At 71.8% G+C, this 104,168-nt stretch carries 114 protein-coding genes, 2 tRNA genes and 2 pseudogenes (1 of these 118 only partly in view); 46 read left to right on the forward strand and 72 right to left on the reverse strand.

Going from position 1 to position 104,168, the window contains the following annotated elements; translation table 11 throughout:
* The 6 genes from ACZ64A_RS08720 to obgE form a co-directional block, all read left to right on the forward strand.
* Positions 1-705, forward strand: the 3' portion of a protein-coding gene (locus ACZ64A_RS08720) for a hypothetical protein (protein WP_469809158.1). The gene continues 459 nt to the left of window position 1, outside the view; the window shows 705 of its 1,164 coding nt (coding positions 460-1,164); its start codon lies off the left edge, out of view; its stop codon occupies positions 703-705.
* Positions 706-751: 46 nt separating this feature from the next.
* A complete protein-coding gene (locus ACZ64A_RS08725; protein ID WP_469809159.1) occupies positions 752-1,540 on the forward strand; it encodes a TIGR03936 family radical SAM-associated protein in 789 nt (262 codons plus the stop codon).
* A gap of 262 nt (positions 1,541-1,802) precedes the next feature.
* Complete coding sequence (locus ACZ64A_RS08730; RefSeq protein WP_469809160.1) at positions 1,803-6,200, forward strand: Rne/Rng family ribonuclease; 4,398 nt, start codon at positions 1,803-1,805, stop codon at positions 6,198-6,200.
* A 200-nt stretch (positions 6,201-6,400) separates the two neighbouring features.
* Positions 6,401-6,721, forward strand: a complete 321-nt coding sequence (gene rplU / locus ACZ64A_RS08735; RefSeq protein ID WP_189948455.1) for a 50S ribosomal protein L21 — start codon at positions 6,401-6,403, stop codon at positions 6,719-6,721.
* Positions 6,722-6,735: 14 nt separating this feature from the next.
* Entirely contained in the window at positions 6,736-6,990 is a 255-nt protein-coding gene (gene rpmA / locus ACZ64A_RS08740; RefSeq protein WP_010476314.1) for a 50S ribosomal protein L27, read from the forward strand.
* 142 nt (positions 6,991-7,132) lie between these two features.
* The gene (gene obgE, locus ACZ64A_RS08745) at positions 7,133-8,578 is read left to right on the forward strand and encodes a GTPase ObgE (RefSeq protein ID WP_469809161.1); all 1,446 of its coding nucleotides are present in this window, start codon (positions 7,133-7,135) and stop codon (positions 8,576-8,578) included.
* 33 nt (positions 8,579-8,611) lie between these two features.
* Here the strand turns inward: obgE and ACZ64A_RS08750 are convergent, their stop codons facing one another.
* From ACZ64A_RS08750 to rfbB, 10 genes are all read right to left on the reverse strand, one after another.
* Positions 8,612-9,817 (reverse strand): hypothetical protein, encoded by a 1,206-nt coding sequence (locus ACZ64A_RS08750; RefSeq protein WP_469809163.1) that lies wholly within the window; start codon positions 9,815-9,817, stop codon positions 8,612-8,614.
* 137 nt (positions 9,818-9,954) lie between these two features.
* The gene (locus ACZ64A_RS08755) at positions 9,955-11,499 is read right to left on the reverse strand and encodes a DUF6020 family protein (protein ID WP_469809164.1); all 1,545 of its coding nucleotides are present in this window, start codon (positions 11,497-11,499) and stop codon (positions 9,955-9,957) included.
* Positions 11,500-11,501: 2 nt separating this feature from the next.
* Complete coding sequence (locus ACZ64A_RS08760; RefSeq protein WP_469809165.1) at positions 11,502-15,044, reverse strand: bifunctional glycosyltransferase/CDP-glycerol:glycerophosphate glycerophosphotransferase; 3,543 nt, start codon at positions 15,042-15,044, stop codon at positions 11,502-11,504.
* Between the two features lie 100 nt (positions 15,045-15,144).
* The gene (locus ACZ64A_RS08765; RefSeq protein ID WP_469809166.1) at positions 15,145-17,358 is read right to left on the reverse strand and encodes a bifunctional glycosyltransferase/CDP-glycerol:glycerophosphate glycerophosphotransferase; all 2,214 of its coding nucleotides are present in this window, start codon (positions 17,356-17,358) and stop codon (positions 15,145-15,147) included.
* An 89-nt stretch (positions 17,359-17,447) separates the two neighbouring features.
* A complete protein-coding gene (locus ACZ64A_RS08770; protein WP_469809168.1) occupies positions 17,448-18,344 on the reverse strand; it encodes a glycosyltransferase family 2 protein in 897 nt (298 codons plus the stop codon).
* 5 nt (positions 18,345-18,349) lie between these two features.
* Positions 18,350-19,084 (reverse strand): glycosyltransferase family 2 protein, encoded by a 735-nt coding sequence (locus tag ACZ64A_RS08775; RefSeq protein WP_469809169.1) that lies wholly within the window; start codon positions 19,082-19,084, stop codon positions 18,350-18,352.
* Positions 19,081-19,464 carry a DUF2304 domain-containing protein gene (locus ACZ64A_RS08780; RefSeq protein ID WP_469809170.1) on the reverse strand — a complete coding sequence of 128 codons (384 nt, stop codon included), beginning with the start codon at positions 19,462-19,464 and terminating at the stop codon, positions 19,081-19,083. Before ACZ64A_RS08780 ends, ACZ64A_RS08775 begins: the two co-directional genes overlap by 4 nt.
* A 165-nt stretch (positions 19,465-19,629) precedes the next feature.
* Positions 19,630-20,898, reverse strand: coding sequence for a polysaccharide biosynthesis protein (locus ACZ64A_RS08785; RefSeq protein WP_469809171.1), 1,269 nt, complete (start codon positions 20,896-20,898; stop codon positions 19,630-19,632).
* A complete protein-coding gene (rfbD, locus tag ACZ64A_RS08790; protein WP_469809172.1) occupies positions 20,895-21,776 on the reverse strand; it encodes a dTDP-4-dehydrorhamnose reductase in 882 nt (293 codons plus the stop codon). Before rfbD ends, ACZ64A_RS08785 begins: the two co-directional genes overlap by 4 nt.
* On the reverse strand, positions 21,773-22,762 hold the full coding sequence (gene rfbB / locus ACZ64A_RS08795) for a dTDP-glucose 4,6-dehydratase (RefSeq protein ID WP_469809174.1): 990 nt from the start codon (positions 22,760-22,762) through the stop codon (positions 21,773-21,775). Before rfbB ends, rfbD begins: the two co-directional genes overlap by 4 nt.
* Positions 22,763-22,911: 149 nt before the next feature.
* Between rfbB and rfbA the strand changes: the two genes are divergently transcribed.
* The 8 genes from rfbA (at position 22,912) to ACZ64A_RS08835 (ending at position 30,913) form a co-directional block, all read left to right on the forward strand.
* A complete protein-coding gene (rfbA, locus tag ACZ64A_RS08800; RefSeq protein WP_469809175.1) occupies positions 22,912-23,790 on the forward strand; it encodes a glucose-1-phosphate thymidylyltransferase RfbA in 879 nt (292 codons plus the stop codon).
* A 22-nt stretch (positions 23,791-23,812) separates the two neighbouring features.
* Entirely contained in the window at positions 23,813-24,418 is a 606-nt protein-coding gene (rfbC, locus tag ACZ64A_RS08805; RefSeq protein ID WP_469809177.1) for a dTDP-4-dehydrorhamnose 3,5-epimerase, read from the forward strand.
* Positions 24,419-24,459: 41 nt separating this feature from the next.
* Positions 24,460-25,428: a UDP-glucose 4-epimerase GalE gene (gene galE, locus ACZ64A_RS08810; protein WP_469809178.1), complete on the forward strand. Its 969-nt coding sequence runs from the start codon at positions 24,460-24,462 to the stop codon at positions 25,426-25,428.
* A 424-nt stretch (positions 25,429-25,852) separates the two neighbouring features.
* Positions 25,853-26,959, forward strand: coding sequence for a glutamate 5-kinase (proB, locus tag ACZ64A_RS08815; RefSeq protein WP_469810140.1), 1,107 nt, complete (start codon positions 25,853-25,855; stop codon positions 26,957-26,959).
* 199 nt (positions 26,960-27,158) lie between these two features.
* Entirely contained in the window at positions 27,159-27,650 is a 492-nt protein-coding gene (locus ACZ64A_RS08820; RefSeq protein WP_469810142.1) for a hypothetical protein, read from the forward strand.
* Positions 27,651-27,728: 78 nt separating this feature from the next.
* Positions 27,729-29,015, forward strand: a complete 1,287-nt coding sequence (locus ACZ64A_RS08825; RefSeq protein WP_469809180.1) for a glutamate-5-semialdehyde dehydrogenase — start codon at positions 27,729-27,731, stop codon at positions 29,013-29,015.
* Between the two features lie 141 nt (positions 29,016-29,156).
* Positions 29,157-29,732, forward strand: coding sequence for an SCO2584 family spore wall biosynthesis protein (locus ACZ64A_RS08830; RefSeq protein ID WP_469809181.1), 576 nt, complete (start codon positions 29,157-29,159; stop codon positions 29,730-29,732).
* 110 nt (positions 29,733-29,842) lie between these two features.
* Positions 29,843-30,913: an SCO2583 family membrane protein gene (locus ACZ64A_RS08835; protein ID WP_469809183.1), complete on the forward strand. Its 1,071-nt coding sequence runs from the start codon at positions 29,843-29,845 to the stop codon at positions 30,911-30,913.
* 78 nt (positions 30,914-30,991) lie between these two features.
* On the opposite strand, the gene ACZ64A_RS08840 is transcribed toward ACZ64A_RS08835, so the two are convergent.
* A complete protein-coding gene (locus ACZ64A_RS08840) occupies positions 30,992-32,089 on the reverse strand; it encodes a M48 family metallopeptidase (RefSeq protein WP_469809184.1) in 1,098 nt (365 codons plus the stop codon).
* A 115-nt stretch (positions 32,090-32,204) separates the two neighbouring features.
* Here ACZ64A_RS08840 and ACZ64A_RS08845 point away from each other — a divergent pair, with 115 nt between their 5' ends.
* The 10 genes from ACZ64A_RS08845 to ACZ64A_RS08890 all read left to right on the forward strand — a co-directional run bounded on the left by ACZ64A_RS08845 (position 32,205) and on the right by ACZ64A_RS08890 (position 37,528).
* Entirely contained in the window at positions 32,205-32,366 is a 162-nt protein-coding gene (locus ACZ64A_RS08845) for a hypothetical protein (RefSeq protein WP_469809185.1), read from the forward strand.
* Between the two features lie 110 nt (positions 32,367-32,476).
* Positions 32,477-32,641, forward strand: a complete 165-nt coding sequence (locus tag ACZ64A_RS08850) for a hypothetical protein (RefSeq protein ID WP_361638440.1) — start codon at positions 32,477-32,479, stop codon at positions 32,639-32,641.
* Between the two features lie 84 nt (positions 32,642-32,725).
* Positions 32,726-33,436, forward strand: a complete 711-nt coding sequence (gene nadD, locus ACZ64A_RS08855; protein WP_469809187.1) for a nicotinate-nucleotide adenylyltransferase — start codon at positions 32,726-32,728, stop codon at positions 33,434-33,436.
* Positions 33,437-33,452: 16 nt separating this feature from the next.
* Complete coding sequence (locus ACZ64A_RS08860) at positions 33,453-35,246, forward strand: LCP family protein (protein WP_469809188.1); 1,794 nt, start codon at positions 33,453-33,455, stop codon at positions 35,244-35,246.
* Between the two features lie 103 nt (positions 35,247-35,349).
* A complete protein-coding gene (rsfS, locus tag ACZ64A_RS08865) occupies positions 35,350-35,796 on the forward strand; it encodes a ribosome silencing factor (protein ID WP_361638445.1) in 447 nt (148 codons plus the stop codon).
* Positions 35,793-36,476 carry a histidine phosphatase family protein gene (locus ACZ64A_RS08870; protein ID WP_469809189.1) on the forward strand — a complete coding sequence of 228 codons (684 nt, stop codon included), beginning with the start codon at positions 35,793-35,795 and terminating at the stop codon, positions 36,474-36,476. Before rsfS ends, ACZ64A_RS08870 begins: the two co-directional genes overlap by 4 nt.
* Before the next feature lie 110 nt (positions 36,477-36,586).
* Positions 36,587-36,659, forward strand: a tRNA-Ala gene (locus tag ACZ64A_RS08875).
* Positions 36,660-36,916: 257 nt separating this feature from the next.
* Entirely contained in the window at positions 36,917-37,090 is a 174-nt protein-coding gene (locus ACZ64A_RS08880; RefSeq protein WP_469809191.1) for a hypothetical protein, read from the forward strand.
* Positions 37,091-37,093: 3 nt separating this feature from the next.
* Positions 37,094-37,327 carry a hypothetical protein gene (locus ACZ64A_RS08885; RefSeq protein ID WP_003976229.1) on the forward strand — a complete coding sequence of 78 codons (234 nt, stop codon included), beginning with the start codon at positions 37,094-37,096 and terminating at the stop codon, positions 37,325-37,327.
* Between the two features lie 128 nt (positions 37,328-37,455).
* A tRNA-Ala gene (locus ACZ64A_RS08890) sits at positions 37,456-37,528 on the forward strand.
* 112 nt (positions 37,529-37,640) lie between these two features.
* Here ACZ64A_RS08890 and ACZ64A_RS08895 read toward each other — a convergent pair.
* Together ACZ64A_RS08895 and ACZ64A_RS08900 are read right to left on the reverse strand one after the other, a co-directional pair.
* Complete coding sequence (locus tag ACZ64A_RS08895) at positions 37,641-39,254, reverse strand: NADH-ubiquinone oxidoreductase-F iron-sulfur binding region domain-containing protein (RefSeq protein ID WP_469809192.1); 1,614 nt, start codon at positions 39,252-39,254, stop codon at positions 37,641-37,643.
* Positions 39,251-40,750 (reverse strand): cytochrome b/b6 domain-containing protein, encoded by a 1,500-nt coding sequence (locus ACZ64A_RS08900; RefSeq protein ID WP_469809193.1) that lies wholly within the window; start codon positions 40,748-40,750, stop codon positions 39,251-39,253. Before ACZ64A_RS08900 ends, ACZ64A_RS08895 begins: the two co-directional genes overlap by 4 nt.
* Before the next feature lie 401 nt (positions 40,751-41,151).
* On the opposite strand from ACZ64A_RS08900, the gene leuS reads away from it, so the two are divergent.
* The 7 genes and pseudogenes from leuS to ACZ64A_RS08935 all read left to right on the forward strand — a co-directional run bounded on the left by leuS (position 41,152) and on the right by ACZ64A_RS08935 (position 48,869).
* Complete coding sequence (leuS, locus tag ACZ64A_RS08905) at positions 41,152-44,019, forward strand: leucine--tRNA ligase (protein WP_469809194.1); 2,868 nt, start codon at positions 41,152-41,154, stop codon at positions 44,017-44,019.
* A 143-nt stretch (positions 44,020-44,162) separates the two neighbouring features.
* Positions 44,163-44,897, forward strand: a complete 735-nt coding sequence (locus ACZ64A_RS08910) for a hypothetical protein (RefSeq protein WP_469809196.1) — start codon at positions 44,163-44,165, stop codon at positions 44,895-44,897.
* A gap of 72 nt (positions 44,898-44,969) precedes the next feature.
* Positions 44,970-45,815 (forward strand): DegV family protein, encoded by an 846-nt coding sequence (locus ACZ64A_RS08915; protein WP_469809197.1) that lies wholly within the window; start codon positions 44,970-44,972, stop codon positions 45,813-45,815.
* Between the two features lie 144 nt (positions 45,816-45,959).
* Entirely contained in the window at positions 45,960-47,021 is a 1,062-nt protein-coding gene (locus ACZ64A_RS08920) for a ComEA family DNA-binding protein (RefSeq protein WP_469809198.1), read from the forward strand.
* Positions 47,018-48,154, forward strand: a pseudogene (locus ACZ64A_RS08925) (hypothetical protein); the annotation flags it as partial. The gene ACZ64A_RS08920 and the pseudogene ACZ64A_RS08925, both read left to right, overlap by 4 nt.
* A gap of 93 nt (positions 48,155-48,247) precedes the next feature.
* Positions 48,248-48,382: a hypothetical protein gene (locus ACZ64A_RS08930; RefSeq protein WP_469809199.1), complete on the forward strand. Its 135-nt coding sequence runs from the start codon at positions 48,248-48,250 to the stop codon at positions 48,380-48,382.
* Positions 48,383-48,731: 349 nt separating this feature from the next.
* Positions 48,732-48,869 carry a helix-turn-helix transcriptional regulator gene (locus ACZ64A_RS08935; protein WP_469810143.1) on the forward strand — a complete coding sequence of 46 codons (138 nt, stop codon included), beginning with the start codon at positions 48,732-48,734 and terminating at the stop codon, positions 48,867-48,869.
* A gap of 130 nt (positions 48,870-48,999) precedes the next feature.
* Here ACZ64A_RS08935 and ACZ64A_RS08940 read toward each other — a convergent pair whose 3' ends face one another.
* From ACZ64A_RS08940 to ACZ64A_RS09105, 34 genes are all read right to left on the reverse strand, one after another.
* Positions 49,000-49,233 (reverse strand): hypothetical protein, encoded by a 234-nt coding sequence (locus tag ACZ64A_RS08940; protein WP_469809200.1) that lies wholly within the window; start codon positions 49,231-49,233, stop codon positions 49,000-49,002.
* Positions 49,230-49,580, reverse strand: coding sequence for a hypothetical protein (locus ACZ64A_RS08945; RefSeq protein WP_469809201.1), 351 nt, complete (start codon positions 49,578-49,580; stop codon positions 49,230-49,232). The genes ACZ64A_RS08940 and ACZ64A_RS08945 overlap by 4 nt, the downstream gene beginning before the upstream one ends.
* Complete coding sequence (locus tag ACZ64A_RS08950) at positions 49,577-49,804, reverse strand: hypothetical protein (protein ID WP_469809202.1); 228 nt, start codon at positions 49,802-49,804, stop codon at positions 49,577-49,579. The genes ACZ64A_RS08945 and ACZ64A_RS08950 overlap by 4 nt, the downstream gene beginning before the upstream one ends.
* 109 nt (positions 49,805-49,913) lie before the next feature.
* Positions 49,914-51,143 carry a helix-turn-helix domain-containing protein gene (locus ACZ64A_RS08955; protein ID WP_469809203.1) on the reverse strand — a complete coding sequence of 410 codons (1,230 nt, stop codon included), beginning with the start codon at positions 51,141-51,143 and terminating at the stop codon, positions 49,914-49,916.
* A 68-nt stretch (positions 51,144-51,211) separates the two neighbouring features.
* On the reverse strand, positions 51,212-51,586 hold the full coding sequence (locus ACZ64A_RS08960; RefSeq protein ID WP_469809205.1) for a hypothetical protein: 375 nt from the start codon (positions 51,584-51,586) through the stop codon (positions 51,212-51,214).
* Positions 51,583-51,993, reverse strand: coding sequence for a hypothetical protein (locus ACZ64A_RS08965; RefSeq protein WP_469809206.1), 411 nt, complete (start codon positions 51,991-51,993; stop codon positions 51,583-51,585). Before ACZ64A_RS08965 ends, ACZ64A_RS08960 begins: the two co-directional genes overlap by 4 nt.
* A gap of 23 nt (positions 51,994-52,016) precedes the next feature.
* A complete protein-coding gene (locus ACZ64A_RS08970) occupies positions 52,017-52,283 on the reverse strand; it encodes a hypothetical protein (RefSeq protein ID WP_469809207.1) in 267 nt (88 codons plus the stop codon).
* A 3-nt stretch (positions 52,284-52,286) separates the two neighbouring features.
* Positions 52,287-53,180 (reverse strand): peptidoglycan recognition protein family protein, encoded by an 894-nt coding sequence (locus ACZ64A_RS08975; RefSeq protein ID WP_469809208.1) that lies wholly within the window; start codon positions 53,178-53,180, stop codon positions 52,287-52,289.
* 14 nt (positions 53,181-53,194) lie between these two features.
* Positions 53,195-53,674: a hypothetical protein gene (locus ACZ64A_RS08980; protein WP_469809209.1), complete on the reverse strand. Its 480-nt coding sequence runs from the start codon at positions 53,672-53,674 to the stop codon at positions 53,195-53,197.
* Positions 53,674-54,885, reverse strand: coding sequence for a hypothetical protein (locus tag ACZ64A_RS08985; protein ID WP_469809210.1), 1,212 nt, complete (start codon positions 54,883-54,885; stop codon positions 53,674-53,676). The genes ACZ64A_RS08980 and ACZ64A_RS08985 overlap by 1 nt, the downstream gene beginning before the upstream one ends.
* A complete protein-coding gene (locus tag ACZ64A_RS08990; protein ID WP_469809212.1) occupies positions 54,885-56,027 on the reverse strand; it encodes a hypothetical protein in 1,143 nt (380 codons plus the stop codon). Before ACZ64A_RS08990 ends, ACZ64A_RS08985 begins: the two co-directional genes overlap by 1 nt.
* Positions 56,028-56,042: 15 nt before the next feature.
* Positions 56,043-57,449 (reverse strand): phage distal tail protein, encoded by a 1,407-nt coding sequence (locus tag ACZ64A_RS08995; RefSeq protein WP_469809213.1) that lies wholly within the window; start codon positions 57,447-57,449, stop codon positions 56,043-56,045.
* 2 nt (positions 57,450-57,451) lie between these two features.
* Positions 57,452-60,994, reverse strand: a complete 3,543-nt coding sequence (locus ACZ64A_RS09000; RefSeq protein WP_469809214.1) for a phage tail protein — start codon at positions 60,992-60,994, stop codon at positions 57,452-57,454.
* Between the two features lie 11 nt (positions 60,995-61,005).
* Positions 61,006-61,158: a hypothetical protein gene (locus ACZ64A_RS09005; protein ID WP_469810144.1), complete on the reverse strand. Its 153-nt coding sequence runs from the start codon at positions 61,156-61,158 to the stop codon at positions 61,006-61,008.
* Positions 61,131-61,646 (reverse strand): hypothetical protein, encoded by a 516-nt coding sequence (locus ACZ64A_RS09010; RefSeq protein WP_469809216.1) that lies wholly within the window; start codon positions 61,644-61,646, stop codon positions 61,131-61,133. Before ACZ64A_RS09010 ends, ACZ64A_RS09005 begins: the two co-directional genes overlap by 28 nt.
* Positions 61,647-61,742: 96 nt before the next feature.
* Positions 61,743-62,306: a major tail protein gene (locus ACZ64A_RS09015; protein ID WP_469809217.1), complete on the reverse strand. Its 564-nt coding sequence runs from the start codon at positions 62,304-62,306 to the stop codon at positions 61,743-61,745.
* Positions 62,307-62,338: 32 nt separating this feature from the next.
* Positions 62,339-62,635 carry a hypothetical protein gene (locus ACZ64A_RS09020; RefSeq protein WP_469809218.1) on the reverse strand — a complete coding sequence of 99 codons (297 nt, stop codon included), beginning with the start codon at positions 62,633-62,635 and terminating at the stop codon, positions 62,339-62,341.
* Positions 62,632-63,081, reverse strand: a complete 450-nt coding sequence (locus ACZ64A_RS09025; protein ID WP_469809219.1) for a hypothetical protein — start codon at positions 63,079-63,081, stop codon at positions 62,632-62,634. The genes ACZ64A_RS09020 and ACZ64A_RS09025 overlap by 4 nt, the downstream gene beginning before the upstream one ends.
* On the reverse strand, positions 63,081-63,500 hold the full coding sequence (locus ACZ64A_RS09030; protein ID WP_469809220.1) for an HK97 gp10 family phage protein: 420 nt from the start codon (positions 63,498-63,500) through the stop codon (positions 63,081-63,083). The genes ACZ64A_RS09025 and ACZ64A_RS09030 overlap by 1 nt, the downstream gene beginning before the upstream one ends.
* 47 nt (positions 63,501-63,547) lie before the next feature.
* Complete coding sequence (locus ACZ64A_RS09035; protein WP_469809221.1) at positions 63,548-64,228, reverse strand: hypothetical protein; 681 nt, start codon at positions 64,226-64,228, stop codon at positions 63,548-63,550.
* 3 nt (positions 64,229-64,231) lie between these two features.
* Entirely contained in the window at positions 64,232-64,540 is a 309-nt protein-coding gene (locus ACZ64A_RS09040; protein WP_469809223.1) for a hypothetical protein, read from the reverse strand.
* Between the two features lie 68 nt (positions 64,541-64,608).
* Positions 64,609-65,907 carry a phage major capsid protein gene (locus ACZ64A_RS09045; RefSeq protein ID WP_469809224.1) on the reverse strand — a complete coding sequence of 433 codons (1,299 nt, stop codon included), beginning with the start codon at positions 65,905-65,907 and terminating at the stop codon, positions 64,609-64,611.
* A gap of 201 nt (positions 65,908-66,108) precedes the next feature.
* Positions 66,109-66,270: a hypothetical protein gene (locus ACZ64A_RS09050; protein ID WP_469809225.1), complete on the reverse strand. Its 162-nt coding sequence runs from the start codon at positions 66,268-66,270 to the stop codon at positions 66,109-66,111.
* Positions 66,270-66,917: an HK97 family phage prohead protease gene (locus ACZ64A_RS09055; RefSeq protein ID WP_469809226.1), complete on the reverse strand. Its 648-nt coding sequence runs from the start codon at positions 66,915-66,917 to the stop codon at positions 66,270-66,272. Before ACZ64A_RS09055 ends, ACZ64A_RS09050 begins: the two co-directional genes overlap by 1 nt.
* Positions 66,914-67,264 carry a hypothetical protein gene (locus ACZ64A_RS09060; protein WP_469809228.1) on the reverse strand — a complete coding sequence of 117 codons (351 nt, stop codon included), beginning with the start codon at positions 67,262-67,264 and terminating at the stop codon, positions 66,914-66,916. The genes ACZ64A_RS09055 and ACZ64A_RS09060 overlap by 4 nt, the downstream gene beginning before the upstream one ends.
* Positions 67,265-67,266: 2 nt before the next feature.
* Positions 67,267-69,594 (reverse strand): phage portal protein, encoded by a 2,328-nt coding sequence (locus ACZ64A_RS09065; RefSeq protein ID WP_469809229.1) that lies wholly within the window; start codon positions 69,592-69,594, stop codon positions 67,267-67,269.
* Between the two features lie 13 nt (positions 69,595-69,607).
* Entirely contained in the window at positions 69,608-70,960 is a 1,353-nt protein-coding gene (locus ACZ64A_RS09070) for a phage terminase large subunit family protein (RefSeq protein ID WP_469809230.1), read from the reverse strand.
* On the reverse strand, positions 70,957-71,373 hold the full coding sequence (locus ACZ64A_RS09075; RefSeq protein WP_469809231.1) for a hypothetical protein: 417 nt from the start codon (positions 71,371-71,373) through the stop codon (positions 70,957-70,959). The genes ACZ64A_RS09070 and ACZ64A_RS09075 overlap by 4 nt, the downstream gene beginning before the upstream one ends.
* Positions 71,374-71,564: 191 nt before the next feature.
* A complete protein-coding gene (locus ACZ64A_RS09080) occupies positions 71,565-71,816 on the reverse strand; it encodes a hypothetical protein (protein ID WP_469809232.1) in 252 nt (83 codons plus the stop codon).
* Positions 71,817-71,824: 8 nt separating this feature from the next.
* Entirely contained in the window at positions 71,825-71,962 is a 138-nt protein-coding gene (locus tag ACZ64A_RS09085; protein WP_469809233.1) for a hypothetical protein, read from the reverse strand.
* 79 nt (positions 71,963-72,041) lie between these two features.
* Positions 72,042-72,383 carry a hypothetical protein gene (locus tag ACZ64A_RS09090; protein ID WP_469809235.1) on the reverse strand — a complete coding sequence of 114 codons (342 nt, stop codon included), beginning with the start codon at positions 72,381-72,383 and terminating at the stop codon, positions 72,042-72,044.
* On the reverse strand, positions 72,380-72,889 hold the full coding sequence (locus ACZ64A_RS09095; RefSeq protein WP_469809236.1) for a hypothetical protein: 510 nt from the start codon (positions 72,887-72,889) through the stop codon (positions 72,380-72,382). The genes ACZ64A_RS09090 and ACZ64A_RS09095 overlap by 4 nt, the downstream gene beginning before the upstream one ends.
* 11 nt (positions 72,890-72,900) lie before the next feature.
* Positions 72,901-73,047, reverse strand: coding sequence for a hypothetical protein (locus tag ACZ64A_RS09100; protein WP_469809237.1), 147 nt, complete (start codon positions 73,045-73,047; stop codon positions 72,901-72,903).
* A 6-nt stretch (positions 73,048-73,053) separates the two neighbouring features.
* On the reverse strand, positions 73,054-73,863 hold the full coding sequence (locus ACZ64A_RS09105) for a DUF2637 domain-containing protein (RefSeq protein ID WP_469809239.1): 810 nt from the start codon (positions 73,861-73,863) through the stop codon (positions 73,054-73,056).
* 189 nt (positions 73,864-74,052) lie between these two features.
* On the opposite strand from ACZ64A_RS09105, the gene ACZ64A_RS09110 reads away from it, so the two are divergent.
* Complete coding sequence (locus ACZ64A_RS09110; RefSeq protein ID WP_469809241.1) at positions 74,053-74,337, forward strand: hypothetical protein; 285 nt, start codon at positions 74,053-74,055, stop codon at positions 74,335-74,337.
* 70 nt (positions 74,338-74,407) lie between these two features.
* Positions 74,408-74,629, forward strand: a complete 222-nt coding sequence (locus tag ACZ64A_RS09115; RefSeq protein ID WP_469809242.1) for a hypothetical protein — start codon at positions 74,408-74,410, stop codon at positions 74,627-74,629.
* Positions 74,630-74,677: 48 nt separating this feature from the next.
* On the opposite strand, the gene ACZ64A_RS09120 is transcribed toward ACZ64A_RS09115, so the two are convergent.
* From ACZ64A_RS09120 to ACZ64A_RS09220, 21 genes are all read right to left on the reverse strand, one after another.
* Complete coding sequence (locus ACZ64A_RS09120; RefSeq protein ID WP_469809243.1) at positions 74,678-74,854, reverse strand: hypothetical protein; 177 nt, start codon at positions 74,852-74,854, stop codon at positions 74,678-74,680.
* A gap of 53 nt (positions 74,855-74,907) precedes the next feature.
* Complete coding sequence (locus ACZ64A_RS09125) at positions 74,908-76,032, reverse strand: glycoside hydrolase family protein (protein ID WP_469809245.1); 1,125 nt, start codon at positions 76,030-76,032, stop codon at positions 74,908-74,910.
* A gap of 92 nt (positions 76,033-76,124) precedes the next feature.
* Complete coding sequence (locus tag ACZ64A_RS09130) at positions 76,125-77,045, reverse strand: hypothetical protein (protein WP_469809246.1); 921 nt, start codon at positions 77,043-77,045, stop codon at positions 76,125-76,127.
* Positions 77,042-77,305, reverse strand: a complete 264-nt coding sequence (locus ACZ64A_RS09135) for a hypothetical protein (protein WP_469809247.1) — start codon at positions 77,303-77,305, stop codon at positions 77,042-77,044. The genes ACZ64A_RS09130 and ACZ64A_RS09135 overlap by 4 nt, the downstream gene beginning before the upstream one ends.
* 105 nt (positions 77,306-77,410) lie before the next feature.
* Positions 77,411-78,019, reverse strand: a complete 609-nt coding sequence (locus ACZ64A_RS09140; protein WP_469809248.1) for a WhiB family transcriptional regulator — start codon at positions 78,017-78,019, stop codon at positions 77,411-77,413.
* A 47-nt stretch (positions 78,020-78,066) separates the two neighbouring features.
* A complete protein-coding gene (locus ACZ64A_RS09145) occupies positions 78,067-78,225 on the reverse strand; it encodes a hypothetical protein (protein ID WP_469809250.1) in 159 nt (52 codons plus the stop codon).
* Positions 78,222-79,094, reverse strand: a complete 873-nt coding sequence (locus tag ACZ64A_RS09150) for a helix-turn-helix domain-containing protein (RefSeq protein ID WP_469809251.1) — start codon at positions 79,092-79,094, stop codon at positions 78,222-78,224. The genes ACZ64A_RS09145 and ACZ64A_RS09150 overlap by 4 nt, the downstream gene beginning before the upstream one ends.
* A gap of 96 nt (positions 79,095-79,190) precedes the next feature.
* Positions 79,191-79,577: a hypothetical protein gene (locus ACZ64A_RS09155; RefSeq protein ID WP_469809252.1), complete on the reverse strand. Its 387-nt coding sequence runs from the start codon at positions 79,575-79,577 to the stop codon at positions 79,191-79,193.
* A complete protein-coding gene (locus ACZ64A_RS09160; RefSeq protein ID WP_469809253.1) occupies positions 79,574-79,780 on the reverse strand; it encodes a hypothetical protein in 207 nt (68 codons plus the stop codon). Before ACZ64A_RS09160 ends, ACZ64A_RS09155 begins: the two co-directional genes overlap by 4 nt.
* Complete coding sequence (locus ACZ64A_RS09165; protein ID WP_469809254.1) at positions 79,777-80,244, reverse strand: hypothetical protein; 468 nt, start codon at positions 80,242-80,244, stop codon at positions 79,777-79,779. The genes ACZ64A_RS09160 and ACZ64A_RS09165 overlap by 4 nt, the downstream gene beginning before the upstream one ends.
* The gene (locus ACZ64A_RS09170) at positions 80,241-80,474 is read right to left on the reverse strand and encodes a hypothetical protein (protein WP_469809255.1); all 234 of its coding nucleotides are present in this window, start codon (positions 80,472-80,474) and stop codon (positions 80,241-80,243) included. The genes ACZ64A_RS09165 and ACZ64A_RS09170 overlap by 4 nt, the downstream gene beginning before the upstream one ends.
* Entirely contained in the window at positions 80,471-81,238 is a 768-nt protein-coding gene (locus ACZ64A_RS09175; RefSeq protein WP_469809256.1) for an ERF family protein, read from the reverse strand. Before ACZ64A_RS09175 ends, ACZ64A_RS09170 begins: the two co-directional genes overlap by 4 nt.
* On the reverse strand, positions 81,235-82,287 hold the full coding sequence (locus ACZ64A_RS09180; RefSeq protein ID WP_469809258.1) for a YqaJ viral recombinase family nuclease: 1,053 nt from the start codon (positions 82,285-82,287) through the stop codon (positions 81,235-81,237). Before ACZ64A_RS09180 ends, ACZ64A_RS09175 begins: the two co-directional genes overlap by 4 nt.
* Complete coding sequence (locus ACZ64A_RS09185) at positions 82,284-82,544, reverse strand: hypothetical protein (RefSeq protein WP_469809259.1); 261 nt, start codon at positions 82,542-82,544, stop codon at positions 82,284-82,286. The genes ACZ64A_RS09180 and ACZ64A_RS09185 overlap by 4 nt, the downstream gene beginning before the upstream one ends.
* On the reverse strand, positions 82,541-82,780 hold the full coding sequence (locus tag ACZ64A_RS09190; protein ID WP_469809260.1) for a hypothetical protein: 240 nt from the start codon (positions 82,778-82,780) through the stop codon (positions 82,541-82,543). The genes ACZ64A_RS09185 and ACZ64A_RS09190 overlap by 4 nt, the downstream gene beginning before the upstream one ends.
* Positions 82,780-83,205, reverse strand: coding sequence for a hypothetical protein (locus ACZ64A_RS09195; RefSeq protein WP_469809261.1), 426 nt, complete (start codon positions 83,203-83,205; stop codon positions 82,780-82,782). The genes ACZ64A_RS09190 and ACZ64A_RS09195 overlap by 1 nt, the downstream gene beginning before the upstream one ends.
* Positions 83,202-83,390 carry a hypothetical protein gene (locus tag ACZ64A_RS09200; RefSeq protein WP_469809262.1) on the reverse strand — a complete coding sequence of 63 codons (189 nt, stop codon included), beginning with the start codon at positions 83,388-83,390 and terminating at the stop codon, positions 83,202-83,204. Before ACZ64A_RS09200 ends, ACZ64A_RS09195 begins: the two co-directional genes overlap by 4 nt.
* A gap of 109 nt (positions 83,391-83,499) precedes the next feature.
* Entirely contained in the window at positions 83,500-83,856 is a 357-nt protein-coding gene (locus tag ACZ64A_RS09205; protein ID WP_469809263.1) for a hypothetical protein, read from the reverse strand.
* Positions 83,853-84,191: a hypothetical protein gene (locus ACZ64A_RS09210; RefSeq protein ID WP_469809264.1), complete on the reverse strand. Its 339-nt coding sequence runs from the start codon at positions 84,189-84,191 to the stop codon at positions 83,853-83,855. The genes ACZ64A_RS09205 and ACZ64A_RS09210 overlap by 4 nt, the downstream gene beginning before the upstream one ends.
* A gap of 91 nt (positions 84,192-84,282) precedes the next feature.
* Entirely contained in the window at positions 84,283-84,456 is a 174-nt protein-coding gene (locus tag ACZ64A_RS09215) for a hypothetical protein (RefSeq protein ID WP_469809265.1), read from the reverse strand.
* Entirely contained in the window at positions 84,453-84,683 is a 231-nt protein-coding gene (locus ACZ64A_RS09220; protein ID WP_469809266.1) for a helix-turn-helix domain-containing protein, read from the reverse strand. The genes ACZ64A_RS09215 and ACZ64A_RS09220 overlap by 4 nt, the downstream gene beginning before the upstream one ends.
* A 237-nt stretch (positions 84,684-84,920) precedes the next feature.
* Here ACZ64A_RS09220 and ACZ64A_RS09225 point away from each other — a divergent pair, with 237 nt between their 5' ends.
* Together ACZ64A_RS09225 and ACZ64A_RS09230 are read left to right on the forward strand one after the other, a co-directional pair.
* A complete protein-coding gene (locus ACZ64A_RS09225) occupies positions 84,921-85,385 on the forward strand; it encodes a hypothetical protein (RefSeq protein WP_469809268.1) in 465 nt (154 codons plus the stop codon).
* A gap of 77 nt (positions 85,386-85,462) precedes the next feature.
* Positions 85,463-85,963, forward strand: a complete 501-nt coding sequence (locus ACZ64A_RS09230; RefSeq protein ID WP_469809269.1) for a hypothetical protein — start codon at positions 85,463-85,465, stop codon at positions 85,961-85,963.
* Here ACZ64A_RS09230 and ACZ64A_RS09235 read toward each other — a convergent pair.
* Entirely contained in the window at positions 85,872-87,431 is a 1,560-nt protein-coding gene (locus ACZ64A_RS09235) for a recombinase family protein (RefSeq protein ID WP_469809270.1), read from the reverse strand. The two genes, ACZ64A_RS09230 and ACZ64A_RS09235, sit on opposite strands and share 92 nt — an antisense overlap.
* A gap of 38 nt (positions 87,432-87,469) precedes the next feature.
* Here ACZ64A_RS09235 and ACZ64A_RS09240 point away from each other — a divergent pair.
* From ACZ64A_RS09240 to ACZ64A_RS09260, 5 genes and pseudogenes are all read left to right on the forward strand, one after another.
* A pseudogene (locus tag ACZ64A_RS09240) lies at positions 87,470-89,110 on the forward strand (ComEC/Rec2 family competence protein); the annotation flags it as partial.
* A gap of 4 nt (positions 89,111-89,114) precedes the next feature.
* Entirely contained in the window at positions 89,115-89,960 is an 846-nt protein-coding gene (locus ACZ64A_RS09245; RefSeq protein WP_469809272.1) for an arylamine N-acetyltransferase family protein, read from the forward strand.
* 91 nt (positions 89,961-90,051) lie between these two features.
* Positions 90,052-90,297: a hypothetical protein gene (locus tag ACZ64A_RS09250; RefSeq protein ID WP_469809273.1), complete on the forward strand. Its 246-nt coding sequence runs from the start codon at positions 90,052-90,054 to the stop codon at positions 90,295-90,297.
* Between the two features lie 160 nt (positions 90,298-90,457).
* The gene (holA, locus tag ACZ64A_RS09255) at positions 90,458-91,444 is read left to right on the forward strand and encodes a DNA polymerase III subunit delta (protein ID WP_469809274.1); all 987 of its coding nucleotides are present in this window, start codon (positions 90,458-90,460) and stop codon (positions 91,442-91,444) included.
* Between the two features lie 68 nt (positions 91,445-91,512).
* Positions 91,513-91,908, forward strand: a complete 396-nt coding sequence (locus ACZ64A_RS09260; protein ID WP_469809275.1) for a nuclear transport factor 2 family protein — start codon at positions 91,513-91,515, stop codon at positions 91,906-91,908.
* Between the two features lie 301 nt (positions 91,909-92,209).
* On the opposite strand, the gene rpsT is transcribed toward ACZ64A_RS09260, so the two are convergent.
* The gene (gene rpsT / locus ACZ64A_RS09265; protein WP_469809276.1) at positions 92,210-92,476 is read right to left on the reverse strand and encodes a 30S ribosomal protein S20; all 267 of its coding nucleotides are present in this window, start codon (positions 92,474-92,476) and stop codon (positions 92,210-92,212) included.
* A gap of 242 nt (positions 92,477-92,718) precedes the next feature.
* Between rpsT and lepA the strand changes: the two genes are divergently transcribed.
* From lepA to hemW, 4 genes are all read left to right on the forward strand, one after another.
* Complete coding sequence (gene lepA, locus ACZ64A_RS09270) at positions 92,719-94,587, forward strand: translation elongation factor 4 (RefSeq protein ID WP_469809277.1); 1,869 nt, start codon at positions 92,719-92,721, stop codon at positions 94,585-94,587.
* 252 nt (positions 94,588-94,839) lie between these two features.
* Complete coding sequence (locus tag ACZ64A_RS09275) at positions 94,840-96,714, forward strand: AMP-dependent synthetase/ligase (protein WP_469809279.1); 1,875 nt, start codon at positions 94,840-94,842, stop codon at positions 96,712-96,714.
* 225 nt (positions 96,715-96,939) lie between these two features.
* On the forward strand, positions 96,940-98,841 hold the full coding sequence (locus ACZ64A_RS09280) for a SpoIIE family protein phosphatase (RefSeq protein WP_469809280.1): 1,902 nt from the start codon (positions 96,940-96,942) through the stop codon (positions 98,839-98,841).
* A 28-nt stretch (positions 98,842-98,869) separates the two neighbouring features.
* Positions 98,870-100,102: a radical SAM family heme chaperone HemW gene (hemW, locus tag ACZ64A_RS09285; RefSeq protein WP_469809281.1), complete on the forward strand. Its 1,233-nt coding sequence runs from the start codon at positions 98,870-98,872 to the stop codon at positions 100,100-100,102.
* Positions 100,103-100,229: 127 nt separating this feature from the next.
* On the opposite strand, the gene ACZ64A_RS09290 is transcribed toward hemW, so the two are convergent.
* A complete protein-coding gene (locus ACZ64A_RS09290) occupies positions 100,230-101,036 on the reverse strand; it encodes a DUF3097 domain-containing protein (protein ID WP_469809283.1) in 807 nt (268 codons plus the stop codon).
* Positions 101,037-101,077: 41 nt separating this feature from the next.
* A complete protein-coding gene (locus tag ACZ64A_RS09295) occupies positions 101,078-101,806 on the reverse strand; it encodes an MBL fold metallo-hydrolase (RefSeq protein ID WP_469809284.1) in 729 nt (242 codons plus the stop codon).
* 150 nt (positions 101,807-101,956) lie between these two features.
* Between ACZ64A_RS09295 and hrcA the strand changes: the two genes are divergently transcribed.
* Together hrcA and dnaJ are read left to right on the forward strand one after the other, a co-directional pair.
* Complete coding sequence (gene hrcA / locus ACZ64A_RS09300; protein ID WP_469809285.1) at positions 101,957-102,973, forward strand: heat-inducible transcriptional repressor HrcA; 1,017 nt, start codon at positions 101,957-101,959, stop codon at positions 102,971-102,973.
* Positions 102,974-104,110 carry a molecular chaperone DnaJ gene (dnaJ, locus tag ACZ64A_RS09305; RefSeq protein ID WP_361636862.1) on the forward strand — a complete coding sequence of 379 codons (1,137 nt, stop codon included), beginning with the start codon at positions 102,974-102,976 and terminating at the stop codon, positions 104,108-104,110.
* Positions 104,111-104,168: the final 58 nt, after the last annotated feature.

Consider the following 104,168-nt stretch of genomic DNA (forward strand, 5'->3'; position numbering starts at 1 on the left):
CCGGTCGGACACGGCCTGCTGTGGGTGCTGCGCGGCATCGGGTCCGTCCTCGGGGCGGTGGGCGCCGGGACGTACACGGTCCTCGCCGGGCTCGTGCGCCACCTGGTCGTCGTACCGGCGCTGTGGCTGTGGACCTGGCTGCTCGCTCCCGCGGGGCGGGCCGTCGCCTGGTGCGCGCGGGGCGTGCTGTGGGTGCTCGGGGCGGCCGTCACCGGCATCGGAATCGCTCTGTACTGGCTCACCCGGGTGCTGTTCGTACTGCCCGCGCTCGCCCTGTGGCGGTGGGTGCTCGTGCCCGTCGGCCGGGTCCTCGCCGTCGTCGCCCGCGAGGTGGGGGCCGCGCTCGGGCACGCCTGGCGCATCGCCGGACGGATCTCTCTCGCCGTGGGGCGCTTCCTCGGCACCGTCCTGCGGTGGGTCCTGGTCGAGCCGCTGCGCTGGGCGTACCGCAGGGTGCTCACTCCGGTCGGCCACCTCGTGCGCGACGCCGTCCTCAGGCCCGCCGCCAAGGCCGCACGCGGCGTCGGGCGGGCCGTGCGGGAGGCGCTCGCCGCGGCGCGGGAGTCGGCGCGGCAGGCCCGGGCGGACGTCCGGCGGATGCTGTTCGGTGAACCCCGCCGGAGTGAGGCGGTGGCCCGGCGGGAACCCGGTGGTCCCGGGACACGTACTCTTGATAGACGTACGACCGCTCTCACAAAGGACTAGGACACTGGGCAAGCGACAGCCCGAAGGCCCGCCGCCCGCACCCGCGGTGCAGCGCATCCGACTGCGCTACACCAAGCGCGGCCGCCTGAGGTTCACCAGCCACCGCGACTTCCAGCGCGCCTTCGAGCGCGCGCTGCGCCGCGCCGACGTACCCATGGCGTACTCGGCGGGGTTCACGCCGCACCCGAAGGTGTCGTACGCCAATGCCGCACCCACCGGCACGGGCAGCGAGGCGGAGTACCTGGAGATCGCGCTCACCGCGCCGCGTGATCCGGAGCAGCTGCGCGTCCTCCTCGACGAGTCGCTGCCCACCGGGCTCGACGTGATCGAGGCGGTCGAGGCGCGCACGTCCGGGCTCGCCGACCGGCTCACGGCTTCCGTATGGGAGCTGCGGCTGGACGGCGTCGATGCGGCCGACGCGCGACGCGCGGTGGAGGCCTTCACCGCGGCCGGGACGGTGGAGGTGCAGCGCCTGACCAAGAACGGCATGCGCACCTTCGACGCCCGTCCGGCCGTCGTGAGCCTGGAGACAACTGAAACGCTCAGTTCGCCGGCTGATAGGCCGAGCGACCAGCCCTGTGCGATACTGCGGCTGGTTGTTCGGCACGTGACGCCTGCCGTACGACCCGACGACGTCCTGTCCGGTCTCCGCGCCGTGGCCGACCTGGCGCCGCCGGTCCCCGCAGCGGTGACCAGGCTGGCGCAGGGGCTGTTCGATGAAGAGACCGGCACGGTGACCGACCCGCTCGCGCCCGACCGCGAGGCAGCGGCGGCCCTCGAAACGGCCGCTCCGGCTGCCGCCGCGACGGCGCCGACGCCGGAAGGTTCCGCGTAGGGACGAACGTCGTAAGCGCCGCCCTCGTACTCGGGAGCCACCTGGGTCGGGCAGCGCACCGACCACAAGACTTTCGCCAGGCCGTACGCGACAAGGTGTACGGAACCGGCGAGACAGGACACAGAAAGCTCCCGTGTGGCGCCCGCGCCCCGGACGGCGGCACCGCGCATCGCGCGAGCCGCGGACGTCAACGGCGGCCGATCCTCGTGATCGGCCCCGGACCAGGCGCGGCGCCCGGGAGCCCGACGGGAGATACGCCCGCATGCTCGAGCCGACCGAACCCACCCAGGGTTCCGAAGACAACAACACTCCGAGCGACACCCTGCCGCCGCGTCGTCGGCGCCGTGCCGCTTCCCGCCCGGCCGGTCCGCCGGCCCGCACCACCTCCGACGCCCCCGCCGAGACGGTCGAGCCGGCCATACCGGCCGCCGCGACCGCCCAGGCGGACGATGAGGCCGCCGAGGCCGTCGCCGCCGCGGTGAACACCGAGGCCGAGGAGGAGGCCGCCGTCGCCGAGGCGCCGGCCCCGCAGGCCGAGGAGGAGGCCGCGCCGGCCCGCCGTACGCGGCGCCGTGCGACCCGCAAGGCCACCGCGCCCGCCGGTGCGCCCGCGTCCGCCGAGGCCGCTGAGACCGTCGTGACGTCCGGTGCCGGTGAGGCTGCCGAGGCCAAGGCCACCGAGGTGGCCGAGACCGCTGCCGTCGGGACGGCCGGGGCCGAGGCCGCCGAGGAGCCCGCGCCGCAGGGCCGGGGCCGCCGGCGCGCCACGCGCCGCGCCTCGGCGCCCGCCGGAGCGCCGGCCGCCGCCGAGACCGCCGAGACCGTGGTGCCCGCCGCCGAGACCGCCGTGGTGCCCGCCGCCGAGACCGCCGAGGCGCCCGCCGCCCAGGCCGTCGAGGAAGACGCCGCGCCCGCCCGCCGCTCGCGGCGTCGCGTGACCCGCCGGGTGTCCGCGCCCGCCGGTGCGCCCGAGGCCGCCGAGACGGTCGTGGCCGCCGGTGCCGCCGAGGCGGAAGCGACCGCCGACACCGCGGCGCCCGAGGCCCCTGCAGCGGAGGCCCCTGCAGCGGAGACCCCCGCGCCCGAGGCCCCCGCCGAGGAGGCCGCCCCCAAGGGCCGTGGCCGCCGCCGGGTCGCCCGTCGCGCTTCCGCGCCCGCCGGAACGCCGGCCGCCGCCGAGACGCCCGTGACCGCCGAGACCCCCGTGGGCGCCGGTGTCGACACCGAGGCCGCCGCCGTGGCCGGCGTGGGCGAGCCCACCGCCAAGGCGCAGGAGCAGGCCCAGGCCACCGCGCAGCAGAAGGCGGCCGCCGAGGAGGCTCCCGCCGCCAAGGCCACCGAGCAGACCGAGGACGGCGGCCCGCGCCGTGGCCGCCGCCGCGTGGAGCGGCGCGCCGCGTCCGGCTTCGCCGCGCCCGCGCAGTCCGCCGCCGACGAGTCCGGCTCCCCGCGCCGGCCCGCGCGCCCCGCGGTCGCCGTCTTCCAGGCGCCCGTGTTCACCGAGCCGAAGTTCCAGACCCCGGAGCGCGCCGCCGCCGAGGCGGCCGCCGAGACCCGCCCCGCCCAGGCCGCCCAGGCCGTCGAGGCGGAGGAGCCGGCCGAGGAGCAGGGCGCCTCGCGGCGCCGCCGCCGTCGCCGGGGCGCGGCCGAGGAGCCGGAGCGGACCGCCGAGAGCGCCGTCGAGGCCGAGACCGCCACCGCCGACGAGGAGGCGGAGGAGGTCGACGACCAGGCCGAGGACGCCGCCGAGGGCGAGGACGGCGAGGAGACCGGGTCCCGTCGCCGCCGTCGTCGTGGCGGCCGCCGTCGCCGCCGCGGTGAGTCCGGTGACGCCGAGGGCGCCGAGGCCGACGGCGAGGAGCTCGCCGCCGAGCAGGCCGCTCAGGACGCCGAGGACACCGCCGAGCAGGTCGAGGAGGATGACGAAGAGGCCGCGGAGTCGGCCGAGGAGGACGCCGACGACCAGGCCGGCGGGTCCACCGCGGGCAGCCGTCGCCGCCGTCGCCGCCGCCGTCGCGCCGGTGACTCCTCGACGGACGGCGAGCCGTCCTCCGACGACCCGGAGCGCACCGTCGTCAAGGTGCGCGAGCCGCGGCCGGCGCGCGAGAAGAGCTCCGAGCCGTCCGACGAGGTGCAGTCCATCAAGGGCTCCACGCGTCTGGAGGCCAAGAAGCAGCGCCGCCGTGAGGGCCGCGAGCAGGGCCGCCGCCGCGTGCCGATCATCACCGAGGCGGAGTTCCTGGCCCGCCGCGAGGCCGTCGAGCGCGTCATGGTCGTCCGCCAGCACGGCGACCGCACGCAGATCGGCGTGCTCGAGGACGGCGTGCTCGTCGAGCACTACGTCAACAAGGAGCAGTCGACCTCGTACGTCGGCAACGTCTACCTCGGCAAGGTGCAGAACGTCCTGCCGTCGATGGAGGCCGCCTTCATCGACATCGGCAAGGGCCGCAACGCCGTGCTGTACGCCGGTGAGGTCAACTTCGAGGCGCTCGGCATGGCCAACGGGCCGCGCCGCATCGAGTCCGCGCTGAAGTCCGGCCAGTCGGTCCTGGTGCAGGTCACGAAGGACCCGATCGGTCACAAGGGCGCCCGCCTGACCAGCCAGGTCTCCCTGCCGGGCCGCTACCTCGTGTACGTGCCCGAGGGCTCGATGACCGGCATCAGCCGCAAGCTGCCCGACACCGAGCGGGCCCGGCTGAAGACCATCCTCAAGAAGATCGTCCCCGAGGACGCGGGCGTCATCGTGCGCACCGCCGCCGAGGGCGCGAGCGAGGACGAGCTGCGCCGCGACGTCGAGCGGCTGCAGGCGCAGTGGGAGGACATCCAGAAGAAGGCCAAGAACGGCGGCAACGGCAGCGCTCCGACGCTGCTGTACGGCGAGCCGGACATGACCGTCCGGGTCGTGCGCGACATCTTCAACGAGGACTTCTCCAAGGTCATCGTCAGCGGTGACGAGGCGTGGCAGACCATCCACGGGTACGTCGCGCACGTCGCGCCGGATCTCGCGGACCGGCTGCAGCGCTGGACCAGCGAGGTCGACGTCTTCGCCACGTACCGGATCGACGAGCAGCTCGCCAAGGCGCTGGACCGCAAGGTCTGGCTGCCCAGCGGCGGTTCGCTGGTGATCGACCGGACCGAGGCGATGGTCGTCATCGACGTCAACACCGGCAAGTTCACCGGTCAGGGCGGCAACCTCGAGGAGACGGTCACCAGGAACAACCTGGAGGCGGCCGAGGAGATCGTGCGTCAGCTGCGGCTGCGCGACCTCGGCGGCATCATCGTGATCGACTTCATCGACATGGTGCTGGAGTCCAACCGGGACCTGGTGCTGCGCCGTCTGCTGGAGTGCCTGGGCCGCGACCGCACCAAGCACCAGGTCGCCGAGGTGACCTCGCTGGGCCTGGTGCAGATGACCCGCAAGCGGGTCGGCCAGGGTCTGCTGGAGTCCTTCTCCGAGACCTGCGTGCACTGCAACGGCCGCGGTGTCATCGTCCACCTCGACCAGCCCAGCTCCAACGGCGGCGGCGGCAAGCGCAAGAAGCGCGCCCGGGCCGGTGCGGCCGAGCAGCCGCACGAGCACGAGCACGAGGTCGTGGAGGCGGCGGTGCAGACCGCGCCGACCGTCGAGGAGGAGGCCGAGAGCGAGGCCGAGGTGGCCGCCGAGGCCGCCGAGCCGGTCGCGCTGCCCGAGCCGGCCTTCGCCCCCGACGAGGAGCTGTACAGCAGCATCGCCGAGGCCGAGGCGGCCGCGTCCCGCGGTGGCCGCGGCCGGCGCCGGGCGAGCCGGCGGGCGTCCGCTCCGGCGGGCGCGCCGAGGGCGGAGTCCGCGAAGGCGGAGGCCCCCGCGGCCGAGCCGGTGAAGGCCGAGGCCACGAAGCCGGAGCAGCCGAAGGGCAGGGGGCGCAGGGCCGCGCGGGCCGAGGCCGTCGCCGAGGCGCAGGCGCCGACCGCGCAGGACGTGACCGCCGAGCAGGAGGCCGAGCGTCCCGTGCAGCCGGAGCCGGCCGCCGAGGCGCTGGCCGAGCCCGCGGCCGTCGAGGACGCCGTCGTGGCGCCCGAGGCGCCGGAGGCCGAGCCGGCCGCGCCCCAGGGCCGTACCCGCCGTCGGGCCACCCGCCGGGTTTCCGCTCCGGCCGGTTCGCCCGCCGGGGCCGAGGCCGCCGTGGTGACCGTCGCGGAGACCGCGCCCGCCGCCCCGCAGCAGGCCGAGGCCCCCGCCGAGGCGCAGGCCCCGGTCGTCGAGGCTGCCGAGGCTCCCGCCGAGGCCGCCGCTCCGGCCCGTCCGCGGCGCCGCGCGGTGCGCAAGGCCACCGCGCCGACCGCACCCGCGGAGACGGCCGTCGTGGTCCTGCCGTCCGCCGAGGCGCAGGCCCCGGCGGAGACGGCCGAGGCCGCCGACGCGGCGCAGGCCGCCGAGGAGACCGAGGCCGCCCCGGCCAAGAAGACCGCCCGCAAGGCGGCCAAGAAGGCCACGGCGAAGAAGGCCGCCACCAAGAAGGCGACGGCCACCAAGACGGCCGCGAAGAAGACGGCGGCCAAGAAGACGACGACGAAGAAGGCGGCGGCCAAGAAGACGGCCGCCAAGAAGACGGCCGCCAAGAAGACGTCGGCGGCGCAGCAGGCGGCTCCGTCCGTCTCGGCCTCCACCGACGAGTCCTGACCGATCACGTCACACGGGGCCCGGTTTGACCCTTCCGGGCCGGGCCCCGTAACCTAGACCGTCGGCGTGTCCAATGCACATGCCACATCCCCGTAAACCTCTTCCTCCCGGGCACACGGCTGGCCGGGAGAGGTCGTCCGCGTCTGCCGGGTGGCTGGCCTGCGGGGGTGCCGTTCCCCGAGCGAGAGAGTGAGATCCGCGTGTACGCCATCGTGCGCAGCGGTGGTCGCCAGCACAAGGTTGCTGTCGGCGACATCGTTGAGGTTGACAAGATTTCCACTGCCAATGTTGGCGACACGGTCGAGCTCTCGACCCTGCTCGTTGTCGACGGCGACGCCGTGACCAGCGACCCGTGGGTGCTGGCCGGCATCAAGGTCCAGGCCGAGGTCGTGGACCACCACAAGGGCCAGAAGATCGACATTCTGCGCTACAAGAACAAGACCGGCTACCGCCGTCGTCAGGGCCACCGCCAGCAGTACACGGCGATCAAGGTCACGTCGATCCCCACGGCCGCGAAGTAAGGGACTGAGGAGAAATGGCACACAAGAAGGGCGCATCGTCCACCCGGAACGGTCGCGACTCCAATGCCCAGCGGCTCGGCGTGAAGCGCTTCGGCGGTCAGGTCGTCAACGCGGGTGAGATCCTGGTCCGCCAGCGCGGCACCCACTTCCACCCGGGTGCGGGCGTCGGCCGTGGCGGCGACGACACGCTGTTCGCGCTGCAGGCCGGTTCGGTGCAGTTCGGCACCTTCCGCGGCCGCAAGGTCGTGAACATCGTTCCGGTCGCCTGAGACGGCTGATCGGAAGCTTTCGCGAGGCGGACCTCACTTCCCGGTCGGGAAGGCGGGTCCGCCTTTCGCGTGTTACACCGAAGACATCTCGTACCAAGCTCGTACCACGAGAATCTCTCGTACGTTTCTGGAGGCACCCCACATGACCACCTTCGTGGACCGCGTCGAACTGCATGTCGCCGCGGGTAACGGAGGTCACGGCTGTGCCTCCGTCCACCGTGAGAAGTTCAAGCCGCTCGGCGGTCCGGACGGCGGCAACGGCGGGCGTGGCGGCGACGTCATCCTCACCGTCGACCAGTCCGTGACCACGCTGCTGGACTACCACCACTCCCCGCACCGCAAGGCCACCAACGGCAAGCCCGGCGAGGGCGGCAACCGCTCCGGCAAGGACGGCCAGGACCTCATCCTGCCGGTCCCGGACGGCACCGTCGTCCTGGACAAGGCCGGCAACGTCCTCGCCGACCTCGTCGGCCACGGCACCTCCTTCGTCGCCGCCCAGGGCGGCCGCGGCGGCCTCGGCAACGCGGCGCTGGCCTCCGCCCGCCGCAAGGCGCCCGGGTTCGCGCTGCTCGGCGAGCCGGGGGACCTGCAGGACATCGTGCTGGAACTGAAGACCGTCGCCGACGTGGCGCTGGTCGGCTACCCGAGCGCCGGCAAGTCCTCGCTGATCTCGGTGCTGTCCGCCGCCAAGCCGAAGATCGCGGACTACCCGTTCACCACGCTCGTGCCGAACCTCGGTGTCGTCACCGCCGGTTCGACCGTCTACACCATCGCCGACGTGCCCGGCCTCATCCCCGGCGCCAGCCAGGGCAAGGGCCTGGGCCTGGAGTTCCTGCGCCACGTCGAGCGGTGCAGCGTGCTCGTGCACGTGCTGGACACGGCGACCCTGGAGTCCGACCGTGACCCCGTCTCCGACCTCGACATCATCGAGGAGGAGCTGCGCCAGTACGGCGGCCTCGGCAACCGTCCGCGCATCGTCGTCCTGAACAAGATCGACGTGCCCGACGGCAAGGACCTCGCCGAGATGGTCCGCCCCGACCTGGAGGCCCGCGGTTACCGGGTCTTCGAGGTGTCCGCGGTCGCCCACACGGGCCTGAAGGAGCTGTCGTTCGCCCTGGCCGACCTGGTGGGCAAGGCGCGGGCCGCCAAGCCCAAGGAGGAGGCGACCCGTATCGTCATCCGGCCCAAGGCCGTCGACGACGCCGGGTTCACCGTCACCCGTGAGGACGCCGCCGGCGAGCCGCTGTTCCGGGTGCGCGGCGAGAAGCCCGAACGCTGGGTGCGCCAGACCGACTTCAACAACGACGAGGCCGTCGGCTACCTCGCCGACCGGCTCAACCGCCTCGGTGTGGAAGAGGAGTTGATGAAGGCGGGCGCCCGCTCCGGCGACGGCGTCGCCATCGGCCCCGAGGACAACGCGGTCGTCTTCGACTGGGAGCCGACCGCGATGGCCGGCGCCGAGATGCTCGGCCGGCGTGGCGAGGACCACCGCTTCGAGGCCCCGCGCCCCGCGGCCCAGCGCCGCCGCGACCGCCAGGCCGAACGGGACGAGGCCGAGCAGGAGTTCGACGACTTCGATCCCTTCTAGGCCGACGCCCTTCCCGGTGCGGCGGGCGGCGGTTCAGAAGCCGCCGCCCAGCTGCACGTACTCCCGCACGCTCAGCGCGCTGTGGGCCGTGCCCAGCAGCGCGTCCCCGTTGGTGCGGGACCCGGGGCCACCGGACGTGGACAGCAGGGCGCGCACGCCGCTGTCGGCCCAGGCGCACTGGTGCACGTGTGCGTCCCGGACGACGATCACCTGGCACTTGAACAGCACGGGCCCCTTGCCGCCGGCCTCCTCGCCCTTCAGGAGGAACAGCCGCGGCCTCTCGGCCACGGTCACGCCGGGTGCCTCGGCGGCCGTGCGCAGCATGTGGTCGCGGGCCCGCCGCGGGTCCTCGATGCGGCCGAAGGCGCCGTCGACCCTGAGCCACTGGCCCGGGGTCCCCGTGGGCCCGTCCAGGTACGGGGCGAAGAAGCCGGACACCTCCGTGACGTCCTCCTGGCCGGGGTCCGGTGCGGTGGCGACGCGGGGAACGCCGTCCGGCCGGCTCTCCCTGCGGATCCAGCCGTCGTCCCAGAGCGTCGCGGGCATCGTGAGGACGGGCGGCCCCGAGGGGTAGCGGACGTGGGCCTTCGCGCCCGCGAGCGGCCCCCGGGTCATGCTCCAGACCCCCGGCCCGGCGCACACCAGGGCCACCACGGCGCAGGACACCCACGCCGTCCTGCGGCTCCTGGTACGGGCCAGGAAGAACGCGAGCAGCGCGAAACCGCCGCCCACGCCGAGCAGGACGGCCCCGGCCGTCCGCCGTCCCTCCCGGCTGCCCCGGGTCTCGCCCTCCTCCTGCGGCACCGGGGCCGTGACCGTGAAGTGGTCCTCGTTGCTCAGCTCGTCCTTGGGGTCGTCCGGGAAGACGGCCACCGTGACGTTCTCGGTCACCAGCGCCGTGTCCAGCCGCAGCGTGAGCGGCTGGATGCGCGTGCACGAGAGCACCCGCCGCGTCCCCACCTTCCGGCAGCCGTCGCCGACGTCCACCGGGGTGGTGTGGGCGGGGAAAAAGTACTGCAGCGTCGCGCCCTTCGCCAGGCGCGCCCCCTCGGGCAGGGCGGACTTGGCGCCGCTCACCTCGGGGTGCACCGTGACGGTCCCGCCCACCTCGGCGGTGAGGTATTCCTCCTGCACCGCGACGGAGTAGCCAGGGCTGTCCGCTGCCGCGCTCGCGGGGGCCGTCACGGCCAGCAGCGCCGTCACCGCGGCCATGCCCAGGGCGGCACGATGGGCCCTCATCCGCGTCCTTCCGTCGACTCCCGCGGTACCTGCGTGAGACCGCCGTGCGGCGCGAACGGTTGTACCGAAGGACGGAAAGGGCCCGCCCGCGCTCCCATGAGGGAGATGCGGGCGGGCCCTTGCGATGGGTCAGCGGCTCAGACCACCGGCTCCGGATCCCGTTCCGCCGGCGACGGCTCCTCCGCCTTCTCCGACGGCCCCGAGGCCCCCGGGTTCTGACCGCCGGCCCGGCCGAAGCGCGGCTTCGCGGCGATCAGCGGCAGCGTCAGGATGCCCAGGAACAGCGGCGCGAACATGTACCGGGCGAGCGGTGCCGGGTTGGCCGCAACCACCGTCAGCTGCAGCGCCAGCGGGATCGACATCATGGCCAGCGGCGCCCAGGAGCGCTGCCGGCGCGAGAACGTCAGGAAGATCCCGTACGCCACGTAGCACCAGGTCGCGCCCCGCCACAGCAGCCACTGCAGCTGCGGCGTCTTGCTGGCCTTCCATGTGAAGAACGCCAGCTTGTGCAGGGTGTCGCTGACCGGGCGGATCTTCAGGATCGGCCGGTACTCACTGTGCTTGATGTCCTGGTTCCAGTCGGCCCAGCCGAACAGGTCCTTCGGCACCGACGGCGCGCTGATCAGCGTCTGGCCCATCTTGTCGGCCGGCCCGGGGAACGGCGACCAGGCGATGTGCGAGCGGCACAGCCGCGCCCCGATCATCTGGTCCGGGGTGCGCTGCAGGACCCGCATCCACAGGTCCATCAGCTCGGTGTTGTACTCGGCGGCCTTCGGCCGGTTCATCGGCGGCCGCATCGCCCAGTCGGCGTTGTAGCAGTTGGCCGCCTTGCCACCCCAGTGGGACAGCGGCGCCACCTTGGCCATCAGGTCCTTGTCGGCCTGGGTGAAGGTCCACGGCGCCTTGCCGTAGACGACCGCGATGTCCGCGTAGTTCATCGCGTACACCTGGTCCTTGGTCGGCGTGATCACGCCCAGCGCGGGGTAGATCCACAGCTGCAGCGCGCCCGCGATCACCGCCGGGATCACCGTCGCGACCAGCATCGCCCGGCGCATCTTCGGCAGGACGAACAGCAGCACCGGCGCGGCGAGAACGGCGACCAGCAGACCGTTGTTGCGGAACAGGCCCATCGCCAGGAAGCCGACGAAAAGCATCGCGACGTCGTTGCGGAACGCCTTGTCACGCACCGCCTGCCGGCCGCGCATCCGGCGCACCACGAGCCGTCCGGCCGCGCCGAAGGCCACGACAGAGCCGATGACGAACGGCACGTCCTTCCACACGAAGATGGTGAACGAACCGATCGACGGCAGTACCGCCACCGCGATCGCGGCCGTCGCGCACCACTTGCCCGGCACCCCGAACTGCCGCAGTGTCGTCGCCACATAGGCGAGCGACGCCGCCATGGCCACGCTCTGCAGGAACGTCAGCAGTGACAGGTCACCGGTGATGTTGAGCGACAGCCAGACCAGCCCGTCGTAGGCCACCGAGTGGTTGGACATCCAGTGCCCGGTGGTGACGTGCCAGACGTAGGCGATGGAGTCGTAGCTCATCCCGCCGGGGTAGAAGGCCGCCCACCACAGCAGGAAGACGACCTGGGTGACGGCGTAGACGGCCAGGGGCATCCGGCGCCGGGCCGGAATGCGTTCCAGGCGCTGCCTGACGGCTCTGGGGATCGTGGGCACGCTCAACGCTCCGCGGAATCGGTGGACGAAGGTTCGGGGTGCGCGAGTTCCAGCATCCGGTGGATCACCCGCTCGCCGGCGTGGCCGTCGTCGAGGTCGCAGAAGACGTCCTTGAACTCCCGGTAGGCCTCCGTGTAGGAGGCGCTGATCCGGTCGATGTCGGCGAGCGCGTCGATCAGTTCGTCCGACGTCTGCAACAGGGGACCGGGGGCCTTCTCCTCGAAATCGAAGTAGAAGCCCCGCAGCTGGTCGCGGTAGTACTCGAGGTCGTACGTGAAGAACAGCATCGGACGGCCCGTGTTCGCGAAGTCGAACATGAGCGACGAGTAGTCCGTGACCAGCACATCGGTGATCAGGAACAGCTCTGCGATGTCCGGGTAGCTGGAGACGTCGAAGACGAAACCGTCACCGGCGCCGGGCACCGCGTCGACGATGTTCGAGTGCTTGCGCACGAGCAGGACGTGGTCGTCGCCGAGGCGCTCGGCGGCCTTCCGCACGTCCAGCCGCATGTCGAACTTGTAGTTGCCGGCCCGGTAGAACTGGTCGTCGCGCCAGGTCGGCGCGTACAGCACGACCTTCTTGCCGGCCGGCAGACCGATCCGGTCGCGCACGCTCTTGGCCAGCTCCTCCGTCCCGTCGGAGAGCAGCACGTCGTTGCGCGGGTAGCCGGACTCCAGGATCTCGCCCTCGAACTGGAACGCCCGCTTCATGATCGGCGTGGAGAACCGGTTGGGGGAGACCAGGAAGGACCAGCTCGGCGCCTCCTCGGCGACCTTCTGCAGGTACTTGCGGTCGGCGAACTGGACGCTGTCGATGTCGTGGCCGATCCGCTTGAGCGGGGTGCCGTGCCAGGTCTGCACGATGACCTGGCCCTCGCGGCGGCGGATCCAGTGCGGCAGGTGCGTGTTGGTGACGATGTACCGGCTGCGGCCGAGCGCCTCGTACCACTCGCGGCTCCAGCGCCGGATGACCTTCACGCCCTCGGGGATCTCGGCGCGGAGGTCCTCCACCACCCACACGTGCTCCAGCTGGTCGCCGCGGCGCACCAGCTGCTCGTAGACGGCGCGCGGCGAGTCGGAGAACTGGCGGCCGGAGAACGAGGCGTACAGGACGGTGTCCTTCAGCGGCGCGACACGGGCCTGCGCGTACACCTTGGTGCGCAGCTCGCGCTGGCGGTACCAGCCGATCTCGGCCGGGCCGAGGTCGGAGGCGGCCTCGATCAGCAGCCGGTCGAAGAAGCGGTGGGTGAGCGTGTAGTCCCGGCCGCGCACGGTGAAGTTGACGGGCAGCGTGTCCAGCGCGGACGGCACGGCACGCACCGGCACCTCGACGCGGGAGCCGGCGGTGCGGGCGAACAGGTACCAGCGGCCCTGGCGCAGCGGCACCTGGGCGATGCTGTCCGGCACCGGCAGGAACTCGGCGCTCAGTACCCCGTCGGCCACCGTCGCCGGGTAGGTGTGCTCCTCGGCGTGCCGGCTGTGCCGTACGACGATCTCGACCGGCTCGTCGACCTCGGCGGGCAGCGCGGCCGTGAGGGCGATACGGCCCTCGGCGGTGACGGACACCTCGCCGGCCATGGGCTGCACCGGCTGGGTGCGCAGCACCAGGCGGCCGGAGCCGTCGCTGGTGACGGCGATCACCCGGCTGCCCCAGGCGGCGGTGGGCCGGCCGTCCACGGAGGTCTGCCGGCCGAGGTCGCCCTCGGCGGCGTCCACGGCGACGGGGAAGCGGCGCTTGCCGCCGACGCCCAGCTCGGCCGTCCACTTGTCGGAGACGTGCAGGTTGTCGCTGTCGCGGCCCTCGACGTCCAGGTCGGCGAGCGGCACCCGCACGGAGAACGTGCCGCCGCTGCCGCGCTCCACCGGCAGGTCCAGCGTGGCCTCGGTGGACCCGTGGGTCAGCCGCAGCGTGAGCGGCGCGTCGCCGGTGGCGGCGTCGTGGCCGAGCGTGCCGGTCAGGACCAGCCCGCCGTCCTCGGCCCGGTGGCCGGTCAGCCGGGCCCGCACCCGCTCCACCCGCAGGTACAGGTGCTCGTCGGCGACGTACGGCACGACCCGTACGTCCTTGTCGACCCAGAACGGGGACGGGCTCTGTGCGCTGCCGGTCTCGCCGGCCTTCAGCCGGGTCCGGCGCACGATGCCCTGCTGGACGGTGGTGACGGTCAGCCGCCACACACCGTCGCGCCAGCCGCCGCGCGCCTTGAGCTTGGCCGGATTCAGGTCGGCGGTGAAGCCGGACCAGTCGTAGTTGTGCAGCGACTGGCCGGAGGTCTGCGTGGCGCGCAGCGCGCGCGCCTGGTCCGGGCGCACCAGCACCGTGCGGCGGCTGCCGACCTCGCGCAGCATCAGCACGCGCAGGGTGGTGCGCTGCGGACGTTCGGCGGCGAGGTTGCGGATGTAGGCGTGGCCCTCGAGGTGCAGCCGGCCGCCCTGCCAGATCAGCGCCTCGGCGCGGGCGCGGGCGGAGAAGTCGTTGTCGACGCGCAGCACCGAGCGCGGCACGGGCCGCTTGCCCTGGTCGAGGACCGGGTAGTCGGCGAGGTGGCGCAGGCCCTGCCGGACCACGGGGACGGCCCGGCCTGTCTCCCGCTCGTAGGCGAGCAGCTCCATCAGCTCCTCGAGGCGGCCCTCGCGGATCAGATGGCACTTCAGCCGCAGCGCGACCGGCAGGCGCGGCATGACCGCCTCGTCGACACGGCTGAGGAAGTCGGCGGCGCCGCTCATGAACAGCTCACGGAACTCGTCGCCGGCCTCGTCCAGCACGCCCATGAACAGCGGCAGTTCGTCGGTGATGAAGATCTCGTCGTACCAGCGCTTGTGGGCGACGTACTCCTCGCCGGGCTGGGAGGCGAGGAAGCGGCTGACCCGGTCGCAGGAGCGGATGCGGTCGCGGACGTTGACCGGCTCGGTGCGGCGCTGGGTGATCGACGGGGCGCCGCCGGTGCGCTGACGCCACAGGTAGACGGGCTCCCCGAGCACGTCGACGGCGGAGGCCAGGAAGTGCGCGGGCAGCGTGACCGGGGCGTCCTCGTAGAGGATCCCGGGGAATTCAAAGGCGTGCCTGTCCCAGAACGAGCGGCGGAAGACCTTGTTCCAGGCGGTGCGGTCGTAGACGAGGTTCTTGTCGCGGCTGATGTGGGTCCGCGTGCGGTCGGTGCGCAGCCGCTTCTCGTGCAGCGGGGAGATCAGGATCTCGCCGGCCTTGAGCAGGTTGACGTTGCCGCTGACGAAGTCCGAGCCGGACGCCTCGAGGCTCGCGATGCACCGCTCGTAGGCGTCGGGCAGGACGATGTCGTCGCTGTCCACGAAGGCGAGGAACTCGGTGCCCTCGGTGAGGTGGGCCACACCGGTGTTGCGGGCGGGGCCGAGTCCCTGGTTCTCCTGCGCGACGACCCGGATCCGGTCGTCCTTCGCCGCCCAGTCCTTGGCGATCGCGAGGCTGCCGTCCGTGGAGCCGTCGTCCACGACGATTGCCTCCCAGTCGGTGAACGTCTGGTCCGCGATCGACTGCAGGCACTCGTCGAGGAAGAGTTCCACGTTGTACACGGGAACGACTAGTGACAGACGGGGAGGCATCTGCGGTACTGCGCCTTTCTCAGGTTACGTATGTGTCCGGCGGCGACCGGACCCGCCGGACACGGTAGCTCTAGCCCCGCGTGAGACGGCTCGGACGCTCCGCCGGAAGTGTGACCGGCGGCACGTCCTCCTGGTTCATGAACACCCTGCGTACCACACGCTCCGCCGCCCGGCCGTCGTCGAACTCGCAGAACCGCCTGCGGAACTCCGTGCGCGCCTTGGCGGAGGTGTCGTCGCACCAGCGCCCCGAGAGGAAGACGTCCAGGAGGTCCCCTTCGGTTGCCACCACGTGGCCGGGCGACTCTACGTGAATGTCGAAGTAGGTGCCCCGGGTGGCCCGGTACACCTCCCAATCATTGGCAAAGACGACGATGGGCCGGTCCAGCAGTGCGTAGTCGAACATCAACGACGAGTAGTCGGTGAGCAGGCAGTCCGCGGCGAGGTACAGCTCCTCCACGCAGGGGTGTCCGCTCACGTCGACGACCGGCGAGCCGTCCGTGCCGCCCTCAGCCGTGCCCAGGTTGAAGTAGTGGGCGCGCGAGAGCACCGTGAAGCCGTCGCCGAGCTGCTCGGCGAAGTGCTCCAGATCGAGCACCGGCCGGGGCACCGCCTGGTAGTCGCGGTGGGTCGGCGCGTACAGCACGACCTTCTTGTCCGGGGCGACACCGAGCTTCCGCCGGGCCCGCTCCCGGTCCTCGTCGGTGGCGTTGACCAGCACGTCGTTGCGCGGGTAGCCGTAGTCGAGGGAGGTGTACTCGGCCGGGTAGGCCCGGTTCCAGATAGCGGTGGTGAAGCTGTTGGAGGAGATGCTGTAGTCCCAGCGGTCGATCCGCTGGATCAGCGTCTCCATGTCGAGGTCGGCCTGGCCGATCGGGTACTCGACGAGGTCGACGCCCATCCGCTTGAGCGGCGTGCCGTGGTGGGTCTGCACGAAGACCTGACCCGGACGCTTGACCACCAGCGTCGGAAAATTGACGTTGTTGACCAAATATTTGCTGCGGGCCATCGCCTTCCAGAAGCCCCACGAGCCCGGACGCACCACGGTGGTACCGGCCGGCGGCTTGTTGCGCGCGTCCGGCTTGAGCACCCAGACCGTCTTCACCTGCGGGGCGAGTTCCCGCAGCTTCTCGTGGATGGCGGCCGGGTTGCAGGCGTAGTCGGCGTTCCAGTACGCGGCGAAGACGGCCGTGTCCTTGCGCACCGGCAGCATCCGCTGACCCCGGTAGTACGCGCGCAGCACCACGGAGCGCACCGGCTTCTTCAGCCGCCTGGCGGCACGGTAGGCGCGGCGGGCGGCGGGACGCAGCCGGGCCGGGAGCCGGTCGGCGACACGGCGCCTGGCGGACTTGGACGAGGCGGTCTTCGGCTCGCTGTAGCCGGCCGGGCGGCGCGACCTCTCGGCCTCGAGCCGGCGGGCCCGGAACTCGGCCCGGGCGTCGGCGGGCAGCCGGCCCGGCATCCGCTCGATCACACCGAGGTGGAAGGTCATGCGCTCGTACAGCGGACCGCGCCAGTGGTCGAAGCGGGGGTGCTGGTCGAGGAAGGAGAAGACCAGGTCGTACTGGTCGAAGACGTCGAAGTGCTTACGGCTGGAGGAGGACAGGATGGAGCCCTGGCGCCGCTGGCGGTAGTGCACGCACACCCGGTCCAGCAGGGCGATGCTCTCGGCGGCCACCATCACCGGGTAGGTCCACGGGGTGTCCTCGTAGTAGCCCCCGGGGTACTCGAACCCCCAGCGCTCCACGAAGTCGCGGCGGTAGGCCTTGTTCCAGGCGACCTGGAGGAGCTGGAGCAGACCGGGGTGGTCGTCCAGGCGGAACGTCCCGGCCGGGCCCTCGCTCAGCAGCGAGCGCTTGGCGTTGGGGGAGACACGGCCGTCCCAGTAGGTGCGCTCGTAGTCGAAGACCAGCAGCTCGGGGTCGCCGGTCTCCTCCAGGCGCCGTGCGATGGCCTGCAGCGAGCCCGGGAGCATCGTGTCGTCGCTGTCCAGGAAGATCAGGTACGTGCCCCGGGCACGGGCCATGCCGGCGTTGCGCGCCCGGCCGAGCCCCACGTTCTGCTCGAGCTGCACCGCCACCACACGCGGGTCGAACCCCGCGTACTCGTCCATGATCTCGCCGCACGCGTCGGGTGAGGCGTCGTTGACCGCGATGACCTCGAAGTCCGTGAAGGACTGGCCGAGCACCGAGTCGAGACAGTCGCGCAGATACGCCTCGACCCCGTACGCCGGAACGATGATGCTGAACCGGGGTGTGGCGCTCTCTTGGGCTTGCGTGGGAATCATGTGGACTTTGCGCTTTCGGAGGGGGGAGGCGGGGCGCGGTTCCGCGGGGCGGGGGTGGGGGCCACGAGCTCGCCCGCCCCTGCGGGGTGTCACTCGGACCGGGTCAGGGCGTACCTGAGCAGACGGCGCGTGGCGTCGGACTGACGCTGGCGCAGGGCACCGGGCAGCAGGGTCAGCGCGTGCAGCCGCATCGACAGATGGCGCCGCGCGGACCGCGCGGCCTTGGGCCAGCCGTGCCGGTCCAGGTCGTCGGCCACCTCGTTGAAGAACCGCACGGCCTCGCCGAACCGGGCGCCGGTGAGGGCCTCCGCCGAGGACAGGCTGCCGGAGTGGCGCCGGTAGCGGAAGGCGGGGGCCGGCTCCACGACCAGCTTCTCGCCGCGCCTGATCAGCTCGATGATCAGGGCCAGGTCCTGGATGACGGAGAGGTCCTCGCGGAAGTTGACCGCCTTGACCGCGTCGGCGCGCCAGCAGATCGACGGGAAGTACAGCCAGTTCCCGCCGAGCAGGTTCGCGGCCAGCGGCTCACCGGACAGCACCAGGCGGCGGCCGTGGTGCTTCGGCGCGTACAGGCGCCGCTTGACCTCGTCGCCGAGCGAGGTGGAGGGGTTGCCGTGCTCGTCGATGACCTCGACGCCGGGCTGGTAGATCGCCGCGTCCGGGACGGCCTCGATCGCGGCCCGCAGCGTCTCGACGTAGGTCGGCAGCAGCAGGTCGTCGCTGCCGAGCATGGTGAAGTGCGTGGACTCCACCAGCTCCACGCACTTGCGGAAGTTGCGGGTGATGCCGAGGTTCTGCTCGTTGCGCTGGTAGCGCACCCGCTCGTCGCCGAGGGAGGCGAACCACTCCGGGACACCCGGTTCGCGGCCGTCGTCGACGACCGTGAGCCGCCAGTCCTTGTCGGTCTGGTCCAGCACGCTCTGCACGGCTGCCTGCATCAGGGCGGTGTCGCCGTAGTGCGGCAGCATGATGTCGAGGGTCTGCACGCGTGTTACTTCCCGTTCCGGGCCGGCCGCAGCACCGAGCGGCGGCTGAACGCGAGCAGCAGGATCATGCCGATGCGGCCGAGGTACAGGGTGGCCTTCAGGGGCGACTGGCTGGGTGTGCCGGTCGTGCGCGGGCGCATCGCGACGGGGACCTGCTCGACGCGGTACCCGGCCCGGATCACGGCGATCGTGGACTCCACGGTGTCGCCGAGGTACTCCACCGGGTACCAGCGGGCGAACACGTCGATCAGGTCGCGGTTGGAGGCCCGGAAGCCGGAGGTGACGTCGGTGAGCTTGGTGCGCGCCATGCGCGACAGCCAGAACGCGAGCACCAGCATGGCCCACCGGCGCGGGCCGCGTGCCTCGTACTCGCCGGTGCCGGCGAACCGGGCGCCCATCACGAGGTCCGCGCCGTTCTCCAGCCGGGCGAGCAGCTCCGGCACGTTGCGCGGGTCGTGCTGGCCGTCGGCGTCGACCTGGATGGCGATGTCGTAGTCGCGGTCGTGGGCGTACTTGTACCCGGCGCGCATCGCGCCGCCCACCCCGAGGTTGTACGGCAGCTTCATCACCGTCGCGCCGGCGGCGCGGGCCACCGCTGCGGTCTCGTCCGCGCTGCCGTCGTCGACGACGAGGACGTCCGCCCCCGGGAGGGTGGCGTGGACCTCCTTGATGACGTCGGCGACGCCGTCCGCCTCGTTCCACGCCGGCATGATGATCAGCACACGCTTGCCGTCGATCACTTCGCGTCCCCCTGTTCTGCGGATGCGGCGGGGGCCTCCAGCTCGGCGAGCCGGGCCCGCAGGTCCTGCACGTCGATGCGGAGCAACGCCACCTCTTCGGAGAGGGTGCGGCCCTCCTCCTCCAGATGTCCGACTTCCCAGCTGAGCTGGAGCGAGACCACGAAGAGGAAGGCGACGCCCATGAACAGCACCAGGCTGACCCCGGAACGGACTCCGAGGACCTCGGACACCGCGTCCACACCCCGCGGGAAGAACCCGAGCGGAATGATCACCAGACCGGTGATCACCCAGAGGAAGGCGTACTTCTCCTTGAGCTTGCGACGACGCAGGAGCTCGACGATGCACGCGACGAGGACGACTCCGGTGACCGAAGTCAGCATCCACAACTGCATACCGCACTCCGGTGTATCGGACGACTCATGGAAAGGGCCTGTCTACTCTTCCAGGGGTGTGTACCAGGGGGAGCGGCTGCTGAGGGACCCACCCGACCGGACCCCGGCTCATGCGAGGGGACGGTTACGAAGAGTGATGGAATGGCGGTCACCCTATGAGCGCACCGGGCGGTAGCTTACACGAGCGCGAATGGCGAGTGACATACAGGCGGCCACGGTCAGTGACCCTGCGGTGTATGCCACTTCGACCCTTGTGCGCAGGTCGAGCGGGCTCAGCGTGACGGCGATCAGCACCAGCGTGCCCACCACCCACGACAACAGCTGAAGTCGCGCACCGTTACTGGTCAGCAGAGCCTGCCCCAGCACCATGGCCAGCATGTACAGGGTGGTCCCGGCCGACAGCCAGGCGAAGTCCGCCGCGCCCAGCACGTCCGGGGCGCCGAACACCGTCGGCAGGATCGCGGGTCCGAGCGCCACCGCGCCCAGCCCGCCGGCGACGCCCAGACCGGCCGTCACCGAAGCGGCCCGCAGCAGTAGCCGACGGTAACCCTGTGTGTCCCCCTCGGCCGCCGCCGAGGACAGTCCCGCGAGCAGCGACACCTGGAAGGCGCCGAAGACGAACAGCGGCACCCGGGCCAGCACCAGCGCCGACAGCAGCGCCGCGACCAGGGCGTCGTCGTTCGTGGAGATCAACTTGGTGCTGATCACCGCGATGTTGACGAGCAGCTGCGCGAGCAGCGTCGAGCCGACCAGCAGCCCGAGGTGCTCGATCAGCTCCCGCCAGTGCGCCTGCGACCCCGGCCGCGCTCCCTGGAACACCGGCTTGATCGTGGCCAGTACGGCCAGCAGCGGGGCCACCGTCAGTACGGCCGCGAACGCGAACGGCGACGTGACACCGCCGACGGCCAGCGCGCCCGACAGCACGATCCGCAGCACACCGTCCAGGCCCAGCTGCATGCCGTACGCCTGGAACCGGCCGAGACCGGCGAGGATGCCACGCGTCACATACGCCACGGCCAGCGCCGCGAACGCGCCGGCGAGGGAGTACACGAGGCTCGTGTCACCGTGGAAGAACAGGTCGGCGAGCCCCCCGGCGAACGCCACCAGCGGCACCAGCACCAGCGCCAGCAGGCTCGCGGAGAGCACCGCGCCGCGCCGCAGCACCGGCAGCACCCCGTCGCCGTGCACCGCGCGGGCGGCGACGATCCGGGTGATCTCCTGCTCGACCGGGAAGAACAGCCCGAGGCCGACGGAGAACACCACCGTCCACAGCACCGAGAAGCTCGCCATGTCGTCGACGGCGAGCGTGTGGCCCGCCGCCGCGAGATGGACGTAGCTGGCCACACCGAGCACCGCGGTGCCGGCGCCGACGAACGCGGTGCCCTGCGGCAGCGCCGTGGTGATGCGGTCGAGGAGGCTCACGCGCGCGTCCGCTCCTCGGAGGCGATCACCTTCAGCGCCTCGGCCAGCTGCTCACGCCAGTGCGGCTGCACCGCCACGCCGGCCTCGGCCCACCGCTCGTGCGCGAGCACGCTGTAGGAGGGGCGGCGGGCCGGGCGGACGAACTTCTCCGACGTCGTCGGGCGCACCCGCTCCGGGTCCAGACCGCTCAGCTCGAACGCGGCCCGGGCCAGGTCGAACCAGGTGCCGGTGCCGGAGGCGGTGCCGTGGTAGACGCCGGCCGGGGCCCGCCCGGCCAGGGCCGCCTCGGCCAGGTCCGCGATCTGCCGGGCGAGCGCGACGGTCCAGGTGGGCTGGCCGCGCTGGTCGTCGACCACGTCCACGGTGTCCCGCTGCGCGGCCAGGTTCAGCATCGTCGCGACGAAGTTGCGCCCGTGCGCGCCGTACAGCCACGCCGTGCGCACCACATAGCCGCGCTCGGGCAGCAGCTCGGTCACCGCCTGCTCTCCGGCCAGCTTGCCGCGGCCGTAGGCGTTGACCGGTGCGGTCGGGGCGTCGTGCCGGTACGGCTCGGTGGCGTCGCCGGGGAAGACGTAGTCGGTGGAGACCTGGATCAGTACGGCGCCGCTGTCGGCGCACGCCTCGGCGAGCACCCGCGGGCCCTCGCCGTTGATCCGGGTGGCCGCGGCCTCGTCGGCCTCGGCGCCGTCCACGTCGGTCCACGCGGCGGCGTTCACCACGACGTCGTGCCCGGCGACGGCCGCGCGCACCGCGTCGGCGTCGGTGATGTCCAGCCCCTGGCGGGTCACCGCGTTCACATGCAGCCCGCGCCCGCCGAGGACCTGGGTCAGATCGCGGCCCAGCATGCCGGCCGCGCCGGTGATCAGCACTCGGGTCATGCCGACAGCGCCGCCTTCTCCTTGAGCGGCTCCCACCAGGCGCGGTTGTCGCGGTACCACTGGACGGTGTCGGCCAGGCCCTGCTCGAAGGTGACGAGCGGCTTGTAGCCGAGCTCCGCCTGGATCTTGGCGATCGACAGGGAGTAGCGCAGGTCGTGGCCCTTGCGGTCCTCGACGTGCTCGACCATGTCCCAGCCGGCGCCGCAGGCCTCGAGCAGCATGCCGGTCAGTTCCTTGTTGGTCACCTCGGTGCCGCCGCCGATGTGGTAGACCTCACCGGCGCGGCCGCCGCGCAGCACCATCTCGATGCCCCGGCAGTGGTCGGACACGTGCAGCCAGTCACGCACGTTCAGGCCCTCGCCGTACAGCGGGACCTTCTTGCCGTCCAGCAGGTTCGTGGTGAACAGCGGGATCATCTTCTCGGGGAAGTGGTACTGCCCGTAGTTGTTGGAGCAGCGGGTGACGACCACGTCCATGCCGTGCGTGCGGTGGTACGACAGCGCCAGCAGGTCCGAGCCGGCCTTGGAGGCCGAGTACGGCGAGTTCGGCGCCAGCGGCCAGTCCTCGGTCCACGAGCCCTCGGAGATCGAGCCGTACACCTCGTCCGTGGAGACGTGCACGAACCGGCCCACGCCGTGCCGCTTCGCGGCGTCCAGCAGCACCTGCGTGCCCAGCACGTTCGTGGTGACGAACGGAGACGAGTCCATGATCGAGCGGTCCACGTGCGACTCGGCGGCGAAGTGCACCACCGCGTCCTGGCCGCGCATCACGTCGTCCACCGTCGCGAAGTCGCGGATGTCGCCGTGCACGAACGAGTAGCCGGGCTTGTCCGCCACCGGGGCGAGGTTCGCCTCGTTCCCGGAATAGGTCAGGTTGTCCAGCACGGTGACCTGGGCACCCTCGCCGGAGGGCAGCTCTCCGAGAAGCAGGGCGCGCACGAACTGTGAACCGATGAATCCGGCGCCGCCGGTGACGAGAATCTTCATAAGGCCCACTATCCTAGGCGCAGCCGAACGGGCCCCCGTTCGGTGCCGGCCGGGTCCCGGTTCGGCCGCCTTTTCCGTGGCAGTTCTCACCCCCGTCTCACCCAGTGGTTGTCCGGGGCGGTCATCCGCCTGCCGTAGGCTGCGTGCCCATGCGTGGAATTGTGCTCGCCGGTGGTACCGGCTCCCGTCTGTGGCCGATCACCCGTGCGGTGTCGAAGCAGCTGATGCCGGTCTTCGACAAGCCGATGATCTATTACCCGCTGTCCACCCTGGTCATGGCCGGGCTGCGGGACATCCTGGTCATCACCGGTCCCGACGAGCGCCCCCAGTTCGAGCGGCTGCTCGGCGACGGCTCCGACTGGGGCCTGAACATCGAGTTCGCCACGCAGGACCAGCCCAACGGCATCGCCGAGGCCTTCGTCATCGGCGAGGACTTCATCGGTGACGAGCCCGTCGCGCTCATCCTCGGCGACAACATCTTCCACGGCGTCGGCCTCGGCCGGCAGCTCGCCAAGTACCGCGAGCCCGAGGGCGGTGTCGTCTTCGCGCACGCCGTCTCCGACCCGACCGCCTACGGCGTCGTCGACTTCGACGAGGACGGCCGCGCCCGCTCCATCGAGGAGAAGCCGCAGAACCCCAAGTCCCGCTACGCGGTGCCGGGTCTGTACTTCTACGACAGCCGGGTCGTCGAGATCGCCCGCAACCTCAAGCCGAGCGCCCGCGGCGAGCTGGAGATCACCGACGTCAACGGCTACTACCTGGAGCGCGGCGAGCTCCAGGTGTCCGTACTGGACCGCGGCACGGTCTGGCTGGACACCGGCACCTTCCAGTCGCTCGTCCAGGCCTCGGAGTACGTGCGCGTGGTCGAGGAGCGGCAGGGCATGAAGATCGGCTGCCTGGAGGAGGCCGCCTGGCGCGCCGGGTTCATCGACGACGCCCGGCTGCGCGAGCTCGCCGAACCGCTGACCAAGAGCGGCTACGGCGACTACCTGCTGGATCTGCTGGCCCACGAGTCCGACCGCGTCTGAGAAAGGAAGGGGACTCAACGTCATGAAGGTCAACCCCCTTGGCATCGAGGGCGCGTGGGAGTTCGTCCCGCAGCAGCACGGTGACGCCCGCGGTCTGTTCCTCGAGTGGTACAAGGCCGAGCGCATGGCCGAGGCCGTCGGTCACCCGCTCGACCTGAAGCAGGGCAACCTCTCCGTGTCCGCCGCCGGTGTGGTGCGCGGCATCCACTTCGCCGACGTGCCGCCCGGCCAGGCCAAGTACGTCACCTGTGTGCGCGGCGCGGTGCTCGACGTGATCGTCGACGTGCGGGTCGGCTCGCCCACCTTCGGGCAGTGGGAGGCCGTGCGCCTCGACGACCAGGACCGCAAGGCCGTCTACCTCTCCGAGGGCCTCGGTCACGGCTTCTGCGCGCTGACCGACGACGCGACCGTCACCTACCTGTGCTCCGAGGGGTACGCCCCGCAGCGCGAGCGGACCGTCCACCCGCTCGATGCGGCGATCGGCGTCGAGTGGCCCGTCGAGGGCGAGCCCGAACTGTCCGCGAAGGACGCCCAGGGTCCGACCCTTCAGCAGGCGCGCGAGGCGGGCATCCTGCCGGTGTACGAGGAATGCCTGGCGTTCCGCGCGTCGCTCGCACAGCGCGACTGAGCGCTTACGCTGCGCGTATACGGGACTGTTAGGCTGCGCGGATGACCTGGCTGATCACCGGCGGTGCCGGTTACATCGGTTCGCATGTCGTCAAGAGCATGGCCGGGGCGGGTGAGCGGGTGGTCGTCGTGGACGACCTCTCCGGAGGCGATCCGCGCCGGCTGCCGGCGCAGGTCCCGCTGGAGCGCGGCACTGTCCTCGACCGGCCCTTCCTCGACCGTGTGCTGCGTGAGCACGCGGTCGAGGGGATCGTCCACCTCGCCGCGAAGAAGGCCGTCGGCGAGAGCGTGGAGAAGCCCCTCCTCTACTACCGCGAGAACGTGACGGGGCTTCAGATCCTGCTGGACGCCGCCGTGTCGGCCGGGGTGAGCAGCTTCCTGTTCTCCTCCTCCGCCTCCGTCTACGGCACGCCGCCCACCGACGTCGTCACCGAGGACACCCCGCTTTCGCCGCTCAGCCCGTACGGCGAGACCAAGACCGCCGGCGAGTGGATGGTCCGCGCCACCGGCCGCGCCCACGGCATGGCCACCGCCTGTCTGCGTTACTTCAACGTGGCGGGCACCGCCGAGCCGGCGCTCGCCGACACCGGTGTGTTCAATCTCGTCCCGATGGTCTTCGAACGGCTCGACGCCGGGCTGCCCCCGCTGATCTTCGGCGACGACTATCCGACGCCCGACGGCACGTGCGTGCGGGACTACATCCACGTCGCCGACATCGCCGACGCGCATCTCGCCGTCGCGCGCCGGCTCGCCGCGGGCCGGGGTACCGGTGATCTCGTCTACAACATCGGGCGGGGCGAGGGCGTCTCGGTACGGGAGATGATCCGTCTCATCGCCGAGATCACCGGCCACGGCATCGCCCCCGAGGTCACCGGCCGCCGCCCCGGCGACCCGGCGAAGGTGGTCGCCTCCGCCGACCGCCTCGCCACGGACCTCGGCTGGAAGGCCCGCCACGACGTCCCGTCGATGATCGCCTCGGCCTGGGAGGCCCGTCGCGCTGCACGGGGGTAGTCGTACGGGGCCGGCGGTGGCCCGGGCAGGCGCCCTGGGTGCAGCCGTGACCCGTGCAGGTGCCCCGGTGTGCCAGTGACCCGGGCAGGCGCCCCGGCGCGGCAGTGACCCGGGCAGGCGCCCCGGCGCGGCAGTGACCCGGGCAGGCACTCCGGTGTGGCAGTGACCCGGGCAGGCACTCCGGTGTGGCGGTTACCCGGGCAGGCACCCGGTGCAGCCGTGGTCCGTGCCGGCACCTCGCGGCGCCGCCCGGCCGGCCCACCGCGCTCGTCCCTCCCGTCTCCGGCAGGTCCACGGTGCGGAACGGGCGCGCGGGCGGCGGCCCCGCTCGCGTAGATTTTCCTTCCCGGCAGGCCGCGCCATCCGGCGCGCGGTGCGAGGGAGTCGAGTGAGGACGGCGCAGGTGGCAGTGGCAAGGCAGGACGTGGGGGACGCCCGCAGGATCGTCGTCAAGGTGGGTTCCTCCTCGCTGACCACCGCCGCCGGGGGCCTGGACGCCGACCGCGTCGACGCCCTCGTCGACGTGCTGGCCAAGCACCGCAGCGGCGGCGAGAAGGAGATCGTCCTGGTCTCCTCCGGTGCCATCGCCGCCGGCCTCGCCCCGCTGGGCCTGCGCCGCCGCCCCAAGGACCTGGCCCGTCAGCAGGCCGCCGCCAGCGTCGGCCAGGGGCTGCTCGTCGCCCGCTACACCGCCTCCTTCGCCCGCTATGGCGTCCGCGTCGGCCAGGTGCTGCTGACCAGCGACGACATGAGCCGCCGCACCCACCACCGCAACGCCTCGCGCACCCTGGACAAGCTGCTGGCGATGGGCGCCTTCCCGATCGTCAACGAGAACGACACCGTCGCCACGGACGAGATCCGCTTCGGCGACAACGACCGCCTCGCCGCCCTCGTCGCCCACCTCGTCCACGCCGACCTGCTGGTCCTGCTCTCCGACGTGGACGGCGTCTACGACGGCGACCCCAGCAGGCCCGGCACGTCGCGGATAGCGGAGGTGAAGGGTCCGCAGGATCTCGCGCACGTCGACGTCGGCAGCGCGGGCAAGGCCGGCGTCGGCACGGGCGGCATGGTCACCAAGGTCGAGGCCGCCCGGATCGCGGCCGCCGCCGGCATCCCGGTGGTGCTGACCAGCGCCGTGCACGCCGCGGACGCCCTCGCCGGCGGCGACACCGGCACCTACTTCCACCCCACCGGCCGGCGCTCCGCCGACCGGCTGCTGTGGCTGCAGCACGCCTCCACCCCGCAGGGCGCCCTGCTGCTGGACGACGGGGCGGTGCGCGCGGTCGTCGACCGGCGCACATCGCTGCTGCCGGCCGGCATCGCCGCCGTCGAGGGCGACTTCAGCGCCGGCGACCCGGTCGAACTGCGCGACCGGCAGGGCAACGCCGTCGCGCGGGGCCTGGTCAACTTCGACGCCAAGGAGATCCCCCGGCTGATCGGCCGCTCCACCCGCGAGCTGGCCCGCGAGCTGGGCCCGGCCTACGAGCGCGAGGTCGTACACAGGGACGATCTGGTCCTGCTGCATCCCTGAACGGGGTCGAACGTGCCCGGATCCGGGGTCGAAACGTCCGCTTCCGTGGGCGACGTTCCGCAAAACCACCCCGCGGAGCCGTGCGGCCTGCTGGACTTTGTCCGAGGCACACCGTTCCTGTCTCAGGTTCCTGTCCCAGGTTCCTGTCTCAGGTCCACCACCGCACGAACACTGGGCGAAGGAGGCCGTCGTGGCCGTCGTGAGACGAGTGCGCCCCGGGGCGGCGGCATCCCGTGGCGGCACGGGCGGCGGTGCCGCGGGCAGCCGGGGGCCCCGGGCGGCCGGTGAGGAGCGCGCCCTGACGTCCGTCGCGCCCGGCGAACGGCAGGAGACGGAACCGAAGGACCTGCCCCGGCTGTGGCACGTCACGCTCAGCGTGTCCGGCGACCCCGCCCCGCTGCCCGAGCTGCGCCGCGCCCTCGAACAGCTCGCCCACGACCACCCCTTCCTGCTGACCAGCAGATACGCCCCCGACCACGCCGAGATCCGGTACTGGGAGGAGGCCCGCGATCTGCACGACGCGGCCGCCGTCGCCCTGCGCCTGTGGGGCGAGCACCGCCGCACCGCCGGGCTGCCGGCCTGGGAGATCGTCGGCCTGGAGGTCATCGACCGCGAGACCTACCACCAGCGCGTGGCCGAGGGCTACGGTCCGCCGCCCGCCTCGCGTGTGGGGGTTCATCCCTATTCGTGACGTCTGAGGGTGTTTGATGCCGTCTCGGGGTGTGGAACAGGCGGTGAGAGCGCCGGCCGGCCGCACTACCCTTCCCTCATGACCACGCTCTCGCCGTACGACTCGATGTCCCCGGTCACCCAGGCCGCCTACCGCGCCAAGGCGGCCGCCGCCACGCTCGCGCCGCTGCCGCGGGCCGAGAAGGACGACGCGCTGCTCGCCATCGCGGACGCGCTGGAGGTCCGGACGAGCGAGATCGTCGAGGCCAACGCCCTGGACGTGGCCAGGGCCCGTGAGAACGGCACGAGCGAGGGCATGATCGACCGGCTGACGCTCACGCCCGAGCGGGTGCGCGCCATCGCCGCCGACGTGCGGGACGTGGCCGCGCTGCCCGACCCGGTCGGCGAGGTCGTGCGCGGCTCCACCCTGCCCAACGGCATCGACCTGCGCCAGGTCCGGGTGCCCCTCGGTGTCGTCGGCATCATCTACGAGGGCCGCCCGAACGTCACCGTGGACGCCGCCGCCCTGTGCCTGAAGTCCGGCAACGCCGTCCTGCTGCGCGGCTCGTCCTCGGCGTACCAGTCGAACACCGCCCTGGTGCGGGTGGTGCGCGACGCCGTCGGCGGGGCCGGGCTGCCCGCCGACGCCGTCCAGCTGGTGCCGGGGGAGAGCCGGGACAGCGTGCGCGAGCTGATGCGCGCCCGCGGCCTGGTCGACGTGCTCATCCCGCGCGGCGGCGCCTCGCTGATCAACACCGTGGTGCAGGAGTCCACCGTCCCGGTGATCGAGACCGGCACCGGCAACTGCCATGTCTACGTCGACGCCCGCGCCGACCTCGACATGGCCGTGGAGATCCTGATCAACTCCAAGGCGCACCGGGTCGGCGTGTGCAACGCCGCCGAGACGCTGCTGGTCCACCAGGACATCGCCGCCGAGTTCCTGCCCCGCGCCCTGGACGCCCTCGCCGACGCCGGGGTGACCGTGCACGCCGACGAGCGGGTGCAGGCGTACGCCAAGGAGTCCCGGGCGACCGTGGTGCCGGCCACCGCGGAGGACTGGGAGACCGAGTACCTGTCGTACGACATCGCCGCGGCCGTCGTGGACTCCCTCGACAAGGCCGTCGAGCACATCCGGCTGTGGACGTCCGGGCACACCGAGGCCATCGTGACCACCTCCCAGCAGGCGGCCCGCCGTTTCACCCAGTTGGTGGACTCCACCACGGTCGCGGTGAACGCCTCCACCCGGTTCACCGACGGCGGCCAGTTCGGCTTCGGCGCCGAGATCGGCATCTCCACGCAGAAGCTGCACGCGCGCGGCCCGATGGGCCTGCCGGAACTGACCAGCACCAAGTACATCGTCACCGGCGACGGGCACGTGCGGCGCTGAGATCCCCGCCCCCGACGGCGGGCATATGCAAACGGCGTATGCCCGCCGCGTTTTCCGAAGATGGCGCAAAAGGCATCCCGCCCATAGGGCGAATTTCCCTGCCGTCTGCCCAAATTGACCCCCCAGGTCTACTCTGGACCCGTGCCGGAGGACGTGGGGGGTTCGCCGTTTTCTGACGGCTGGGAGCCCGACGACGACCACGACCGCGGGGTGTCGGACGAAGAGTTCGCCTCCGTGGTCTTCGACGAGGCCTTCGTACAGGCGGCCACGGTCCACGAGCCGACCGCCGTCGAACGTCTGCTCGCCGCCGCCCAGGCCCGCGCCGAGGCGTCCGAGGCCGAAGCGGCCCGCCGCGCCCCGCACCGGGGCGACACCTACGACGACTACGGCCGCGGCGGGCGCGACGGTCACGGCCATGACCCCGACATCGACGACCTGGACGACCCCTACCTCTTCGACAGCCGACACGGCGCCCCCTGGGCGTACGCCAGACAGGTGCGCTGGCATCGGCCCGTCGCCTGGATGCTCGCCGTCGTGATGGGCATCGGCATGGTCGCGCTGGCCTTCACCGCGGTCTACCGCGGCGGCTCCGGCGGCAACCGGGAACAGGCCCCGCCGCCCGCGTCCACCGGCCTGGAACAGAGCCCTCCGATGGCTCCCTCGGCCTCCGCGGACTACTCCCAGCCGGCCGTCCCGGCCGATCCGCGCAGCCCCTGACCGGCGGGCCGAACGGCCCCGCAGCAGCCGCCCGGGGCGGGTGAGTTGCTGTCAGAAGTTGTGGTGTACCAGGGCGTTTACCGGGCCTTGCGGAGACATACTCTGAATATATGGCCGGGCCTGGAGAGCCACCTGAGGGGACACCCCAAGGCGCCCCCGGTGGTGGAGAGGACGAATACCGATCCGTCGTGTTCGACGAGTCGTTCGTCCGTGCTGCCCGCCTCCAGGAGTACTCCGCCGAGGAGCGCATGGCCGAGCACACCCCCGCCGTGCGCCGCCGCCCGCCGCTGCACCGGGGGCTGTCCCGGCAGGCGCTGATCCTGGTCCTGCTCATCGCGGTCGCCTTCGGCACCGCCGTCTACATGGGCGTACGGCACCCCTACAGCGCGGCCCTGGCCCGCAGACCCGCCGATCCCGCGCGCATCACCGTCATCCCGCTGGCCCCGCAGGGCAAGGTGCCCGGCACGAGCGACGCGGAGTACCTGTACGCGCACAGCCCCGCCGCGCAGTACCGGATCGGCGCCGAGGGCGTCCCGCTGCCCGCCTCGCAGGGCACCGCGCACTTCTCCGACAGCCAGGTGGTGGCCGCCCTCACCACGGCCAAGGACTACATCGTGCGCTCCTCGCTCGACCCCGACGTGCTCACCGGGCAGCAGGTGCGGACCGTGCGGGTCCTGCTCGACCCCGACCAGCTCGACCAGTTCGACCAGAGCTTCCGCCGGCCCTCCGCCGACGGGCGGCACACGCCCACCGGCTGGATGGTCCGCTTCGACCCCTCGCAGGCCCGGATCGCCGACGACAGGATCCGCGTCCAGGGCACCCTCACCGCCTCCGAGTCCGACGCCACGGCCCTGGAGGTCACCGCCGACCACACCTTCGTCTACGCCCTGCGCCCGGCCGGCTCCGGCGAGCACGCCACGGTGTCCCTGTTCACCGTCCGCCGCCAGCTGCAGTTCCGCTTCGACCGCGACGACCTGCGGCTGCACCAGGCCCAGCTGGTCGCCTCCTACGTCCAGGCCGGGCCGCTGTCCTGCGCCGACGACGCCACCGACCATCTGCACCCGCTGCTCGCCGGCCAGAGCGCGAAATCCGGCGGCCCGGCCGGCACCGACCCCTACGCGACCGGCAGCGCGACCTCCCTGTGCGGCACCCTGGCCACGAGCGCCCAGCCGAAGGTGTGACAGGCGGAGGGCGTGCACGGCGGGCGTGCTCCGGGGTTCTGATGGGCAGCGCGCCCTAGGGGCCGGCCGGCGGCGCCCTCAGTCCTCGTCGCGGGGCGGGGCGTCCTTCGGGGAGCCGCCCTCGGACGACGGCGGGCCGGCGAACCCGCCGAAGCCCCGCCGCACCCGGCTGCCCAGGTCACCCGCCCCGTCCGCGAGGTCGCTGACCAGCTTCATCAGCGGGTCCTTCGACGTCTTCACATGGTTGGCGTAGTGCGACGCCGACTCCCGGAAGGAGTCCGACACCGAGGTGTCCTTGTCCTCGCTGCGCCGCGGGTAGTGGCCGTCCATGAGCCGCTGGAAGTCCCGGGACTGCGACCACTTCTTCAGCTCGGCCGCCCGCACGGTGGTGAACGGATGCGAGCGCGGCAGCACGTTGAGGATCTTCAGCACCGAGTCGCGCAGATCGCCCGCCGACTCGTACTCCTCGGCCTGCTGCAGGAACGCGTCCACGTTCATCTCGTGCAGATGGTTGCCGCCGGCGATCTTCATCAGGCCGCGCATCGACGCCTGCACATCCTGCCCGACCAGCAGTCCCGCCCGGTCCGCGGACAGCTCCGACTTGCGGAACCACTCGCGCAGCGCCGTCACGATCGCCATGATCGCGAGGTTGCCCAGCGGGATCCAGGCGACCCGGACCGCCAGACTGGTCAGGAACAGCAGGATCGTGCGGTACACGGAGTGCCCCGACAGGGCGTGTCCCACCTCGTGGCCGACGACCGCCCGCATCTCCTCCTCGTCCAGCAGCTCGACGAGACCGGTGGTGACCACGATGACCGGCTCGTCCAGCCCGATGCACATCGCGTTGGGCTGCGGGTCCTGGGTCACGTACATCGGCGGGACCTTCTCCAGGTCCAGGATGTAGCAGGCGTCGAGCAGCATGACGTTGAGATGCGCGAACTGCTGGTCCGACACCCGCACCGAGTCGGACAGGAACAGCAGCCGCAGACTCCGCTCGGGCAGCAGCCCGCTGAGCGCCCTGAACACCGTGTCGAAGCCGCTCAGCTTGCGCAGCGCCACCAGGGCGGACCGGTCGGCCGGATGCTCGTACGCCCGTGAGGAGATCCCCGGGAACCGCCTGCGCTGCCTGCTGGGCACGCCCCCGTGCCCGCTCTGCTCGTGGCCGTCGTCGGACATGTGATCCCCCATGTGCGTCTGTGTGGCCGCGCCGCGGCCCTGTGCGCCCCCGAAGCAGAGCCCAGCCTAGGCGGAGTTACCGTGGACGGGCACTACAGCGAAGGAGTTCCACGCCATGGAGCACACCCCCCGAGCCGCATGGCTCACCGAGGCCGCGAGCGCCGCCCAGCACCAGGGGGCGGGAAATCTGCTCCGGATCGTCATCGTCGTGATGATCGTGGGCTGTGCGCTGACGGGATGGTTCCTGCTGCGGGGCTACAAGCAGAAGGACGACTGAGGACCTGCGAAGGTTCCCCAACGGCGGAGTCGGCGTGATCGCCGGGAAGGCGCCCGCTTACGATGAGCCGACGTCTTTATCCCGCCCACACGCGATAGGTCCTGCCGAAGATGAGCATCCATCTCGCCGCCGCCCACTTGGTCACCCTTGCCGCCGAGGGCGAGGAGCACGGCGGCAACCACAACAGCCTCAACCCGGCGATCACCGGCGGCTGTGCCCTCGGAATCCTGCTGCTCCTGCTGTGGATCACGACCCGCTTCAACCGCGACCGCTGACCCGGACCCCGCCACGGCCCCGGCCGTGACCTCAGGGGAACTGGCGGCCGAAGTCCTCAGGCCGGGCCGGTAGGGTCTGCACGCATGGGAGAGCAGGACATGCCTACCGGTCCGGCGCACGACACGCCCGGCGGCCCGCACGGCACGCACGACGAGATGCCGCCCTTCGCGCGTCGCAGCGCCCCGGGCCACGGCCCCGCCGGCGCGGGCAAGCGCCGTCTCGGCGTCATGGGCGGCACCTTCGACCCGATCCACCACGGGCACCTGGTGGCCGCGAGCGAGGTCGCCGCGCAGTTCCACCTCGACGAGGTCGTCTTCGTCCCGACCGGCGAGCCGTGGCAGAAGAGCCACCGCACGGTCTCCCCGGCCGAGGACCGCTATCTGATGACGGTCATCGCGACCGCCGAGAACCCGCAGTTCTCCGTCAGCCGCATCGACATCGACCGCGGCGGACCCACCTACACCGTCGACACCCTGCGCGACCTGCGGGCCCTCAACCCCGACACGGACCTGTTCTTCATCACCGGCGCCGACGCCCTGTCCGCGATCCTGACCTGGCGCAACATCGACGAACTGTTCTCCCTCGCGCACTTCATCGGGGTCACCCGCCCCGGCCACCACCTGGGCGACCCCGGGCTGCCCGAGGGCGGCGTCTCCCTGGTCGAGGTCCCCGCGCTCGCCATCTCCTCCACCGACTGCCGCGCGAGGGTCGCCAAGGGGGACCCCATCTGGTATCTGGTGCCCGACGGAGTCGTGCGCTACATCGACAAGCGCGAGCTGTACCGCGGCGAGTGAACCGAGAGGGGCACCGGTGAACGACCGATACGACGCGGGACACGGCCACGGCGGCGAACCCTACGAGCTGGTCGGCTATGACGAGTACGGCCGGCCGGTCTACCGACAGACCGAGCCGCAGCAGCAGAGCCCGCAGGCGCCCTACGACCCGTACGCCGCGCAAGGGTACGGCTACGACCCGTACGCGACCGGGCAGCAGCCCCAGGCGCCCGCCCCCGACCCCTATGGTCACCAGCAGTACGCCGCCCCCGCCTACGACACCGGCCGGCAGCCGGTCGCCGACCCCTACGGCACGTACGGCACCGGCGCGCAGACCCCCGCGTACGACCCCTCGGCGTACGACCCCTACGGGCAGGCCGCGGCCGGCGGGCAGCAGCCCCGGGTCGCCGAGCAGACGGCCCGCATCCCGCAGCAGTCCGGCCCCGCCGACGACCACACCGGCGCCTGGCCGACCGACGAGCGGGAAGCCGGGCAGCGCGAGACGGGACAGCGTGGGGCGGGGCCGGGTGAGGCGGGGCCCGGTGAGGCGCGGGACTACCGCACCGAGCAGTTCGCCTTCGTGGAGGAGCCGGACGGCGACTCCGAGGACGTCATCGACTGGCTGAAGTTCACCGAGAACCGCACCGAGCGCCGCGAGGAGGCCCGACGCCGCGCCCGCAGCCGCCTCATCGCCCTCGCGGTCGTGCTCGCCCTGGTCGCCGTCGGCGGCGTCGGCTGGCTCTGGTACGCCGGGAAGCTGCCGGGCCTGTCCTCCGCGGACGAGAAGTCCGGCGGCCCCGCCACCGCCGTGGCCGCGCAGAAACGCGATGTGATCGTCGTCCACCTGCACGACACCAAGAAGGGCGGCACCGCCACCGCGCTGCTCGTGGACAACACCACCACCAAGCAGGGCACCACCGTCCTGCTGCCCAACAACCTCGCCCTCACCGACGACGACGGCACCGCCACCACCCTCGCCAAGTCCGTCGACGCCGACGGCTCCTCCGGCACCCGCGACGCCCTCGACACCGTCCTCGGCACCGCCATCGAGGGCACCTGGCGCCTGGACACCCCCTACCTGCAGAACCTGGTCGACGTCGTCGGCACCATCGAGGTCGACACCGACGCCGACGTCCCCGACCCGGACGCCAAGAAGAAGGGCGGCCCGCCGCTCGTCCACAAGGGCTCCGCGCAGACCCTCAGCGGCAAGATGGCCGTCGCCTACGCCACCTACCGTGCCCCCGGCGAGGCGCAGAACGCCCAGTTGCAGCGGTTCGGCCAGGTCATGCAGGGCGTGCTGCGCAAGCTGTCGTCCGATCCGCAGGCCGCCACGGTCACCGTGCAGACCCTCCAGCAGATCCTCGACCCCTCCCTGACGGACAACGACCTCGGCACCTTCCTGGCCAAGCTCGCCGATCTGGCCAAGGGCGGCGACTACAAGACCGCGCTGCTGCCCGTGCAGGGCGACGGCACCCTGAGCGCCCGGGCGGCCGGCAGCGTGGTCAAGGACATCCTCGGCGGCGCCGCCAAGAGCCCCGAGCAGGGCTCCGCGGTCCGGGTCTCCGTGCAGAACGCCAGCGGCGAGAAGGCCAACAGCGGCAAGGCGCGCGTGGTCCTCCTCAACGGCGGCTTCACCTTCCTGGAGGGCGGCACCGCGTCCTCCCGCGAGACCTCGCAGGTCGTGTACGCCGATGCCGCGCACAAGGACGACGCCGCCGAGGTCGCCAAGACCCTCGGCCTGCCCGCCGGCTCCGTGACGAAGGGCACGGTGTCGGGCAACGCGGACGTCACGGTGGTCCTCGGCCGCGACTACAAGCCGTCCGCCTCCTAGCCGCGCGGGGCCCGTGCCCCGGGTGATCCTTTAATCACCCGGGGTGCCCTCGGCGGTCGTGAGACCCTTGAAGGCAAACCGACCGCCGAGGGAAAGCTCTGTAGTGACCGCAACCGACCGCTCTGTCCAGCTGATCAACACCGCCGCCCAGGCGGCCGCGGACAAGCTCGCCCACGACGTCATCGCCTACGACGTGAGCGACGTCCTGTCCATCACGGACGCCTTCCTGCTGGCCTCCGCACCCAACGACCGCCAGGTCAAGGCGATCGTCGACGAGATCGAGGAGCGCCTGCAGAAGGAGCTCGGCGCCAAGCCGGTGCGCCGCGAGGGCGACCGCGAGGCCCGCTGGGTCCTGCTCGACTACGTCGACATCGTCGTCCACGTGCAGCACAGCGAGGAGCGTGTCTTCTACGCGCTGGAGCGGCTGTGGAAGGACTGCCCCGAGCTCGACCTGCCCGAGGACGCCCGGGCCACCCGCGGCAAGGCCGAGGAGCACGCCAAGCAGCAGGCCGCCGAGGAGGCCGTAGAGCCGGACGGTGACTGGCGATGACCGCACCCGCTGCCGGAACCGGCTCCCGGGGCGGCGACGAGCCGCGCCGGGGCCGCCGCGTCATCCTGTGGCGGCACGGCCAGACGTCCTGGAACGTGGAGCGCCGCTTCCAGGGCTCCACGGACGTTCCCCTCACCGAGACCGGCGTGGCCCAGGCCCGCCGGGCCGCCCGGCTGCTGGCCTCGCTGCGGCCCGACGCGATCGTCGCCTCCGACCTGACGCGGGCCGCGCGCACCGCCGCCGAGCTGGCCGCGCTCACCGGCCTGGAGGTCACCCACGACGAGGGCCTGCGCGAGACCTACGCCGGCGTGTGGCAGGGCCTGACCCACGACGAGATCGTCGCCCGCCACGGTGAGGAGTACACCGCGTGGAAGCGCGGCGAGCCGGTCCGCCGCGGCGGCGGCGAGCTGGAGACGGAGGTCGCCGACCGCGCCGCCCCCGTCGTGCTCCGGCACGCCGAGAAGCTGCCCGAGGACGGCACCCTCGTCGTCGTCAGCCACGGCGGCACCATCCGCACCACCATCGGCCGCCTGCTCGGTCTGGAGGCCCGGCACTGGGAGAGCCTGGGCGGGCTGTCCAACTGCTGCTGGTCCGTGCTCGGCGAGGGCGCCCGCGGCTGGCGGCTGCTGGAGCACAACGCCGGCACCCTGCCGGAACCGGTCCTCGGCGACGACGACTGACCGCCGGATCGGGCGCCGCCGACGGCGCCCGGGACCCGGATTTCACTTTCCGGCAGGTCGCAGGCTAAAGTTCTTCTTGTTCGCCCCGCCGGGCGGGAAGAACAAAGCCCGGGGCTATAGCTCAGTTGGTAGAGCGCCTGCATGGCATGCAGGAGGTCAGGAGTTCAATTCTCCTTAGCTCCACTGATCGACACTCTGTCGAGTCGTCACAGATCGGTTGAAGATCCCGTCCCCTCAGGGGGCGGGATCTTTCGTGTCCCGGCCTCCTTCCCCCGATCTCTCCCTCGACCGGCTTGAGTCACCGGGCCTCCCCGGGGCGTATACCTCTCACGAAGCGCCGACGAGCCGGACCGGTACGACGGCGTCGCTGACCGTGTCGGCCCGGTCGTGGCAGAATCAAACGGCCGGAAGGGGGCGCGGCCCGACGGGAGGGAGTGGTGATGCCTGCGAGCATCCTCGAGGAGGTCGGTGACCTCTTCGACGCCGGCTGTACCCGGGGCACGGCGACCCGGCTCAGCTGCCCTTCCTGCGGTTCCGCGCATGTGGCCCAAGTCCTCGGCGACAACGGCGGGGTCTCGTACGTGTGCACGGCCTGCGGCCACAGCTGGAGCTGACCGATGGGTGCCCACAGGCGGAAGTGCGACTGGTGCGGCAGCGGTACGCCGATCGTCCGCGACATGGAACCGGTCAACCCGGACTACCAGTACTGGTGCGAGGAATGCGCGCGGGCGCTGATCATAAAAGGCGACCCCATCGAGACGTACCGGGAGCTGGAGGGCGAGCCGATCTACGGCCGGCTGCTCGAGGAGCACTGCACGCTCAAGCGGTTCTATTCCTTCGTCACAGCGTGACAAAACGGGCATCGGCGTCCTGAGCGGGGCGCGGGCGGAACGGATTTGGCGCTCCAGCCCCAGGACCTGTAATGTTTACGTCGTCGCCGGGGGAACCGAGAGGGAAGCCGGACGGCACAACAGAACAAGGGGCTATAGCTCAGTTGGTAGAGCGCCTGCATGGCATGCAGGAGGTCAGGAGTTCAATTCTCCTTAGCTCCACAGCAGTCGAGGGCGGGTCATCCGAGAGGATGGCCCGCCCTCGACGTGTCGGGTGCGTCACACCCGGCGGGACGAGACGGGAGGCGGCCCCGAGGGGCCGCCTCTGCTCGCGTCAGCGGCCGAGCGCCCGCCGGCCCCGCCCCTGCGAGAGCACCGGCAGATTGGCGCGTGCCGGCGGCTCCGCGCGCGTGTCCTCCTCGATGCGCAGCGCCAGCGCCGGGCAACGGCGTACCGCGCGCAGCGCCTTCGCCTCCGCGTAGCGGGGCACCGACGCCTGGGCGACGGTCGGGAAGCCGTCGGCGCCGAGTTCGAACACCTCCGGCAGGATGTCCGCGCACAGGCCGTGGCCCCGGCACAGCGTCCAGTCGACGTAGATCTTCTGCCGGCTCGGCCCGTTGTCCTCGGCCGCCGCGCCGCCCGGCAGACCCGTCGGCCCCCTGCCCCCCTCGAAGAGCGGCAGCACGCCCTGTACGGGCCGCCCGCAGCCGTTGCCGAGGACGTGCGCGGCGAGGTCGTCGGTGAACGCCTTGATGGTCGACTCCAGGAACATCGCCGAGCCGTCCGGGTGCGAACACGCCCCGCGCCGCTTGACGTTCCTGGCGACCTGCTTCACCGCCTCCAGGGCGGCCGGGCCGCCACCGTTCAGGATGTCCGCGAGGCCGCGGGCGGCGGCCGGCAGACCGAGGTAGCAGGGGCCGCACTGGCCGGCGCTCTCCTCGGCGAGCCACTGCGCCACCCGCAGCGACTCGCCCAGCGGACAGGTCTCCTGACTGATGGGCAGGATCGCCCCGGCGCCCAGCGAACCGCCCACCGCGTCCAGGGAGTTGCGCGAGACGATCGCCTCGTCCACGGTCGCCGCGTCGATCCACTTGCCGTGGTAGCCACCGGTCAGCACGCCCTGCGGCACCGGCGGGGCGCCCGCCAGCTGCAGCACGTAGCGCAGCGGCACGCCCGTGGGGACCTCGATCACCATGGGGCGGGCGACCGCGCCGGAGACGGTCAGCATGACCGTGCCCGGCTCGTCGTACAGGCCGGTGTTGCCGTAGCGCTCCGGGCCGATGCGGGCGGCGATCGCGATCTGGGCGAAGGTCTCGGCGTTGGACAGCAGGGTCGGCGCGCCGCCCACGCCGCTCTGCGAGGCGCTGATCTTGCGGCCGGGCGGGATCGCCGGGCCGCCGTCGATCGAGCGGATCAGCGAGGCGGCGGCGCCGGTGACCATGCGCACCGGGTTGCGCTGCACGCGCGCGCGGAGCGCGGATCTGCGGCCGTTGCTCAGGCCGCGTTCGGCGAGCGCGGCCTCCATGGAGCGCTGCGTGGACTCCCGGGTGACCCCCACCACGAGCGTGCGGGCACCGAGGGCCTCCGCGCACAGCAGAGCGCCGTCCAGGATGAGGTGCGGGGCGCGGTTGATGAGGACCGTGTCCTTGCGGCAGGCCGGTTCGTCCTCGCTGCCGTTGACGACGACGACCGGGCGCACCCCGCGCCGGATCGCCGACTCGGCGACCGAGCGCAGCTTCTTGTGGAAGGGGAAGCCGGCGCCGCCGCGGCCCCGGAGGTTGATGCGCTCGGTGAGCTGGGCGAGCTGCTCGCCGCCCATGGGTTCGAGCGGCCCGTGCACCTTCAGATGCATCGGCAGATCGAGTCGCTCGACAAGGTCGAAACCCGACGTGAGTTGCGGAAGTCCGACCACGCGGACCTCGGGGACGTCGGGCAGGGCCTCGTTCACCTGTAGCCTCCGGAAGGCGTGTTCCACGGCTCGCCGGCACCCGGCGCGTCGAAGGAGGCGCCGGGCAGGGATTCCGTGGCGGGACCGCTGGTGTACATGTCGTTCGATGGGTACGCGCCGGACAAGGGGTTCGTCTCACCGGTGTCGTACAGGTCACGTCCGCCGTAGCCGGCGCCGTCCGCGCCGCCGTAGGCGGGGACGGTGTAACCGGTGTCGCTCAGCGGGTCGTACGCCGACGGGGGCGCCTCGCCGACCGGCGGCGGCGACGGGATCGGCCAGCCCCCGGCGGGGCCGCTGCCGCCGTCCATGCGGGGCATCGCCTGGGTGGGCTGTGTGTCCGCGGGCAGATCCACGCGCGCGTACGGGGGGACGTCCGTCCGCGTGTACGAGGGGATGTCCGTCCGCGCGGTCCGGTCGCCGGCGTAGGACGCCCCCGCGAAGGTCTCCTCGGTGGCGAAGGCGTGGTCGGCGACGGGGCTCTGACCGGTGGCGTAGGGCTGGTCGGCGGCGAAGGCCGCGCCGGCGTAGGACTGGTCCGCGGCGGGGGACGGGCCGGTGGCGTAGAGCTGGTCCGCGGTGAACGGCTGCGCCGTACGCGCGCGTGCGGAGACGGCGCGGTAGGCCGCGGCGAAGCCACGGGCCGGCTCGGGGCTCGGCTCGTCGTAGGCCGGGGCGGCCGGGGATCCGGCGCGGGGGCGGGGGATGTCGTAGCCGGGCAGCGCCGAGGCGTCCCGCGCCGTCGGGGCGCGGCCCTCCCGCTCCGCCGTCCGGGCCCGGCTCGCCTCCAGTTCCTCGCGGCCGGTGCGCTCCTCCGTGCCCAGCAGGGAGGCGACCGTGTCGGCGAAGCGGCGCTTGACCTGGCGCGGCGCCGCGCGCAGCGCCAGGGCGGCCATGACACCGAGCAGGGCCAGGCCGTACAGGAAGACGAAGAGCGGCTTGGCGGATCGACCCGCGTAGAGGCCGTGCACCAGGGCGGCGCACCAGGCCGGGTAGGCCAGCATGTGCATGGCCCGCCAGCGCGCCGCGACGGGGGCGGGGGAGGCGAAACGGCTGCGCAGCGCGCCGGTGACGCCCACGAAGATCATCAGCAGCCCGGCCGCGGAGCCGAGCCCGATCAGGCCGGCGCTGCCGGTGACGCCCAGGGAGAACGGGATCACCGCGGCGATCAGCACCGTGTGGTCCAGGGCGAGCTTGGTGGTGATGTGCAGCAGCAGGAACGCGATCGAGGCGACGGCGGTGGTGCGGTGCACGGCCTGCCCGACGATCCGCTGGCGGGTGTTCAGCAGCATCCGGTCCTGGGCGACCAGGCCCCAGATCACCGAGCAGCTGAGCGAGACGAGCGAGAGCACGCCCGCGCCGAAGTTGAGGAAGTCGCGGACCCGGTCACCTCCCACCAGCACGATCACGGGTATCAGGAGCAGAACGACGGCCGACGCCACCCCGTAGGCCGAACGGCCCGGCCGGGGGAGCGAGGGGGTACTACGACGACGGTTCATGGGGGCAACTCCGAGCAGTTCGGGAAAGCGGTCCCGTTGCCGCACTCTAGGTGGCGCCATACCGGCGAGTACGAGGTTTGAGTTATTGCGCTGTTATCAAATGACAATGGGCTTGTTTATGTCCCTTAGTGGCTGTTACGCCGGGTAATCCGTGGCCTTCGGTCCGTGTGTGTCCTGTGTCGCCCACTCGTACGGAAGCGCGTCGCGGCTTGCTCAAGGGGTGCGGTACCCTGGCGCCATGCGTGCCGTACGCCTTCTGCTTAGCGAGCCGCGCTGAACAGTCCCGACCGCCGGTGAGAACGGGGTCGGAATCGGCGCGGCGTCCCCTCCTGTGCGAGGGGATTTTTCGTTTCCGGATGAGGAAGCCGCTGGCAGAGACGATCGATGGAGCTTTGAGGATCATGAGCGAGACGAACCCCGCCGCCTCTTCGGAGGCGGCCGCGCCGCACCGCTACACGGCCGCGATGGCCGCTGAGATCGAGGCACGCTGGCAGGACTTCTGGGACGCCGACGGCACCTACGCCGCGGCCAACCCCAAGGGCGACCTGGCGGGAGACGCCGCCGCCCGGCCCGAGAAGTTCATCATGGACATGTTCCCCTACCCCTCCGGTGCGGGCCTGCACGTCGGCCACCCGCTGGGCTACATCGCCACCGACGTCTTCGCCCGCTTCCAGCGGATGACCGGCCACAACGTCCTGCACACCCTGGGCTTCGACGCCTTCGGCCTGCCCGCCGAGCAGTACGCCGTGCAGACGGGTACGCACCCGCGCGTGTCCACCGAGGCCAACATGGAGAACATGAAGGCCCAGCTGCGCCGGCTGGGCCTGGGCCACGACAAGCGCCGCTCGTTCGCGACGATCGACCCGGACTACTACAAGTGGACCCAGTGGATCTTCCTGCAGATCTTCAACTCCTGGTACGACCACGAGGCGAAGAAGGCCCGCCCGATCTCCGAGCTGGTCGCCCTCTTCGAGTCCGGTGAGCGCCCCGTCCCGGGCCACACGCGCGCGTGGAGCGAGCTGAGCGCCGCCGAGAAGGCCGACGTCCTGAGCGAGTACCGGCTGGCCTACGCCTCCGACGCGCCGGTCAACTGGTGCCCCGGGCTGGGCACCGTCCTGGCCAACGAGGAGGTCACCGCCGAGGGCCGCTCCGAGCGCGGCAACTTCCCCGTCTTCAAGGCCAAGCTGCGCCAGTGGAACATGCGCATCACCGCCTACGCCGACCGGCTGCTGGAGGACCTGGACGCGCTGGACTGGCCCGAGGCCATCAAGCTGCAGCAGCGCAACTGGATCGGCCGCTCCGAGGGCGCCCGCGTCGAGTTCCCGATCGACGGCGAGAAGATCACCGTCTTCACCACCCGCCCCGACACCCTGTTCGGCGCCACCTACATGGTGCTGGCGCCCGAGCACCCGCTGGTGGAGAAGTTCACCCCGGACGCCTGGCCCGAGGGCACCCACGACGTGTGGACCGGCGGCCACGCCACCCCCGCCGAGGCCGTCGCCGCCTACCGCGCGCAGGCCGCCGGCAAGTCCGACGTCGAGCGGCAGGCCGAGGCCAAGGACAAGACGGGCGTCTTCATCGGCGCCTACGCCACCAACCCGGTCAACGGCGAGCAGGTCCCCGTCTTCATCGCCGACTACGTCCTGATGGGCTACGGCACGGGCGCCATCATGGCCGTCCCGGCGCACGACAGCCGTGACTTCGCCTTCGCGCGCGCCTTCGAGCTGCCCATCCGCTGCGTCGTCGCGCCGACCGACGGCCGGGACCAGGACACCGCCGCGTGGGACGACGCCTTCGTCTCCTACGACGCGAGGATCGTCAACTCCGCCGGTGACGGCGTGACCCTGGACGGCCTGGGCGTCGTCGAGGCCAAGGCGCGCATCACCGCCTGGCTGGAGTCCCGCGGCATCGGTGAGGGCACCGTCAACTTCCGCCTGCGCGACTGGCTGTTCAGCCGCCAGCGCTACTGGGGCGAGCCCTTCCCGATCGTCTACGACGAGGACGGCGTCGCCCACGCGCTGCCCGAGTCGATGCTGCCGCTGGAGCTGCCCGAGGTCGAGGACTACAGCCCGCGCACCTTCGACCCGGACGACGCCGACACCCAGCCCGAGACGCCGCTGTCGCGCAACGAGGACTGGGTCAACGTCACCCTGGACCTGGGCGACGGGCCGAAGAAGTACCGCCGCGAGACCAACACCATGCCCAACTGGGCCGGTTCCTGCTGGTACGAGCTGCGCTACCTGGACCCGCACAACAGCGAGCGGCTGGTCGACCCCGAGATCGAGCAGTACTGGATGGGCCCGCGCGAGGGCAAGCCGCACGGCGGCGTCGACCTGTACGTCGGCGGCGCCGAGCACGCGGTGCTGCACCTGCTGTACGCGCGCTTCTGGTCGAAGGTGCTGTACGACCTGGGTCACGTCTCGTCCCGCGAGCCGTTCCACAAGCTGTTCAACCAGGGCATGATCCAGGCCTACGTCTACCGCGACAGCCGTGGCATCGCGGTGCCCGCGGCCGAGGTGGAGGAGCGCGACGGCGCGTACTACTACCAGGGCGAGAAGGTCAGCCGCCTGCTGGGCAAGATGGGCAAGTCCCTGAAGAACGCGGTGACCCCCGACGAGATCTGCGCCGAGTACGGCGCGGACACCCTGCGCCTGTACGAGATGGCGATGGGCCCGCTGGACGTCTCGCGGCCGTGGGACACGCGCGCGGTGGTCGGCCAGTTCCGCCTGCTGCAGCGGCTGTGGCGCAACATCGTCGACGAGAACAGCGGCGAGGTCACCGTCGTCGACGCCGAGGCCGACGAGGAGACGCTGCGCGCCCTGCACAAGGCGATCGACGGCGTCCGCCAGGACTTCGAGGGCATGCGGTTCAACACCGCCATCGCCAAGGTCACCGAGCTGAACAACCACCTGACCAAGGCGGGCAAGCCGGTGCCGCGCAGCGTCGCCGAGCCGCTGGTGCTGCTGATCGCGCCGCTGGCCCCGCACATCGCCGAGGAGCTGTGGCGCCGGCTGGGCCACACCGACTCCGTCGTCCACGTCGACTTCCCGGTCGCCGACCCGGCGTACGTCGTGGACGAGACCGTGACCTGCGTCGTCCAGATCAAGGGCAAGGTCAAGGCCCGTCTGGAGGTGCCGCCGGCCATCTCCGAGGAGGAGCTGGAGAAGGTGGCGCTGGCCGACGACAAGGTCGTCGCGGCGCTGGACGGCGCCGCCATCCGCAAGGTGATCGTGCGCGCGCCGAAGCTGGTGAACATCGTCACCGCGTGACCCACTGGGGGTGATCCCCTAGGGGGAGGGCGGGACCGTATGCGGGCAGGTTCGGGGTTGATTCGGAACTCCGGGCCTGCCCGGTGCGTTTACCGTGGAGGAGCGGCGCGCAGCGTGTCGCAGCGGGCTGGAGGAGGAGCGTCGTGGAAGCAGTGATCACAGTCTTCGCCCTGCTTTTCGTGCTCTTCGTGGCCGTCGGCACCTTCGCCGCGGTGAAGGCGATCGGCGCCGCCAAGCGCGGCGTGGACCGCACGATCGACCAGGCCCGCCGCACGGTCGAGGACCACACCCTGCGGGCCAAGTCCTTCGGCCGGCCCGGCCCCGCCGGTGAGATCGCCCAGCTCAGGCTGAAGCTGCGCACCTCGATGCGCGCCACGCAGGACGCGCTGCGCGCGGGCGTGGCCGAGGACGAGTCGCTGAAGGAGTCCCTCGGTCTCTTCGAGCGGCTCAGCGCCCATGGGCACGAGCTGGACGACGACCTCAGGCGCCTGGAGTCCGAGCCGGACCGGGCCACCCTCGCCGAGCGGCTGCCCCGGCTGCGTGAGCGCACCGAGCGCATCGTCCACTCCGCGGACTCCCTGCGCTGGGCGGTCCGCGACCGGGCGAGCCACCTCGCCGACGACGACCTCGACTCCCTCAGCGCCCAGATCGACGTGGAGACGGGCGCCCTGCGGCACTGGACGACGACGGAGCCGGCGACCGCGCCGCCCGCCTCCTGGCCCGGGACCCCCGCCGCCGGGACGGACCGCCGGCAGACCTGGCCCGAGGAGCCCGCGGCGGGCACCCACGAGGAGCCGGCGCGGCGCGCCATCACCCCGCCGGCCGCGCGCCCGTCCTACCCGTGGCAGAAGCGGCCGCGTCCGGAGAGCACGACCTGATTCGGTCAAGGCATTCCCAGGTGCAAGGGCCCGGACTGCCGCCCGCGCGCTACGGCAGGTAACCTCCAGCTCATGTCCCGCCATGTCGCGATCGTCACCGATTCCACGGCCTACCTGCCGCCCCGGACGAGAGAGCGGCACGGCATCACCTCGGTGCCGCTGACGGTGGTGCTCGGCGGGCAGGCCCTCGACGAGGGCACCGAGATCTCGACCCGTTCCCTCGTCCAGGCCCTGCAGAAGCGACGGCCCGTCACCACCTCCCGCCCCAGCCCCCAGCTGTTCGCCGAGACCTACCGCAAGGTCGCCGCGTCCGGCGCCACCGGCATCGTCTCCCTCCATCTCTCCGGTGAACTGTCCGGCACCTACGACGCGGCCGTCTGCGCCGCGCGCGAGGCGCCGGTGCCGGTGCGGGTCGTGGACACCGGCATGGTCGCGATGGCCCTCGGCTTCTGCGCGCTCACCGCCGCCGAGACGGCCGAGAGCGGCGGCACCATGGACGAGGCGGTCACGGCCGCGGAGAAAAGGGCCGCGGGCACGGCCGCCTACTTCTACGTCGACACCCTCGACTATCTGCGCCGGGGCGGACGGATCGGCACCGCGCAGGCCCTGCTGGGCTCCGCGCTCGCGGTGAAGCCGCTGCTGCAACTGGAGGGCGGCCGGATCGAGCCGCTGGAGAAGGTCCGCACGGCGTCCAGGGCGATCGCGCGTCTGGAGGAGGTCGTCGCCGAGCGGGCGGGCAGCGCGCCGGTCGATGTGGCCGTCCACCATCTCGCCGCCGCCGACCGGGCGTCGGCGCTCGAGGAGCGGCTGCGCGAGCGGGTTCCGGGGCTGGCGGACCTTCATGTGAGCGAAGTCGGCGCGGTCATCGGCGCGCACACGGGGCCGGGGCTGCTGGGGGTCGTGGTCTCGCCGCGCTGACGCGCCGGTTCTCGCGGTGGTGAGGCAGTCGTCTCGCCTCGGTGATTCACTCGTGTGAGTGGCCGGGATATCCACAACTCGGCGTCTCTCCACGGAATTCGAGCAAGATCATCGCGGATCGGCGAACTGACCGATGCTCGTCGCATGGCACTTCGAGAACGCACACGCCCCGCTCATGCGACCAGCGGACCCGGCCGGGGCCCGGCCTCGGACGGCCGCCTGCGGCAACGGCGCCCGGCCGGGCGCGTCCGCCACCGCAAGCGGCAGCTGCCGGCGGAGGAACTGCGCCGGCGAGCACAGATCGTCTTCGCCCAACGCACCGGTGCCGCACCGGAGTCGGGGGCCGCACCACCCACGCCCGGCGTTGCCAGGGCGCCGGACCCGCACCGGGGGCCGCACCCGCATCGGGTGTCGGACACGTACCGGGCGCAGGCCGAGGCGGCGGCGCCGGAGCATCGGGACGGACGCCGGTGGACGGGGATCGGGGCGGCGCTGCGCGAGCGGATGCCGGTGTGGGTGCAGACCCGGTGCGGTCTGGAACGCCGCAGTGTCCTCGCACTCGGCGTGGTGCTCGCCGTCGCGGCCGTCCTCGCGGTGCAGCACTTCTGGACGGGCCGCACCGAGACCGTGAGCGCGCCCGACGTGGTGCGTGCGGCGGCCCCGCAGGCCCAGGAGCCGGCCGCGACGGACAGCCGCCCGGCCCCGTCGCGCCCCGCGGTGACCGCCGGGACCGAGATCGTGGTCGACGTCAGCGGCAAGGTCCGCAAGCCCGGCATCCACCGTCTGCCGGCCGGATCCCGGGTCGTCGACGCGCTCCGTGCGGCCGGCGGTGTGCGACCCGGCACCGACACACGGAGCCTGAACCGCGCCCGCTTCCTGATCGACGGCGAACAGGTGGTCGTCGGTGAACCTCCGTCCGTCACCGGGCCCGGCACGAGCGGCACGGGCCCCGGGTTCGGCGGGGGCGGTGGGCGTGGGGGACCTGCGGGAGCCGTCGGCGGGGGCGGACCCGCCGGGCCTGTCCCACTCAACACGGCCACGGTGGACCAGCTGGACACCCTGCCGGGGGTGGGCCCCGTCCTCGCGCAGCACATCATCGACTACCGCACCCAGCACGGCGGTTTCCGGTCCGTTGACGAGCTGCGCGAGGTCAACGGCATCGGTGACCGCCGCTTCGCGGACCTGCGGCAACTGGTGCGGCCATGAGTACCGGCCCGGGCGCACCGCCCGACGAGCAGTACGGGGCGACGGAGGAAGGCCGCGCCGGGATCGTCCGCAACCCGGTGCACGCGGCGTCCGGGAACCGGCTCGGCAACGCCCATCCCCGGCAGGAGGGACCCGCGGACCTCCGGCTGGTGCCTCCCGCGCTGGCCGCATGGGCGACGGCGGCCCTGATGCTGGACGCATCGCCGTGGGCGGTGGTGGCCGTGACGGCCGCGTGCCTGGCTCTGGGCGCCGCTCTGCTCGCGGCCGGGCGAGGCAGGGCCGGCGCGCCGAACGTCCCGCAGCAGTGGGGATCGTGGCCGTGGCCCAAGGGGCCCGCGGAGACTTCCTCGCCGGGAGCTGGTCGGACCCTTGCCCGGTGGCCCAAGGGGCGCGCGGAGACTTCCTCGCCGGGGGCTGGTCGCGACCTTTCGCCGTGGCCCAGGGGGCGCGCCGGGACGGGCATGTCCCTGGCCGCCGTGCTTCTGTGTGCCGCGGCCGCGGCGGCCTCCGCCGGGTTGCATGGGGCGGACCTGCTCAGGGGGCCGGTGCCGGTGCTGGCCCGGCAGTACGCGACGGTGACCGCCGACGTGGAGATCACCTCCGACGCGCGCCTCACCCGGCCCCGGGTGCGGGGCGACCATGTCACCACGCCCTCCCTGGTGATCGAGGCGGAGGTGCGGTCGGTGGAGCTGAGCGGCGGGCGGCGGGTGGGGACACGGACACCCGTGCTGCTGATCGTGGACGCGGGCCGCGGGGGCGGGCGGGACCCTCGCCCGGCCGCCGCACATCGGGGCGCCCCCTCTCCGTGGCTGGAGCTGCTGCCGAGCACCACGCTCCGGGTGCGGGGCCGGCTCGCCCCGTCCGTCCTCGGCGGGGAGCGGGTCGCGGCCGTGCTGAGGGTGCGGGATTCCGCGCCACCGCGGGTGGTGGGGCGGCCGTCGGGACCGCAGCGGCTGGCGGGACGGTTACGGGCCGGGCTGCGCGCGGCGACCGAGGGCCTGCCGGCGGACGCGCGGGCCCTGCTGCCCGGGCTGGTCGTCGGGGACACCTCCCGGATCACACCGGACCTGGACGAGGCGTTCAAGGAGACCGACCTCACCCACACCCTGGCCGTGTCCGGTGCGAACTTCACCTAGGGGGGTGGGTTACCGGGAGGGATCTTCGTTGCGCGCGAGGGAGGATCGACGCCCTGACCTGCGCTGATCCTGTAGAACCTCGCCCATCAGTTGGAGCGCATCATCAAGCCGCAGCCGCAGCCGCTCCACAAGGAGGATGAGGCCGGCGTGATCCAGCTGCGCGAGATCCTCGGCTCTGGCCTGTTCGAGGTCACGGTGAGCGTAGTCCAGTCGCGCCTTCTGTGAGTCGGTCAGAGTCGAGTGGGGGGACAGTTCCGCAGACATCGGTGGCCACCTATGGGACGGGCGTGCAAGGAGCGGCGTGGGGGGCTCAAGTAATCGTTTGGCCAGAGGTCGCATAGAGGCAATACCGGGAAAGTCGTATCACTCGAACGGGTGTCTGATTCCAATCTAGGATGCATTATGCACCGATGTGCCGCCCGGAAATTTACCAGCGGCTGGTAAAGACATCCGATCGGGATGATCACAATGTGGTCGGGTGCCACGCGAACCCAAGCCTGACTGGCTGCTCAGCCACCGCCGGGCCATTGGGGAACGAATCCGCGAAGAGCGCAGAGCCCGCGGCCTGTCGCAGGTGGATCTCGGCGAACGCGTCGGCCGTGACCACAAGACGATCCACAGGTGGGAGACGGCGACCACAGCGCCGTCCCTGGATGATCTGCTCCTCGTTGCTCGCGTTCTCGATGTCTCCGTCGCTCACCTGGTGCAGTGAGCGGCCCGCCCGCCGCCGGACGGGCCGCTCTTCCTCCACGACCCGGCTGCCCCCCACGACAGTTGGGGAAGGGTCTTCCGGAGGATCAAGGACGGCCGCCCCCGACGGGGGGCAGGGACGGCCGCCGGTCTCAGGGAACGCTGATCTCTGGTGGCTGGCGCAACGGCCCGCCGTTCTGGCTCCAGTGATATCCCTCGGTGTCTGTCGGCCTCGTCCGGCCGCGATAGTGGTTCACGTGGTCGCCGTCGTGCCCCGGCCGTCGGGTGCACGAGATGCGCCCGCCAGGGTCCAACTCGCCGCAGTAGCCAGCGGCGCGGCAGGCGGCCAGCTCCGCCTGCACGTCGGCATGCGCGCTCTTGCTCATGCGCGCCGCCCTTCCCGCACCAGCCGGTACAGGACCCGCCCGACCATGCACAGTTCCCCGTTGTCCACGCACTGCTCGCACGTGCCGCCGTGGTCCAGCAGCGCCGGGTGCGCACGGGCACCGAGGCAGGGCGCGCAGGCCCGGGGAAAAGTCGAGTAGTGCCCGCCGGGCCGCTTGTGCCGGCGCTCGCCGAGGTCGACTGCGGTCTCCGCGGTAAGGGTGTGGTCGCGGTCCCAGACGCAGACGGCGCCGCGCAGCTGCTCCTCGGTCTGCTCGTCCAGCGACGGCACGCCGAGCAGGCGCACCACGGCGAGCGGCAGGGGGTGGGTGGTCGTGGGGCTGGTCACCGCACGGCCTCCAGCTGGCGCGGACCCTGAGCCGGGATCACCATGCCGAGCGACTGACCCAACGCCCAGAACAGCTCTGCGGCCTCCGTGCGCGACAGCACAAGGTCGGCGTCCTCGCGGTGAACGTCCAGGGCGTACAGCGCGATGGGCACCCGGACTTCGCCGGTGGTGGCGTCGGCGCTCGGTGGTTCGTCGCGGCGGGTGGACGCGTGAAGAGGCAGCATGACGGACCCCGTTCCAGTAGGCGACTGAAAGCGAGCAGTCACCGTAGGGGTCCGGGCAAGAGAGAAGGGGGACAGATTGTCCCCCTGTCCCAAAGTGTCCCCCTACCTGTCAGGCAGTCACCACGCCCACGGCCGCGGCCAGTCGGCTGGCTTCGCCGCGCATGGCGCGCGGGGCGTTGCGCCACAGGTCGGCCGCCACGTGGCGGGCTGACGGGGTGTAAGCCACGGTCTCGGCGCCGATGCGCTGCGCCATCTGCATCACGTGCAGCGCGGCCGTGCGGTCGCCGCGCTGGAGGTGGCCGCGGGCGACCTCCACCCACAAGCGGGCCCGCCGCTCCACCGAGGGCATCGTGTCCGGGTCGATGTCGTCGGCAAGGCTCACGGCCTTGGCAGATTTCCGCAGGTCAGTAGCCACCGACACCGCATGAAAGTCGACATTCGCCCGACCGAACACCGTGCTGGGATGCACGTAACTGGCCGGCAGACTCTTCGCCACCTGATCGCCCTTGCCCCAGTACCGCCACGCGTCGCCCTCCCGGCCCTCGCGGGCCATCGTCACCGCAGCGTGCAGCTGAAGGGCGCCGTAGATCCCCCGCCAGTCCTCCGGCCCGTCCTCCAGGTGGGGGCGGATCAGGTCGGCTGCCTCGTTGACGACACGCAGCGCCTCCTCCGGATACGACGTCTCGCGCAGGATGTTGCCCATGTTCCAGGCCGCTGCCGCTATGGCCGCCGGCTGGTCGGCATCCTGCGCCGCGGACAGCGCGCGGTCCGCGACCACCCACGCCATCTCCGCCGGGGCCACGTAAGCGGTGGCCTGCCCGGTCAGCCGATAGACGTCGGACAGGGCGACCAGTGCGGCCCGCCGGTCGTCGCCGTCCAGGGCCCGCACCGCGGCCTCGGCATCCCGGATCAGCTCCGGCAGCAGCGCCCCCACCTCGGTCCTGTTGTGGCCCGACGTATGCCACAGGCGCCAGCTCTGATTCACGCGGCCCTGGAGGATCGCCGCGTCCGCCGGGGCGGTGCTGCGGGTAGCGAGGGTGCGCTGCATGACCGCAGCCCAGATGTCCGGCATCGTCGGATGGTGGAGCCTGCCGAGCGGCACGGGCGCGGCCGGGCCGTCGTCCGACCCGGTGATGACGGACAGGTCTTGTACCTGGAGGGCGGCGGCCAGGCGCAGCAGCAGCTGGTGGCTACGCAACTCCCGCTCGTTGGTCTCGATCTTCTTCAGCCAGTCGGGGCCCCTGCCGCAAAGCTCCGCGAGCGTGGCGCGCGAGATGCCCCGTGACTCGCGCAGTACCTTGATCCGCTCGCCTACGGTGAGGTCCCCTGACAGATCCACGCGTGCCCCCTCGGGTGCCGGTGCTGGTATCGCCAGCGTACGGCCGCAGTCAAGGGAGGGCGCGCGGCTCACACTCCAGTTCGGTTGTACTGCTCCACCCTGTCCGGCGGTGCCGGCGGCTCGATGCCCTGCTGCCGCATCTGCCCCGACAGCTCAGACACGTACCAGCTGAACGCGCGCACCAGGCTGGTCAGGCTGTCGATGCGGCGCTCCTGCCGCTCAATCCGCCGGTCCAACGTCTCGCGGATCTCCTTGAAAGCTGCGAGGTCCGCAGCCCGCTGCTGCGGCTCGGCCGCGGCCTCGGCCGCCGCTCGCTGCGCCTCGGCCGTGGTCTGCGCCGCGGCACGCGTAGCCCGCGCAGCGAACAGGCCGCTTCCCAGCAGGGCGACGGCGCCGAGCACCGAGCCGATGATCCCCGCGGCGACCCCCCAAGCTCCGCTCACGTTCTCTCCCGACGTGCTGTGCGGGGCAGCTCGTACTCGGGTACGGAGCTGGCCCACAGGATGACCCCCACATGGCTGGTGGCGTACCAGCCGAACACCGCCCACCCGCGCGGGTAGTCACCCACGGTCGCACCCCACAGGAACGCGGACCCCCACACGAACGGCGGGACCAGCGCGGCGATGAACCCCCACTTGTCCCGGCCGATCCGCAGCCACGCCGAGCCGAACGTGACCACGCCGCACACCACCCACACCAGCGCCCACCATCGCAGCGACGCCCACCGTGTGAGCAGGTCCAGGCCGCGCAGGTCCGAACGGGGCATGAGCATGTAGCCGAGGCCGTAACAGACCTTGCCCATGCCGAGCAGCGCGAGCACCACGCCACGACGCCCCAACCGCTTGCTCACCCATCGGACCGCGCGGCACACCATCACACCCCCGGCGCCGTGCTCGCGCTGTCCTTCGGACCGATCGCCCGCGCGGCCACGCCCTTCAGCAGGGACATCGCGGCGGCGAGGCCGGCCGTGCCGACGCCCTGCCAGAAAGACACGCGCAGCATGTCGGCCGGGCCGGCGGCGAGGGCGACCGCAGCGGCGGCCCCCAGGAACGTCCACACCACGCGCTCGATCAGGTCGACCGCGTACGTGCGGGCGGTCTTCACGACGGTCTGAGCAGCAGGCAGATGGATCTCGGACATGGGTCACGCTCCCTTGGTGAGTGCGGCAGTGAGTCGGTCGATGGACGCGCGCAGGCCAGCGATCGCGTCCATCTCTTCTTTGTGGTGCTGGTCCTGCCAGCGCAGGAAGTCGGCGACGCTCCGGGTCTTGTTGGCGCCCGTCGCGGTCGGTGAGACGAGTCGCGCGCCGAGCAGCTCGGCCACGGCCTTGCGGGCGATGGCCTCGCGGTCGGCATCGGTCAGTGCCATGTCGTCCCCTCCAGGGGTGTCGGTGTTGTCGGTGCCGCCGTCGCCGGGGTTCCAGCTGGCGGGATGCTTCAGCCGCTCGGCCACGGCCGCACGGAAGTCGGGCATGGAGAACACGGGGTCCGGCTTCCAGTCGCTCCACTCCTTGTGGCCGATCGCGCTGCGCTCGCCCCACCCGTGCGCGCGCAGAATCGCCGCGGCCCAGCGCACGGCCGCGTCGTACTGCGCAGCCGGCCACGGGCCGCTGCCACGGTTCGAGCCCTCCAGGCCGTAGAACCTCGCGTTGCCGTCGACCGCGCCCGCGTCACCCTCGTGCTTGTGCGGGGCCGGCGGCCGGGCCGCGTACGACTCATCGATGACGGCCTGCAAGACGGACGGGTCCCCGCCCCCGGCATGGTTCGCCCGCCCATTGGCGGTCAGGGTGATCGTGCCGTCCGGAGCGAGGTACGCGTGCGCGCACGGACCCGGCAGGTCGGCCCGCCCGGACCACACGATCTCTCCGTCCGACGGCGGGGTGCCGCCCGTGTGGTGGATCATCACGCCGTGCACCGGCCCCCACCCGTCCCCGCGGTTCCCGCGGTTGTGAGTGCGCCAGCCCGGATGCTCGACCACGCGCAGGCCCTCGGCCCGCAGCGCCGCCAGCATCTCGTCATCGGTCAGTGGAGTGGCCATCGTGGGCCCGCCTTTCAGAGGAGTCGTGCGTATCGGAGGGCGCCGCCGATCGCTCCGCCCCCGCCGTACTTACCGCCGGTCGTCGCGCCCGACGTGCGGCGGACCTGGATCTGCACCTTCAGCTGCGAGGACGCCCGGTACGGAGTGAGGTCCAGGACGAGGGTGGGCAGCTGGAAAGTGAACGTGGCCGGGACCGTGCCGGACCCCGCCACCGCGCCGTCCAGCAACACCTGCCAGTCGCCGCCCGTGTTCGTCGTGCCGACCACGTCGCCGATGAACACCAGGCCGAGGGACAGCGTCGCTGTGCGCGGGCTCAGGATCGTTTCCCACAGCGTCGTGAAGCTGGTGCCGTCCTCGTACACCAGGCCGCGCAGTGACGTCGGGTAGAACGGCAGCTCATCCCGGATCGCGCCAGCCCGACGCAGCGCAGCCAGCTGCTGCTCGACAATCGCCAGCCGCTCCAGCACATCGGGGGTCGTCTGTACGCGCGGCATCAGGCGTCCACACAGGTGAGCTTGACGCGTTCGGGTCCGCCCGCCGCGGTGTTTTCGATGCTGACGATCCGCAGCACAGCCTGCCGGCCGGTCGGGCTTTGCGGCTCGGGGTCGATGACGAACAGCGCCTCGTCGCCCACGCTGTAGCTGCCGAACTGCGGGTCCAGGTCAGCGGCGACCTCGAACGTGGGCTGAACCTGTGCCTGACTCCGCGCGGTGAGATCGGCATTGGTCATGCCCTGTACCTGGGCGTCGTCCACCACGCCGTCGTACGTGGCCACGCCCTCCAGCAGCGGCCACCCCGAGTCGATCATGTCCTGAGCTACGGAGGTCTTCACGATGCGGGCCTCGCCGCTACCGGCGCCCAGCCCGGACATCTCCGTCACCAGGGAGGCGCCGTCCTCGGGCCAGTCGTACGACAGGATCGACCCGTACCCGCCGCCGCCCTTGGAGAAGACGAGGCCGGACTGGTCGACGGTCCGGCCGCGCCGCGGGTACCAGGTGCGCGCCTGCTTGATCCGGCGGGGCGGCTGGTTGTTCGCGGCCGGCGTCCACGACACGTCCACGCCGAAGTCGAACCCGTCATCCGACGCGGCCAGCTCGGCGATCGCCTTGTAGATCTCGGGCCGCTCATACCCGAAGTACGTGGCCGTGCGGGTGATGCCGTGCCCGGCGCCCGCCAACGGGTTGATGTCCAGGCCGATGCTGCCGCCCGGCTGGTCCTGCGCGTACCGCAGCAGCGACCAGACGAGCCACTTCTGATCGGAGTACAGGCGCTGCCCGCCGAGCTCCACATACGCCGGGTTGATCAGCAGCGACGTGTCCGTGGACAGGGTCTTCTTCACGTACCGGTGCTGGAAGTAGCTGAGGAATTCCGAGGCCTGGATCGCCTTCCCGCCGGTGGCGTCCGTCCTGGTCCAGATGATGCCGCCCCACACCAGCACCCCGTCCCGGTCGACGTACACCGCGGTACGGCCCGGCACGCTCGCGGTCTCCGGGTCGAGTGGCAGCGTCTCGTCGCTGTACGGGATGACCCCGCGCAAGGTCCCCACACCGTTCAGCTCGGTCGTGTACGTCACCGAGGACAGCGGCAGTTCCGCCAGCAGCTGGTCCGTGCGCAGGTCACAGAACAGGTACGTGTACGTGTGCTGCGGCGCGTCGGCGAGGCCCGGAGCGGCGGCGAACAGCAGCGCGTCCATCGGCGTGCCCATCAGGCGATCCTCAGCGCGCGCAGCCACGACCCGGCGCGCATCGTCGTCGCCGTGGCGGTCGTGGTGTTCTGCGCCCACCGCAGCCGCAGCTGCCCGGCGGTGCTGCTGGTGACGATGCGGCCCCGGAATGAGGCGGTCACGTCGGTGCCGGTGCCGAATGTGCCGAGCGGGCGCACCGTCGACTCGTTGGTGGACACCACGTCCACGGCGGTCGCGTTGTTCTGCGAGGGCCCGTTCCGCGTCCACTGGAACGTCGACCCGCTCGGTACGGTCCACGTGGCTTTGAGGTCGCCGGGGCCGAGCGCGGTGGTCTGCCCGGTGTAGATCAGCAGGCCGTCCAGGATGTACGTCGCGTTCGCGGCGAGGTTGACAAACAGGTGATCGTCGTCCTGGAGGGTCGCATTCGACACGCTCTCGTCGGCCGTCTTGTACGCCGTGAGGATCGGTGAGCCGCCGGACGCCAGCAGGTCACCCGTGGTGCCGTCGCTGCGGCCGTACACGAACTTGTCCAGGTCGGTCAGGTACAACGCCTGCCCGGGGTGCAGCCTGTTCGGGGCGTTCGCCGAGCCCACCGGCACGATGCCGCCCGCGGCCACGCTGTACTGCCGCAGGTCGGCGATGTTCGCCGCGGTGACGCTGGTCTGGCTCGGGCCGATCGAGATGTCCGCGAGCAGCTGCGCGTTGTTCGGCAGGGTGCCGCGCACCGTCGCACCGGCCGACGCGGCATAGGGACCCTGGATGATCTCCAGCTGCCACTGCGACGCCGAGCCTGCATACTCGGCGTCGTACACCGAGGCCACCACGGAGTCCTTGCGGTACTGGCCGGCGCCACCGGCCGGGGCCACGGTCAGGGTCACGTCGCCGTCGTTGACGCAGACGTACGTGCCCGACCCGCCGGTGTCGTGCTGGTCGACGTAGCAGAATCCCGCGCTGACGATCACGGTCATGTTCGGCGTGGCCGCCGGCCGGACCTTCATCTGGTAGTTCGTGTAGCTGGGCTTCACGCCCTGCCGGATGCGCAGCGGCGACGCCTCGTCCACCGCGAACCCCGGATAGCTGAGCAGGGCGGTAAGCGCCAGCCGGTCATTGCGGGCCGGGTAGCTGCCAGCCTGCATCCAAGTCGGCGGGTTGATTGCGGTCACCGTGTGGCTCCTTTCTCACAGGCTGGTGTCACGCCACGTGACGGTCAGCAGGGACGTTTGCCCGGTCGCCCCGGGCAGGGCCGAGCCGCGGTACGCGATCTCGTTGCTGCCGGGCAGGAGCAGCGGCCACGAAGAGCCCGCGCGCACCCACGAGCGGCGGGGGCTGGTGCCCATGAACAGCACCGCGCGGCTGCGGGTGTCGATCAGCAGGTACTCGCCCGCCTGGAGGCTGGCGTCGATGGTGAGCAGGCCACCCGTGGTCACCTGCTCGATGGCGGGGTTGGCGACCGGACCGTCCAGACGCAGCACCGGAAACGCGGGCGACGCCCCGCCGTTCACGGCGGTCAGCCGGCCGGACGTGCCGGCGCTGCCGTAGGTGCGGCCCGTCGTCGGGTGCAGGCGGGACGGCGAGGCGTTCGGCGTGGTCTCCCACGTGGCCCCGGGCTGGTCGCCGTCGATGTAGTCGTGGAGCGTGGCGCCGGTCTCGGCCAGCGCCGCATCCGCGTACCACTTACCGCCGACCGCCGAGGGCGTGAACGACACGCTCACGTTGTCGCAGGTCTCACCCGCGGCGAGGGTGTACGACCCGGTGACGCGGGTCCACACCCCGGTTGGCGGGGCAGTGATCGCGGTGGTCTTCAGCGTCGTGTTGGCGCCGAACTTCCAGCCGATGAACCCACCGGACCACGTCACGCCGGGCAGCAGCTTGACCCACACGCCAACGTTGATCGTCTGTCCGCCGCTGACTGGCTCGATCGTCCACCGCGTACCAGCTGCGGCCGTGTTGACCGCCACATGCTCGATGGACGCCGCGCCCACGTACTGCTCACTGGTGACCCGGTTCCTCGTGACGGTCGCCCAGAAATCGGTGTTGCTCAGGTCCACCTCGGCCGAGGGGTTCAGGACGATGTTCCGCACGAGCGGTGCAGCGCTGCCGTACACGAGCGGGTACGTGCGGCCGGCGGCCGGACTGTAGGCAGTAGTCCATGCGGACTGCTCGGCGAGGCCGTACACGTACGGGTCGGCGCAGTAGAACTCCAGCGCCGCGTCGCCGAGCCTCCAGAGGTATTCGGCGTCGTACGGGATGTTCCGCTTGCGGCACTTGGCCTGCACCATGACGCCCTGGTCCAGGAACTGGAGCGGCGCCGGGGCGGCCTGCGGTTGCGTCGCGGCGCGCAGGGCGAGGCTCAGCGCCCGTAGATCGTCGGGGCTGTCGCCGCGCATGCCCAGCTTCATCTGGATGGTGCGCGGACCGGTGTAGTCGGGGCCGGTGTAGTCGCCGTGCTGGCCCGGCCGCTCCACGTCCTGCGACCGGATCTCAGGCAGGTCGTCCACGCCGTCCAGCGCGGTGATCGTGTAAGGGGTGCCGGGCCCGAACGTGAGGTCACCCCACTGGATCTGACCGAGTCGCTGCTGCGCCACCGTCACCGCCTCCCCACGAGGCCCTGCCACGACAGCGCGCGCAGGATGCCGTCCGGCGATGCCTCGGACTCGTACAGGTTGAACGTGTTGTGGGTGTCGCCGCCGCCGGCCGGGGCCGCGTAGGCGGAGGCCACCTGCGCAGCCGACGGCGTCACCGCGAGCGCGCCGCCCACGGCCGAGGTCGCGCCGAGCATGTCCACCGCCACCGAGCGGGCGGCGCCCACGACGCGGGCCGCGCTGGCGAGGACGCCCCCGCGCCAGCCCTCCATGTCCATCTCGCCGATCGCGTGGAACGCGCGGGATGGGCTGCGCGTCTTGTGGACGGACTTGACGGTCTTCAGCATCTGCTCGGCGATGCGCCGCATCACGGCCTCGATCTGGCTTTCCTGCGACTTCAGACCGTTTACCAGGCCCTGCGCCGCGCGGATGCCCGCCCCATACAGGGCATCGCCCACCGTGGCGCCCGTCGCCGTCGCCGACTTGGCGAGCTGCGCCTGAAGGTCGTTGATCCGGCGTAGCTCGGCCGGTGTCGCCTTGGCCAGCGCCGCGGCCGTCGCTGCGCCGCCGGACACTCCGGCGTCGGCGATCTGCTGGAGCAGGTCCGCGCGCAGGCCCGACGTGCGCAGCTTGCTGATGTTGGCCTGGAACGCGGTGGACGCCTTCAGCGCCTGCTGGAGCCCGACCGTGATCGCCGACACGCTGTTGACGTCGGTGTGCCCCTTGGTGATGTCGGCCTCGCTGAGGATGCCCGACGTGATGTCGCCCGCCGCCTTGGAGCGGGCCTTCACCAGGTCATCCAGCCGCTTCTGCGCCGCATCCAGCCGCTTCAGTACGGCGTCCCGCGCGGTGACCTGCCGCCCCAGCTCGGCCGTCGCCCGCGCCAGGCTCTTGGCGATACCCGTGCGCACGTTCGTGGGCAGCGCCTTGGTGATCGACTGCAACTTGGCGCGCAGCTGCGCCGTGGTGCCGTCGATACCGGCGATGAAACCCTGGATGAGCAGGCGGCCGGCCGGGGTCAGGATCTTGGCGTCCTTGGCCGGCGGGCCCTTCCAGCTGGTCAGCTTGGAGGTGAGGCCGCTCAGGGTGTCCTTGACACCGCCGATCATGGACTTGATGCCGTTGATGAATCCCTGAATGAGGCTCTTGCCCGCCGACAGCAGCGTCCCGCCGATGCCCGCCAGTACCTGCCCGGCCTTGCTCGGCAGGCTGCGCACGTACGACACGGCCTCGGAGATCTTGCTGCTGATCGAGGAGACCAGCTGCGCGCCGGCCCGGATCACGGGCCCGGCCATGCTGGAGGCGAGGGACGCCAGAACCGACGCGGCCTTGCCCGGGAACCCCTTCAGCCAGTCCACCGCGATACCAATGGCCTGGCCGACCTTGCTGCCGATGGCCATCGCCTGCCCGGCGATCGCCAATGCGGCGTTCTTCACGGCGTCCTTGGCGTGCTGCCAGGCGCCGGAGAAGTTCCCGGACAGTAGGTCGGTCAGGATCTGGATGGTGGGGATCACGATGTACGTGATCCGCGAGGACAGCACGTCAGCGAAGATCCCGGCCAGCCCGGCGATCAGCCCGACCAGCGGCTGAATGATCGGCATCAGCCCGGAGACGATCTTCAGGACCAGGTCGCCCACCACCTGGATCAGCGGCGCCACCGCCACCATCAGCGAGGCGAAGCTGGCGCCGATCTGCGCCAGGCTCGGCGCCAGCTGGACGACCAGGTCGGCCAGGACCGGGAACAGGGTCTGCGCCAGCTGCGCGATCAGCGCCGCGAACGGGCCCACGACCGCAGGCAGCTGGGCAAGGATCGGCGCCAGCGCCGTGGTCAAGGCCGTCGCCAGCTGGGCGACCACGGGCGCGGCTGCGGCGAAGATCTGTCCGACCGCGGCCAGCAGTGGCATCAGCGCGGGCAGCAGTGCCGCCACCAGCTGACCGATCACGGGCAGCAGCGGGGACACCGCGGTGAGCAGCTGGCCGATCGCCCCGGCGGCGAGGAGCAGCACCGGGCCCAAAGCCTTGATGATCGGCTGGAGTGCCTGCCCGAGCGAGCTGACGAGGGTCTGCACGGGCGGTCCGAGCGCGGTGATCACGGGGGCGATAGCGGCGAGCGCGGTCCCGAGGAGCGGGGCCACCGTCTGGGCGATGACGCCCATCGTCTGGAACAGCGCCCCGAGTGCGTTCTGCACGCCTGCGCTGTTGGCGATCCCGGCAATCGCTGCGGTGATCTGCTGCAACATGCCGATCATGCCGCCGCCACCCGCTGGGACGGCGTTAAAAACTGCACCGATGATCTGTGCGACGTTGCCGCCGACCTGCGCCAGCTGGCCGATCAGATCAATCGCGCGCTGAATGGCCTGCTGCATCGCGCCCGACTCGAACGCCTGCGACAGCTTGTCGCTGATACCGGCCGCAGCCCGGCCCGCGCCCGCCGTCAGCTGCTCGAACGACGGTCCGGCCGCCGCCGCGATCTGGCCCAAGCTGTTGACCACCACGGCGGGGACGCCGGACAGGTTGGTCAGGCCCTTACTCGCCGAGCTGAGCGCCTTCCCCAGGGTGCCGGTGTCGGCCAGATGCCGGGCCGCCATGAGCGCGCCCGTGCCCATGTTGTTGAGCGCGCCGGCCGACGTGAGCAGGTTGGTTCGCAGCACGGGCAGCACGCTTTTCGCGGTCCGGTCCAGCTGCGTGGCGAGGCCCTGGAACACGCGCTCTTGGACGGCCTGCTGCATGCTGCGCAGGCTCGGGCCGAGGGTCTGCACCTCCCGCGCAAAGGAGCGCGCGGACGGGCTGAGCTTGTCCAGTGCCTTCTGGAAGTCCTTTGCTTTGCTCGGGTCCAGTGCGGCGGCCAGGGCGTCGCCCATGCCTTGCGATGCCAGCTTGACCGCGCCCGACGCCAGCTGAATCGACACCAGGCCCGTGGCGGCGACACCGGCCGCGGGCGCGATGTTGGCTAGCGTGGTGGCGAGCGCCCCGGCCGCCGGCACCGCGGTGCCGATCGTGGCCGCCACTCGGCCGAAGCTGGCGGCCACTCCGCCGATGGGCCCGGCCATGCCGCCGATCCGGCCGAGGAGCCCGACCAGGCGGCGCGGCCGGTCCTCGTCCACGTTCACGTCCACGCGGACGTCGGTGTCGTCCACGCGGCGCGCGGCGGCCAGCAGCTCGTCCAGCTGCCGTGTCGCCTGCCGCGTGCTGGCCTGGACGTTGATGTCCGGGTGGGTGTCGCTGAGCCGCTGGAGATGCGGCGTCAGCTCACCGATCCGGCGCATGGCGTCAGCGATCGACACGTCCACGCCGATGCGCTGGCTGGACAGCTGCGCCAGCTCCCGGCGTACCCGCGCAAGGTCGCGGTCCACCTCGCTGCTGTTGGCGTCGATCTGGACGTCCGGCAGGTGCGCGAGCAGGTCCCGCAGCTCGCGCTGCACCCCGCCGCCGAGCGCCGCCCCGATGCTGGAGCCTTGGCGCTGCGCGTCCGCGATCGTGCCTTGCAGGCCGTTCAGGTTGACCGCGAGATGGGAGACGAGATTGGGCAGGTTGATGTCGTCTGCCACTGATCATCTCCTCACGTGCGGCGCATCGACGCGAAGCCCAACAGGGATGCGCCATCAGCGGGTTCGGGATCGCGGGTGCCGCCGGACTGGTGGGCGGCCTGGTGCTCGTCGGCCAGCGTCAGCAGCTGGCCCAGCGTCATGTCCCAGAAGGTGTCGGGAGAAATGTGGAGGGCACCGACGGCGAGGTAGTAGAGCTGAGACCAGGGGAAACCGTCTCCACCGTCTGCGCGGTCGTCTCCCGCGCGTCGTCGTTTCCCAGGCCGGCCAGCGCCTTGGAGAACGCGGCGTTGAACGCCTCCACGTAGCGCTCCAGCTGGCTCGGCAGCAGCAGGTCCGCGAGGTCGGCGCCGTCCGTGCGGCGACGGAACGTGATGTCGCCGCTGATCCGCCGTTCGCCCTTGGCGTCCTGGTGCTCGCGGTAGTGCGGCTCGAACCCGCCGGGGCCGAGCGTGCCGGCGCCCACCAGCTGAATGATCGGGCCGAAAGCTGCGCCCTTGCCGGTGATGTCGACCGCGCTCTGCACGGCCTGCACGGACCCGTACCGGGCTTCCAGCAGGGCGAGCGCGCGCATGGGGTAGCGGAGCGCGATCTCGGTTCCGTCGGTCAGGGGGATGGTGCCGCCTGCGGCGAGCAGGTCGTGGCCTTGCGTCATGGTGGTGGTGTCCCTTGTGAGTGCCGGGTTTCGGCCTGCGGATGGGGCGGGGCCGGGCGGGCGCGCTGAGCGGGACGCGCCACGCCCGGGGTCTCATCAGGTGATCGCGGCGGCGGTCTCGTTGATCGTCACGCTGATCCACTTGCCGGTGGAGATCAGCGGCACGGCGCGCGCCTCGGACTCGATCGTGCGGTAGTCCTCCTCCGCGAGGCCGAGGCCGGGGAAGGACGAGAGGATGCACTTGTGGAGGGTGAAGTGGACGTCGCCAGTGATGACGTCGCTGCCACCGGTCGGGGTCGCAGCCTCCAGCTTGAACGGCAGCGGCTTCGCACCCTGCGAGAGGTCCCACACGCTCTTCTGCGAGGGCGTCGTACCGGAGTCGGTGACGGTCCCGCCGAGCAGGGCGACCATGACGTCCAGCGACAGCTTGGCGTGCGGGAACGACACCGTGACGTTGCTGATGGACGAGTCGCTGTCCAACAGGCCGTTGTCGCCGCGCAGCTCCTTCACCTCCACGTCGCCGGAGATCTCCACCGACTTGATGCCGGGCACATCGATGACGGTCCCGTACGTGGCGGTGCCGCCTGCGGGGTCGGTGAGCAGCGCCGAGATCTTGGCGTCCTTCACCGCGTAGAGCTTGGTGACTCGGGAGAGTGGCATCGCGGGTTCCTTCCTGGTGCCGGGGTCCGGCCCTACAGCGGGGCGTCGTTGGTGTTGAGGGGCGGGGAATCGGGCGCGGTGTCCTGGATGACCTCGGTCGTGTCGCCGTCCAGGCGAGGCAGCGGGCCGGCGTCCTGCGGGACGATCCACCCGTCCACCACCCACCACGAGATGCCGGGCCGGGACCCGGACTGCACCGCGAGCGCGCCATGTCCCTGCTCGGACAGGAAGGCGACGCGTTCCACCTCGGCGCCGGGCGGCGCCGGCCACGATCCGGCGAGGTAGCTGATCACGTCCTCACGGGCCATCGGCGTGAACATGACGGTCATGTGGGGATCACCTCGTTGCGGCGCAGCCTGCGGTGCACCTCGACTGTGATGGACTCGCGGATCGTGTTGTCCGCGGCGGGAAAGCGCTGGAGGTCCCGCGCCCGTACGGCGGTGACCGGGCTAGGGGCCTGCGGCAGGCGGCACCCGTGCAGCGCCGCCATGAACACCTCGGCAAGGCCGTACCGTTCGCTGTTCTTCGCCAGCCGGTTCGTCACCTTGGCGCGGGCGGGCTGGACCAGGTCGACAGTCAGCACTTCCATGACGGACAGGTCCGCGTCCGGGTCGCCGAAGTCGCCGTTCGCCGCGGTGCTGAGGCTGATCGTCTGCCGCTGGATGATGCCGAACGGCGGGGCCTGCCCCGGGCGGGGCCCCTCGCGGAAGAACGGCACACCCGCGCCGAGTCCTTCCAGGTACGCCTTCAGCGCGCCCTCGGTTGTCGCGGCCATCAGCGCCTGCCGATCTGCGAGGCATGCGCCCGCCAGAAAATGGGCGTCAGCTCGATGGCCGGCCGCAGGAACGGCTGCGGCCTGGTACCGGGGTGGTTGACCTGCGCGACCGGATGCGCAGCACCCGGCCAGAACAGCGCCTTCTTGTGCAGCGGCTTGATCACGTGTGGGGCGGTGCCGTACTCCACGGCCGCCGCGTAGCCCACGTTCGTGCCGACCACGTACCCGAGGCGCCGGCCACCGCCCTCGGTCCGCGACACGATGGAGGAGCGCAGCCGGCCAGTGTCGACCGGGGCGCGGCGCCTGGCCTCGTTCTGCACGTCCACGCGGGTGCGGTCCACGGCGCGCTCCACGTCGTCCGACATGCGGCCGAAGTACCGACGCAGCCCGCGCTCGTACGCGCGGGTGTCGATCTGCACCGAGGCAGCCGTACCCATCCGTACCGGGACCGAGCGACGGAAGCGCATCACACACCCCCCAGCAGGCTGGTGCGGTTCATGTACGAGACGAGGAGGGCGTCTACCTGCGTCGATCCGGTTGACGACGACGCCGAGACGACGGGTGACGACGCCCTGTCGTCGGTGTCCTCGATGCGGACGTTGTTGCCCTCGTCGTCCACGTCCAGGCCGCCGTCCGTGGCGTCCGGGTCCGTCGGTGCGGCCTGCCCCTGAAGGTGGGCGGCGAGCAGCGCGCACCCCTCCTTCACCAGCTGCGGCACCTGCGCGTACCCGAACACGCCCACGACCTTCACCTGCTCGGCGCCCCACCGCTCCCACAGGCCGAGCCACCCCCCGTTGTACGACTCGGCCCCCACCACGAGATCGTCATAGCCGCCCCACGCCAGATGCAGGGCGTCGATCTGTCCGAGCACGTCAGACGACGTGACCCGGTACGACGACGACGGGAGCGACGGCCCGTCGTCAGCCTCCAGGACGGGCAGCACGCTCGTGACCGAGCGGACGCGGCGCGGAAGGATGACCAGTCCATCCGCGCCCACGTCCGCCACCACCACCAGGTCGGTCGGCTCGAACACCTGCTGCGTGTAGTCGGTGATCCGCTCCGTGGCAGCAGCAATCCAGGCAGCGACCTCGGCGTCAGTGCCGATCGCCCCCTTGGCGCGCGCGTCGTCCACGGAGCAGTACGCCATCCGTCAGCCCTCGCTGCTCTCGCTGCCGGACTGCTCGGCCTCGGCGGCGTCCAGCTCGCGCTTGACGCCCTCGGTGATGACCTGTCCCTTGGCGACGATCTGCCGGGCGTACCCGCCCGGGTGGGTGTTGACGACCGGGCCCGTCGGCTCGCCGGTGCCCGCGGCGTCCAGGGCGCGGAACGCATCGTCCGGCGCGGTCTGGCCGACGTCCCAGCCGTCGCCCGCGGCGTACTCCTGCGTGCGTACGGCGGCCGGGTTGGGCTGCTGCTCGGTGGTCGTCTCGTCGGTGCTGGTCTTACGGGTGCTCGCCATGGCTGGCTCTCCTCACGGAAGGACGGTGGGGTGGGCGCGGCCGGGGACCGCCGGCCGCGCCCGGTCGGTCAGGACGTGGCCGCGGCGAACGTGATCTTCACGAAGCACTGCGGGGTGTGAACCGCGAGGTTGGCGCGGCGTTCGGCGAGGACGACCAGCGTGTTCTTCACGAAGAAGTCCGCGTGCGAGTCGGTCATCAGGATGGTGACGCCCTGCCGCTCCCACAGCGTGGCGCCCATCCGGAACCCACCGAGCAGCGCGGTACCGGCGGTCATCGCCACGGTGGTGACCACGGTCAGACCCCACAGACGGGTCGGCGCGCCGGCATCCTGCACGGACGTGATCACGCGGAACTGCCCGTTCTGGTCCTCGTCCAGCTGGATGTCCTGCCAGTCGACGGGGTTCATGACCACGGAGTCCGGCGGGTACAGCGCCAGTTCGGCCTGCGTCCTGGCCTTGCGGATGGTGATCAGCTTCGGGTCGGTGCTGCCGACAGGCGGCTGATACGTGCCGATGCCGGGCGTGGTCAGCACACCCTGAACCTCGGTGGTCCCGTTGCCCACCAGGCACTCGCGGTCGAGCTTGTACTCAAGGCCGTAGCTGAGCCTGCCGTTGATGTAGCCCATCAGCTGGCCGTTGTCGTCCGCGGCCTGCCGGGTGATGGGCACCCAGTGGGCGACCGTCTTGAGCGTGGTCGTGATCGTGTCGAACGCGAACGGCCCCGACTGCGGCTTGGTGTCGCCCTCGGGGACGACGGCCGCCTTGTTCCACGTGGACTGCGGGCCCGAGACGTCGCGCAGGTACTCCAGCGTGCTGCCGTCCGACGTCTGCCGGTCGAACAGGTTGGCCACCAGCAGCGGCAGATCCGGGTTGGTCGGGATGGTTCCCGGGACCCGGGTGTTCTGCTGGGGGATGGTGCCGGTGGTGACCGCGCCGGCAACCGGTGCGCGGAATTCGACCGCGCCCGACTCGCCGCGGCAGCCACGCTCTCGGAACGCCTCCAGTGCGGCGGACCGTACGAACGCCTCGGCGGCGGTGACCGGGTGCGGGTTGCCCCGGTCGTCGGGCTGCATGCCCGGCTCCTCGCGGCGCTGCTGGCCGGGCTGCGGCTGCGGGTCACCAGGCGGGACGAGGCCCTGGAGGCGGCGCAGGCGGGAGTCCCGCTGCTGCGCGGCCTCGATGTCGGCGGCGATCCGGTCGGCGCGCTGCATCAGCTCGTCCACGTCGCCGTCATAGTTCGGGTCCTGGAGCAGGCGCACGATCTCGTCGCGCTGCTCGATCAGGGTCGGGGCGCCGCCCTTGATGGGGTAGATCGGTCGACCGTCGCGGCGGCGACCGATGGGGCGCACCTTGGCGAAGTTGCCCATGGTGTTCCTTTCCGGTCCGTGGACGGCGCACAGCCGCCCATGCGTCATGGGTTGCTGCGGTCCGTCTTTCACGGCCGGTGGATCGCGCCCGGCATGCTCGCGGCTTTTACGTCCGGTGCGAGCGGCCCGGATGTGGGGAGAGTAGATCCACTCCCGGTGTGCGTGCGGGTGGGGGCTGCAATTCGCAGCGACGACGGGCGTCTACCTGCGTCGTCCCCGCCGGAAGCCGCGCCCGTTGTGGTGCTGCGGCAGCGTCTTGTACGGCTGGCTCGCCTGGTTGCGGTGCGCCCACTTCCGAGCGAACGGCAGCTTCCGCGCGAACGCCATCCGCCACTGCGCCTTGCTCACGAACCTGCGGGCCATCACGCACCCCCCACGGTCGCCAGCCGCAGCCACGCCGCGCGCCGCTGCCGCTCCTGCATGCGCCGGTCGTCGTCGGCGGCCTGGTCCTCGGCGAGCATGCGCAGCTGCTGGTCCACGGTCGGCTCGCCCGCAGCCACGTACAGGTCGCCGAGCGCGGACCGCACCGTCTTCAGCTTGCTGCCGGGGACCGCGGCCATGCGGGCGGTGATCTGCGAGACCTCCACCAGGCGCGCGGACCGGATGTTCTCCAGGGCGTCCTTGCGTTCGTCGTCGCCCATCTCGGCCAGCTTGGACCACTCGGGCAGGTCGGTGCGCACGAATCCCACGGACAGCTCGGGCGCGCTCCCGGACCGGGCCATGACCCGGGCGTCCCGGCCGGCGGCGGTGTCGTCGTAGCGGCCCTCGATCCACAGGTGGTCGTCGCGCTCCTCGGCGCGGAACGTGCCCACCGGGCGGGTCGGGTCGTGCATGAACAGGAGGGCGTAGTCCCTGCGGTCCAGGCCGCGCCGGAACACGCCCGGGTGGAACGTGGTGCCGTAGCTGTCGCGCTTGTTGTAGCGGCAGGCGTACCCGGCGAACGTGCCGTCGTCGCCCTCGCCGACGCGCCACTGCACGTCTTCCAGGCTGCGGAACAGGATCTCGGTCACTGCTGGCCTCCCTTGGCCGTCTTCAGCGCGTGCTCGGCGTAGACCTCGGCCACGCCGTTCATCACGTCCCGGTGGGAACTGCTGAGGTTGGGGGCGTACCGGTACACGGCGCGGCCCTGCCCGTCGCGGCCGTCGTACTCGTACACCACCTGCCCGTTGCTGAACGTCATCAGCTTGGGCACGTCGCCGTTGATGTCGGTCCGGACGGCGATGTCGCTCTTGCCGTCGAACGGGCCGCGGCGGACCTCGCGGAACGGGACGCCCTGCGGGCAGTACGCGCCCTTGTACTGGGCGTGCCCGGCGGGCTGGAGGATGGCGCGGACCTCGCCGCGCAGCAGGGTCGCCATGGTCAGGACTCCTCGAACGAGTAGGTCAGCGTGCAACGGCACTGGATGGACTGCGCGGCCGGGGCGGTTGGGTCCGCCGGCCACCTGCTCTTGGTCAGCTCGAACCGCTTGTTCATGGCGACGCTGCGGCCGTTCTCCTGCCGGTGCGTCTCGCGGGTGCGCTGGTCGGCGGTGGCCAGCCACGTCTTGCGGGTGGCGCCAGCGTCCAGGGCGGCCAGGAACGACGCCGCGTTGTAGCCGCCCACGGTCTCTGTGCGGGAGATCATCGTCGCCCGGAAGTCGCCCAAGTTGGCGAACACCTGCTGAATGCGGGCGCGCAGCTCCGGCACCGACTCGCCGTCGGCCACGCCGTGCGCGAGGATCTGCGACCGGAGTACCTGCTCGGTCGTGGCGGTGACCTGGCCGGCCAGCTCCTCGATCCGGTCGGCGAGGGCGCGCGCCACGTCCGGCTCGTCCAGGTCAAAGCTGCCGGTGATAGACGCGCCGCCGCGCTTCCACACCCGCTCCACGAACGGGCGCAGCAGCTCGCCGGTGCGGCGCCGCCAGTACCGCGGGTCAAACAGGTCACGCGCCTTGATTCGCTCCTCCCACCCTGCGGGCCCGGTTGCCACGTCCATGTCGGTCATGCGGGCGGCCGGCACCTGCTCCGGGTCGGGCGGGGCGAGGACCAGCTGCTGTTCGCGGGCGAGGGCGCAAGCCTGCGCGCGTACCTCCTCCAGCCACGCGGCGGACCGGTTGGGCTTGCCCATCAGCCGGTCGAAATCGCGTAGCACGCGCTCGGCCTGTTCCTTGGCGAGGCGGCGCACGGCGGCGCGGCCCTCGCCCTCCAGCGCGTCGTACGCCCGGTTGATCTCGTCCAGCGAGGGCGACGACGGGGCGTCGTCCGCGCGCGTCAGCTCCCGACGACGGGGCGTCACAGGGGCGTCTACCTGCGTCGTCTGCCCGCCGAGGATGCGCGCCAGCGTCGACTCCACGGCGCGCGCCACGATGGTCTCGACGTCGGGCGTCGGCTGCGGCAGACGGGAGAAATCCGCGTCCCACGACCGTGCCGCGTCCGCGCCGGCCGCGCCCTGCACGGGGGCGAACTGCGCCCGGTACGGGGTCAGCGTGTGGGCGCCGATGCCGTCAGGCAGAGGGTCCAGGCCGAGCGCGGCGCGGGCTTCATCGATCATCATCACGTCCGCGTACGTGGACGCACGCACGCGGTTGGCCACGGAGTCCTGCGCTTCCTGGAGCGCGGCCACGGACGACAGATCGAACAGCGCTTCCTCGCTGTCCGAGGGCAGCATCCGCAGGTCGATCTCACTGGAGATCACCTCCAACTTGGGGGCGATCGTGTCCGACCACAGGGTGGCTTTCGCCGCGGCCCGGTTCTCGTACGTGGTGCCGGCGGCGAGGTAGTCGTGCGGGACGCCGAACGCCATCATGACCTCGGCGGAGTTGGCCATCCTGGATTCCAGGTAGGCCATCTCCTCCGGGGTGAAGGTGAGGCGTTCGTAGCCGATGCCCTTACTGCCGCCCGGCCCGCCGCCGGGCGCCGAGCGCACCAGCAGGGTCTTACCCGCGTTCTCCGGGCCCTGCATGCTGCTGCGCCACGACGCCTTGACCGCGCTGAACTCGGTGTCCCCCATGTCGCCGAGGTACACCACGCCCGTGGGCCGGGCCCCGTTGGCGTAGCTGGAGCGCTGCCACTCGCGGGCGTAGGCGTCCATGTCCACGGCGTGCCTGGCGGCCTTCCACGGGGCCAGGCAGCCGAGCGGGTCGAAAGGATGCGGGTAGCGCAGCCACAGCATCTCTTCGGGCAGGACTGGGATCTGTGTCCCGTCCGCCCGACGGATCATGAAACCAACGAGGTTGGCCATGGTCGGCCGGTCACGCACCGGCTTGTCCACGACGATGTCGACCTGATCGAACTGTAGGTGGATCTCGGTCGGTTCACCGAGGCCGGTCTCGCCGCGGTCCATCCAGACGAACGCCTGGCCGCCCAGCTCGGCCTGCATCAGCGTGAGGTACTTGAACGCGCGGGCGGACATGTCCGGGTTGGGCCGCTTGTTGAACAGGTGGGCGACGGGGTGGCCGTCGATGAACGATCCGTCCGGGCGGGCCACCGCGAGGGGCACGCTGGAGCCGTTGGACGCGATGGCGTCCACGCACCGGTACGCCACGGCGCTGTTGGCGAACCCGCGGGTCTCGGCGTCCAGGGCGAGGGTCAGGGACTGCTGCCCGCCGAGGGACGCCACGGTGACCGGGGTCCGGCCGCGCAGACTGTCCAGGCTGATGGCGCGCTGCTCGGCTGCTCGCCGTAGGGCGCGGTTCCTGTACTGGCTCACGTCGTTGCTCCTCCTAGGCGACCGCGGCGAGGTTGCCCGCAGGCGCGAGCATGAGATCGGTGAGGGCCCACACGTAGGCGTCCAGCCGGTCGGGGCTGTCGTCGCCGGGCACCCACGTGGTCAGCTGCTCCTCCAGCTCGGGCAGGCTGCCGACGATGTGGGCGCTGCCCTGGTCGGTGAGCGCGGCCACGGGTTCGGCCCGCGTCTGCTTGCCGCGGCTGGCGGTGACGGTGCGGTAGTTCACGGTCGGGTCGATCTGCCGCACGACGGTGCCGATCCACTCGCCGCCGTTGTTGACCTCGGCCACGATCGCGTCGGCCCGGTGCTCGTGGTAGGCGGCGATCGCCTTGCGCGCGGCCTCCACCGGGGGCATGCGGCCGGACAGGTCATCGATGGCGTACCCGTGCTGACGGGCAAAGCCGTTCTTGTCCGGCAGGTACGCGGCGCCGAGGCCGGCCACGATGATGCCCATCTCGTCCGACTCGCTGCCCGAGGTTGCGGCCGGGTCCATGGCGACGACGACGCGCGCCAGCTGCGGGGCCGCGCCGACGCGGGCGGTGTCCAGCGACGCCCACGACCACAGGGCGCCCTCGATGTCCTCCAGCAGGACACCGTCCAGCTCCTGCGCCTCGATGCGCGTGCCCTTGTACTTGGCGATCAGGTGGGCGCGCATCTCCTCGGGCAGGTGGATCGCGTCGCGGGTCCGGCCCCGGGTCACGGTGACCTTGTCGGAGCGGGTCAGCTCCACCAGCTCGCGGCGCGGCTTGGGCGTGGTCGACGCGATGTAGTGCGGGTTCGGGCCGATGCGCAGGCCCATCTCGCTGTGGGTGATGGCCTCGCGCAGGCGGCGCTGCGCGGCAACCTCTTCCATCCAGACCAGGCAGCGGTTACCACCGGCGCGCAGGCGCTCCACGTCGTCCGGGGTGTGCGCGCCGAACAGCTTCGCTTCGGCGCCGCTGGGCCAGCGGGCGAACGTGCCGCCGGCCGTGGTGCGCAGGACCACGCGCGGGTCGTGGGCGCGCAGCCCGGACGGACCGTTCACGCAGGCCTCCACGGCGTCTCCCTGCGTCGGCGCGATGATCGCCATGCGGTGGCCGCCGCGCAGCCGCGGATCGCAGGGCGGGCCGTTGACGTGCTCCACCATGTAGCGCGCGCAGCCGTCCGTCTTGCCGGTGCCTCGGCCGCCGAGCTGGAGCCACCAGCCCAGGGTCTCGATGTGGTCGGGCGGGACCTGCCACGGGTACGGCGTCCACCGGTCCCATCGCTTTTGCCAGAGGCGGGCGCGCAGCTCGGTCTCCAGGATCTCCAGTTCCTCGGGCGTGAGGGTTTGGAGGCGGGCGCGCAGCTGCTCGGGGTCGACGCTCACGGCGCCTCCAGGGCGGCGATCTCCTCGGCGAGCGCCATCACGCGGGCGGTCATCTCGTCCGTCACCGTGGCGTTGACGCGCACGGGGGCGTACAGGCCGAGGAGTTTGGCCTGGTGGTCCAGCAGCCGCACCAGCGCCTCGTTGGACCGGACGTCACCCTTGATCACCTTGGGCATCAGGCCGGTGATCGCCACGTCCAGCGTCGCCAGCTGCTCGCCGAGGTACTGGCGGTGCGCGTCGGCGGCCTCGGCGGCGAGCGCTTCCACGCCGCGCTTCCACGCGCTGTGGGCGTTCTTCACGTCGCAGCCGAGCCGCTCGGCGATCTGCCGGAACGTCAGCCGTTCGCGGGCGCGCAGGATCACGGCCTCGTGCTCGCGCACCAGGCCGGCGTCCCGGTTCTCCGGCGTCGGCACCCGCTACCTCCCTGCTGGGCAAGGTACGGATTTCGGGCGGCGCAGGATCTTGGGGGCTGCAATTCGCCGGGCATGAGAGTGCCCCACCGGCGGGGGACTTCCCGGTGGGGCACTGGTCCACGGTGCAGCCAGCAGACGCGGACATGGTTGCGTTGCGTCTCCGACTGTACGGCGGGGGTCTGACAGCGGGGTCAGTCCTGCGGGAAGTACACCTCTACGTCCGCGTTCGGGTGGTCGTGGAAGAGGGCGTTCTCCAGGGCGTAGCGCGCATCCGACAGCGCTTTCTCCGTCGCGGTAATCTTCCGCATCGGCTGGGCCTCGGGGCCAGAACGCGGGTACACATTGGCAAGCTTGGTGCCGATGCGGCCCAGCTCGCGCTGGATGCGGGCCAGTTGCTTGCCGATCTCGGCGTGTTCTTCCAGGGACAGGCGCGGCTTCGTCATGCGGCCCATCATCCCTTCGTCCGCTTGCCCGCGACGGGTTTCTCCTCGGGCTTGAAGTGGCCGCCGCGCGACGCCTGGTAGGTCGTCTCGTGGCCCTTCAGCCGGGGGTCGTCGGGCTCGATGGGCTTCTTGAATCCGAGTGCCATGATGGCGGTCTCCTGTCTCGTGATCGGGATGGGGACCGGGGCGGCCGGGCGCCTGGCAGCAGTCGGCCGCCCCGGGGTCTTAGGCGTCCTGGTCGTGGAGCTGGACGCGTACGTGGGTGCGGTGCGGGTTGTCTGCGTCGTCGCGCAGCAAGATCGACATCCCCTCTCGGCGCACAATCTCGACAGGTCCCTGACCAGGCAATTCGTCGTCGTGGGGAGGGGTGGCGGTGGGGGAGGGGAGGGGCTGGTCCGTACCTTTGCGTCGGGCGCAGCGCCACAGCGCGAGCATCCCGGCGGCCACCACGGTGAGGATGCCGGCGGCCTGGTCGACGGCGAACGCCGCAGCCACCACGGCGCCGCCGAGGACGACCAGGACGCACGCCCCGGCCGCCGGACTCGGGGTCTCCTCGGGCGCGCTCACGCGACGGCCCCGTACGCGTGGACGCCGAGCCAGTTGGCGGCGAGCGCGAGCGGCACCGCGGCGAATCCAGCGACACCGGCGGACGTGCCGAGGGTGATCCCGCACCAGGCGCCGCGCTTCATCTCGGCGCCGTACCGGGACTTCTTAACGGCGGCGATGAACGCCACGGTGAGGATCAGCATCACAGCGAGGCCGGGGCCGGACAGCGGTGTGAACGTCGCGCGCGCCGCGGACTGTCCGCCGGGCGCACCGACGCCCCAGACCAACGAGGCGTCGCCGAGCCAGTTGGACAGGCCCAGCACCGTGCCGGAGATCAGACCGACCAGGCCGCCCACGCCGAGGGTGGTGAGGCACCCGTACGCCCACGACGCGAGGAACGGCAGCAGCTCGGATGCATGCTTGACGGGGTCTTTCATGAGGGCCTTACGACCGGGCCACCACGTGACGATCTGGTGGACGAGGAGGCAGAGGCCGATGGTGACGCCCCCGTACGTGACGTAGTTCATGGGGTGGTCCTTCAGTGGAGGACGGCGACGGCGAGCGCCGCGAGGGTGAGGATCAGGGCGCACGTGCCGGACACGGGCGGCACGGTGCGGATGTCGACCAGGGCGAGGCCGAGGAGACCAACGAGGGCCGCGAGCACGAAGAACACGGCGAGCAGCACGGCGGCCTACGCGGTGCGGCGGATGGCCGGCGGGTAGTCGGCCAGCTCGGGCTCGTGCTCCTCGATCTCGGCGCGGATCTCGCCGCGGATCACGGAGTCGCTGACGCGTCCGAACTGGGGGCGCAGGGCCTCGCGCATCTGCGAGGTGGTGGGCCGGGTGCCGTTGTTGTAGAGCGGGCGGACGGCGATGCAGCGCGGATCGCGGTATTCGATCGTCGGTCGCTCCGGTCGCTGCTCCTCGGCCGGGGGCTCGATGGCCTGCGGCTCCGGGGCGGGCTGGACGGCCGGGGCCTGCTCGGGCATCGGTGGCACGGGCGGCTGCTCGGCGCGCTCCAGCGGCGGGACTGCCACGGGCGCGGGCTGCGGCGCGGCAGCGGGGCGGCGGGCGAACCACAGGTGCAGCTGGCGCATGAGCGCGCCGAATGCCAGCAGGGCGGCGACGGGCGGGACTGCGGCCACGATGTACTCGAGCGGCAGAGCGTCCGAACCGACGCCGGCCACGTTGAGGCCGATGGAGCCGAGCGCGCCAACGGCGGTGAGGGCGATGGCCCACGGGTCGACGGTGCGCAGGTACGACGCGCGGAGGATCAGCAACTCTCCGGCGAGGTAGAAGAGATCGAGCACCGCGGGCCACGCCCACGCTCGGGCGGGGTCGGTGCCGAGGCCGTTGCCGGCGGCGACGTCGTGCAGGTGGTGGTAGCTGAGCCAGAACGCCACGCCGGTGATGGCGGTGATCAGGACGGCGGCGCCGATGGCGAGGCCGACCCCGGCCGTAGCGGGGGGCCGCGGGGTATGCGTAGGCTGCTCGTCAGCCATGGAGGTCAACTCTCCTGTGGTCAGAGCCTCGGTTGGGATGCCCGTCCCGTCCGGGGCTCGTTCAGTTGTGGGGCGTCGTCAGGGCGTCGTCGGCCCGTCGTGACGCGGTGTCGGCTACCCGACACGGTGAAGGCTACCCGACACGGGGCCGGGTGTGCAGACCTACGCTCCGGCGGGGAGGTGCAGGGCATGGCGGACGAGGAGCGGGACGAGGCGCGCGCCGAGGCGGACCGCGTACTGGAGGCGGTGCGCGCTGCGCTGCGCCAGCTGGAGACGATCCCGGACGCGGCGGTACGGGCGCGGGCTGCGGGCCTGGTGCTGCGGGAGTGGCCGGCGGAGCGGGGCCTGGCGACGGAGATCCGGCAGCAGGCGGTGGACGCGCTGCACCGGCAGGGGCTGGACTTCCCGGAGATCGGTCGGCTGATCGGGACGGATCGGTCGCGGGCGTGGCGGATCTGGAAGGGCCAGAGTTGACGCTGGTCAACGCCCGTCGTCTGGCCTAGCCCCGGGTGCGGCGACGCCCCGTCTCGCCGAGGCTGGAGGCATGGCCGAGCAGCACCGCATCGTCGTGTCCCCGCCGTCGCCGACGGGTGGCCGGCGGGTGCGCGTGGACGGCGAGATCCTCGGCATGGCGTACGGCCTGCGCGACCTGGTGGAGTTCCTGCGCCGGGCGGGCCTGGAGCTGGAGCCGCAGGAGGTGGCCGAGTCGCCGCTGATCGACTGGCACGGGGTGGGCCCGGATCAGTGGGGGCCGTCGGAGGTATGACGACGCCCCGTCGTCCGTGTGGAGCGACGGGGCGTTGACCTGCGTCTGTCAGGCTGACGGGCGGCGCGCTGCCGCGAGGCTGCGCCCGATCTGCTCGCACGCCTGGCGTGCGGCCTGCGCGGCGGGGGCGAGCGCGCGACCCATGGCGGCCACGGCTGCGCCAGCCTCGGCGATGCGCTCGGCGGTGGCCGGGTTCGGCTGCGGCTTGCTGAACGGCACGGGCATGTCGTCCCCCTTCGGCTGGCGGGCTCCAGGATGGCAGAGGCAGGGCCGCCAGGTCAGCAGTTGAGCGACAGCGGCGGGCGCCACACCTGCCCGTCACCCGGGGTGCCGGTGGTCGGCGTGTACGTCAACGGGACCATGTGGGTGGGCGCCGAGGCCTCGTTCCGGGTGCCGCGCCACAGGTCGATGATCTGCCACGCCTGCCCGTCCAACACGGTGACGGTGCGGGGCTGGCCGCCGCAGCTGGACCCGCTGAACACGCGCCGCCCGTAGACCGGTGCGCCCCACCCGACATTGCCCGGCGCGGTCCAGCCGCTGTACAGGCTCGGCGCGGTGGCGTACCCCGCGGGCGTTCCGGCGCAGTAGCCGCAGCCCTGATCGGAGTAGGTCAGCACGTACTGCTGCGTGGTCGGGTCCCACCAGCCGCCGGGGCCCTCCACGTCGGACAGGCTGGCGACGTTCGCCACGCCCGTGTTGGTGCCCCCGGTCCCCCACCAGTTGAGCTCCTGAATGCTGAGCCCGGTGGTCCCGGCGCGGGTGCAGACGATGGCGGGCCGGCCGCCGGGCGTGGCGCTCTCGATGACGCCGAAGTCGCCGTTCGCGCCCGCGCAGATGGGCAGCGAGGGCTTGGTGTAGCTGCCGTTCGGTGCGCCCGCGGTCGGCCCGCACGGGCCCGCGGGACCGTTGCACCCCATCGCGTTGTAGGCGTGCTGCGCCCCGTCGCTGTACTGGCGGGGGGAGTTGAACCACAAAATGTACACGCCGTCGTCGCTGCCCCAGCCGGTGCGCTGGATCATGCGCGGGTTGAAGCACCCTTGGCCGGTGCCACCACACGTGGCCTGCCAGCTGCGCCCGGTCGACGGGTCGGTGGACGTGGTGGGGAACAGCAGGCGCGGCGCGCTCCACGGGCCCTGGGGGCTCGGGGCGGTGCTCACGCCGAACCCACACCAGGGGGTGTTCGCCACGTACCACTCGTACCCGCACGCGTACATGGACCCGTACGCGTAGTAGGTCGACCCGAACCGCTTCACGGTGGCGTCGTGGAGGTCCAGGCCGGTGATCGTGAACGCGGCCGGCGGGGTGGTGTCGGCTGGTGCGGGGGCGATGCTCGCCACGAGGGCGGCGAGGGTGAGGGCGAGCGCCGTGAGGGCGTGCCGGAGGCGGATTGCAACGGTGGGCAACGGGGCTCCAGTTGTCGGAGATACGGTCGGTCCACCGGTTGGGGCGCGCCTGGTCTGGGGAGATCGTGGGCGCGCCCCTCGTGTGTCTGGGGTCAGGTGGGCTCGGGGCCTTCCACCGCGGCTTGGATGACGGGCATGATCGCGTCGGCGAGGTCGCCGCGCCGCATGCCGGGCCGGTAGTCCGCCGCTTCCAGCGCCTCGGCGATCGGCTCGCGCAGGGCCAGGACGCGGAGGACAGCGGCCTGGTACTCGGCGATCAGGCGCGCGTTGTCGTCGGGCTGCTCCTCGGTCGCCTGCTCGGTGCCATCCAGGGCGGCGAGGACGCGGACGATCGCAACGCGCATGCCGTCGTCCTCGGCGCCGCACATGTCCCGCTCGATGGCGGCGCACTCGGCGCGCACCCGCTCGATGGCGGCCTGTGCCTCGGTCAGCTCCTCGTACATCAGCTGGACGTGCCGCTTGTTGCCGGCGGCCACGGCGCGCGCGGTGTCGGCGTCGCGCATCTCGGTCTCGACCAGCTGCCGCAGCGTGTTGGCCTCGGTGTCGGTGAGGGTGCGGCCGTGCTGAACGCGGGTGAGGAGTACGAGCAGCGGTTCCCGGCGGGCCCAGCGCTGCGCCTGATCGTCGTCGGCCGGCGCTCCCACGCCGAGGATGTGCACCGGGTCCATCGGCTCGGGCCGCTCGCCGACGGTAAACGTGTCGCAACCGCACCGGTTCGTGTCGTTGCCGAACTGGCAGGCGCCGCCCACGTGCCAGTTGTACGGGTGGGTGCAGTAGCCGCAGGGCGTGGCGAGGGGGACGGGCCGCCAGTGGTCGACGCGCGCCCGGTCATCGGCTGCCCGGTCGGCGGCGAGGGGTGACGGGGTGTCGGGGGCCGTCGTCGGCTCGGGGACGACGCCCGTCGACGGGCGGACGACGGGCGTCGTCAAGGCGTCGGCCACCCGTCCTACCTGCGTCGTCAGGCGGTCAAGCGCGTGGACGACGCGTCGGGCGTCGGGGTTGGTCTGGCTCACAGGGTCTGGTCCTTACGGGTGCAGGTGGTCGGGTCGTGGTCGGCGCCGGCCGAGGTCCACCAGCGTTCGCAGCAGGCGGCGGCCAGCTCGATGGCCACGGCGTCCTCGATGGCGGGCCGGCGGTCGACGGGGCGGGCGTCGTGCTCCAGGCGGACGAGGACGGCGCGCAGCAGCTGGTCCTCGTGGTGGCGGTAGCCGAGGGCCCAGCCGATGGCGAGGGCGACGACGGCGGCGAGGGCGGCGATCAGGGCAGTGGTCATGGGCGGCGCCTCCAGGGCAGGTGCGAGTGGTGCGCGAGGGCGAGGCCGGCGGTGGTGGTGACGAGGGCGACGTAGGCGAGGACGGCAAGCACAGGGGGTCTCCGATCAAGCGGCCCGGGACAGCGGCTGTGCGCCCGCAGGAGCGCCCGGCACGGTCTCGGCGGACGCGGGGACCCGGCGCGGCTTACGGGACCCGTCACGGCGCCGCTGCTGCCTCGCCACCCGCGCCGCCCGCTGCTGCGCCAACCACGCCCGCCGGCACGGCTCACACGGCGTCTCACCGAACCGCCGATGCAGCCAGAACCCCGCTGCCGACCCGCCGGCCCGGTGCGCAGCCTCCAGCCGCGCCCGACGATCCGCGGTCACGTGCTCCTCGTGCGCAGCCGTGCAGTCCTCACACGGCTGCTCCCGGTACGCGAAGTGCGCCCGGTAGGCGTCCTCCGACCCGCACACCAGCCGCAGCCGGTCCTGCTCATCGAACCGCCACGCCCGGCCCTCCCAGAACGTGCGACGGTCGGCCACCGTCGTGCCGCCCCACACCCCGTCAGGGATGCGCTCCTCCAGGGCGTAGGCGGCGCACGGCTGCTGCAAGGGGCAGTCACGGCACACGCGTACGGCTGCGTCGCGGTCGCGGCTGTACTCGCTGAACCACAGCTCGGGGTCCAGGCGGCAGGGCAGGCCGGGCGTGCGAGCGGTGAGGGTGTGCAGGTTCATGGGCGCTCCCCGGGGGTTGGCGGTGCGGGCGTTGGTCTGGTGGCTGGTCAGGCCGTGGGGCGGTTGTGGGGCAGCCAGTGGCTGGGGTCGTTGCCGGTGCCGCAGCAGGTGGGGCAGTTGCCGGTGTCGGGGTCGCAGTTGTTGCAGCCGTTGCCGTGGCAGTGGGGGTGTGCTCCGCTGCCGTGGCAGGTGCGGCAGTCGTTCATGCGCTGTGCCTTTCGTCGTGGCCGAGGTACTGCTGGCAGCCGGCGCAGTAGCGGGTGCCGGGGCGGATGAGGGGCAGGCCGCAGTCGGGGCCTTCACAGCGGGCGAGGGCGGGGCGGGCGAGGATGGCGGCGATGCCGTCGGGGTCTGCTGCGGGCGCGCTCGGCGCCGTGTCTCCACCCGTCGATGACTCGTCTTTTGCGGCCTCGCGCGCGCGGACCTGTGGCTGAGGTTCAAGGCCAGCCAAGTTGTGGTCGGGGTGGGGGTCCCTACCGGAGGTAGGGGTGGGCTTGGTAGGCGCGTCAGTTGACGCGGTCCGGAAGGCGTCCACTGACGCTGTCCGGGGGCGTCCATGGACGCTGTCCGGGGTGGCCGCGGGAGGCTCGGAACCCCCGGCACGGACGCTGTCCGAAACGCGTCCGTCGTCGCTGTCCGAGGGGTTTTCCACAGCGTCCATGGACGCTGTCCGGGGCGACTCGGTGAACCCCTCGGCCTTCTTCTTGGCGTACGCCCGACGCTGCCGGGTGTCCGTCATGTGGTGAATGTGCGTCTGCCAGTCCAGCTTGCGACCGAGCGGCGGGAGCAGCTGGTAGACCGCGGACGCGTTCGGCCGGCGCTTCCGCGTGAGGACACCGACGCCCGTGAGTACCTTCACGGCGCGGGTGACGGTCTCCTGCGAGCAGCCCGACAGCGCGGCCAGGGTCCCGCGTGACGGGAAGGCGTTACTGCCGTCCTTGTCGGCGTAGGTGGCGATCCAGACGCCGATCTGGACGACGCGGGCCACCTCGGGCATGCGGACGCGCAGGGCCTCGTCCCTCAGGGCGTTGATCCATGCGGTGCTGACCCACTGCACGCCGTCGTCGCTGCTCAACTCGTTCTCTTCTCACGCGGGGTGTTGCGGAACCGATCCGGCAAGATCCGGAGGGCCCAGGGCGGCCGGCGCGCGCCCCGGGCGGCGGGTGGTGGCTCAGCCCCAGCCGAGCGTCATGACGTGCCGCTCCCAGGGCCGGGCGAAGTGGTCCAGGGGCTTGTCCGGGGTGGTGGCGCCGAACCTCTCGCCGCACTGGCAGCGGCCGTAGATCTCGCAGTCGCCGTACTCGATGACGAGGGAGTGGCCGCCGCTCCAAGTGGCCGGGAAGTCGGGGTCACCGGCGGGCGGGGTGGGGTTCTCGGTCTTGCCGTCCCACTGCTGGGCCACGTTGCGGAGGACGTGGGCGGCGGCGGGCTTGCTGAGCCCCTTGGCGCCGGCCTCCACGGTCACGCTGCCTTCCGTGGCGCCGGGGCGGACGATGACGAACGCGAGGGCGTCGCGGCCGTCGATGGCGGCGAGCCTGGTCTCGGGCTGGGTGGTCATGTGGTCTCTCCGTCCTGGTGGTGAACCGCGGCCTGTGCGGCGCGGTAGGTGTAGAGGGCGCCGGGCCCCGGTGCCGGTCGCGGCAGTCCCTTCGCGGCCCATGGCGAGTGCGCGTCGCACTTCCAGCCGGTGACGTAGAAGCGGACCTCTCCGTCGTGGTCGTCGCGAGGGATGTCGCACGGCTCCGGGGCCCGGCTGTTCACGCCGACGCCCCGAAGATGGCGTCGTACAGCTGGTCAACCTTGCGGTCCTGCGCGCGCTCGGCACGGGCCCTCTCGCGGTCAGCGCGGTCGGTCTGGTGGCCGGGCTTCACGCAGCCCTCGCGCCCGCAGGACGGGCGGACATGGCCCTCTGGCTCGCGACCGGTGGCGAGGCGGAACGCGATCCGGTAGGCGGTGTGGTTGGCGCCCCCGTGCCGGAACGAAGGGACGCCGTTGTCGCCCCATGTGCCGGTCCACAGCAGGTGGCCGTCGTCCGTGGGTTGCGTCCGCTTCCAGTACAGGTCTTCCGGCGTGGCCGCGGCCTTGTAGCCGGGCTTGCACTTTGGCAGGCCGAGCGCGGCGCGGGCCTCGGCGGCGGTGCGCCGATCCACGTTCAGCTGCCGGGAAATCGCGGCGTCGGAGTAGCCGGCGCGGAGCAGCTCGGCGACGTCGGCACGGATGTTCACTGCTGCACCCCCTCGCCCGGGGTGTGGTGGCGGCACGTCCAGCAGACGCGGCCCCCTGTGTGCAGGAACGCGTGCAGCGTCACCTGCTGCTGGACCGGACACCACGCCTCGTCGGTGCACGGCACCTCGGTGGGGCGCAGCAGCTGCACCATCGGCACCGTGGCGGGGGCCGGGCGGCGGTGCTGGCCGGTGGGGTGGACAATGCGGCGGAGGATGGCGAGCGGGCTCACGACGCACCGCCCGTGCGCTCCTGGTACATCCGGCCGCCGATCGAGTCGAGCGTCTCCAGCTCGCCGTTCTCGTTCGGCACGCGGGCGTTCAACATCCCGAGCGGGCGCAGCTCGACCCGGATCTGATTGAGCCGATCCGGCGACGTCTTCGGGTCGAGAATCTCGTCTCGATACGACTCCGCCGACCGCACCTGAGCCTCGCCACGATCCACGTGCGACGTGTCCGGGTCCGGGTCGCCGGTCGGGACCATGCCGGCGGTCAGCAGCAGCACGCGGAGCGCGACGGACTGCGCCTTAGCGGTGCCCTTGTCGGAGGAGTCGAGCGACTCCCCAGCGGACTGCGCGGTGAAGCTGTCGCCCTTCGGCCCGTAGATCGTCCAGGTCACGATCACCGTGCACTCGCGCTGGATCTTCTTGTTGCTGTTGGTGAAGTCCCGGTACGACGCCTGCACGTTGGTCGGGATCACGAGGACGCCGTGGCGGCGCAGGACGGGAGCGAAGGCGTTCACGGTCCGGTCGACACCGCGGAAGTTGTAGCGGGTGCCCGGGGCGTTGTAGACCTCGCTCTTGCTGATGCCGCGGATGTCGTCCATCACGCGGGACCAGGCCACGAACACGTCGACCTGCTCGGGTCCGTCGGCGCCCGGCCCTTCGATGTCGATGTCCGGGAGCGGATCGACCGCAGGGGCCGGCGGCTCGTACGTGTCGGTGGTCGGGGCGGCGCCGGTGGCGTGCAGCTCGGCACGCTCGGACAGAGACGTCATGCGGTGAACTCCTCGCGCACGTACTTGGGGATGGCGATGCGGTCGTGCGCGACGTCGGCAACGCACGCGCGGTAGGCCTCGGGGAACTCCTCGGCGAGGCGGGCCAGATCGGGCGTCTTGCGGTGCGACTGCTCGATGCTGAAGAACGGGCGGTCCTGCCGCAGCGCGGCCTGCGCGCCGCCGAGGACGCCGAGCAGCTTCGCCTTGGCCGCGGTCTTCCGGCGCTTGGCGGCGCTCTCCGCGGCGGCGGCCTCCATGTACTCGGTCATGGCGTCGACCGCGTCCAGGTCGCGGTCCACGACGACCACGCCGTCCCGGTCGGGGTGCAGCCGGTCGTACAGATCGATCAGCGCGTCCGGCGGTTCCTCCCCGGTCACGGCCGGCGGGCGGCCGGGCACGATGTGCTCGTGCCACAGACGGGACGCTTCGGCTTCCAGGTAGGCGACCAGCTGCACGTGATCGCTGCGGCGCACGGTGTACTGCCGGTAGTCCTGACCGCCGATCAGGCACACGACGTGGATGTGGTCCAGGCCGGTCACGAGGATCTGCCACAGCACCTGAGCCAGCACGTCATCGGGCGGGCCCTGCCGCCACAGCTTCGCCACGTAGGCGTTGCGGGTCTTGACCTCCAGCGCGCACAGCGACCGCTGCGTGCGGTCCAGCGGGCACTCGGTGCACAGCCGGTCCAGGGTGCACATCTGCCACGCCTTGGCCTCGTTGGCGATCAGGCCGATGGCCTCCACCACGGTGCGGTTACGGCGGGCCCAGTCCCGGGCCAGCGGCTCCTCGAACAGGACACCGAAATGGGCGGCCTCGCTGAACTCCTCGTCATGGGGCAGACGGCCGAGCTTGTCGTGGAAGACGTGCAGCGGCGTCTTGAAGCCGGACAGGTTCATCACGGCGGGCAGGTCGCTGCTGCCGATGCCCTGACGGCGGGCGTCCAGCCACACGTCCCGGGGCGCGGTGTGGGAGAGGATGAGTCGGCCGGTCGGAGTGATCCGGCCGGCGGCCGGGGCGGATGCCCCGGCGCGCACGGTTGCGGTCGTCATTCGGCGGCACCGCCCTTCGGCTGCGGCTTGACGCCCGCGACCTCGTACCAGGCGGTGCAGTCGCGGACGGGGAGACCGCTGTCGCCCTCGCCGTCGACGGGCGCACCCATCGCGGTGGCCGCGGCGAGGGCGAGCGTCGCGTGCACCTGCGCCTCGTGGACGCGGGCCGTGGCGGTCGCGTACGCCCCGTCCTTCTCGTAGTCGGCGGCCAGCATCAGCAGCTGCTCGGCCTGCGTGTAGTGCTCGGGGCCGGTCATGAGCGGCCGTCCTCTCCGGTGGTCATGGGGTGGTAGATCCGGCGGCCGTCCAGGTCGACCGCGGCGAGGAACCCGGCACGGGCCAGGCCGCGCAAGTCCTTCCGGGTCGTGTTGCGGCCGGACGTGGGCCAGGCGGAGCCGGTCATCAGCTGCTCGGCGAGCTGCGTGGTGACCGGGCGGCCGTGGGCCCTTATGGCGGCGAGCAGGTGCGCGCGGCGCGTCGTGATCTCGGGCATCAGGCGCCGCCCTTCCGGGTGCTGAGGACGTAGTGGCGGTGGTCGGGGTCGTCCACGAGGACGAGGTGGCCCACCCGGTGCAGGGCGGCGAGGTCACGGCGAGCCGTGCCCCGCTGCACCACGCCCGGGTCGGTCAGCGCGAACAGGTGCAGGGCGCGGCTGGTGGTCCACTCGCCGCCGAACGTGCGGATGGCGTCCAGCAGTCGGGCCTGCCGCTCGGTCAGCGCGGGAGTGGCATCGGCCGCCTGGCGGCTGCTCTTCTCCTCGGCCCTCGCGGCGGCCTCGTCGCTGGCGTGCTGCCACAGCAGGCCCCGCACCGCGGCCAACTCGGTGTCGTCGCCGACCCGCACGACCGTGCGCAGGGTGCGGACGAGACCGCGCAGCATGGCCAGCTCGCCCGGGAACATCTCGGTGTCGGTGCTCACGACGCCCGCCTGTTCTGCTGCGTCGGCAGCGGGTTGGCGGCGAAGTGCCGGCGGGTACGGGCGTGCGACGGGTGCCGGATCGCGCGTGCGGCCCACGGGCGTCCCGTGTCCGCCAGCGCGACCTCGTCGGCCACGTCGATGTCGTCCGGCTCGGCGTCGTCCGGCTCGTACGGGCGCGGGATCACCGGCGCACCCCCCGGTACAGGCGGGCGAGGAGCGCGGGCGCGTCCACCGCGGCGTACAGCAGGAACAGGGCCCACACGCTGCCGATCCACAGCAGCCACTCGATGGCGGTCATCGGGCGCCACCACCCTCGCCGAGCGCGGTGAGGGTCGGGCAGGGCCACGGCTCGCCGTCGTGCCGGCAGTGCTCGCTGTCGGGGTACTTCTCGTGCACGCTGCGTGCGGCCTCGGCCAGCTCGGTCAGCGCGAAGCAGATCGGGTCCTCGTCCACCGGCCGGTCCTTCACGGACAGCAGCTGCTCCAGCTCGGCCACTCGGTCGCGGAGCCGCGCAGTCTCGGCGGCGGTCTCCGGGGACTGGAGCAGCTGTGCCGACTCCAGCGCGATGGCCAGCGTGGCGGGCACGGTCCTGCCCTGCTGCATGGCGGCGGCGAGGACGCCCGCCGCGGCGTTCACGAGCCTGCTGTTCATGCGGCCACCGCCGAACCCTCGGCCACGGGCCGAGCCACGCACGTGCCCCACACGTTCACCGGCACGTCCCGCCACGTCGCGTAGAGCGACACCGACAGCGACGGGCCCGTGTCCGGGGAGGTGAAATGGACCTCGCGGACGGTGCCACCGATCGCCGCGGCGTAGTCGCACATCGCCGTATGCAGCTCGGCGGAGTCCGCGTGGATCGAGATGGTGCCGCTCAGCGTGCCGTCGCGGTCCACCTGCCAACGGGCGGACGGCAGGTCGGGGTGCTCCATCAGGAGCTGCACCAGCGCGAGCGCCGCGCCGTGCTGGGTCTGAGATGATGTGCCCATCGGGGCCTCTCTTCGGATCTTGTAGGGGTGCCGGTCGGGGGTCGCTCGGGCCTGGCAGTCGGAGCGGCCCTTCGGCGTTTTGGGTGATGGATCAGGCGGCCTTCGCCGTCGGCCGCTTCTTCGCCGCGCGGCCGGCGGGCCGGGCGAAGATGGGACGCAGCTCGGCGATGACCTCGGGTCCGGGCGCCGGCGTCTCGGCAACGCGCTCGTGGATCTGCGTGATGACCGTGTCGCCGAGGAGCGCTCGGCGTTCTTCCCGCGTCACGCGGCGGCTCCGGCATCGACCGGGATGCGCTCCATGACGGTGCGAATGTCCAGGTCATATGCCTCGGCGAGGCGCATAGCCGCATTCAGGTCAGGCTGTGCCTCGCCCTTGAGGTACCGATAAACCGACGATTCGGAGATGCCGGTACGGCGGTAGATCCGGTAACCGGTCTTGTCTCCGTGAGCCGCTGTGACGGCGAGGAGCTTGGTGACGTTCAGGCGGAACACGTACTCACTCCTCTCACTGCTGGTCGCAGGTGGTTCCTTGCTCACGAGGGAGACTCTGCCACGTTCCTCCCTCCCTCGCAAGGGAGCTTGCGCACCAGGGAGGGTGAATTTTGGAACCGAACGTCCGTGCGAACGCGGGAGTGAGCAGTGTTAATGCAGGTAGATGGCCTGATGCGCACTCTTGCGAGCGAGGGAGTTTCTAGCTACTCCCTATCTAGGGAGGTACAGTCACCGGACATGACCGACGCTCCCTCGCCGACGCGTGCGCAGCGATTCCGCGACATCGTTGTGCCTGCCGCCGTCCGCGCCGGCTACACCGGCCACGGTGCCAAAGCCCGGTTCTCGCGGGACACCGGCATGACCGACAGCACCGTTTCCCGTCTCTGGGCGGGCACTGCTGTACCGGACGCCCGCTTCTTCAGCCGCATCGCAGACGTAACCCACCTCCACCTGGGCACCCTGCTCGTGGAGGGCGGCGTGCTTTCTCGTGAAGCACTTCAGTCACTGTCCGAAACGGATCGATCGCAGGTAGGGTCCGACGAGGAAGGACTGACTCCGGAAGAAGCTGCTGACCGACTCGGGATCAAGGACGACGTGGGGCGGGAACTTTTCTACGCAACCATCGAACGTCTCAAGCGTCTACAAGATCAAGACGCCCCCGACCGCGGTGCCAACCACGGAGGGGCGGCAGCACAGATGTGATGCGGGGGTGCGGTATGGATCTCGCCGGCGGCACGCGAGCAACAGCGGTAGCGGCGGCGGTGATAATCCTCGGCGGTGTGACCGTGATCCTGCATGGCACCATCCGCGGCGACATGGCGCGCGCCATCGGCGGAGCCTGCCTCACCCTGCCGGCACTCACCCTCATCGCACTCGTGCTCGTCCGGCGCTGGATCACCGACACCCGCGACGAACGCCGCGCCCTGGCCGCTGCCCAGCGGGAAGCCGAGGCGCAGCGCACCCGCTACGTCGCCGCGCAAGCCGCCCTGGAGAACGAGCAGGGGCGACTCAACCGCGACATGGCAGCCGAGCGCGCCCGCATTGCCGCTCAGCTGAAGGCCGAACGCGACGCCCTGTCGGCAGAGTTCGAGGAAAGGCGGGCCGCCCTGATCTCCGAAACGATGGAGGTCACGGTCCGCATGATCCAAGATGGCAAGTTCGCACCCGAGCCGTCACGCCGGAACAACCTCATTCGCTTCCCTGAGAAACTGCCGTTGCAGTCCCCTGCCCCTGAGCACTCGCGGGAACGGTCCCGCGAACACGGCGTAGTTGGGCCGTGAAGCCCGGCTCACCCACAAACGTCAGCTTGATGCGGCCCGGCTCGATCGTCCGCACCCCACGGGCCCGCGCTCGGTGGAGCCGCACGTTCACGCACGACCGGATCACCGTCCGCTGCTGCTCCACCGTCAGCTGCTCCCATCGGTCTGCCACATCGGCGTGACCGATCAAGCCGCGCAGAAGCGGCGGCGCGTGGACTACCTGAGTCTGCTTCCGCGCCTGCTCGATCTGCGGCGTCAGCGACGCCTCCACCGCCACCAGGGAGGCGATCGACAGCAACGGCTTGCCAGTCTTCTCGTTGACGGTGGCCGCCTGCTGGCGTGCCTCCGCCAGCTGCTCCTCCAGAGCCTTCACCCGCAGCACAGCCTTGGCGGCCTCCTCGTCCTCGGCGTCCGTACGGAACGCCTCGGCCGCCCGCTGCGGCAGCCAGTCCAGCAGGGCCTCCTCCACGTACGCGTCCAGCAGCTCGGTCCGCATCATCGTGTGGTAGCCCTCCGAGCATTGATACGCCCGCTGCTTGCGGTTCTTCACGACGCGCAAGTGCGGGTCGTGCTCACACTCGCCGCACCGCGCGATGCCGGACAGCAGCCACTTCACTGACCAATCCCGGGTCGTGAGGCGCGAGGGTGCGGACACGATCTGCTGCACCTGGTCGAACAGCTCCGGCGGCACGATGGCCGGCCACGTCGCATCGCCGAGGATCTCGCCCCGGAATACCCGCTTCCCGGCGTAGCCCGGGTTCCGCAGCATCGTGCGCAGGTGGTAGATCTGCCACGGGGTTCCCGGCACGCGCTCGCCCTCGGCCTGGAGCCGCTGCACGATGGAGTACTCGGTTTCGCCGGCCGCGATCCGCTTGAAGATGTCCCGCACGATCGGCCCGCGTTCGGGGTGCTCGTACTGCTCCAGCAGCTCGCCAGTCTCGGGGTCGTAGCGGCGGGCGTAGCCGTAGAGGATGCGGCCGTGTGGCTTGCCCTGCTTGGCGGTCGACCGCGTGGTGCGCAGGTTCCGGTCGCGGATGCCCTCGGCCTCGTCCTCGGCGGCGATGGCGTCCTGGGCGGTCGCCTTGCGGTCCTCGCGCTTGCTGAGGTCATAGACCTGGCCGTTGTAGCAGAGCAGGACATGGTTGGCCATGCAGGCGTTGCGCAGCCTGATGTATGCCTCGATATCCCTGTAGTACCGCGATGCTTCGAACGCGACGACGATCTTTCCGCGGCCCTCTTCGATGGCCTGGATTAGCGCCTCGAAGTCGTCGCGCTTTCTGCGCGCGTGTCGGGAAGCTGACCGGTCGATGTCCTTGAAAATGGCGGCGATTGGCCAGCCGAATTCGTCGCACATGTCCTGACCGGTGTTCAGCTGGTCGTTGACCGAGCGGCCCTTTTTCTTCGGGTCGCGGGAGGCGCGGCCGTAGAGCAGTGCGTCAAACCTCGTGTCCGGGAAGACCAGGTGCAGGTACTCGGGAGCGATGGGCATGCCCCGAGGTTACAGACAACAGTGGGCAACGGACATTGTCCGGTGCGAACTTCACCATCCTCCTCGCACTGCTCCTCGGTCCGCCCGGCCTGGCCCAGCGGGCCGAACGGCGAGGGCTGGCACCCCGTCTGGGGCTGCCGCTGCGGACGACGGCCCTGCTGGGTGCGGGAGCGACGCTGGCTTTCGTCGTGGTGTGCCGGCCCGACCCGAGCGTGCTGCGGGCGGCGGCCTGCGGATCGGTCGCGCTGCTCGCGCTGGCCACCGGACGCCGCAGAACCCTGATCCCGGCGCTGGCGACCGCGGTGCTGCTGCTCGTCCTGTACGACCCGTGGCTCTCCCGCAGTTACGGCTTCCTGCTGTCGGTGCTGGCCACCGGAGCCCTCCTCACCGTCGCGCCCCGTTGGAGTGCCGCGCTGCGGCGGCGCGGGGTGCCGCCGCGGGTGGCCGAGGCACTGGCCACGGCGGGCGCCGCCCAGGCGCTGTGCGCGCCGGTCGTGGCGGTGCTGTCCGCGCGGGTGAGCCTGGTCGGAGTCGTCTGCAACCTGCTCGCGGAGGTCGCGGTCGCACCGGCGACGGTGCTCGGTTTCGCCGCGCTCGCGATCGCCCCGTTCGCGATGCCGGTGGCCGAGGCGGTGGCGTGGTGCGCGAGTTGGCCGGCCGAGTGGATCGCCGGCGTGGCACGGGAAGGAGCGGCCCTGCCCGGTGCGGCCGTGGACTGGCCGGGCAGCTGGGCGGGGGCGCTGCTCCTCGCGCTCATCACGCTGCTGGTGGTGCTCGCCGGGCGGAGGCTGCTGCGTCACCCCTGGCTGTGCGGGGCGTGCGGAGCGCTGCTCGTGCTGTTCGTGGTGCAGCCGGCGCCGCTGACCCGGGTGGTCACGGGCTGGCCCCCGCCGGGCTGGCGGCTGGTGATGTGTGATGTGGGGCAGGGCGACGCGACGGTGTTCGCGGCGGGCGAGGGCCGGGCGGTGGTCGTGGACGCCGGACCCGAACCCCGCCGGGTGGACCGGTGCCTGCGCACCCTCGGCATCACCCGGATCCCGCTCGTCGTGCTCACCCACTTCCACGCCGACCATGTCGCCGGGCTGCCCGGAGTGTTGCGCGGCCGGGCGGTGGGGGCGATCGAGACGACCGCTCTGGACGAGCCGGCGGACCAGGTGCGGTTCGTCAGGAGGGAGGCGTCCGCGCGGCACATCCCGCTGACCCGGGCCGCCGCGGGGGAGGAGCGACGGGTCGGTGCGCTGTCCTGGCAGGTGCTGTGGCCGCGGCCCGGCCCGGCGGCGGCGCTGGACGGGCCGAACGACGCCAGCGTCACCCTGCTCGTGCGGACGGCGGGACTGCGGGTGCTGATGCTGGGCGACCTCGAACCGCCCGCGCAGCAGGCGCTGGCGCGGTCACCGGCCGCCGCGTCGCTGCGGGACGTGGACGTGCTGAAGGTGGCCCATCACGGCTCCGCGTACCAGGACCCGGACCTGATACGGCTGGCCGCCCCGCGGCTGGCGCTCGTGTCGGTGGGCGCGGACAACCCGTACGGGCATCCGGCGCCGGTGACCGTCCACGCGCTGCGGGCCCGGGGAGCGGCGGTGCTGCGGACCGACCTGGACGGATCCCTGGCCGTACTCGGCTCGGCGGGCCGGGCAGGGCCGGGGGCGGACGGAGGGCTGCGGGTGGCGCCAGACTGAGGGCATGGACTCCGCACAGGCCGATGCCTATCTCCGCCGGCTGGGCGCCCAGCGCCCGGCCCGGCCCACCGACGACGCCCTGAGGGAACTGCACCTGCGGCATCTGCGCACCGTGCCCTTCGAGAACCTCTCGATCCATCTGGGAGAGGAGATCGTGCTGGAGGAGAAGCGGCTGGTGGACAAGGTCGTGGGGGCCAAGAGGGGAGGTTTCTGCTACGAACTCAACGGCGCTTTCGGCGCGTTGCTGAACTCGCTCGGCTTCGAGGTGACGCTCCTGGCGGCCCGGGTGTACGGGGACGGCGAGCGGACCGGCATCCCGTACGACCACATGGCGCTGCGGGTGCGCACGGCCGACGGCGGCGACTGGCTGGCCGACGTCGGGTTCGGGGCGCACAGTCACCTTCCGCTGCGGTTCGGCGAGCGGGGCGAGCAGCCGGATCCCGGCGGGGTGTTCCGGGTCGCGGAGGCGGGGCCCGACGCGGCCGGGGTGCGCGGGGGCGCCGAGGGGGCGGACGGGGCGGCCGACCTGGACGTGCTGCGGGACGGGCGCCCGCAGTACCGGCTGGAGGTGCGGCCCCGGGTGCTCGGCGACTTCGTGACCGGCGCATGGTGGCACAGCACCTCGCCGCGGTCGCACTTCGTGCAGTCACTGGTGTGCTCCCGGCTCACGGAGGACGGCGGCCGGGTGACGCTCAGCGGGCGGCGGCTGACCACCACCGCGGCCGACGGAGCGCGCCGGGAACGGAAGCTGGAGGGGGACGCCGAGGTGCTGGGGACGTACCGGGAGCTGTTCGGGATCGAGCTGGACAGTGTGCCGGTGGTGCGGGTGAGGGACGGGGACGGCACCTGAGTCCCGAGCAGGGGCCGGGGTGCGGATCGGGAGGGGTTCGTCGCCGCGGCCCCGGCGTCGGGCTTCCGGGCGGCTGCCGGAAAATGGGCACGTGAGCGATGTGAGACATGTGCTGGTGCTGCCCGACCGCGACGCGGCGGAGGAGGCCGCGGAGGCGCTCGGCGAGCGGTTCGGCATCGACGAGGAGCCGCGGCTCGTCCGGGACGCGCTGGCGGGGGAGGACGACGCGGAGGACGCGCAGTGGCTGCTGGTGCTGCGCGACGAGCACGAGCGGCTCGACCCCGCCGAGCTGGACGCGTTCGCGGGCGAGTGGGACGGCTGGCGGGAGGAGCCCTGAGCCGGCGCCGGCCCTTGGCCGGGGGAGCCGTGAACTGACGGGAGCCCTGAACCGGCGCGGCAGCCCTGCGCCGGAGGGAGCGGTGAGCCGGCGGCAGCTGCGCGCCGACGCCCGACGGGCGCGCCCCTCGTTGTCAGTGCCCCGTGCCATGCTTGTCCCGATGGCCAGGAAGACTGCGAATGACGACCCTCTCGCCCCGGTGACGCTCGCCGTGGGCCAGGAGGAGCTCCTGCTCGACCGTGCCGTGCAGGAGGTGGTGGCCGCCGCCAGGGCCTCCGACGCCGACACGGACGTGCGGGACCTGACCCCGGACCAGTTGCAGCCGGGCACGCTCGCCGAGTTGACCTCTCCCTCGCTCTTCGCCGAGCGCAAGGTCGTGGTCGTACGCAATGCGCAGGATCTGTCGGCCGACACCGTCAAGGACGTCAAGGCGTATCTGTCGGCGCCCGCCGAGGAGATCACGCTGGTGCTGCTGCACGCCGGCGGCGCCAAGGGCAAGGGGCTGCTGGACGCCGCGCGCAAGGTGGGGGCGCGGGAGGTCGCCTGCCCGAAGATGACGAAGCCGGCCGACCGGCTGGCCTTCGTGCGGCAGGAGTTCCGTGCGGTGGGGCGCTCGGCGACGCCCGAGGCGTGCCAGGCGCTCGTCGACGCGATCGGCAGCGATCTGCGGGAGCTGGCGTCCGCCGTCTCGCAGCTGGTCGCCGACGTGGAGGGCACGATCGACGAGGCCGTCGTCGGCCGGTACTACACCGGCCGTGCGGAGGCCTCCAGCTTCACCGTCGCCGACCGGGCGGTGGAGGGACGGGCGGCCGAGGCGCTGGAGGCGCTGCGGTGGTCGCTGGCCACGGGGGTCGCGCCGGTGCTGATCACCAGCGCGTTGGCGCAGGGGGTGCGGGCGATCGGCAAGCTGTCCTCCGCGCGCGGCGGACGTCCCGCCGACCTGGCCCGTGAGCTGGGCATGCCGCCCTGGAAGATCGACCGGGTGCGCCAGCAGATGCGCGGCTGGACCCCGGACGGCGTGGCCGTCGCGCTGCGGGCGGTGGCCGAGGCGGACGCGGGCGTGAAGGGCGGCGGCGACGACCCGGAGTACGCCCTGGAGAAGGCCGTGGTGACCATCGCGCGGGCCGCGCGCTCCAGGGGCCGGTAGCCGCCCGGCGGAGGAGAATCGGACGGGTCAGCCTTACATCGCCGAGCTACGGAAAGGTGGCGATCGACATGGCTGAGCATCCGCATGCGGCGCTGGTTCGCAGAGGGTACGAGGCGTTCGTCCAGGGGAACATGGACAGCCTGCGCGAGATCATGACGGCGGACTGCACCCACCATGTGCCGGGCAGTCACCCCATGGCCGGCGACTTCAAGGGCCAGGACGCGGTCATCCAGATGTACGGCCGGCTCTTCGAGGAGACCGGTGGTTCGCTGAACGTCGACCTGCGCCAGATCTTCGTCGACGGGCGCGGACACGCCGTCGCCCTGCAGCACATCACCGCGGACCGCAACGGCAAGCACCTGGACGCGGACGGGACCATCGTCTTCCGTGTGGTCGGCGACAAGATCACCGATCTCGACCAGTGCTCCGCCGACCTCGACATGGACAACGACTTCTGGTCGTGACGCGCGGATGGTCGTGACGCGCGGATGGTCGTGACGCCCGGATGGTCGTGACGCACCGACGTGACGCACGCACTCCGTGCCGCACAGGAGGATCCACACGCCGAACGGCCCCGTCGCCCGCCCTGGGGAAGGGCGTGGCGGCGGGGCCGTCGGATGAAGCGGGTGAGCCCGTTCCCGCGTGGCGAACGCAGGCCGCGAACAGGCTCGTGGTGCCGGACGGGAGCGGATGAGAGAGGGCCCGCTCTGGGTCCCTCCGGCGACGTGGGCCCCGCAGAGGGACCCGTCAGATCAAAGGAGGTGCTCAGCCCTGGAGGGTCGCGACCTTGGAAGCAAGCGCCGACTTCTTGTTGGCGGCCTGGTTCTTGTGGATGACGCCCTTCGAGACGGCCTTGTCCAGCGCACGCGCCGCGGCGCGCTGCAGCTCGGTGGCCTTCTCGACGTCACCCGCGGCAGCGGCCTCGCGGGCCTTGCGGATCGCGGTCTTGAGGGAGGACTTGACGGCCTTGTTGCGCAGCCGCGCCTTCTCGTTGGTCTTGATCCGCTTGATCTGGGACTTGATGTTCGCCACGAATGAGCCTTTTCAGGTTCAGGCACGGGACCGGAAGGGATTCCACGAGAGAACCCCGGGACCCGTGCCAGGTGATTTCTTGGGATGTGCCTCGCGCTGAGAGGGCATGAGACACAGCCCCCTACACTACCAGCGGCCCTTCGAGTGGCCCAAACCGGTCGCCGCGCCCCACCCGTGGGACCATGGAAGCTACGTATCGATCCGACCCGAGGCATAAGGCGCCTCAAGAGACAGGACCCTGCGTGCCCGCGACCCCTTCCCATGTGCCCGAGCCGAGCCGTACCGACCCGGCTCTGATCCGCAATTTCTGCATCATCGCGCACATCGACCACGGCAAGTCCACGCTCGCCGACCGGATGCTCCAGCTGACCGGTGTGGTCGAGCAGCGGCAGATGCGTGCTCAGTACCTCGACCGGATGGACATCGAGCGCGAGCGCGGCATCACGATCAAGTCCCAGGCGGTGCGTTTGCCGTGGGCCCCGACCCATGACAAGAGCAACACGCACATCCTCAACATGATCGACACCCCGGGGCACGTCGACTTCACCTACGAGGTCTCGCGGTCGCTCGCCGCCTGCGAGGGGACCATCCTCCTCGTCGACGCCGCCCAGGGCATCGAGGCGCAGACCCTCGCCAACCTCTACCTGGCGATGGAGAACGACCTCACGATCATCCCCGTGCTGAACAAGATCGACCTGCCGGCCGCGCAGCCCGAGAAGTTCGCCGAGGAGCTCGCGAACCTCGTCGGCTGCGAGCCGGGCGATGTGCTGAAGGTCTCCGCCAAGACCGGCCTCGGCGTGGACGCGCTGCTGGACAAGGTCGTCGCCGAGGTCCCGGCGCCGGTCGGCGTCAAGGACGCCCCCGCGCGCGCCATGATCTTCGACTCGGTCTACGACTCCTACCGCGGTGTCGTGACCTACGTCCGTGTCATCGACGGCCAGCTCAACAAGCGCGAGCGCATCAAGATGATGTCGACGGGCGCCACCCACGAGCTGCTGGAGATCGGCACCAACTCGCCGGAGATGCTCCCGGCCGACGGCCTGGGCGTCGGCGAGGTGGGCTATCTGATCACCGGTGTGAAGGACGTCCGCCAGTCCAAGGTCGGTGACACCGTCACCAGCCAGGCCAAGGGCGCCACCGAGGCGCTCGGCGGCTACAAGGACCCGAAGCCGATGGTCTTCTCGGGCCTGTATCCGCTGGACGGCTCGGACTACCCCGAGCTGCGCGAGGCCCTGGACAAGCTGCAGCTCAACGACGCCGCGCTGGTCTACGAGCCGGAGACCTCCGCCGCGCTCGGCTTCGGCTTCCGCGTCGGCTTCCTCGGCCTGCTGCACCTGGACGTGATCCGCGAGCGCCTGGAGCGCGAGTTCGGCCTCGACCTGATCGCCACCGCCCCCAACGTGGTCTACCGCGTGGTCATGGAGGACGGCAGCGAGCACACGGTCACCAACCCGAGCGAGTTCCCCGAAGGCAAGATCAACGAGGTCTACGAGCCGGTCGTGCGGGCCACCATCCTCGCGCCCACCGAGTTCATCGGCTCGATCATGGAGCTGTGCCAGACCCGGCGCGGCACCCTGCTCGGCATGGACTACCTCTCCGAGGACCGCGTCGAGATCCGCTACACGCTGCCGCTCGCGGAGATCGTCTTCGACTTCTTCGACCAGCTGAAGTCCAAGACCCGCGGTTACGCCTCCCTGGACTACGAGCCCACCGGCGAGCAGACCAGCTCCCTGGTCAAGGTCGACATCCTGCTGCACGGCGACAAGGTGGACGCGTTCTCCGCGATCACCCACAAGGACCAGGCCTACGCCTACGGTGTGCGGCTCGTCGCCAAGCTGAAGGAGCTGATCCCGCGGCAGGCCTTCGAGGTGCCGGTGCAGGCCGCCATCGGCTCCCGGGTGATCGCCCGCGAGACCATCCGCGCCATCCGCAAGGACGTCCTCGCCAAGTGCTACGGCGGTGACATCTCCCGTAAGCGCAAGCTGCTGGAGAAGCAGAAGGAAGGCAAGAAGCGGATGAAGATGGTCGGTTCTGTGGAGGTTCCGCAGGAGGCCTTCATCGCCGTCCTGTCCAGCGATGACAGCGGGGCGTCGGCCAAGGGCAAGAAGTAACCGGCGACCGCAGCCCGCCGGCCCGGCAAAACCGGTCACACAGGGGCCCGTCGTACGAAAGTGCGCCGGGCCCCTGGGCGTTCCGCCGGTCGCTTCGCGGGGAAACCACCGGGCGTCAGCTCTTACGCGGGCGGCGGTCGGGCTCTACTCTGTCCCTGCCCGATAGTTACTCGCGAGTTAAACAACGTCTCGTGGGTAGGAACCAGCCGCACTGTCGCGCCAGCCGCACTGTCGCGGGCCCCGGAGGATGTCGTGAGCGACGCAACTACCCTGATCGAGAACCGTCCGCCGTCCGTGGCGGGCCTCTTCCTGGAGCGCGTGGCGGCCACGCCGGACGCCGAGGCCTACCGGTATCCGGTACCGGCCGCCTCCGGTGAGGGCCCGGACGACTGGAAGTCCCTCAGCTGGGCCCAGGCGGCCGAGCGGGTGCACGCGATCGCGGCCGGCCTGATCGAGCTGGGTGTCCAGCCGGAGGAGCGGGTCGCGCTCGCCTCCTCCACACGTATCGAGTGGATCCTCGCCGACCTCGGCATCATGTGCGCGGGCGCGGCCACCACCACGATCTACCCGCAGACCAACGCCGAGGAGTCGGCGTTCATCCTCTCCGACTCCGAGAGCCGGATCCTCATCGCGGAGGACGCCGCCCAGCTCGCCAAGGCGGTGGAGAAGCGCGCCGAGCTGCCCGACCTCCGCCACGTCGTGGTGATCGACCCGGCCGGCGTCGAGAGCGGCGACTGGGTGCTCACCCTCGCCGAGCTGGAGCGGCGCGGCGCCGCCCGCCTCGCGCAGGAGCCCGAGCTGGTCAAGGAGCGGGTCGGCAAGATCACCCGTGACCAGCTCGCCACCCTCATCTACACCTCCGGCACCACCGGGCGTCCCAAGGGCGTGCGTCTGCCGCACGACAACTGGTCGTACATGGCCAAGGCGATCGCCGCGACCGGGCTGGTCGGCCCGGACGACGTGCAGTACCTGTGGCTGCCGCTGGCGCACGTCTTCGGCAAGGTGCTCACCTCCGGCCAGATCGAGGTGGGCCACGTCACCGCCGTCGACGGCCGGGTGGACAAGATCATCGAGAATCTGCCGCTCGTGCAGCCGACGTACATGGCCGCCGTCCCGCGCATCTTCGAGAAGGTCTACAACGGTGTGGCCGCCAAGGCGAAGGCCGGCGGCGGCGCCAAGTACAAGATCTTCCAGTGGGCCTCCGAGGTCGCCCGGGAGTACGCCAAGGTCACCCAGGACAACTTCAAGCGCACGGGCAACCGCTCCGCGCCCCTCGGGCTCGCCTCCAAGCACAAGGTCGCCGACGCGCTGGTCTACAGCAAGATCCGCGAGGCGTTCGGTGGCCGGCTGCGCGCCTGTGTCTCCGGTTCCGCCGCGCTCGCCCCGGAGATCGGCTACTTCTTCGCCGGCGCCGGCATCCACATCCTGGAGGGCTACGGCCTCACCGAGTCCTCCGCGGCCTCCTTCGTCAACCCGGGCGAGGCCTACCGCACCGGCACCGTCGGCAAGCCGCTGCCCGGCACCGAGGTCCGTATCGCGGAGGACGGCGAGATCCTGCTGCGCGGCCCCGGCATCATGCAGGGCTACCACAAGCTGCCCGACAAGACCGCCGAGGTGCTGGAGAGCGACGGCTGGTTCCACACCGGCGACATCGGCGAACTGTCGCCCGACGGCTATCTGCGCATCACCGACCGCAAGAAGGACCTGATCAAAACCTCCGGCGGCAAGTACGTCGCGCCGGCCGAGGTCGAGGGCCAGTTCAAGGCGATCTGCCCGTATGTCTCCAACATCCTGGTGCACGGCGCGGACCGGAACTTCTGCACCGCCCTGATCGCCCTGGACGAGCAGGCCGTCCTCGACTGGGCCAAGGACAACGGCCTCGAGGGGAAGGCGTACGCCGAGGTGGTCGCGGCGCCGCAGACGGTCGAGCTGATCGACGGCTACGTCAGGCAGCTCAACGAGGGCCTGCAGCGCTGGCAGACCATCAAGAAGTTCCGTCTCCTGCCCCGCGACCTCGACGTGGAGCACGGCGAGATCACCCCGAGCCTGAAGCTGAAGCGGCCGGTCGTGGAGCGCGAGTACAAGCACCTCATCGACGAGATGTACGCGGGCACGCGCGAGGCGTAGGCCCGTGACGCCGGGGACATGTTTGGCATAGTCCAGCGGCGGATGCTTTGTGAACGCCGAATGCCCGGATCCGAACTCTTTCTGTCCGGATCCGGGCATTCGCACGCCCTGGTTCGCACTCATCGCGACCCAGTTCGGTAACTCCCCGCTTATGCGCCGGTCCGGTCTGTCACCCTGTCGCCATCGACCGACAGATATCCAGCCGAACCGCTCGGGGAGTTGTCGATGGGGGTCGTACCGACGCAGCGCGAGACCGAGTTCCTGACCGGTGCTGCGCCCGCGCACACCGACAGCCGCGCGCGGGCGCACGCCCTCCTGCCCGGCAGCGAACTCGCGCCCGGCACCGCCCGCGGCCTGGTCCGCGCGGCGCTCGCCGAGTGGACCGGCCTCGCCCTGCCCGGCGCCGACCGGCTCACCGAGCGGCTCGCCCAGGACGCCGCGCTCCTCGTCAGCGAACTGGTCACCAACGCGGTCGTGCACGCCGGCACCGACGTCGAGCTGCACTGCCGGCTGGAGCCGGCCGGAGCCGTGGTCGTCGAGGTCACCGACCGCCACCCCACCCGCGCCCCGCGCGACACCGCGGCCGACGACGGGACACCGGAACCGGAGTACGGGCGCGGACTGCGGCTGGTCGCCGCGCTCGCCGAGTCCTGGGGCGTCACCTACCGCCGTACCGCCAAGACGGTGTGGGCCCGGCTCACCCCGGAGACCGAGGACCGGCCCCACCCCGACGACCGCCCCCGGCACGACGGCCTCACCCGCCCCGGCGACCGCGCCCTCGGCGAGGCCCTCCAGCTCGCCGGGATCCTCGCCCCCGAGCCGCGCGGCGCCGACGGCGACCGGGACTGGCTCGGCCGCGGCGCCCTGTCCTTCCTCGCCGAGGCCTCCGACCTGCTCGCCGGACAGCTCGACGAGGACCTCGTGGCCTCCCTCACCGGCCAGCTCGTCGTGCCCCGCCTCGCCGACTGGTGCGCGGTGTGGCTGGAGGACGAGGTCACCGGGCGCGGCTGGGCCGACGGCGGCGGAGAGGGCGTACGGCCGGCCCGGGTGTGGCACAGCAGCGAACACCTCGTCGAGGAGCTGCGCCACGCCCTGGAGAAGGAACCGCCCCGCCCGCCCGCCGCGGCCACCCCCGGCCCGCTGCCCTACCCGTGGCCCGGGGCCGCGCTCGGCCCGCACGGCGCGGCCCTCGCCTACCGTCTCGTCGCCGGCGGCCGCCCGCTCGGCACCCTCGTCATCGGCCGCACCGGACTGCTGCGCTTCCCCGACGAGGTCACCGGTCTCGTCGAGGACCTCAGCCGCCGGGTCGCGCTCGCCATCGGCGCCGCCCGCCAGTACGCGAGGCAGGCCACCATCAGCGCCGTCCTCCAGCGCGGCCTGCTGCCCGGAGCCGTCGCCGAGATCCCCGGCGTGCGCACCGCCCTGGTCTACGAGCCCTGCGACAAGGGCGGCCCCAGCGGCGACTTCTACGATGTCTTCCCGGCCGGGCGGGGCCGCTGGTGCTTCGCCGTCGGCGACGTCCAGGGCAAGGGCCCCGAGGCCGCCGTCGTCATCGGGCTCGCCCGGCCCTGGCTGCGGCTGCTGGCCCGCGAGGGCTACGGCGTCGCCGACGTCCTCGACCGCCTCAACCAGCTCCTCCTGGACGACGCCACCGAGGCCGCCGACGCCGCCGCCCGCGCCTTCGCCGGCCCCGTCGCCCCCGCCGACGGCCCGCAGACCCGCTTCCTGTCCCTGCTCTACGGCGAGCTGGAGCCGTACGAGGGCGGGGTGCGCTGCACCCTGGCCTCCGCCGGGCACCCGCTGCCGCTGGTCCTCGGCCCCGGCGGCGACGTCCGCACCGCCGCCCGCCCGCAGACCCTGCTCGGGGTCGTCGAGGACGAGACGTACACCAGCGAGACGATCGAGCTGCGGCCCGGCGACACCCTGCTGTGCGTCACCGACGGGGTCACCGAGCGGCGCAACGGCCCCGACCAGTTCGACGACGGCGACGGGCTGGCCCGCGCGCTCGCCGGGTGCGCCGGCCTCGACGCCGGCCTCGTCGCCGAGCGGATCATCCGGCTGGTGCACGACTTCGGCGGGCAGCCGCCGGAGGACGACCTGGCGCTGCTCGTCCTGCAGGCCGAGTAACCCTCCGCCGTCCTGGACAATGGGAGACATGCCTTCCGCACTCCCCGACGGCGAGCCCGTCCCCGACGACGGCGCGCTGCCCGCGTCCGCGCTCGCCGGCGCCGCCGAGCGGCCCCTCGGGTTCTATCTGCACGTGCCCTACTGCGCGACCCGCTGCGGCTACTGCGACTTCAACACCTACACCGCGACCGAGCTGCGCGGCACCGGCGGAGTGCTCGCCTCCCGCGACAACTACGCCGAGACGCTGACCGACGAGATCCGCCTCGCCCGCAAGGTCCTCGGCGACGACCCGCGCCCGGTGCGCACGGTCTTCGTCGGCGGCGGCACGCCCACCCTGCTGGCCGCCGGCGACCTGGTGCGGATGCTGGCGGCGATCCGTGACGAGTTCGGGCTCGCGCCGGACGCGGAGATCACCACGGAGGCCAACCCGGAGTCCGTCGACCCGGCCTACCTCGCCACGCTCCGCGAGGGCGGCTTCAACCGGATCTCCTTCGGCATGCAGAGCGCCCGCCGGCATGTGCTGAAGATCCTCGACCGCACCCACACCCCCGGCCGCCCCGAGGCATGTGTGGCCGAGGCACGCGCGGCGGGCTTCGAGCACGTCAACCTCGACCTGATCTACGGCACGCCCGGGGAGTCCGACGACGACTGGCGTGCCTCGCTGGACGCCGCGATCGGCGCCGGTCCCGACCACGTCAGCGCCTACGCCCTGATCGTCGAGGAGGGCACGCAGCTCGCCCGGCGCATCCGGCGCGGCGAGGTCCCGATGACCGACGACGACGTCCACGCCGACCGCTACCTCATCGCCGAGGAGACCTTCTCCGCGGCGGGCTTCGAGTGGTACGAGGTGTCCAACTGGGCCACCTCCGAGGCCGGCCGCTGCCTGCACAACGAGCTGTACTGGCGCGGCGCCGACTGGTGGGGCGCGGGACCGGGCGCCCACAGCCATGTCGGCGGGGTGCGCTGGTGGAACGTCAAGCACCCGGGCGCCTACGCGGCGGCGCTGGCCGCGGGCCGCTCCCCGGGCGCCGGACGGGAGATCCTGAGCGACGAGGACCGCCGCGTGGAGCGCGTCCTGCTGGAGCTGCGGCTGCGCGAGGGCGTACCGCTGGACCTGCTGAAGACGGACGGCCGCCGGGCCGCCGACCGAGCTCTGACGGACGGGCTCCTCCAGCCGGAACCGTACGCCGAGGGCCGCGCGGTACTGACCCTGCGCGGCCGCCTGCTCGCGGACGCGGTGGTGCGGGACCTGGTGGACTGAGGGGCCGACCCCCGCGTCGGCGGGGAGCACGAACTGCTCGGTCGCGTGGACCAGCTCAGCGACGGACCACCTCCGCAGCGGCGGAGAGCAGTCCACCAGTCCCGCCGAATAAACGATCGGGTAGGTGTCAGGGCACGGTCACGTGGTCGATGAGGCGCTCGACACAGCCCAGCAGCTCCGGCTCCAAATCCTTGTACGACCGCACCCGGCCGAGGATCGCCTGCCAGGCCGCGCCCGTGTTCTCCGGCCAGCCCAGGGCCCGGCACACGCCCGTCTTCCAGTCCTGGCCGCGCGGGATCACCGGCCACGCCTCGATGCCCAGCGCGGACGGCTTCACCGCCTGCCAGATGTCGATGTACGGGTGGCCCACCACCAGCGCGTGCTCACTCGTCACGGCCTCGGCGATCCGCCACTCCTTCGTGCCCGGCAGCAGATGGTCCACCAGGACGCCGAGCCGGGCGTCCGGACCCGGGTCGAAGGACTCCACGATCGCCGGCAGGTCGTCGACGCCCTCCAGGTACTCCACGACCACGCCCTCGATGCGCAGGTCGTCGCCCCAGACCTTCTCCACCAGCTCGGCGTCGTGCCGCCCCTCGACGTAGATGCGGCCGGCCCGGGCCACCCGGGCGCGTGCGCCGGGCACGGCGACCGATCCGGACGCGGTGCGACCGGGCCGTGCCGCGGCCGCCGCGGCGGGCCGCACCAGCGTCACCACACGGCCCTCCAGCAGGAAGCCGCGCGGCTGGAGCGGGAAGACCCGGTGCTTGCCGAAGCGGTCCTCCAGAGTGACCGTGCCGGCCTCGCAGCGGATCACCGCGCCGCAGAAGCCGCTGCCGGGCTCCTCCACCACCAGGCCCGGCTCGGCCGCCACCTCGGGCGCCGGCGCGGGCTTCTTCTTCCAGGGCGGGGTCAGGTCGGGGGAGTACTGCCGCATTCGGATGACGATAGGAGAACCAGCGCCGCCGAGCGCCCGGATCAGCGCGACACGCCGAAGCGGGCCGCCAGCGCGTCCCGCTGCGCCCGCACGAACGCCGCGTCCACCACCGCTCCGTGACCGGGCACGTACAGCGCGTCCTCACCGCCGAGCGCCAGCAGCCGGTCCAGCGCGCCGGGCCAGTGCGACGGAACGGCGTCGGGGCCCGCCTGCGGCTCACCGGACTCCTCGACGAGGTCACCGCAGAACACCACCTCCCGCTCACCGGGGACCAGGACGGCGAGGTCGTGGGCGGTGTGCGCCGGGCCCACGTTGGCGAGCAGCACCTGGCGGCCACCGCCGAGGTCGAGGGTCCACTCGCCGCTGACCAGGTGGCCGACCGGCACCGGCGCCCCCGCGGCCTGCTCGGCGAGCTCCGGGTCCAGACCGGCCTTCACCGCGTCCGCCCGCAGCTCCTCCCGGCCGCGCGGGGTGAACGCCGCATCGATGCCCACCGCCCCGAAGATCTCGCCGGCCCCGACCGAGGAGGCGCCGAGGACGTGGTCGAAGTGGGGATGGGTGAACGCGAGATGGGTCACACCGTGCCCGGTGAGCCGTTCGGCCTCGGCGCGCAGCCGCTCGCCCTCCGCGAGGCTCGACCCGGCGTCGATCATGAGTGCCGTGCCGTGGCCGACGACCAGCCCCGTCGTACAGTCCCAGCCGGGCAGTCGGCACCGTCCGACTCCGGCCGCGAGCGGTTCCCACCCGAGCTCTTCCCAAGTAACCGTCATGCGGCGACGCTAGCGGGTACGCGACCACGCGGTATGACCAGCCTTGCCGGGGGCGTACCCCACCGCCGTACACTGGCCCGGGGACGTCTGGCACTCGGACGCGCAGAGTGCCAGGAAAGCTACGAGGGAAGACTTCTGGAGGTGTGCGCCATGCTGAGTGAACGACGGCTTCAGGTGCTGCGCGCCATCGTCCAGGACTACGTGGGCACCGAGGAGCCGGTCGGTTCGAAGGCGCTCACGGAGCGGCACAACCTCGGCGTCTCCCCGGCGACCGTCCGCAACGACATGGCGGCCCTGGAGGACGAGGGGTACATCGCGCAGCCGCACACCAGCGCGGGGCGCATCCCCACCGACAAGGGCTACCGGCTGTTCGTCGACAAGCTGGCCGGTGTGAAGCCGATGACCGGCCCGGAGCGGCGCGCGATCCAGAACTTCCTCGAGGGCGCCGTCGACCTCGACGACGTGGTGGCCCGTACCGTGCGGCTGCTGGCGCAGCTCACGCGGCAGGTGGCCGTCGTGCAGTACCCGTCGCTGACCCGTTCGACCGTGCGGCACGTGGAGCTGCTGTCGCTCGCGCCGGCCCGGGTGATGCTGGTGCTGATCACCGACACCGGCCGGGTGGAGCAGCGGATGGTGGACTGCCCGGCGCCCTTCGGCGAGACCTCCCTGGCGGATCTGCGGGCCCGGCTGAACAGCCGGATCGCCGGCCGCCGGTTCACGGACGTGCCGAAGCTGGTGGAGGACCTGCCGGAGGCCTTCGAGCCGGAGGACCGCGGTACGGTCTCCACGGTGCTCTCCACGCTGCTGGAGACGCTGGTCGAGGAGAACGAGGAACGGCTGATGATCGGCGGCACCGCCAATCTGACGCGGTTCCCGCACGACTTCCCCCTCACGATCCGGCCGGTGCTGGAGGCCCTGGAGGAGCAGGTCGTCCTCCTGAAGCTGCTCGGCGAGGCGAAGGATCCGGGCGTGACCGTACGGATCGGTCATGAGAACGCCCACGAAGGACTCAACTCCACGTCCGTCGTGTCGGTCGGCTACGGTTCGGGCGGCGAGGCTGTCGCCAAGCTCGGCGTGGTCGGACCGACCCGCATGGACTACCCGGGAACGATGGGAGCGGTACGCGCAGTGGCACGGTACGTCGGACAGATCCTGGCGGAGTCGTAGGTGGCCACGGACTACTACGCCGTACTCGGCGTGCGCCGCGACGCGTCGCAGGATGAGATCAAGAAGGCGTTCAGGCGGCTCGCTCGCGAGCTGCACCCGGACGTCAACCCCGATCCGAAGACGCAGGAGCGGTTCAAGGAGATCAACGCCGCCTACGAGGTGCTGTCGGACCCGCAGAAGAAGCAGGTCTACGACCTCGGCGGCGACCCGCTCTCGCAGTCCGGCGGCGCCGGCGCGGGCGGCTTCGGCGCGGGCGGCTTCGGGAACTTCTCGGACATCATGGACGCGTTCTTCGGTACGGCGTCGCAGCGCGGACCGCGCTCGCGCACCCGCCGGGGCCAGGACGCGATGATCCGGGTCGAGGTCGAACTCGACGAGGCGGCCTTCGGCACCACGAAGGACATCCAGGTCGAGACCGCGATCGTCTGTTCCACCTGCTCGGGTGAGGGCGCCGCGCCGGGCACCTCCGCGCAGACGTGTGACATGTGCCGCGGCCGCGGTGAGGTCTCGCAGGTCACCCGGTCCTTCCTGGGCCAGGTCATGACCTCGCGGCCCTGCCCGCAGTGCCAGGGCTTCGGCACGATCGTGCCGAACCCGTGCCCGGAGTGCGCCGGTGACGGCCGGGTGCGCTCGCGGCGGACGCTGACGGTGAAGATCCCGGCCGGTGTCGACAACGGCACCCGCATCCAGCTCGCCGGTGAGGGCGAGGTCGGGCCCGGCGGCGGTCCCGCCGGCGACCTCTACGTCGAGATCCACGAGCTGCCGCACCCGACGTTCCAGCGGCGCGGCGACGATCTGCACTGCACGGTGACGATCCCGATGACGGCGGCGGCCCTCGGCACGAAGGTGCCGCTGGAGACGCTGGACGGCATGGAGGAGGTCGACATCAGGCCCGGCACCCAGTCCGGCCAGTCGATCCCGCTGCACAACCGCGGTGTCACGCATCTGCGGGGCGGCGGCCGCGGCGACCTGATCGTGCACGTCGAGGTCCAGACGCCCACCAAGCTCGACCCCGAGCAGGAGCGTCTGCTGCGCGAACTGGCCAAGCTCCGCGGCGAGGAACGGCCCACGGGCCAGTTCCAGCCGGGGCAGCAGGGGCTGTTCTCGCGGTTGAAGGATGCCTTCAACGGGCGGTGATGTCCGGCGGTGCCGGGTTTTGTGTTGTGGCCGGGGGTCCGGGGGTTGGCCCCCGGGC

The organism is Streptomyces sp. NPDC104814 (genome assembly GCF_055583185.1).

What these genes read in the sequence shown, in the direction of transcription:
- ACZ64A_RS09020 (WP_469809218.1), bottom strand. Translation starts at nt 62,635, where the DNA reads ATGACCGTCATGTTCACGCCGATGGCCCGTGAGGACGTGATCAGCTAC.
- ACZ64A_RS08950 (WP_469809202.1), bottom strand. Translation starts at nt 49,804, where the DNA reads ATGCTGCCTCTTCACGCGTCCACCCGCCGCGACGAACCACCGAGCGCC.
- ACZ64A_RS08885 (WP_003976229.1), top strand. Translation starts at nt 37,094, where the DNA reads ATGGGTGCCCACAGGCGGAAGTGCGACTGGTGCGGCAGCGGTACGCCG.
- ACZ64A_RS09145 (WP_469809250.1), bottom strand. Translation starts at nt 78,225, where the DNA reads ATGAACGACTGCCGCACCTGCCACGGCAGCGGAGCACACCCCCACTGC.
- ACZ64A_RS09085 (WP_469809233.1), bottom strand. Translation starts at nt 71,962, where the DNA reads ATGGCACTCGGATTCAAGAAGCCCATCGAGCCCGACGACCCCCGGCTG.
- obgE (WP_469809161.1), top strand. Translation starts at nt 7,133, where the DNA reads ATGACCACCTTCGTGGACCGCGTCGAACTGCATGTCGCCGCGGGTAAC.
- ACZ64A_RS08980 (WP_469809209.1), bottom strand. Translation starts at nt 53,674, where the DNA reads ATGCCGCGCGTACAGACGACCCCCGATGTGCTGGAGCGGCTGGCGATT.
- ACZ64A_RS09295 (WP_469809284.1), bottom strand. Translation starts at nt 101,806, where the DNA reads ATGACGGTTACTTGGGAAGAGCTCGGGTGGGAACCGCTCGCGGCCGGA.
- ACZ64A_RS09190 (WP_469809260.1), bottom strand. Translation starts at nt 82,780, where the DNA reads ATGCCCGAGATCACGACGCGCCGCGCGCACCTGCTCGCCGCCATAAGG.
- ACZ64A_RS08870 (WP_469809189.1), top strand. Translation starts at nt 35,793, where the DNA reads ATGACCGCACCCGCTGCCGGAACCGGCTCCCGGGGCGGCGACGAGCCG.
- rfbA (WP_469809175.1), top strand. Translation starts at nt 22,912, where the DNA reads ATGCGTGGAATTGTGCTCGCCGGTGGTACCGGCTCCCGTCTGTGGCCG.
- ACZ64A_RS09155 (WP_469809252.1), bottom strand. Translation starts at nt 79,577, where the DNA reads ATGACCACCCAGCCCGAGACCAGGCTCGCCGCCATCGACGGCCGCGAC.
- ACZ64A_RS09185 (WP_469809259.1), bottom strand. Translation starts at nt 82,544, where the DNA reads ATGACCGGCCCCGAGCACTACACGCAGGCCGAGCAGCTGCTGATGCTG.
- hrcA (WP_469809285.1), top strand. Translation starts at nt 101,957, where the DNA reads ATGCTGAGTGAACGACGGCTTCAGGTGCTGCGCGCCATCGTCCAGGAC.
- ACZ64A_RS09245 (WP_469809272.1), top strand. Translation starts at nt 89,115, where the DNA reads ATGGACTCCGCACAGGCCGATGCCTATCTCCGCCGGCTGGGCGCCCAG.
- ACZ64A_RS09035 (WP_469809221.1), bottom strand. Translation starts at nt 64,228, where the DNA reads ATGGCGTACTGCTCCGTGGACGACGCGCGCGCCAAGGGGGCGATCGGC.
- ACZ64A_RS09105 (WP_469809239.1), bottom strand. Translation starts at nt 73,863, where the DNA reads ATGGCTGACGAGCAGCCTACGCATACCCCGCGGCCCCCCGCTACGGCC.
- ACZ64A_RS09235 (WP_469809270.1), bottom strand. Translation starts at nt 87,431, where the DNA reads ATGCCCATCGCTCCCGAGTACCTGCACCTGGTCTTCCCGGACACGAGG.
- ACZ64A_RS08845 (WP_469809185.1), top strand. Translation starts at nt 32,205, where the DNA reads ATGGAGCACACCCCCCGAGCCGCATGGCTCACCGAGGCCGCGAGCGCC.
- ACZ64A_RS08900 (WP_469809193.1), bottom strand. Translation starts at nt 40,750, where the DNA reads ATGAACCGTCGTCGTAGTACCCCCTCGCTCCCCCGGCCGGGCCGTTCG.
- rfbD (WP_469809172.1), bottom strand. Translation starts at nt 21,776, where the DNA reads ATGACCCGAGTGCTGATCACCGGCGCGGCCGGCATGCTGGGCCGCGAT.
- ACZ64A_RS09210 (WP_469809264.1), bottom strand. Translation starts at nt 84,191, where the DNA reads ATGGGCACATCATCTCAGACCCAGCACGGCGCGGCGCTCGCGCTGGTG.
- ACZ64A_RS08825 (WP_469809180.1), top strand. Translation starts at nt 27,729, where the DNA reads ATGACCACGCTCTCGCCGTACGACTCGATGTCCCCGGTCACCCAGGCC.
- ACZ64A_RS09110 (WP_469809241.1), top strand. Translation starts at nt 74,053, where the DNA reads ATGGCGGACGAGGAGCGGGACGAGGCGCGCGCCGAGGCGGACCGCGTA.
- ACZ64A_RS09180 (WP_469809258.1), bottom strand. Translation starts at nt 82,287, where the DNA reads ATGACGACCGCAACCGTGCGCGCCGGGGCATCCGCCCCGGCCGCCGGC.
- ACZ64A_RS08880 (WP_469809191.1), top strand. Translation starts at nt 36,917, where the DNA reads ATGCCTGCGAGCATCCTCGAGGAGGTCGGTGACCTCTTCGACGCCGGC.
- ACZ64A_RS08915 (WP_469809197.1), top strand. Translation starts at nt 44,970, where the DNA reads ATGTCCCGCCATGTCGCGATCGTCACCGATTCCACGGCCTACCTGCCG.
- ACZ64A_RS08920 (WP_469809198.1), top strand. Translation starts at nt 45,960, where the DNA reads ATGGCACTTCGAGAACGCACACGCCCCGCTCATGCGACCAGCGGACCC.
- ACZ64A_RS09175 (WP_469809256.1), bottom strand. Translation starts at nt 81,238, where the DNA reads ATGACGTCTCTGTCCGAGCGTGCCGAGCTGCACGCCACCGGCGCCGCC.
- ACZ64A_RS09045 (WP_469809224.1), bottom strand. Translation starts at nt 65,907, where the DNA reads ATGGGCAACTTCGCCAAGGTGCGCCCCATCGGTCGCCGCCGCGACGGT.
- ACZ64A_RS08940 (WP_469809200.1), bottom strand. Translation starts at nt 49,233, where the DNA reads ATGAGCAAGAGCGCGCATGCCGACGTGCAGGCGGAGCTGGCCGCCTGC.
- ACZ64A_RS09040 (WP_469809223.1), bottom strand. Translation starts at nt 64,540, where the DNA reads ATGGCGAGCACCCGTAAGACCAGCACCGACGAGACGACCACCGAGCAG.
- ACZ64A_RS09205 (WP_469809263.1), bottom strand. Translation starts at nt 83,856, where the DNA reads ATGAACAGCAGGCTCGTGAACGCCGCGGCGGGCGTCCTCGCCGCCGCC.
- hemW (WP_469809281.1), top strand. Translation starts at nt 98,870, where the DNA reads ATGCCTTCCGCACTCCCCGACGGCGAGCCCGTCCCCGACGACGGCGCG.
- ACZ64A_RS09060 (WP_469809228.1), bottom strand. Translation starts at nt 67,264, where the DNA reads ATGGCGACCCTGCTGCGCGGCGAGGTCCGCGCCATCCTCCAGCCCGCC.
- ACZ64A_RS08975 (WP_469809208.1), bottom strand. Translation starts at nt 53,180, where the DNA reads ATGGCCACTCCACTGACCGATGACGAGATGCTGGCGGCGCTGCGGGCC.
- ACZ64A_RS08985 (WP_469809210.1), bottom strand. Translation starts at nt 54,885, where the DNA reads ATGGGCACGCCGATGGACGCGCTGCTGTTCGCCGCCGCTCCGGGCCTC.
- galE (WP_469809178.1), top strand. Translation starts at nt 24,460, where the DNA reads ATGACCTGGCTGATCACCGGCGGTGCCGGTTACATCGGTTCGCATGTC.
- ACZ64A_RS09290 (WP_469809283.1), bottom strand. Translation starts at nt 101,036, where the DNA reads ATGCGGCAGTACTCCCCCGACCTGACCCCGCCCTGGAAGAAGAAGCCC.
- holA (WP_469809274.1), top strand. Translation starts at nt 90,458, where the DNA reads ATGGCCAGGAAGACTGCGAATGACGACCCTCTCGCCCCGGTGACGCTC.
- ACZ64A_RS08765 (WP_469809166.1), bottom strand. Translation starts at nt 17,358, where the DNA reads ATGATTCCCACGCAAGCCCAAGAGAGCGCCACACCCCGGTTCAGCATC.
- ACZ64A_RS09015 (WP_469809217.1), bottom strand. Translation starts at nt 62,306, where the DNA reads ATGCCACTCTCCCGAGTCACCAAGCTCTACGCGGTGAAGGACGCCAAG.
- ACZ64A_RS09025 (WP_469809219.1), bottom strand. Translation starts at nt 63,081, where the DNA reads ATGGCCGCGACAACCGAGGGCGCGCTGAAGGCGTACCTGGAAGGACTC.
- leuS (WP_469809194.1), top strand. Translation starts at nt 41,152, where the DNA reads ATGAGCGAGACGAACCCCGCCGCCTCTTCGGAGGCGGCCGCGCCGCAC.
- ACZ64A_RS09140 (WP_469809248.1), bottom strand. Translation starts at nt 78,019, where the DNA reads ATGAACCTGCACACCCTCACCGCTCGCACGCCCGGCCTGCCCTGCCGC.
- ACZ64A_RS08970 (WP_469809207.1), bottom strand. Translation starts at nt 52,283, where the DNA reads ATGTCCGAGATCCATCTGCCTGCTGCTCAGACCGTCGTGAAGACCGCC.
- nadD (WP_469809187.1), top strand. Translation starts at nt 32,726, where the DNA reads ATGGGAGAGCAGGACATGCCTACCGGTCCGGCGCACGACACGCCCGGC.
- ACZ64A_RS09225 (WP_469809268.1), top strand. Translation starts at nt 84,921, where the DNA reads ATGACCGACGCTCCCTCGCCGACGCGTGCGCAGCGATTCCGCGACATC.
- rfbC (WP_469809177.1), top strand. Translation starts at nt 23,813, where the DNA reads ATGAAGGTCAACCCCCTTGGCATCGAGGGCGCGTGGGAGTTCGTCCCG.
- ACZ64A_RS08730 (WP_469809160.1), top strand. Translation starts at nt 1,803, where the DNA reads ATGCTCGAGCCGACCGAACCCACCCAGGGTTCCGAAGACAACAACACT.
- ACZ64A_RS09260 (WP_469809275.1), top strand. Translation starts at nt 91,513, where the DNA reads ATGGCTGAGCATCCGCATGCGGCGCTGGTTCGCAGAGGGTACGAGGCG.
- ACZ64A_RS09080 (WP_469809232.1), bottom strand. Translation starts at nt 71,816, where the DNA reads ATGACGAAGCCGCGCCTGTCCCTGGAAGAACACGCCGAGATCGGCAAG.
- ACZ64A_RS08840 (WP_469809184.1), bottom strand. Translation starts at nt 32,089, where the DNA reads ATGTCCGACGACGGCCACGAGCAGAGCGGGCACGGGGGCGTGCCCAGC.
- ACZ64A_RS09010 (WP_469809216.1), bottom strand. Translation starts at nt 61,646, where the DNA reads ATGACGCAAGGCCACGACCTGCTCGCCGCAGGCGGCACCATCCCCCTG.
- ACZ64A_RS08780 (WP_469809170.1), bottom strand. Translation starts at nt 19,464, where the DNA reads ATGCTGACTTCGGTCACCGGAGTCGTCCTCGTCGCGTGCATCGTCGAG.
- ACZ64A_RS09115 (WP_469809242.1), top strand. Translation starts at nt 74,408, where the DNA reads ATGGCCGAGCAGCACCGCATCGTCGTGTCCCCGCCGTCGCCGACGGGT.
- ACZ64A_RS08850 (WP_361638440.1), top strand. Translation starts at nt 32,477, where the DNA reads ATGAGCATCCATCTCGCCGCCGCCCACTTGGTCACCCTTGCCGCCGAG.
- ACZ64A_RS08750 (WP_469809163.1), bottom strand. Translation starts at nt 9,817, where the DNA reads ATGAGGGCCCATCGTGCCGCCCTGGGCATGGCCGCGGTGACGGCGCTG.
- ACZ64A_RS08835 (WP_469809183.1), top strand. Translation starts at nt 29,843, where the DNA reads ATGGCCGGGCCTGGAGAGCCACCTGAGGGGACACCCCAAGGCGCCCCC.
- rpmA (WP_010476314.1), top strand. Translation starts at nt 6,736, where the DNA reads ATGGCACACAAGAAGGGCGCATCGTCCACCCGGAACGGTCGCGACTCC.
- ACZ64A_RS09050 (WP_469809225.1), bottom strand. Translation starts at nt 66,270, where the DNA reads ATGGCCCGCAGGTTCGTGAGCAAGGCGCAGTGGCGGATGGCGTTCGCG.
- ACZ64A_RS09280 (WP_469809280.1), top strand. Translation starts at nt 96,940, where the DNA reads ATGGGGGTCGTACCGACGCAGCGCGAGACCGAGTTCCTGACCGGTGCT.
- ACZ64A_RS09120 (WP_469809243.1), bottom strand. Translation starts at nt 74,854, where the DNA reads ATGCCCGTGCCGTTCAGCAAGCCGCAGCCGAACCCGGCCACCGCCGAG.
- rfbB (WP_469809174.1), bottom strand. Translation starts at nt 22,762, where the DNA reads ATGAAGATTCTCGTCACCGGCGGCGCCGGATTCATCGGTTCACAGTTC.
- ACZ64A_RS09135 (WP_469809247.1), bottom strand. Translation starts at nt 77,305, where the DNA reads ATGACCACTGCCCTGATCGCCGCCCTCGCCGCCGTCGTCGCCCTCGCC.
- ACZ64A_RS09095 (WP_469809236.1), bottom strand. Translation starts at nt 72,889, where the DNA reads ATGAACTACGTCACGTACGGGGGCGTCACCATCGGCCTCTGCCTCCTC.